Origin of the sequence: Sporosarcina newyorkensis, assembly GCF_900167515.1 — a bacterium.
Classification (GTDB): Bacteria; Bacillota; Bacilli; order Bacillales_A; family Planococcaceae; genus Sporosarcina; species Sporosarcina newyorkensis.
The window spans coordinates 1-115343 of record NZ_FUYJ01000006.1; the positions used below are offsets into that span (position 1 = coordinate 1).

120 protein-coding genes, 1 pseudogene and 3 riboswitches (1 of these 124 running past the window's edge) are annotated in these 115343 nt (G+C 41.6%); of the genes and pseudogenes, 41 read left to right on the top strand and 80 right to left on the bottom strand.

Annotated features, from left to right (window positions below; all coding sequences use genetic code 11):
- Window positions 1-31: 31 nt before the first annotated feature.
- From B5D59_RS11710 to B5D59_RS11730, 5 genes and pseudogenes are all read right to left on the bottom strand, one after another.
- A pseudogene (locus tag B5D59_RS11710) lies at window positions 32-865 on the bottom strand (IS3 family transposase); the annotation flags it as partial.
- Entirely contained in the window at window positions 859-1425 is a 567-nt protein-coding gene (locus B5D59_RS11715) for a helix-turn-helix domain-containing protein (protein WP_009497739.1), read from the bottom strand. The pseudogene B5D59_RS11710 and the gene B5D59_RS11715, both read right to left, overlap by 7 nt.
- Window positions 1426-1492: 67 nt before the next feature.
- Window positions 1493-2002: a QueT transporter family protein gene (locus B5D59_RS11720; protein WP_176132572.1), complete on the bottom strand. Its 510-nt coding sequence runs from the start codon at window positions 2000-2002 to the stop codon at window positions 1493-1495.
- 152 nt (window positions 2003-2154) lie between these two features.
- Entirely contained in the window at window positions 2155-2910 is a 756-nt protein-coding gene (locus B5D59_RS11725) for a 3-oxoacyl-ACP reductase (RefSeq protein WP_078818081.1), read from the bottom strand.
- Window positions 2911-2965: 55 nt separating this feature from the next.
- Entirely contained in the window at window positions 2966-3187 is a 222-nt protein-coding gene (locus B5D59_RS11730; RefSeq protein WP_078818082.1) for a DUF2829 domain-containing protein, read from the bottom strand.
- Window positions 3188-3695: 508 nt separating this feature from the next.
- A riboswitch (purine riboswitch) is annotated at window positions 3696-3796 on the top strand.
- A 54-nt stretch (window positions 3797-3850) separates the two neighbouring features.
- On the opposite strand from B5D59_RS11730, the gene B5D59_RS11735 reads away from it, so the two are divergent.
- The 4 genes from B5D59_RS11735 to B5D59_RS11750 all read left to right on the top strand — a co-directional run bounded on the left by B5D59_RS11735 (window position 3851) and on the right by B5D59_RS11750 (window position 6323).
- Entirely contained in the window at window positions 3851-5032 is a 1182-nt protein-coding gene (locus tag B5D59_RS11735; protein WP_078818083.1) for an MFS transporter, read from the top strand.
- Window positions 5033-5150: 118 nt separating this feature from the next.
- On the top strand, window positions 5151-5468 hold the full coding sequence (locus B5D59_RS11740; protein ID WP_078818084.1) for a DUF3784 domain-containing protein: 318 nt from the start codon (window positions 5151-5153) through the stop codon (window positions 5466-5468).
- A 13-nt stretch (window positions 5469-5481) separates the two neighbouring features.
- A complete protein-coding gene (locus B5D59_RS11745; RefSeq protein ID WP_040759318.1) occupies window positions 5482-5742 on the top strand; it encodes a hypothetical protein in 261 nt (86 codons plus the stop codon).
- Window positions 5727-6323: a hypothetical protein gene (locus B5D59_RS11750; RefSeq protein WP_009497786.1), complete on the top strand. Its 597-nt coding sequence runs from the start codon at window positions 5727-5729 to the stop codon at window positions 6321-6323. The genes B5D59_RS11745 and B5D59_RS11750 overlap by 16 nt, the downstream gene beginning before the upstream one ends.
- A 28-nt stretch (window positions 6324-6351) precedes the next feature.
- Here the strand turns inward: B5D59_RS11750 and B5D59_RS11755 are convergent, their stop codons facing one another.
- Window positions 6352-6867 (bottom strand): hypothetical protein, encoded by a 516-nt coding sequence (locus B5D59_RS11755; protein WP_245799512.1) that lies wholly within the window; start codon window positions 6865-6867, stop codon window positions 6352-6354.
- An 84-nt stretch (window positions 6868-6951) separates the two neighbouring features.
- Here B5D59_RS11755 and B5D59_RS18575 point away from each other — a divergent pair, with 84 nt between their 5' ends.
- Both B5D59_RS18575 and B5D59_RS11760 read left to right on the top strand, forming a co-directional pair.
- Window positions 6952-7077, top strand: a complete 126-nt coding sequence (locus tag B5D59_RS18575) for a hypothetical protein (protein WP_281250670.1) — start codon at window positions 6952-6954, stop codon at window positions 7075-7077.
- A 127-nt stretch (window positions 7078-7204) separates the two neighbouring features.
- Window positions 7205-7897: a CPBP family intramembrane glutamic endopeptidase gene (locus B5D59_RS11760; protein ID WP_078818086.1), complete on the top strand. Its 693-nt coding sequence runs from the start codon at window positions 7205-7207 to the stop codon at window positions 7895-7897.
- Between the two features lie 9 nt (window positions 7898-7906).
- Here B5D59_RS11760 and B5D59_RS11765 read toward each other — a convergent pair whose 3' ends face one another.
- Entirely contained in the window at window positions 7907-8626 is a 720-nt protein-coding gene (locus tag B5D59_RS11765; protein ID WP_078818087.1) for a MerR family transcriptional regulator, read from the bottom strand.
- Window positions 8627-8800: 174 nt separating this feature from the next.
- Here B5D59_RS11765 and B5D59_RS11770 point away from each other — a divergent pair, with 174 nt between their 5' ends.
- Both B5D59_RS11770 and yfkAB read left to right on the top strand, forming a co-directional pair.
- Window positions 8801-9760, top strand: a complete 960-nt coding sequence (locus B5D59_RS11770; protein WP_078818088.1) for an SEC-C metal-binding domain-containing protein — start codon at window positions 8801-8803, stop codon at window positions 9758-9760.
- 19 nt (window positions 9761-9779) lie between these two features.
- The gene (gene yfkAB / locus B5D59_RS11775) at window positions 9780-10886 is read left to right on the top strand and encodes a radical SAM/CxCxxxxC motif protein YfkAB (RefSeq protein WP_078818089.1); all 1107 of its coding nucleotides are present in this window, start codon (window positions 9780-9782) and stop codon (window positions 10884-10886) included.
- Between the two features lie 44 nt (window positions 10887-10930).
- Here the strand turns inward: yfkAB and B5D59_RS11780 are convergent, their stop codons facing one another.
- From B5D59_RS11780 to B5D59_RS11795, 4 genes are all read right to left on the bottom strand, one after another.
- Window positions 10931-11251 carry a hypothetical protein gene (locus B5D59_RS11780; protein ID WP_078818090.1) on the bottom strand — a complete coding sequence of 107 codons (321 nt, stop codon included), beginning with the start codon at window positions 11249-11251 and terminating at the stop codon, window positions 10931-10933.
- 136 nt (window positions 11252-11387) lie between these two features.
- A complete protein-coding gene (ald, locus tag B5D59_RS11785; RefSeq protein ID WP_078818091.1) occupies window positions 11388-12524 on the bottom strand; it encodes an alanine dehydrogenase in 1137 nt (378 codons plus the stop codon).
- 171 nt (window positions 12525-12695) lie between these two features.
- On the bottom strand, window positions 12696-14054 hold the full coding sequence (locus tag B5D59_RS11790; RefSeq protein WP_078818092.1) for an aspartate aminotransferase family protein: 1359 nt from the start codon (window positions 14052-14054) through the stop codon (window positions 12696-12698).
- A gap of 22 nt (window positions 14055-14076) precedes the next feature.
- The gene (locus B5D59_RS11795; RefSeq protein WP_078818093.1) at window positions 14077-15543 is read right to left on the bottom strand and encodes a CoA-acylating methylmalonate-semialdehyde dehydrogenase; all 1467 of its coding nucleotides are present in this window, start codon (window positions 15541-15543) and stop codon (window positions 14077-14079) included.
- A gap of 149 nt (window positions 15544-15692) precedes the next feature.
- Here B5D59_RS11795 and B5D59_RS11800 point away from each other — a divergent pair, with 149 nt between their 5' ends.
- On the top strand, window positions 15693-17315 hold the full coding sequence (locus B5D59_RS11800) for a PucR family transcriptional regulator (protein ID WP_078818094.1): 1623 nt from the start codon (window positions 15693-15695) through the stop codon (window positions 17313-17315).
- 117 nt (window positions 17316-17432) lie between these two features.
- On the opposite strand, the gene B5D59_RS11805 is transcribed toward B5D59_RS11800, so the two are convergent.
- The 8 genes from B5D59_RS11805 to B5D59_RS11835 form a co-directional block, all read right to left on the bottom strand.
- Complete coding sequence (locus tag B5D59_RS11805) at window positions 17433-17918, bottom strand: hypothetical protein (protein ID WP_078818095.1); 486 nt, start codon at window positions 17916-17918, stop codon at window positions 17433-17435.
- Between the two features lie 19 nt (window positions 17919-17937).
- The gene (locus tag B5D59_RS11810; RefSeq protein WP_078818096.1) at window positions 17938-19485 is read right to left on the bottom strand and encodes a sodium/proline symporter; all 1548 of its coding nucleotides are present in this window, start codon (window positions 19483-19485) and stop codon (window positions 17938-17940) included.
- Window positions 19486-19515: 30 nt separating this feature from the next.
- On the bottom strand, window positions 19516-19641 hold the full coding sequence (locus tag B5D59_RS18580; protein ID WP_281250671.1) for a hypothetical protein: 126 nt from the start codon (window positions 19639-19641) through the stop codon (window positions 19516-19518).
- A 359-nt stretch (window positions 19642-20000) separates the two neighbouring features.
- Window positions 20001-21626 (bottom strand): amidohydrolase, encoded by a 1626-nt coding sequence (locus B5D59_RS11815; RefSeq protein WP_078818097.1) that lies wholly within the window; start codon window positions 21624-21626, stop codon window positions 20001-20003.
- A gap of 41 nt (window positions 21627-21667) precedes the next feature.
- Complete coding sequence (locus B5D59_RS11820; protein WP_078818098.1) at window positions 21668-23131, bottom strand: sodium:solute symporter family protein; 1464 nt, start codon at window positions 23129-23131, stop codon at window positions 21668-21670.
- Window positions 23131-23355: a hypothetical protein gene (locus tag B5D59_RS11825; protein WP_078818099.1), complete on the bottom strand. Its 225-nt coding sequence runs from the start codon at window positions 23353-23355 to the stop codon at window positions 23131-23133. Before B5D59_RS11825 ends, B5D59_RS11820 begins: the two co-directional genes overlap by 1 nt.
- 42 nt (window positions 23356-23397) lie before the next feature.
- A complete protein-coding gene (locus tag B5D59_RS11830) occupies window positions 23398-24633 on the bottom strand; it encodes a M20 family metallo-hydrolase (RefSeq protein WP_078818238.1) in 1236 nt (411 codons plus the stop codon).
- A 200-nt stretch (window positions 24634-24833) separates the two neighbouring features.
- A complete protein-coding gene (locus B5D59_RS11835) occupies window positions 24834-25418 on the bottom strand; it encodes a GNAT family N-acetyltransferase (protein ID WP_078818100.1) in 585 nt (194 codons plus the stop codon).
- Window positions 25419-25778: 360 nt separating this feature from the next.
- Between B5D59_RS11835 and B5D59_RS11840 the strand changes: the two genes are divergently transcribed.
- The 3 genes from B5D59_RS11840 to B5D59_RS18480 are packed head-to-tail and all read left to right on the top strand — an operon-like array spanning window position 25779 to window position 26856.
- Window positions 25779-26132 (top strand): DUF4870 domain-containing protein, encoded by a 354-nt coding sequence (locus tag B5D59_RS11840; RefSeq protein ID WP_078818101.1) that lies wholly within the window; start codon window positions 25779-25781, stop codon window positions 26130-26132.
- A complete protein-coding gene (locus tag B5D59_RS18475; RefSeq protein WP_245799513.1) occupies window positions 26122-26388 on the top strand; it encodes a MerR family transcriptional regulator in 267 nt (88 codons plus the stop codon). Before B5D59_RS11840 ends, B5D59_RS18475 begins: the two co-directional genes overlap by 11 nt.
- A 51-nt stretch (window positions 26389-26439) precedes the next feature.
- A complete protein-coding gene (locus tag B5D59_RS18480; RefSeq protein WP_245799514.1) occupies window positions 26440-26856 on the top strand; it encodes a hypothetical protein in 417 nt (138 codons plus the stop codon).
- Window positions 26857-26953: 97 nt separating this feature from the next.
- On the opposite strand, the gene B5D59_RS18705 is transcribed toward B5D59_RS18480, so the two are convergent.
- The 8 genes from B5D59_RS18705 to B5D59_RS11880 all read right to left on the bottom strand — a co-directional run bounded on the left by B5D59_RS18705 (window position 26954) and on the right by B5D59_RS11880 (window position 32234).
- Window positions 26954-27193, bottom strand: coding sequence for a transposase (locus B5D59_RS18705; RefSeq protein WP_139366017.1), 240 nt, complete (start codon window positions 27191-27193; stop codon window positions 26954-26956).
- A gap of 205 nt (window positions 27194-27398) precedes the next feature.
- Window positions 27399-27566, bottom strand: a complete 168-nt coding sequence (locus tag B5D59_RS18710; protein ID WP_425441353.1) for a transposase — start codon at window positions 27564-27566, stop codon at window positions 27399-27401.
- Between the two features lie 342 nt (window positions 27567-27908).
- A complete protein-coding gene (locus tag B5D59_RS11855; RefSeq protein ID WP_078818103.1) occupies window positions 27909-28616 on the bottom strand; it encodes a CPBP family intramembrane glutamic endopeptidase in 708 nt (235 codons plus the stop codon).
- A gap of 5 nt (window positions 28617-28621) precedes the next feature.
- Complete coding sequence (locus B5D59_RS11860) at window positions 28622-29071, bottom strand: MarR family winged helix-turn-helix transcriptional regulator (protein WP_078818104.1); 450 nt, start codon at window positions 29069-29071, stop codon at window positions 28622-28624.
- 514 nt (window positions 29072-29585) lie between these two features.
- A complete protein-coding gene (locus B5D59_RS11865; protein WP_245799525.1) occupies window positions 29586-30434 on the bottom strand; it encodes a MetQ/NlpA family ABC transporter substrate-binding protein in 849 nt (282 codons plus the stop codon).
- Window positions 30435-30503: 69 nt separating this feature from the next.
- On the bottom strand, window positions 30504-30944 hold the full coding sequence (locus B5D59_RS11870) for a hypothetical protein (protein ID WP_078818106.1): 441 nt from the start codon (window positions 30942-30944) through the stop codon (window positions 30504-30506).
- Window positions 30945-30953: 9 nt separating this feature from the next.
- Window positions 30954-31286 (bottom strand): ASCH domain-containing protein, encoded by a 333-nt coding sequence (locus B5D59_RS11875; protein WP_078818107.1) that lies wholly within the window; start codon window positions 31284-31286, stop codon window positions 30954-30956.
- A gap of 186 nt (window positions 31287-31472) precedes the next feature.
- Window positions 31473-32234: a FixH family protein gene (locus B5D59_RS11880; protein ID WP_078818108.1), complete on the bottom strand. Its 762-nt coding sequence runs from the start codon at window positions 32232-32234 to the stop codon at window positions 31473-31475.
- 153 nt (window positions 32235-32387) lie between these two features.
- On the opposite strand from B5D59_RS11880, the gene B5D59_RS11885 reads away from it, so the two are divergent.
- From B5D59_RS11885 to B5D59_RS11900, 4 genes are all read left to right on the top strand, one after another.
- Window positions 32388-33068, top strand: coding sequence for a response regulator transcription factor (locus B5D59_RS11885; RefSeq protein WP_176132586.1), 681 nt, complete (start codon window positions 32388-32390; stop codon window positions 33066-33068).
- Complete coding sequence (locus B5D59_RS11890) at window positions 33065-34474, top strand: sensor histidine kinase (RefSeq protein WP_078818110.1); 1410 nt, start codon at window positions 33065-33067, stop codon at window positions 34472-34474. Before B5D59_RS11885 ends, B5D59_RS11890 begins: the two co-directional genes overlap by 4 nt.
- 1 nt (window position 34475) lies before the next feature.
- Window positions 34476-35036: an SCO family protein gene (locus tag B5D59_RS11895; protein WP_078818111.1), complete on the top strand. Its 561-nt coding sequence runs from the start codon at window positions 34476-34478 to the stop codon at window positions 35034-35036.
- Between the two features lie 76 nt (window positions 35037-35112).
- The gene (locus tag B5D59_RS11900) at window positions 35113-35478 is read left to right on the top strand and encodes a hypothetical protein (RefSeq protein WP_078818112.1); all 366 of its coding nucleotides are present in this window, start codon (window positions 35113-35115) and stop codon (window positions 35476-35478) included.
- Between the two features lie 14 nt (window positions 35479-35492).
- On the opposite strand, the gene rlmN is transcribed toward B5D59_RS11900, so the two are convergent.
- From rlmN to hisZ, 11 genes are all read right to left on the bottom strand, one after another.
- A complete protein-coding gene (gene rlmN / locus B5D59_RS11905; RefSeq protein ID WP_078818113.1) occupies window positions 35493-36569 on the bottom strand; it encodes a dual-specificity RNA methyltransferase RlmN in 1077 nt (358 codons plus the stop codon).
- An 80-nt stretch (window positions 36570-36649) separates the two neighbouring features.
- Complete coding sequence (locus B5D59_RS18235) at window positions 36650-36823, bottom strand: hypothetical protein (protein ID WP_176132574.1); 174 nt, start codon at window positions 36821-36823, stop codon at window positions 36650-36652.
- 222 nt (window positions 36824-37045) lie between these two features.
- Window positions 37046-38398: a cyclic 2,3-diphosphoglycerate synthase gene (locus B5D59_RS11910; RefSeq protein ID WP_078818114.1), complete on the bottom strand. Its 1353-nt coding sequence runs from the start codon at window positions 38396-38398 to the stop codon at window positions 37046-37048.
- Between the two features lie 219 nt (window positions 38399-38617).
- Window positions 38618-39679: a histidinol-phosphate transaminase gene (gene hisC / locus B5D59_RS11915; protein ID WP_078818115.1), complete on the bottom strand. Its 1062-nt coding sequence runs from the start codon at window positions 39677-39679 to the stop codon at window positions 38618-38620.
- Window positions 39672-40322 carry a bifunctional phosphoribosyl-AMP cyclohydrolase/phosphoribosyl-ATP diphosphatase HisIE gene (hisIE, locus tag B5D59_RS11920; RefSeq protein WP_078818116.1) on the bottom strand — a complete coding sequence of 217 codons (651 nt, stop codon included), beginning with the start codon at window positions 40320-40322 and terminating at the stop codon, window positions 39672-39674. Before hisIE ends, hisC begins: the two co-directional genes overlap by 8 nt.
- Window positions 40315-41079, bottom strand: coding sequence for an imidazole glycerol phosphate synthase subunit HisF (gene hisF / locus B5D59_RS11925; RefSeq protein ID WP_078818117.1), 765 nt, complete (start codon window positions 41077-41079; stop codon window positions 40315-40317). Before hisF ends, hisIE begins: the two co-directional genes overlap by 8 nt.
- Window positions 41066-41791, bottom strand: a complete 726-nt coding sequence (hisA, locus tag B5D59_RS11930) for a 1-(5-phosphoribosyl)-5-[(5-phosphoribosylamino)methylideneamino]imidazole-4-carboxamide isomerase (RefSeq protein ID WP_078818118.1) — start codon at window positions 41789-41791, stop codon at window positions 41066-41068. Before hisA ends, hisF begins: the two co-directional genes overlap by 14 nt.
- Window positions 41792-41955: 164 nt before the next feature.
- Window positions 41956-42540, bottom strand: coding sequence for an imidazoleglycerol-phosphate dehydratase HisB (gene hisB / locus B5D59_RS11935; RefSeq protein ID WP_078818119.1), 585 nt, complete (start codon window positions 42538-42540; stop codon window positions 41956-41958).
- Window positions 42540-43820: a histidinol dehydrogenase gene (hisD, locus tag B5D59_RS11940; protein WP_078818120.1), complete on the bottom strand. Its 1281-nt coding sequence runs from the start codon at window positions 43818-43820 to the stop codon at window positions 42540-42542. The genes hisB and hisD overlap by 1 nt, the downstream gene beginning before the upstream one ends.
- Complete coding sequence (hisG, locus tag B5D59_RS11945; protein WP_078818121.1) at window positions 43817-44452, bottom strand: ATP phosphoribosyltransferase; 636 nt, start codon at window positions 44450-44452, stop codon at window positions 43817-43819. Before hisG ends, hisD begins: the two co-directional genes overlap by 4 nt.
- Window positions 44440-45669 carry an ATP phosphoribosyltransferase regulatory subunit gene (hisZ, locus tag B5D59_RS11950; RefSeq protein ID WP_176132575.1) on the bottom strand — a complete coding sequence of 410 codons (1230 nt, stop codon included), beginning with the start codon at window positions 45667-45669 and terminating at the stop codon, window positions 44440-44442. The genes hisG and hisZ overlap by 13 nt, the downstream gene beginning before the upstream one ends.
- Before the next feature lie 152 nt (window positions 45670-45821).
- Between hisZ and B5D59_RS11955 the strand changes: the two genes are divergently transcribed.
- Window positions 45822-46616, top strand: coding sequence for a histidinol-phosphatase HisJ family protein (locus tag B5D59_RS11955; RefSeq protein ID WP_078818123.1), 795 nt, complete (start codon window positions 45822-45824; stop codon window positions 46614-46616).
- Window positions 46617-47147: 531 nt separating this feature from the next.
- Here B5D59_RS11955 and B5D59_RS11960 read toward each other — a convergent pair.
- Together B5D59_RS11960 and gdhA are read right to left on the bottom strand one after the other, a co-directional pair.
- Window positions 47148-47723 (bottom strand): YdcF family protein, encoded by a 576-nt coding sequence (locus B5D59_RS11960; RefSeq protein ID WP_078818124.1) that lies wholly within the window; start codon window positions 47721-47723, stop codon window positions 47148-47150.
- A gap of 301 nt (window positions 47724-48024) precedes the next feature.
- Complete coding sequence (gene gdhA / locus B5D59_RS11965) at window positions 48025-49407, bottom strand: NADP-specific glutamate dehydrogenase (RefSeq protein ID WP_078818125.1); 1383 nt, start codon at window positions 49405-49407, stop codon at window positions 48025-48027.
- A 381-nt stretch (window positions 49408-49788) separates the two neighbouring features.
- On the opposite strand from gdhA, the gene B5D59_RS18240 reads away from it, so the two are divergent.
- Window positions 49789-49932, top strand: a complete 144-nt coding sequence (locus B5D59_RS18240) for a hypothetical protein (RefSeq protein ID WP_176132576.1) — start codon at window positions 49789-49791, stop codon at window positions 49930-49932.
- A gap of 48 nt (window positions 49933-49980) precedes the next feature.
- Here B5D59_RS18240 and B5D59_RS11970 read toward each other — a convergent pair whose 3' ends face one another.
- Complete coding sequence (locus tag B5D59_RS11970; RefSeq protein ID WP_078818126.1) at window positions 49981-51264, bottom strand: glycoside hydrolase family 18 protein; 1284 nt, start codon at window positions 51262-51264, stop codon at window positions 49981-49983.
- Between the two features lie 182 nt (window positions 51265-51446).
- Here B5D59_RS11970 and B5D59_RS11975 point away from each other — a divergent pair, with 182 nt between their 5' ends.
- Complete coding sequence (locus B5D59_RS11975) at window positions 51447-52082, top strand: spore coat protein (protein WP_078818127.1); 636 nt, start codon at window positions 51447-51449, stop codon at window positions 52080-52082.
- 92 nt (window positions 52083-52174) lie between these two features.
- A complete protein-coding gene (locus B5D59_RS11980; protein WP_078818128.1) occupies window positions 52175-52834 on the top strand; it encodes an HAD family hydrolase in 660 nt (219 codons plus the stop codon).
- A gap of 43 nt (window positions 52835-52877) precedes the next feature.
- Here B5D59_RS11980 and B5D59_RS11985 read toward each other — a convergent pair whose 3' ends face one another.
- Both B5D59_RS11985 and metA read right to left on the bottom strand, forming a co-directional pair.
- A complete protein-coding gene (locus tag B5D59_RS11985; protein ID WP_139366018.1) occupies window positions 52878-53582 on the bottom strand; it encodes a DUF421 domain-containing protein in 705 nt (234 codons plus the stop codon).
- A gap of 71 nt (window positions 53583-53653) precedes the next feature.
- Window positions 53654-54562: a homoserine O-acetyltransferase MetA gene (metA, locus tag B5D59_RS11990; protein WP_078818130.1), complete on the bottom strand. Its 909-nt coding sequence runs from the start codon at window positions 54560-54562 to the stop codon at window positions 53654-53656.
- A 93-nt stretch (window positions 54563-54655) separates the two neighbouring features.
- Window positions 54656-54762, bottom strand: a riboswitch (SAM riboswitch).
- A gap of 172 nt (window positions 54763-54934) precedes the next feature.
- Here metA and B5D59_RS11995 point away from each other — a divergent pair.
- Window positions 54935-55204 carry an AbrB/MazE/SpoVT family DNA-binding domain-containing protein gene (locus B5D59_RS11995; RefSeq protein WP_078818131.1) on the top strand — a complete coding sequence of 90 codons (270 nt, stop codon included), beginning with the start codon at window positions 54935-54937 and terminating at the stop codon, window positions 55202-55204.
- A 190-nt stretch (window positions 55205-55394) separates the two neighbouring features.
- Here the strand turns inward: B5D59_RS11995 and B5D59_RS12000 are convergent, their stop codons facing one another.
- A complete protein-coding gene (locus tag B5D59_RS12000) occupies window positions 55395-55706 on the bottom strand; it encodes a thioredoxin family protein (protein WP_078818132.1) in 312 nt (103 codons plus the stop codon).
- 620 nt (window positions 55707-56326) lie between these two features.
- Here B5D59_RS12000 and serA point away from each other — a divergent pair.
- Window positions 56327-57913, top strand: coding sequence for a phosphoglycerate dehydrogenase (serA, locus tag B5D59_RS12005; protein WP_040759340.1), 1587 nt, complete (start codon window positions 56327-56329; stop codon window positions 57911-57913).
- Between the two features lie 46 nt (window positions 57914-57959).
- On the opposite strand, the gene B5D59_RS12010 is transcribed toward serA, so the two are convergent.
- Together B5D59_RS12010 and B5D59_RS12015 are read right to left on the bottom strand one after the other, a co-directional pair.
- Window positions 57960-58406, bottom strand: a complete 447-nt coding sequence (locus tag B5D59_RS12010; protein ID WP_078818133.1) for a small multi-drug export protein — start codon at window positions 58404-58406, stop codon at window positions 57960-57962.
- A 75-nt stretch (window positions 58407-58481) separates the two neighbouring features.
- Window positions 58482-59276 carry an HAD family hydrolase gene (locus B5D59_RS12015; protein ID WP_078818134.1) on the bottom strand — a complete coding sequence of 265 codons (795 nt, stop codon included), beginning with the start codon at window positions 59274-59276 and terminating at the stop codon, window positions 58482-58484.
- 179 nt (window positions 59277-59455) lie between these two features.
- Here B5D59_RS12015 and thpR point away from each other — a divergent pair, with 179 nt between their 5' ends.
- On the top strand, window positions 59456-60004 hold the full coding sequence (gene thpR / locus B5D59_RS12020; RefSeq protein WP_176132577.1) for an RNA 2',3'-cyclic phosphodiesterase: 549 nt from the start codon (window positions 59456-59458) through the stop codon (window positions 60002-60004).
- A 33-nt stretch (window positions 60005-60037) separates the two neighbouring features.
- On the opposite strand, the gene B5D59_RS12025 is transcribed toward thpR, so the two are convergent.
- From B5D59_RS12025 to bioD, 3 genes are all read right to left on the bottom strand, one after another.
- Window positions 60038-61726, bottom strand: a complete 1689-nt coding sequence (locus B5D59_RS12025) for a methyl-accepting chemotaxis protein (protein ID WP_176132578.1) — start codon at window positions 61724-61726, stop codon at window positions 60038-60040.
- A 297-nt stretch (window positions 61727-62023) separates the two neighbouring features.
- Entirely contained in the window at window positions 62024-63403 is a 1380-nt protein-coding gene (gene bioA, locus B5D59_RS12030) for an adenosylmethionine--8-amino-7-oxononanoate transaminase (protein WP_078818137.1), read from the bottom strand.
- The gene (gene bioD / locus B5D59_RS12035) at window positions 63372-64115 is read right to left on the bottom strand and encodes a dethiobiotin synthase (protein WP_078818138.1); all 744 of its coding nucleotides are present in this window, start codon (window positions 64113-64115) and stop codon (window positions 63372-63374) included. The genes bioA and bioD overlap by 32 nt, the downstream gene beginning before the upstream one ends.
- A 96-nt stretch (window positions 64116-64211) precedes the next feature.
- On the opposite strand from bioD, the gene B5D59_RS12040 reads away from it, so the two are divergent.
- The 4 genes from B5D59_RS12040 (at window position 64212) to B5D59_RS12055 (ending at window position 67718) form a co-directional block, all read left to right on the top strand.
- On the top strand, window positions 64212-64778 hold the full coding sequence (locus B5D59_RS12040) for a biotin transporter BioY (RefSeq protein ID WP_078818139.1): 567 nt from the start codon (window positions 64212-64214) through the stop codon (window positions 64776-64778).
- A gap of 144 nt (window positions 64779-64922) precedes the next feature.
- Entirely contained in the window at window positions 64923-65828 is a 906-nt protein-coding gene (locus B5D59_RS12045) for an AEC family transporter (RefSeq protein ID WP_176132579.1), read from the top strand.
- A 178-nt stretch (window positions 65829-66006) separates the two neighbouring features.
- Entirely contained in the window at window positions 66007-67164 is a 1158-nt protein-coding gene (locus tag B5D59_RS12050) for an acyl-CoA dehydrogenase family protein (RefSeq protein ID WP_078818140.1), read from the top strand.
- Window positions 67161-67718: an SLOG family protein gene (locus tag B5D59_RS12055; protein ID WP_078818141.1), complete on the top strand. Its 558-nt coding sequence runs from the start codon at window positions 67161-67163 to the stop codon at window positions 67716-67718. The genes B5D59_RS12050 and B5D59_RS12055 overlap by 4 nt, the downstream gene beginning before the upstream one ends.
- A 46-nt stretch (window positions 67719-67764) precedes the next feature.
- On the opposite strand, the gene B5D59_RS12060 is transcribed toward B5D59_RS12055, so the two are convergent.
- Both B5D59_RS12060 and B5D59_RS12065 read right to left on the bottom strand, forming a co-directional pair.
- Window positions 67765-68304 carry a hydrolase gene (locus B5D59_RS12060; protein WP_078818142.1) on the bottom strand — a complete coding sequence of 180 codons (540 nt, stop codon included), beginning with the start codon at window positions 68302-68304 and terminating at the stop codon, window positions 67765-67767.
- 268 nt (window positions 68305-68572) lie between these two features.
- Window positions 68573-70762: a malate synthase G gene (locus B5D59_RS12065; RefSeq protein WP_078818143.1), complete on the bottom strand. Its 2190-nt coding sequence runs from the start codon at window positions 70760-70762 to the stop codon at window positions 68573-68575.
- 357 nt (window positions 70763-71119) lie between these two features.
- Window positions 71120-71253, top strand: a riboswitch (cobalamin riboswitch).
- A gap of 143 nt (window positions 71254-71396) precedes the next feature.
- Between B5D59_RS12065 and metE the strand changes: the two genes are divergently transcribed.
- Window positions 71397-73691, top strand: coding sequence for a 5-methyltetrahydropteroyltriglutamate--homocysteine S-methyltransferase (gene metE, locus B5D59_RS12070; protein WP_078818144.1), 2295 nt, complete (start codon window positions 71397-71399; stop codon window positions 73689-73691).
- 41 nt (window positions 73692-73732) lie between these two features.
- On the opposite strand, the gene B5D59_RS12075 is transcribed toward metE, so the two are convergent.
- The 10 genes from B5D59_RS12075 to cyoE form a co-directional block, all read right to left on the bottom strand.
- Window positions 73733-75052 (bottom strand): Na+/H+ antiporter family protein, encoded by a 1320-nt coding sequence (locus B5D59_RS12075; protein WP_245799515.1) that lies wholly within the window; start codon window positions 75050-75052, stop codon window positions 73733-73735.
- 161 nt (window positions 75053-75213) lie between these two features.
- Entirely contained in the window at window positions 75214-76743 is a 1530-nt protein-coding gene (gene hutH, locus B5D59_RS12080; protein WP_139366009.1) for a histidine ammonia-lyase, read from the bottom strand.
- Between the two features lie 176 nt (window positions 76744-76919).
- Window positions 76920-77369: a histidine utilization transcription antiterminator HutP gene (gene hutP / locus B5D59_RS12085; protein ID WP_078818147.1), complete on the bottom strand. Its 450-nt coding sequence runs from the start codon at window positions 77367-77369 to the stop codon at window positions 76920-76922.
- A gap of 128 nt (window positions 77370-77497) precedes the next feature.
- Window positions 77498-77965 (bottom strand): 6,7-dimethyl-8-ribityllumazine synthase, encoded by a 468-nt coding sequence (gene ribH, locus B5D59_RS12090; RefSeq protein ID WP_078818148.1) that lies wholly within the window; start codon window positions 77963-77965, stop codon window positions 77498-77500.
- Window positions 77966-77977: 12 nt separating this feature from the next.
- Window positions 77978-79171, bottom strand: a complete 1194-nt coding sequence (locus B5D59_RS12095; protein WP_078818149.1) for a bifunctional 3,4-dihydroxy-2-butanone-4-phosphate synthase/GTP cyclohydrolase II — start codon at window positions 79169-79171, stop codon at window positions 77978-77980.
- Between the two features lie 14 nt (window positions 79172-79185).
- Window positions 79186-79830: a riboflavin synthase gene (gene ribE / locus B5D59_RS12100; RefSeq protein ID WP_078818150.1), complete on the bottom strand. Its 645-nt coding sequence runs from the start codon at window positions 79828-79830 to the stop codon at window positions 79186-79188.
- A 3-nt stretch (window positions 79831-79833) separates the two neighbouring features.
- Entirely contained in the window at window positions 79834-80922 is a 1089-nt protein-coding gene (gene ribD / locus B5D59_RS12105) for a bifunctional diaminohydroxyphosphoribosylaminopyrimidine deaminase/5-amino-6-(5-phosphoribosylamino)uracil reductase RibD (protein WP_078818151.1), read from the bottom strand.
- 513 nt (window positions 80923-81435) lie between these two features.
- Window positions 81436-82548 carry an o-succinylbenzoate synthase gene (menC, locus tag B5D59_RS12110; RefSeq protein WP_078818152.1) on the bottom strand — a complete coding sequence of 371 codons (1113 nt, stop codon included), beginning with the start codon at window positions 82546-82548 and terminating at the stop codon, window positions 81436-81438.
- Window positions 82538-83380, bottom strand: coding sequence for a GNAT family N-acetyltransferase (locus B5D59_RS12115; RefSeq protein WP_078818153.1), 843 nt, complete (start codon window positions 83378-83380; stop codon window positions 82538-82540). Before B5D59_RS12115 ends, menC begins: the two co-directional genes overlap by 11 nt.
- A 123-nt stretch (window positions 83381-83503) precedes the next feature.
- The gene (gene cyoE, locus B5D59_RS12120) at window positions 83504-84415 is read right to left on the bottom strand and encodes a heme o synthase (protein WP_009497872.1); all 912 of its coding nucleotides are present in this window, start codon (window positions 84413-84415) and stop codon (window positions 83504-83506) included.
- Between the two features lie 556 nt (window positions 84416-84971).
- Between cyoE and B5D59_RS12125 the strand changes: the two genes are divergently transcribed.
- The 3 genes from B5D59_RS12125 to B5D59_RS12135 all read left to right on the top strand — a co-directional run bounded on the left by B5D59_RS12125 (window position 84972) and on the right by B5D59_RS12135 (window position 88163).
- A complete protein-coding gene (locus B5D59_RS12125; protein WP_078818154.1) occupies window positions 84972-85964 on the top strand; it encodes an ABC transporter substrate-binding protein in 993 nt (330 codons plus the stop codon).
- Window positions 85965-86079: 115 nt separating this feature from the next.
- Window positions 86080-86940 (top strand): ABC transporter permease, encoded by an 861-nt coding sequence (locus B5D59_RS12130; RefSeq protein ID WP_040759673.1) that lies wholly within the window; start codon window positions 86080-86082, stop codon window positions 86938-86940.
- Window positions 86937-88163, top strand: a complete 1227-nt coding sequence (locus B5D59_RS12135) for a quaternary amine ABC transporter ATP-binding protein (RefSeq protein WP_009497875.1) — start codon at window positions 86937-86939, stop codon at window positions 88161-88163. The genes B5D59_RS12130 and B5D59_RS12135 overlap by 4 nt, the downstream gene beginning before the upstream one ends.
- A gap of 61 nt (window positions 88164-88224) precedes the next feature.
- Here the strand turns inward: B5D59_RS12135 and cobT are convergent, their stop codons facing one another.
- Complete coding sequence (gene cobT / locus B5D59_RS12140; protein ID WP_009497876.1) at window positions 88225-89271, bottom strand: nicotinate-nucleotide--dimethylbenzimidazole phosphoribosyltransferase; 1047 nt, start codon at window positions 89269-89271, stop codon at window positions 88225-88227.
- Between the two features lie 150 nt (window positions 89272-89421).
- Between cobT and B5D59_RS12145 the strand changes: the two genes are divergently transcribed.
- On the top strand, window positions 89422-89922 hold the full coding sequence (locus B5D59_RS12145) for a ferritin (RefSeq protein ID WP_078818155.1): 501 nt from the start codon (window positions 89422-89424) through the stop codon (window positions 89920-89922).
- Between the two features lie 36 nt (window positions 89923-89958).
- On the opposite strand, the gene B5D59_RS12150 is transcribed toward B5D59_RS12145, so the two are convergent.
- The 5 genes from B5D59_RS12150 to B5D59_RS12165 all read right to left on the bottom strand — a co-directional run bounded on the left by B5D59_RS12150 (window position 89959) and on the right by B5D59_RS12165 (window position 93140).
- Window positions 89959-90150 carry a cysteine-rich CWC family protein gene (locus B5D59_RS12150; protein ID WP_009497878.1) on the bottom strand — a complete coding sequence of 64 codons (192 nt, stop codon included), beginning with the start codon at window positions 90148-90150 and terminating at the stop codon, window positions 89959-89961.
- A 13-nt stretch (window positions 90151-90163) separates the two neighbouring features.
- Window positions 90164-90313, bottom strand: a complete 150-nt coding sequence (locus B5D59_RS18245; RefSeq protein ID WP_009497879.1) for a hypothetical protein — start codon at window positions 90311-90313, stop codon at window positions 90164-90166.
- A 16-nt stretch (window positions 90314-90329) separates the two neighbouring features.
- On the bottom strand, window positions 90330-91328 hold the full coding sequence (locus B5D59_RS12155) for a YcjF family protein (RefSeq protein WP_245799517.1): 999 nt from the start codon (window positions 91326-91328) through the stop codon (window positions 90330-90332).
- 119 nt (window positions 91329-91447) lie between these two features.
- Window positions 91448-92005, bottom strand: a complete 558-nt coding sequence (locus B5D59_RS12160; RefSeq protein WP_009497881.1) for a DUF420 domain-containing protein — start codon at window positions 92003-92005, stop codon at window positions 91448-91450.
- Between the two features lie 244 nt (window positions 92006-92249).
- Window positions 92250-93140: a LysR family transcriptional regulator gene (locus B5D59_RS12165; protein ID WP_009497882.1), complete on the bottom strand. Its 891-nt coding sequence runs from the start codon at window positions 93138-93140 to the stop codon at window positions 92250-92252.
- Window positions 93141-93271: 131 nt separating this feature from the next.
- Here B5D59_RS12165 and B5D59_RS12170 point away from each other — a divergent pair, with 131 nt between their 5' ends.
- Window positions 93272-94249 carry a DMT family transporter gene (locus tag B5D59_RS12170; protein WP_009497883.1) on the top strand — a complete coding sequence of 326 codons (978 nt, stop codon included), beginning with the start codon at window positions 93272-93274 and terminating at the stop codon, window positions 94247-94249.
- A gap of 67 nt (window positions 94250-94316) precedes the next feature.
- Here B5D59_RS12170 and B5D59_RS12175 read toward each other — a convergent pair whose 3' ends face one another.
- Window positions 94317-95933 (bottom strand): methyl-accepting chemotaxis protein, encoded by a 1617-nt coding sequence (locus B5D59_RS12175; protein ID WP_078818157.1) that lies wholly within the window; start codon window positions 95931-95933, stop codon window positions 94317-94319.
- Between the two features lie 262 nt (window positions 95934-96195).
- Between B5D59_RS12175 and B5D59_RS12180 the strand changes: the two genes are divergently transcribed.
- Complete coding sequence (locus tag B5D59_RS12180) at window positions 96196-96609, top strand: hypothetical protein (protein ID WP_078818158.1); 414 nt, start codon at window positions 96196-96198, stop codon at window positions 96607-96609.
- Window positions 96610-96654: 45 nt separating this feature from the next.
- On the opposite strand, the gene B5D59_RS12185 is transcribed toward B5D59_RS12180, so the two are convergent.
- The 5 genes from B5D59_RS12185 to argC form a co-directional block, all read right to left on the bottom strand.
- Entirely contained in the window at window positions 96655-98196 is a 1542-nt protein-coding gene (locus B5D59_RS12185; RefSeq protein ID WP_078818159.1) for an S-layer homology domain-containing protein, read from the bottom strand.
- A gap of 397 nt (window positions 98197-98593) precedes the next feature.
- Window positions 98594-99724, bottom strand: coding sequence for an acetylornithine transaminase (locus B5D59_RS12190; RefSeq protein ID WP_078818160.1), 1131 nt, complete (start codon window positions 99722-99724; stop codon window positions 98594-98596).
- Window positions 99721-100500 (bottom strand): acetylglutamate kinase, encoded by a 780-nt coding sequence (argB, locus tag B5D59_RS12195; RefSeq protein ID WP_040759356.1) that lies wholly within the window; start codon window positions 100498-100500, stop codon window positions 99721-99723. Before argB ends, B5D59_RS12190 begins: the two co-directional genes overlap by 4 nt.
- Window positions 100463-101686, bottom strand: a complete 1224-nt coding sequence (gene argJ, locus B5D59_RS12200) for a bifunctional glutamate N-acetyltransferase/amino-acid acetyltransferase ArgJ (RefSeq protein WP_009497889.1) — start codon at window positions 101684-101686, stop codon at window positions 100463-100465. Before argJ ends, argB begins: the two co-directional genes overlap by 38 nt.
- Window positions 101687-101731: 45 nt before the next feature.
- Complete coding sequence (argC, locus tag B5D59_RS12205; RefSeq protein WP_176132580.1) at window positions 101732-102766, bottom strand: N-acetyl-gamma-glutamyl-phosphate reductase; 1035 nt, start codon at window positions 102764-102766, stop codon at window positions 101732-101734.
- Window positions 102767-102965: 199 nt separating this feature from the next.
- On the opposite strand from argC, the gene B5D59_RS12210 reads away from it, so the two are divergent.
- The 5 genes from B5D59_RS12210 (at window position 102966) to B5D59_RS12230 (ending at window position 107800) form a co-directional block, all read left to right on the top strand.
- Window positions 102966-103745, top strand: a complete 780-nt coding sequence (locus B5D59_RS12210) for an enoyl-ACP reductase FabI (RefSeq protein WP_176132581.1) — start codon at window positions 102966-102968, stop codon at window positions 103743-103745.
- Between the two features lie 202 nt (window positions 103746-103947).
- A complete protein-coding gene (brnQ, locus tag B5D59_RS12215; protein WP_009497892.1) occupies window positions 103948-105273 on the top strand; it encodes a branched-chain amino acid transport system II carrier protein in 1326 nt (441 codons plus the stop codon).
- A 188-nt stretch (window positions 105274-105461) separates the two neighbouring features.
- Window positions 105462-106400 (top strand): cation diffusion facilitator family transporter, encoded by a 939-nt coding sequence (locus B5D59_RS12220; RefSeq protein WP_009497893.1) that lies wholly within the window; start codon window positions 105462-105464, stop codon window positions 106398-106400.
- Window positions 106401-106405: 5 nt separating this feature from the next.
- Window positions 106406-106861: a hypothetical protein gene (locus B5D59_RS12225; RefSeq protein WP_040759364.1), complete on the top strand. Its 456-nt coding sequence runs from the start codon at window positions 106406-106408 to the stop codon at window positions 106859-106861.
- The gene (locus B5D59_RS12230; protein WP_009497895.1) at window positions 106862-107800 is read left to right on the top strand and encodes a TRM11 family SAM-dependent methyltransferase; all 939 of its coding nucleotides are present in this window, start codon (window positions 106862-106864) and stop codon (window positions 107798-107800) included.
- Between the two features lie 570 nt (window positions 107801-108370).
- On the opposite strand, the gene B5D59_RS12235 is transcribed toward B5D59_RS12230, so the two are convergent.
- Window positions 108371-109414, bottom strand: a complete 1044-nt coding sequence (locus tag B5D59_RS12235; protein ID WP_078818163.1) for a DUF4030 domain-containing protein — start codon at window positions 109412-109414, stop codon at window positions 108371-108373.
- Complete coding sequence (locus B5D59_RS12240) at window positions 109395-109916, bottom strand: RNA polymerase sigma factor (RefSeq protein WP_009497897.1); 522 nt, start codon at window positions 109914-109916, stop codon at window positions 109395-109397. The genes B5D59_RS12235 and B5D59_RS12240 overlap by 20 nt, the downstream gene beginning before the upstream one ends.
- Window positions 109917-110629: 713 nt before the next feature.
- Here B5D59_RS12240 and B5D59_RS12250 point away from each other — a divergent pair.
- On the top strand, window positions 110630-111079 hold the full coding sequence (locus B5D59_RS12250; protein WP_009497899.1) for a hypothetical protein: 450 nt from the start codon (window positions 110630-110632) through the stop codon (window positions 111077-111079).
- Between the two features lie 45 nt (window positions 111080-111124).
- The gene (locus tag B5D59_RS12255) at window positions 111125-111583 is read left to right on the top strand and encodes a GNAT family N-acetyltransferase (protein ID WP_009497900.1); all 459 of its coding nucleotides are present in this window, start codon (window positions 111125-111127) and stop codon (window positions 111581-111583) included.
- 140 nt (window positions 111584-111723) lie between these two features.
- On the opposite strand, the gene B5D59_RS12260 is transcribed toward B5D59_RS12255, so the two are convergent.
- The 5 genes from B5D59_RS12260 to B5D59_RS12275 form a co-directional block, all read right to left on the bottom strand.
- Window positions 111724-112425, bottom strand: a complete 702-nt coding sequence (locus tag B5D59_RS12260; protein WP_078818165.1) for an ABC transporter permease — start codon at window positions 112423-112425, stop codon at window positions 111724-111726.
- A gap of 2 nt (window positions 112426-112427) precedes the next feature.
- Entirely contained in the window at window positions 112428-113234 is an 807-nt protein-coding gene (locus tag B5D59_RS12265; protein ID WP_078818166.1) for an ATP-binding cassette domain-containing protein, read from the bottom strand.
- A gap of 202 nt (window positions 113235-113436) precedes the next feature.
- Window positions 113437-114801 carry a leucyl aminopeptidase family protein gene (locus B5D59_RS12270; RefSeq protein WP_009497903.1) on the bottom strand — a complete coding sequence of 455 codons (1365 nt, stop codon included), beginning with the start codon at window positions 114799-114801 and terminating at the stop codon, window positions 113437-113439.
- 44 nt (window positions 114802-114845) lie between these two features.
- Window positions 114846-115001, bottom strand: a complete 156-nt coding sequence (locus B5D59_RS18250) for a hypothetical protein (RefSeq protein ID WP_009497904.1) — start codon at window positions 114999-115001, stop codon at window positions 114846-114848.
- A 130-nt stretch (window positions 115002-115131) separates the two neighbouring features.
- Window positions 115132-115343, bottom strand: the 3' portion of a protein-coding gene (locus tag B5D59_RS12275; RefSeq protein ID WP_040759370.1) for a hypothetical protein. Its footprint extends 25 nt past the window's final position; 212 of the gene's 237 nt are visible here — the last part of the coding sequence; its start codon lies off the right edge, out of view; its stop codon occupies window positions 115132-115134.

Sequence of the window (115343 nt, forward strand, 5' to 3'; positions counted from 1 at the left end):
TGTAGTGACCCCTAAAAGTTAGAGTTTTATATTACGCAGCTAGTTGGCTGGTGTGAAGACGGTATTGTACCGGACTCATGCCAGCCAATTTCTGTTTAATTCGTTTGTTGTTGTAATAATGAATGTACGTCTTGATCGCTTGTTCCAATTCTTCGTACGTACGAAGCGGTTCACCATAATACATTTCTTGCTTCAATAAGCCGAAGAAATTTTCCATGGGCGAATTGTCTAGACAGTTTCCTTTTCGGGACATGCTTTGGAACACGTGGTGTTCTTTAAGTGTAGTGACCCAATGTGAATGTTGATAGTGCCAGCCTTGGTCCGAGTGAATGGTCGTGCGATATTTTGCATCTTTCACGATATCAAGTGCTTCTTCTAACGGCTTCATCACAAAATCAAGGGTAGGATGCATACTGATACCGTGGGAAAGAATCTCTCCGTTGTACATATCCATCATTGGACTAAGATAGAGTTTACGCCCATCTGCACACTTAAACTCCGTGATATCTGTTGTGAGTTTTTGATAAGGGATTGGCGTGTTAAAGCGTCGGTTCACTCGGTTCTTTGACACTGTACCGATGGTACCTTTGTAAGAACTGTAGCGGCGTGATTTTCGAATGAATTTCGCACCTTTCAATCCGAGCTTGCGCATAATTCGCTGCACCTTTTTATGATTCACTCGGATCCCACGATTCTTTAATTCTAAGTGGATTCTGCGATACCCATAATTGCCGTTGTGCTCATCAAAAATAGATTGGATGGTTTCCTCCATCTGCTGATTGGGATTTTCTAACTTGAACCGTTTAACATGGTAGTGATAAGAAGATTCCGGAATTCCTACAATTTGAAGCACGTCAATCAGTCGGAATTCTTCTTTGAGTTCGTATGATAACGTTGCTTGTGCTTTTCGAGATAGCCGTCCGGATCCATCTGAAAAGCTTTTAACTTTTTTAGGTACGCTACCTCTAGACGTAGGAGTTCATTCTCCCTTTCTAATGTCTGTTCACGCGTCATTTCATTCTCTGAAGTAGTCCTAGTGCTTTTAACGTTCTTTGCTTTATCCGTCATGGGTGGCCGTCCTCTCGGTTGGTCCAGGGCTTCTGCACCTCCTTCAAGGAATTTCTTGTTCCATGAAGAGATCATAGGAGGATTCGTTAATCCAAAATGAAGTGCGGTTTCATTTAAAGAAGTACCTGTCCTTTTCATAAAGCTTAGTACATCGAGCTTGAATTGAACAGGGTAAACTTCCTTACTTTTCTTTCGAAACACTCCTTTGACACCATACTTCTCGTATGATTTCACCCAATTCCTAATTTGTGTATCAGCCTTCACACCATATTTTCTGGCTAATGTCTTATATCCAGATTTACCATCGAGATACTCAAGAATAATCATCATCTTAAATTCATTACTATACTTAGCCATAATAAAACACCCCAAAAGTTAGATTTTGAACTCTAACTTTTGGGGTGCACGTCAGAATGTGCCTTTTTTATTTGGATAAGTCTATTTTTTTATTCAACGTATATATAATCATTCCGCCAACTGTCATAGACAATAATTCACCGATTCCAACTGTAACCCAAGTCGCCCAAAACGGCAGACCTAGAATAATTGTCAATTGACCAGCGATTGTAAACATCGACAATGCGAAGATAATGGCAGTAATCACCATTTTTAAAACATCATTCTGAATATTCTTCGTCACTACCCGGCAAAGAAGTAACGCAAGGAATGTAGCTATAGTACCCACTGGAACATCTAAGAGCCAAGTCGGTGACATAAAGTTGGCGAACATAACACCTAGTGTTACAGCTACCACATAACGTTTATTGTACAATGCAAGATAGTTGAACATCTCAGATAAACGCAGCTGTACTGCACCGAAACTAATGACTGAAAACATTACTGTAACTGTCACATATAAAGCCGCAACAAGCGCTGTTTTCGTCAGCTCACTCACTGCACTCTTTTGTGAATCTTTTACAAAAGACATACTCATTTTATTATCTCCTTTGTGAAATAGCATATGCTATTCCAGTAATAACTACGGCCAAAGGAAGAATGAGCCTTTCGCTCAATCAAAAGTGCCGCAGTGCAAGCAAAATTTGCTTGCATGCGTAGTATAACAGAAATTCACACATTACAACAGATTTATTTGGCTGTCCATCCTCCGTCAATCGGAACGACTGTACCATGAATATAATCAGCAGTTTGACTGGCTAAATATAACGTTAGGTCTGCAACTTCACTTGGCTGCGCCCAGCGTCCAGCCGGTGTCTCCTCTGCCACCCACTTCGCCATTTCAGCCTCGCCTTCGAAATCCGCCTGGTTCATCGGCGTCTGAATCGCTCCCGGCGCAATTGCATTGACGCGAATTCCTTCACGGCAATAATCCAAGTCCACCTGTTTCGTATAACCTACAATCGCATGTTTTGAAGCTGTATACGCCGCACCACCACCGCCTCCAACAAGCCCCGCGATAGATGCCATATTGACTATAACGCCGGATTTCCGAGCGATCATATGAGGTAAAACAGCATTCGTCATAAGATATGTCCCTTTAACATTCGTATCCATTATCCGATCCCAAAGCGCTTCGTCCGTGTCAAGTGTTTTAGCAAAGCCATCCAGTAGCCCAGCCGTATTCAATAAAATATCAATTTGACCAAATGTCGCAAGTGCCTCGGCAACGGCATGCGTCACGTCTTCACTTGAACTTATACTGCCAATTGAATACGCAAACTGTACAGGGTATGCCCGCTTCATATGCAGAAGCTCTTCCTCATTTATATCTAACGCAAATAGATTAGCTCCATTCTCCAAAAACGCAAGCGCTTGTGCCTTTCCAATTCCCGATGCAGCACCTGTTACAACAACTGTCTTCCCCACATATTCTTCAAATTTCATAACGCCCTCCTATTAAAAAAGCCCATGATTGCTCATGAGCTTTGATTCATCCGTCTTATTTAACAATAATCCAATCTTCCGCTAATAAATCACAAACTGTAGGAGTAAACATGGTGTAGCCTTCGCCTGTTACATTAATCAAGAAATAAGGATTCAGCTTCTTTCCATCATGCTCACTTTCTCCTACTAGCTTCACATACAACTCAGCTCCGCCCCAACCGCTGCGAATCACTTTCTCGCCAGCCTTTAAACGCGGCAACACTTCTTCAAATTTCATATGTATCCATCCTTTGTCACTCCATTGAGCAGCGCAGTTTATTTGAAAATTATACTTGATAGTGTCTCGCTTTACAACTGAATAGGGTTTTGAGTTGGGTGCCTATACAGGAAACTATTACCTCCATCGTATATCGATCACAATCCATAAAAGAACACAGGTATATTATATTCCTTCCCTCCGAAGATTTTTGTCTTTAATTGCTGGTACTCAGACTTAGCAACAACTTTATACTTTTCACAAAATCACTTCTGTTGTATACCGATATTTTGGAAATGATCACAGCTAATGAATGAACCATTTTTCTCTTTGCGAACTACTAGATGCCCATGAGAACGCGGGCACATTCCCTTGGTAACTTTGGGTTCAATAGCTGAAGATCCCATAGCTACGCTCTGCTACATCTCATTACCTATATTATACAGAATCTTCATATCATTTACTATTCGTAAACGGGGCCCCCAACCTTGCCAACTCCCAAAATCCATGATAAATTGAACAATAGAAAATTTCATTATGGGAATCAACATGTATAACCCCGATAATATGGTTCGGGGGTCTCTACCAGGAACCGTCAATCTCCTGATTACAAAAGTTATTTTTGTAATCAGGATTTTTTCTATTCAACAAAGAAAGTTTGCAACTTAAGCGGGAGGAATTATTGTGGATTTTAGAGTATTTTTATTAGCAGTGTCCGCCATTACAGTGGGTCTGGTGGAACTCGTTGTAGGCGGGATTTTGCCTGTCGTTGCGGACGATTTGAATGTTTCGATCGCGACAGCGGGACAATTAATTACAGTTTTCGCTCTTGTGTATGCTATTGCAGGTCCTGTGTTACTGTCACTGACGGCGAAAGTGGAACGTAAAAAATTGTATTTGATTGCGCTTGGAGTTTTCTTCATTGGAAATGTACTGACGTATTTCAGTCCTTCATTCGGCTTGATGATGGCAGCACGTGTTTTGACAGCCGCGAGTGCGGCGCTAGTCATTGTGCTTTCTTTGACGATTACGGCGCGTCTAGTGGAGCCTAAGTATCGGGCGAAAGCGCTTGGTTATATTTATATGGGAATCAGTTCATCGCTCGTGCTCGGTGTGCCGATTGGAATCGTGGTCACGAATGCGTTTGGATGGCGTTCTGTATTTTTAGGGATTGCGATTTTGACAATCGGTTCGATTCTGTTGATCGCAAAATTCCTGGAAACAATCCCAACCGGCGAAGTGCAGCCTCTTTCAGCTCAAATTAAAGCCCTTGCCAATAAAAAGATTTTCTTTGCACATTTGGCAACGATGTTTATGCTTGCTGGACACTATACGGTGTATGCATACTTCACTCCGTTCCTTGAGACAACAATGCAGTTGAGTCCTTATTGGATCAGTGTATTCTACTTCCTGTTTGGACTGGCAGCAGTTGGCGGTGGTGCTTTCGGCGGTGGACTCGCTTCACGCTTAGGCTCGAAGAAAAGTATTTTGGTCATTTTGGGAGCATTCGCGGTTAGTTTGTTCGCACTTCCCTATTCCACGTTCTCGATTCCGCTCTTCATTGTGTTTATGATGGTTTGGGGCGCACTCAGCTGGGCGCTGGCACCTGCACAGCAGGATTATATTATTACAAGCGATCCGGTCTCCTCGGATATTCATCAAAGCTTTAATAATTCCGCTTTACAAGTTGGAATTGCGCTTGGTTCCGGTGTAGGTGGAATGGTATTCAGTCAGACAGGCAGCGTGACAAGTATGCCGGCAGTTGGTGGAGGTATTGTCATTATCGCGTTTATTTCTGCAGTTATTTCACTTTCCATGTCGGCAGAGAGAAGCAGAAGTCATCAAGAACAAACAACTTCCGGATAGTGTAAAATGAAGTCTACTCTTCTATCGAGTTGGCTTCATTTTTCGTTTAATGAAACTTTTGATTCGCTTGGGTCGTATCTTTGCAAGAGAAGCAATTGAAAGGAAATGAGGGTTGGCCATGACTGGGGCTATTATCGATATCATACTAATGATCGCCTTTTTGATCTTCGCTTTCTATCTCTCTCAAGGAAAAGGTGCATTTCTTCTTTCGGGTTATAATACGATGTCTGAAGAGAAAAAGGCGAAGATTGATGAACTGGCATTATGTAAATTCATGTCAAAAATCATGTATGGATTGAGTTTTTGTATAGGTTTGTTTGCATTGAGTGAATTGCTCAATCAGCAAATTTTATTTGTAGTAGGGCTCGCTCTCTTTGTCCTGCTCGTTGTTTTCGCCGTTGTGTATTCGAATACAGGAAACCGTTTCAAAAAATAAGGGAGGTGCGGGTTTGGTCAGAAGACGCGGAATTTATGAAGTGGAAATCCTGGGTAAACAGCTGTGTTGTACATTATGCGGCGGTAAAGTGTTCCGTCATCGGGAAGTCTATTTGGATTTGGAATTGCCAAAGAAGATAGATCGAGAGCAGCTGACTTTGCAATCCTTGATGTGTGAGGTTTGCAGTACAACACAGCTTGTGCAAGAGCAAACGAATGGAAAGAAAACGAATATTATCTACATTGAGGTGAAGACGGGATGGCAGAAGAGTTGAGTTGCGATGAAAGCCAAATTTGGATTCTAGGTCAACCGCTTATTTGTCGTTTTTGCGGACACGATGTGTTTATGCCCTATCAAACTTATCGTAATGTGGAGGAGCCAGGTATTGACGTGTATTTCATGAATTATACGGCTGTTTGTATGGAATGCGGCTATGGAACGCAGTTTAGTGATCCGAGCCACTTTAATCCAGATGGCGTTTATATCTGGGCTTTTGAACAAGCTTTGCACCATCCGCCAGAACCTGAGCCGCCAGTCATTCGCGTTGTCGATGCAGAAACATTGCAGGCAGAAAAAAGGTGTTTGGATCTGGCACTTCAAGTGCTCGTAAAAGAAGGTAAAGTTGATGAGTTCATTTTGCCTTTGGCTGAAGAGGAGTATTATGAGCAGGTATTGGAACTATTGGGGCAAAAAAAGCACAAGTCGACTCAAGAAGCCAACGCCATGACCTGCTTAGCGGTGGCGCTGAGTGAGATCGCATCCTATCGTCTAGTTGACAATGAGAAAATACTGTTTATTATCGAACATGAAAGTTATCCAGGCATAGAAACTTTTTTAGAACAGCATATAAAATGAGGACATCTCTAAAGCTCAGATGTCCTTTTCATATTTCACTTATTCGAACAAGCATCTCCAGCACATGCTGCAAAAACTCTCCAATCTCTCCCATATGCTCTTCCGTCAATTTCGGTTTAAAGTCGATTTCTACCGTGTTTAGAAAACCAGGCTCTGTCTGTCCATAATGAAAACTCAGCGTCTGCCTATATTCGATATCATTTTCCCAGATCGTCTGAATAATGTTTTCGACCTGCTCACATTGTGTATCCATGTCCTGCACATTTATAAGGACGCGCAAAGACAATAAGCAGCCTGGCTCTGTTCCTTTCGCTTCTAGTATTTCATCCGCCAATTCTTGAAGCGATGAATTCAGCGCAATCTCCACGCTCACAGCGGGATGGCTTACTAATGAAAATTGTATAGAGAATTTTCTTGACATGACTGCTAAATCTAACTGATCGGTACGGTTCAAGATGGAAATCGTACGTTCTAGATTATCCAAATCATAGACATGATTTTCGAATGCTACTTTAAGGTTTTCAAAAACAGTTGGGTCGTACATGATGCTGCCTCCTAATTTATATTCGTTTGTATAATCTGTCCTCATTCAGCCACCTTATGTACAAATTCAGAAAGGAAGATGTATATGGCAAAGATTGAAGCACCAATTGCAAAGTTGGGAGAAGAGGAACTTCATGCACTAAATCGTTTGGAGAATGAATTAGGTGTGACACTCGTCGCATATGAGAATACTTCTACAAGTACTGCATGACAAAGTTAAACTGCTGATGCTTTCTATTTTGGAAAGCATCTTTTTTATTTTTATTGAAACTATCTCTTGCAGGTTACGTAGCGTCACCTCATACACTTAAATTAACACCGTATGAGGAGGAAATACTATGCTTTCATTTTTCAAAACTTCGCCTTGGGGCAAAAAGGAATTGTTTCAACTTTTATTTCTTGTGTTAGTGCTCATTCCCTTTTTCATCGAATACCTTTTGATGAACTACCTAACCGACCTATTTCAAAACGATTTATATTCCGGCACACTCATTGGCTTAATCATGTCTATTATTTTCATGACGGGACTTTATGTAGTGGCATTACGTCCAAAGCAGCTCGGATGGAGAGATGTTGGATTAAATCGTTTTTCTCGTTCGTATTGGGGATCGATTATTGGATGGACTGTTGTGTTGATCATTGGCAGTATCCTAATGGTTTTCTTAATGTCATTTGTCGGGATTGGTGTAGATAACAGTAAAACGGAAAGTGTACAAACTCATCTTTCACCACTCACATTCTTCATTGCATTTGTTTCAGCCAGCATTATTTCTCCAGTGTATGAGGAAATTTTTTACCGTGGCTTTCTGTATCGCTGGTTTAGATGCCGTTACGGTCTAGCTTTGGGAATGATGGGGAGTTCCTTCATCTTTATGTTGGTCCATATTCCTACTTATAATGTATTACCTATCACATTTGTCTCTGGACTCCTCTTCTCATGGACCTATGAAAAGACAGGATCCGTTTTTCCAGGCATGATAATTCACGGCACATTTAATGCCATAGCCTTGTTTCTAACCGCTTTCGCTTAATGGATTGAGTTAGACTGATAACGCTTGCTCAATGAAATCAATGATTTCTTGCCGAATTGGGTACAGTCGAAGTTCAGCAGAAGCTTCTCCAGATTTTCTCACTTCCCAAAACTTATCCATGAGCTCCTGGTCACCATTAAACGTCTCATCGGAAAGAATATTCATATCATCCATAATAATTTGCGCTTCTTCCGACTTTGGAGAAGCGCCATTCTTAATACATAGCTCGATCCGTTTAATCAAATTCATCCATTTTTTCGTGGAAATGTCTTGGCTCTCTAAAGAAGGCAGCTGCATTTCAAGCAGTTGTTGCTCTTCATCAGTAAAATAGAAAGCCCAATTCTTTTCTTTCTTGTGGTCCACTACTAAAGTTAATAAGTCTTGCCATTTTATTTCCCCCTCGAGCTCTAGCACATGAATGAGCGAGGTAGTATGCCGTATTGACTCATCCAATGTTTCTACTTGTTCAGTTAAAGATGATCTGTGTGCCGATAAGATTGACGCCATCGATTGCTCCTGAATAATTTGCTTACTGTCTTCGAGAGATAATGATAGGTCCTTCAGTATGAGGATCTTCTCTAACGTAAAAATATCGTCCTCAGTATATAAACGCTTACCTCCGTTGCCTCTTTCAGTAGGTTGAACCAAGCCAATTTGATCATAGTAACGTAATGTTCGGACCGATACTTCCAGACGCTTTGCTAGTTCGCCAGTAGACAGATATGTCACTCTATTCCCTCCCCCTGTTGCCTTACTCTTTTACTATTCAGTAGCGTATCATTTCGCCGACTGTTTGTATATTCAGAGTTATTCATTTTAATCCTCGCCATACAAATCCAATGCCATCTCATCTATCGTTTGGTACACTAGACTATGTGTTAATTTATCAAAGGAAGTGTATGTATGGTAGGACGAAACGAACCATGCCCTTGTGGCAGTGGAAAGAAATATAAAAAGTGTTGCGAATCAAAGCAGGCGGTATCTGTTGAAGAAGTACAAACCGAAGAAATGGAACGCTTATTGCAGACGTTCTATGATACGTATCCTGAACGTAAGGATGTATCAGAGTTCATTGACTTCGCGGATTCCTGGAAATCCTCTTTGCGTGAATATTTACCTGAAGAAATGATTGAAGCGATTGCGTTGGATGAATTTTTCTTCCATCAACGTTCGGATATATGGGAAAGTTATATTGAAAAGCAAAAGAAGAAACAAGTACGGCCTTCAATTTTAGGTTTGCTGGATCAATGGGCGCATCCACGCGTTTTCATCGGCAAAGTGACAGCTGTAGATGAGACGTATATGACCGCCGCAAGCATCATCGGTGATGAAACGATTCAGTTGTGGAAAGAAAGCGAAAAACCGGTTCCAGCTGGCGTTCATTTTTATTGTTTCTTGCTGCCAGACGGAACAGAAGAGGGTAATTATTTAGCTGTATCCAGTTTGATTTTCTTCCCTACCGATCATTCGGAAGCTATCAAACAATTTGCGAATTCGATTGATCAGGTAAAAGAACATACAATGTCGTTTTGGGTGAAGCTTGGAGATAACGGTTATGCAGGAGACGAGTTCACTGAATTCGAGTCTGGCGTTCTGCAAGCAGCTGCGGAGTTCTTAGAGATGAGTGAACGACAATCTGATGCATTGCTTGAACTCATTGAAGACTTTTTAGTAGAACAGCAGCCGAATGCACGGAAAGAAGTGGCGATTGCAGCAGGTGCCATCCGTTACGGACAAGAAAACGAGTTGTTTGAGCCACTCACGATGACATGGAAGGACATTGCAGAACATTTTGACGTCTCTCCTTCTTCCATGAATAAGTATGCAAAAGAGATTACCGAATATGTTCTGCAACAGAACTAACAAGTTAGGAGTTTAAATAATGGTACTATCCACTCCCCATTTATCAGATGCTTGGGAAGCCTATAATGACGTGGACACACATGGAAAACAAGTGCTGTCCAGTATTGAATTTACTACGACATATCTATGTAATATGCGCTGTGAGCATTGTGCAGTCGGTTATATGCTTCAACCGAAAGATCCGGACGCGTTGCCGATTGAATTACTACTTCAGAAACTGGATGAAATTCCCCATTTGCGGACAATCAGTTTAACTGGCGGTGAGCCGATGTTTTCGAAGAAATCTGTCGAGCAATACGTCGTACCTCTATTGCAATATGCACATTCACGCCAAATTAAGACGCAAGTGAATTCGAATTTAACGATGCCATTTGATCGCTATGAACTGATTGCTCCTTATTTGGACGTGTTACATATTTCGCATAACTGGGGTACAGTCGATGATTTCATTGATGGCGGCTTTGCCAGAATGGAACGACAACCGCCCCGTGACCGACGCGCGGCCCAGTTTGCACGCATGATTGAAAACAGTAAAGCTTTATCGGAAATGGGTGTCATGGTATCCGCCGAGACGATGCTGAATCGTCGAACTTTGCCTCATTTGAAAACCATTCATGAGCAAATTGTCAATGAAATGAAATGTGGACGTCATGAAGTTCACCCTATGTACCCAAGTGATTTCGCTTCTTCTCTAGACGTACTTTCACTCGACGAAACACGGCAGGCCATCACAGATCTTCTTTCCTATCGCGATAAAAATACCTGGATGTTATTTGGAACATTGCCGTTCTACAACTGCAGTCAAGACGCCCGTGATCAAGAGTTGTTTGCAAAACTTGCAGCCAGCAAAAATGTCACTGTGCGCAATGATCCGGACGGTCGCTCTCGTTTGAATGTTAATATTTTCACGGGAGATGTAATTGTCACAGATTTTGGCGATGTACCACCTCTTGGAAATATTCAGACGGATCATTTGCCTGAACTGTATGATCGATGGCAACAACATCCACTTGCAAAAAGTGTGAGCTGTCACTGCCCTGCTGTCCGCTGTCTTGGACCGAATTTGCTTGTGAAAGATGCTTATTATCCAGAAGTTGATTTTTTGAAACGAGAACTTGTGAAATGATAAAAAGGCTATCACTGGAAAATTTCAGTGATAGCCTTTTAATTTCATATGCTGAAGATTAAAAATAAATATCCGCCGATTACAGAAATCGATATCAACAGCTTCGCAGCCATAGTCGTTTTTTTCCCAACGATGCTCATAATAAAGCCTACTACTCCTGCTGCAAAGAGCACCAACGCAATCATTTTACTGGCAGTATAGTTATCCGGAAAGGATGTATACGATATAAAGCCAATCAGTAAATTCAGAAGTATATTTTGAATCCATACACCTCTTTTATCTCCAAAGCGTTTTAAATACAGCAATACTTGACCAATGATCACTAGTATTCCTAATACTATTAGTATGATTAAAAGTTCTCCCATGGTTCTCACCTCAAGTATAATACTTCCCGAGGTTTGACCTATAGAAACATGAAAGGATCAAATTGATATGTCAAATTAGTTTTAAGAATTTGCCAATCAGCTGAGTTATGATTCATAGGACTATTATCTACTTTTATTAATTTATAACCAAGTCTTCCCCTGCCAATAGAGACTCTGGGGATACATATTTCAATCCTTGAGATTGTGCAACGGCCAAACATGTTATCTTCCCGTTTAAGGTATTTAAGCCTGTTCGCAGCGATGTATTATCAAGAAGTGCTTGCATCCAACCTTTATTGGCAATTTGAAGTGCATACGGTACCGTCACATTGGTCAATGCCATTGTAGAAGTTTGCGGCACCGCACCAGGCATATTAGCAACAGCATAATGGATCACTCCGTGCTTAATGTAGATCGGGTCATCATGAGTTGTTACCCGGTCAGATGTGGAAAAAATTCCTCCTTGGTCAATAGCGATATCCACTAGCACGGAACCTGGTTTCATCGATTGCACCATCACTTCTGAAACAAGTTTTGGTGCTTTTGCTCCAGGAATCAACACGGCTCCAATGACAAGATCCGCTTCTTTTACAGATTCTGCAATATTGAACGGGTTCGAAACTAACGTCTGAATATCGCTGCCAAAAATATCGTCTAGCTGACGTAAACGATCTACCGACAAATCAAGAACTGTTACTTGGGCGCCCATACCGATTGCAATGCGAGCAGCATTCGTTCCAGCCTGTCCTCCACCAATGACAACGACTTTACCACGTGGTACACCCGGCACGCCCGATAACAGTATGCCTTTTCCACCATTTGTCTTTTCAAGATACTGAGCCCCAATTTGTGTCGCCATACGCCCAGCCACTTCACTCATTGGCGCTAGCAACGGTAAAGAGCGGTTTGGAAGTTGTACTGTTTCATAAGCGAGACCAATCACTTTGTTATCCAAAAGAGCGTTAGTCAGCTCAACCTCAGATGCTAAATGCAAGTACGTGAATACTAGTAATCCTTTGCGGAAATAACGGTATTCAGAAGGAATGGGTTCTTTCACTTTCATAACCATCTCTGCTCCCCATGCCTCGGCGGCCTCTTGGACAATTTTTGCACCCGCTTGAATGTATTCTTCATCAGTAAAACTAGATCCAAGACCTGCTCCTGTTTCAATTACTACCTCATGGCCAGCCGAATGCAAAGTAAATACTCCAGCTGGTGTCATTGCCACACGATTTTCATTACTTTTAATCTCCTTTGGCACACCGATCAGCATAGACATTCCTCCCACAATAAGATGAGTATTCTTTTCCTGTCTCAAACACAGGTTCTAATCCATTATCGTAATCTTCACATCGTACATGAGTCTGGTTGCCGTATGGTGCGTCGTAAACAGTACCCCCGTACTTATAAAAGCAGGGAGGTACTTCTTAATCGAGTTAACTAATTACTCATTTTCTTTGAATACTTTCTTCAACACAGAGACGATGAAATCAAAATCCTCATCCGTACAAGAAAGCGGCGGACAGAGTGTGAGAACATTGTTGAAGCCAGCCACCGTATCTCCATTACGTCCGACGATTAGCCCATTTGTTTTACAGTCACCTATTATTTTACCGATTCGAGCATTGGTCGCAGGTTCTTTTGTGTCCTTGTTCTCGACAAGCTCAATCCCCAATAAGAAACCTAAACCTCGAATATCGCCTACAAATGGGTGACCTTTCAAACTAGCAAGCACTTTGTGCAAACGATCTCCCAGTTCTACTGATCGATCTATAAGATTTTCACGTTCTATAATTTCTAAGTTTTTCAAAGCCACCGCACAAGCAGCCGGATTCCCACCGAAGGTATTGACGTGACGTAAATGGCTATTCTCTTCACCCGTATCGAACTTCTCGTATATATCTTTACGGATTGCTGTCACAGATAACGGCAGGTAGGCACTCGTTAAACCTTTTGCCATCGTGATAATATCTGGCTTCACATTGAAATGCTGATGACCGAATGGTTTTCCTGTTCTTCCGAATCCACAAATCACTTCATCAATTATCAAGAGGACACCGTGGCGAGTACAGATCTCTTGAACTTTTTCTACGTAAACCGGATGTGGAATTAAGATACCCCCGCCTGTAATAAGGGGCTCCATAATAATCCCTGCTATTGTCTCTTTCTGTTCCCAGATAATCTTCTCTTCAAACTCCAATGCTCGCTGAATATTATACTCTTCTATAGTTTGACCAGCAGGTTTTCGATAATTATCCGGAGGCGCCACATGCAAAAATCCTGGCACTAGTGGCTCATATTTAAACTTTCGAAGTGCCTGCCCTGTGGCTGACAATGCTCCCATCGAGCTTCCATGGTAGCCGCGGTAACGAGAAATGAATTTATATCGAGAATGGTCTCCGTTTTGCTGATGATACTGGCGGACCAACTTGAATGCGACTTCATTTGCATCTGATCCACTATTCGAATAAAAAATCTTATAATCATCACCGAGCATTTTATTCAGTTTCGCTGCTAGTTCAATCGCTGGTTCATGGCTCTGAGACATCGGCACATAAGACATCTTTTTCATTTGTTCATAAGCCGCTTGCGCAAGTTCCTCGCGGCCATACCCGACATTTACACACCATAACCCCGACATGGCGTCCAAATAGCGTTTGCCCTGATGATCTTTGATCCAAGCACCTTCTCCGCTCTCTACAATCATCGGTGGATTCTTTTCATTATATGCAGAAATGTGATGCCAAATATTATTCCGGTCCTTTTCCACTAATGAATTCGTCTGTTCCTTTGCAGTAGCCATCAAAACTCCCCTTCCATTATTGTTAAGAATGACGTGCTGTCAACATTTTCTTACGTGTGAAAAATTCAATACCATCTCGACCATTAGCATGGAGGTCACCATAAAATGACTTCTTATAGCCGGAAAATGGGAAGAATGCCATCGGTGCAGGTACGCCTAAGTTTATACCAAGCATCCCTGCATCCATTTCTTGCCTGAATTGACGAATAGCTTTTGCACTGTCCGTAAATAAGCAAGCTCCATTTGCAAAATCCGACTGATTAGCTAGTAAAATTGCATCATCGAGTGTCTCGGCTCGAATAATCGAAAGGACGGGCGCGAAAATTTCTTCTTTCCAAATCCGCATTTCTTTTGTAACCCCTTCAAAAATTGTCGGACCTACAAAATAACCTCCTTCAGAAGAGGATTGATCTTTTCGACCATCGCGGACCAGCTTGGCTCCTTCTTCGACACCCGACTCAATGTAAGCGAGTGTTTTCTCTTTGTGTGAATCACGGATAACGGGTCCGAGGAAGATTCCTTCATCCAAACCATTTCCAATAGTCATGTTGTTCGCTTCTTCGACTAAACGGCTCACAAGCTCGTCTGCAATATCTCCGACTGCTACAACTACCGAACAAGCCATGCATCTTTCTCCGGCAGAACCGAATGCTGCATTGATTATATTTTTTACGGTTAGATCCATATCCGCATCTGGCATGACAATCGTGTGATTCTTAGCTCCAGCAAGCGCTTGCACACGTTTGCCATTCGCTGTTCCTGTTTTATATACGTATTCGGCAACCGGTTGTGATCCTACAAATGAAATAGCAGGGATATCCGCGTGGCTTAGCATTCCATTGACAATGTCGTGCGCCCCATGAACGATGTTAAACACGCCATCTGGTAAACCTGCTTCTTGCAAAAGCTCTCCCAAACGACTGGCAAGAAGCGGCGTTCGCTCGGACGGTTTAAGAATGAATGAATTGCCTGCTGCAATCGCCAGCGGGAACATCCAGCAAGGAACCATCATAGGGAAGTTAAATGGCGTAATCCCACCGATCACACCAAGAGGATAGCGGTACATTCCCGATTCTATATTAGTAGCAATATCGGGGAGTTGAAAACCCATCATCAGCGTTGGGGCTCCTGCTGCAAATTCTACACATTCAATGCCACGTTGGACTTCGCCATAAGCTTCTTCGTAGTTTTTTCCGTTCTCTACAGTAATTAGTTTCGCCAGCTCATCCCAATGTTCTATAAGAAGCTGCTGGTATTTAAATAGTATTCGCGCTCTTTGCGGAACGGCAACATTTCGCCAAGAAGTGAAAGCTTTTTTCGCCGCCATAACCGCTTTTTCTAAATCTTCGGTCGTTGAAATGGGCACTTCTGCGATAATTTTTCCTGTAGCAGGGTTTGGCACTTCTTCATATATTTTTGTAGTTGATTTAACCCATTGTCCATCAATAAAGTTCGAAAGCGTTTTCTTTTCAATTGCTGTTGTATTCATCTTTCTTCCTCCTGTTCTCAGTACCTTGCGTAATAGTCGCACATAAGCTAAACTACAATTACAAGTTTACTAATTTTTTAGACTACTTTCATTTTACATAGTGTAACATTGTCACTATATATTTTTCACATTATGGAGGTCTTAACTTGATGAATGAACTTTCGTTAACTGTTCGCGATGTCTTAGCTCGCGACTCATTTAAACATGCAAGAGTAGCCGCTGGTAATAATGGATTGGATCGTCAAGTAAAGTGGTCCCATGTTTTAGAAGTGAGAGACTTTGGTTCATTAATCAATGGTGGTGAATTGATCTTAACGACCGGAATTGAGTTACCGCGTGATTTACCAACACATATACACTATATAAAAAAACTGATCGAAACAGACGTTGCCTGTATTTGCATAGAAAAAGGGATTCACTATCAGGAAGTCCCGAAAGAAATTATAGAACTAGCCGACCAACAAAACTTCCCCATCATTGTTTTTGAGAAAACAGTTAAATTTGTTGATATCACCCAAGATCTCCATACACTACTGATTAACCATCACTATGAAATGCTTTCAAAAATTGATACATTATCCAGACGGTTTAATCAGTTAAGTCTAATGCCTAATGGAACGTTAAAGATTCTGCAGGAGTTACATTCCTTCTTTAAACAAAATGTTTTGTTTATTGCTGATAACGCCAAATCTTATTATTATCCGGTCGAAGCGATTAATTGGGAACATCCTATACAAGAGCTTTTAATAAAAACATCGACACGAAGCGCAAAACAAGATGTTTTTTTAGTCGGGACAAGTCTATTTGCCATCTCACCTGTCAATGGGCTTGGGCAAACATTAGGGTATGTCTGCCTCCAACTTAAACAGTCGATTTCCAATGAGTTCACTTTTTTAATTTTAGATCGGGCTTCTCTTGCAATTGCTCAAATATCACTTAGAGACCGTACAATTGAAGAAAGAAAACAACATAATGAAGATGAACTTGTCCGTAATTTACTGCACGGTCGTCCTGTTGAGCAAGAGGAAGTTCAATACCATTTACCCACTAATAGCCGGAACTTGCATTATCGGATCTTTGTCATCCAACTGAATACGCATGAGTCCATTTTGGATGAGCACAGTTGGGAAGAAATTCGTTTGCAGCAATCGATGGCTGTTCGTTCGCTATTCAAACGAAATGGTTTCTTTCCAGCTCTCACTGTGAATAAAAATGAAATTTCTATCATTGCCTCATTTATAGCAGCAGATCCCAGTGCAAAAGACACCGACCGCTTTTCACAAATCGCACAACAAATTACCGACTTGAACGACGATAACTTTTTGCATGGTCGCTCATATACACTAGGTATCAGTTTTGTCCATCATGACTTCACACTTATTGAAAAAGGTTATGCAGAAGCAAAAAAAGTTTTGGCTATTAAAGAAACACTCCCATTTAAGAGTAATTTCTATGAAGATCTTGGCATCTATAGGCTCCTTCTATCAATAAAGAATCAAGGTTATCTTGATCATTATGTAGAAGATTACCTACATGCTATTATCGAATATGACAAAAAGACCGATAGCAATTTATTAGAAACACTCCGAATTTATCTGGAGTGCGGAGGTTCAAAAAAAGAAACCGCTGATCGCCTGTTTATCGTTCGGCAAACACTGTATCACCGACTAAACAAAATTGAATCCATACTTGGAAAAGACTTCATGTCTCCATTAAATCGTGTAGCTTTAGAAGTAGCTATTATCGCAAATCAACTGAGGACCATAACTTGACTCATTCAATCTCCACACATATATTTTACGCAAATCGTGGCTGTATAAAAGAATTCGAATCTTGTTTACATGTTGAACCCCTACCGTGCTTCCTACTCAAAAATATAAGGTCCTATTTTATAAAGGATGATAACTCCCACTAACCGCATCCACTATTAGGTGTCCCGGTGAGTTATCTGCCATCTCAAATTCCGCTAACCAAAACGGCCGATAAAAGAGCGTTCGGTGAATTTCTGATATTTTGGGCATTGTGACAAACTTTGCTTTTGTTGAAGCATTTTCGAAAACAAACTTCTCTGCAATACCAGCGGCTTCTTTTTCATTGATAATGAGAGGCGGGGCCTGTTCCGGAGCAATTTGCCGCTGGTAAAACACCGGCTGGATATCGACCATAGCACCCCGACCGCCAAGTCCATCCACTGTGCAAGCCGCCTTTCCCCTAAATTTCAGCAAACTTTTCGCACTCACTTGAAATTCAAAAAAGTAATATGGATAATAAATTACGTCCTGAATACGGAACTCTATTTCCTTTTCATACTGCTGCAAACCTTGCAAAACTTCTTCTTCATTAAAAACAATTTCTTGCGTTAGAATAGCATTCATAATAAATTACTCCTGTACGTTATTTTTTCAATAAGAACTGTGACAAGATACTTGCTTCCGGAGCCAAATCACGTGCAATATTTCGATCGAACTCTTTTGAAAAGAAACGTTTTTGTCTTGATTTCTCGAAAGCATCTTGAATTTCTTTTGATGGACGACGACCGAACTGGCTTCCAATGATCATACCTAAAAGTGATACGATAAGACCTGCTAAAAATGGATGAAGCCCTGTAGTCGCTTCCAGGTCCGTAGAAGTCCAAAGAATATTCGTTGCTGCCCCTCCAATCATTGCACATAAGCACCCAATATAATTAGCTTTTTTTGAATAAACCGAAGCGACATAAGGTACGAGAAACGCATTTCCTAATGTTCCAAAAGCAAATAAGACCAACGCGAAAACGGAAGGCGGTTCATAGATAGCAACGACTACTCCGACAATACCACCCATTAATATGCACAGTCTCGATACGATAATCATTGTTTTTTGACTTGCATTCTTGTTGATGAATCGTTGATAGACGTCACGTGAAAGAATAGAACCTGCTTGCATAAGGATGGAATCCGCAGTCGACATGACCGCTGACATAATAGCAGAGAGTAAGAGTGCCGCAAAAATACCTGGGAACAAAGTATACGCTAATTCCGTAATAATCATTTCCGGATCAGCGATGGTCGGCAACAAGATGATCCCAATTAGACCTAGGATATATGGAACAAAAATGAAGAATTGATTCCAAATAGCACTGATCATGATTGCCCCTTTAACAGTCTTTGTACTCTTCATCGACATATGGCGAACCACTACATGCGGAAGCCCCATATAACCGATTGAATAGATTAGGACAGCTCCAAGCACAACGCCCCATTGACCATAATACGCCAAGTCTTTACCCCAAATACTTAAATACGTAGGATCTAGAGCCTTTAAAGAAGCATTAAGACCAGTCAATCCGCCTACGTGGAAGTAAGCTAGGAAACCGATGCCGACCACACCGAACACCATGATGAGACCTTGAACAAAAGATGTATAGGCAACAGCCAAATAGCCCCCGGCAACCGTGTAAATGATGATGACGCTAATTCCGATAATAAGAGAAAGCTCATAACTAAAACCTGTTAAAGTGGACATTGCCTTTCCGGCAGCAATGAATTGTGCACATACATAACCAAATAAAAAGACGATCGAAATGATCGATCCCACAACACGAACGCTGGCACTTTCGAACCGTTTCTCTAGATACTCAATTGGTGAAAGCGCTCCCAAAATTTCAGACATTCTTCTCATTCTTTTACCTAAAACAGAAAGATTTATAATCGATCCCCCGGCATCTCCAATTGCATACCAGATGGCATACCAGCCATATTTGAATGCCATAGCAGGCGCTCCCATAAACATGAAACCACTCATCGCAGTAGTCTGCATCGTCATAGCGGTCACGGCTGGTCCAAGAGATCTTCCACCAAGTAAGTACTGTTCCGTCGATGCAGCAGACTTCCGCGAAAACCATAAACCGATTGATAATAGAACACCTAAATAAACGATGAAAATAATACCATCAATACTCATTAAATCCCTCCCTATCCACTATTTATTTTCCTATTTTTGCTTCTCTTCTCGGTCATCTTCCTTTTTAAGTTTAAAATAGAGGACTGAAGCCAACCCAACCCATATAAATGGCCATGGAACGAACCACCAAAATGTTTCTACTGGAAAATTAAACATTTGTCCATCTCCTTTTGTTTGCTATCCATTTAGTCTAGTATAGCCTACAAGGATTGTTAAAATATTAGACATAGTGTGTTAGAAAGTTATAACTTCCTAGCCATTTTGTAACTTCTAAATAGCAACTGGTGTAGCCATAATTAATAGAGAAGGTGAGACTATCTCAAAGAGTTTCCAACGAACTTCAACAATCTCCCGGCCAATAGTTAATCCAGAACTACACTAAACAAAATCCTTCTTGCATACAAAAAAGAGCAATCTGAAAGGCCAAATAAAATGACTTCTCAGACAGCTCCTCTTAACTATTTTTGAGCCTTTTTCCAGGACCTACGGTAAGTAAAGGCTCAAACGATCAAAATCTACTTTACATTAATATACAACTTTTCATATTCGATTTTTCCGTCAATCATTGTTAATTCAACGGATAAGTCTTTCAAACTTTCTGATTCAACTGCTAAAATACTTTCATTTAAGACAACTAAGTCAGCAAGTTTTCCAACTTCAATGCTTCCCTTTCGCTGTTCTTCAAAACTAGCATAAGCTCCCATATACGTATAGGCTTTTATCGCCTCCTGAACAGTGATCTTTTGATTAGCCCCTATATCTTGCCCGGTGCTAGTCTTCCGGTTGACCGCAGCATGTATGCCAAGAAGCGGACTATGCGTAATGACAGGCGTATCTGAAGCGAAAGCAAAAGGAATCCCTTTTTCCAAATAATCTTTTGCCGGATACATTACATTTACACGATCACCGTAATTGTTTATATAGGAATCTCCATTCACATAAACAAAAGCTGGATTTGGTATCGCAACAACACCTAATTCCTTCATACGTTCTTGCAGGTCTAGACTAGCAATTCCGGCATGTTCTATACGATGTCGATGATCTTTTCGCGGATGTTTTTCCAATACATTTTCAATACAATTTAACAACATTTCAATTGCGCGATCACCTTGAGCATGCGCAGTAATTTGATATCCTTTTTCATGTGCTTCTCCCAACATTTCATTTATTTCCTTCTGACTATAATAAAGAATTCCGCAATCTGACGGATTACTATCATAGGGTTTTCTTGTAGCAAGAGTAGGTCCTGTGCTGCTGCCGTCCGTAAAGAGTTTAGCTGGACCAATTTTAAACCATTCATCACCATCTCCAGTTACAGCCCCGTCATCTATCATACTTCGAATGAAGGCCTTGGAATCTGTCAGCGAGCCGACAATAGCATACACTCGTACTTTTACATCGCCAGAACCAATACTCTTTTTCATTAAATGCAAAACATTTGGTCCCCAACCATAACTACCCGCATCATGTACACTTGTGATACCAGCTTTTACGAATGTGTCTGATGCCAACTTAAATCCTTCTTCAATTTCCTTATCGCTGTAATCTGCTTCATTAAAGAGTTGCATATGGGCGCTTTCCAGCACTTTCCCCGTTAGCTCACCATTTGAATTTCGTTCGATCTTTCCACCTTCCGGGTCTTTGGATTCTTTCGTAAAACCTACCGACTCTAACGCCCGGCTATTTGCAATAGATGTATGATTACAAACTCGAATAATGACAATAGGGTGTTGAGTCGATATAGCATCCAGCTCTTGTTTGGAAGGAAAGCGCCCTTCCATCATTGTATGTTCATTAAAACCTGTAACACGAACCCATTCGCCGACTGGGGTCTGATCTACCTTCTTTTTTAATTCAGTATATAAATCCTGCAATGATTGAATATGAGGATCTTGACAGTTGATGCCAAGTAAGTTGGTACCAAAAATGGTCAAATGCAAATGGGCATCTATAAAGCCAGGAAGAAGTGATTTTCCATCTAAATCTATTACCCTAGTTCCCTCACCGATCCATCCATTCATTTCAACAGTCTTTCCTACTCCTACAATCTGGTTATCTTTTACAGCTACGGCTTCCTGAACGGACTCATTACCATCGACTGTGATCACTTCTCCATTAATAAATATAATATCTGCATACATAATAACGCACCCTTTCAGAATGTTAACATTTTGTAATTTGATTAACTGCGGAGATACACATCTTCTTCTTCATTACCGGCTGGCTTCGAAAGTAAACTTACAATGATCATTACCAGGACGTTTGCAATCAATCCTATAATCCCCGCATGAATCCCAAATGGTGTTGATGAAGCAACCAATTGATAATAGAAATTTAAGATTGCTCCTACAATTATTCCACTTACAACACCTGTGGCCGTTGCACGCCGCCAATACAGGGCGCTGTAGACTCCTGGCGCAAACTGAACAATGGCTCCATATGCCCCGAGAAGTAAGACAATTAATCCTTGTCCTCCAAAGATCGTGATGATATATGCCAATCCTCCAATGACAAATACCCCTATGCGCATAATAACTAAGGCCGTTTTATCAGATATATTTTTGAAGATAGCACGAATAATACCATCCGTTGTTTCGAGTGTCGCATTATGTGTAATGGCATCTGCAGATGACATGGCCGCTGCTAGCGCCCCCGCACCGACTAATCCGTAGACCCAACCTGGAAGATTCATAACGGTTGTTATCAAGAAAGGAAGTACTTGATCAGCACTTTCAATAGCATTCGCATCTACAATTCCTTTAGCGGCGAATCCGACAAGTAATAGGGGTACTAAGAATAATGCGAATATCGGATAGACCAAAACGGTTTTCTTAATAACGCGAGGACCTGATGCATAAGACTTTGTAAATAAATGCGGCCACATGAGGAACCCAATGACAGATACTAAGATGGTGGTGGTATACGGTATTTTCCCCATATTAGATCCTTCTTTTCCTATCTCCAAGAATTCAGGAGTTTCCGAAGCGATATTTGTAAACATTGTACCAACCGAACCATGTAATTGATGGACAATTGCCAATCCGACAACCCATGAAATGATAATCATTAATAATCCTTGAAATACATCTGACCAAGCGGCTGCTCGTAATCCGCCGGTTGCTACATAAATAACTACAATTCCATAAGAGACAAGCGCTCCAAGCCAAAACGGAATTCGACCTTCTGTCATAATATTGAATATATGAGCCATTCCTGTAAGCTGTGTTGCCAAGTATTGAATGGAGGCCAATAAAGCAATCAAGCCGACAACAACGCCCAGTAATTTATTTTGATATCTTAACTTTAAAAATGAAGAGAGTGTATAAAGATTATATTTCTTTCCAATCTTAGATATCTTCGGTCCAATGATATACCATGGAAGAATGGCAAATGCAGTATACGTAATGATATAAAAAGCGGGAGCTCCTTTTTCATAAGCCCATCCAGGTGCACCTAGAAAAGAGAAAGCACTAAAGACTGCTCCACCCATCAGGAACCACATTACAATCAATCCCAATTTTCCACCCGCGACAGCAAATTCTTCTAAAGAACTGGAATCTTGTCCTTTCCCTGCCAATATTCCAACAATTAAAGCAATAACTAAATATCCAATCATAATGAATAATGCGATTTGCCAATGCTCCATTAATCTTCACCTTCTTCCAAGGCATTATCAGGATCGAGTTTATACAAAATTAGAATTGCTGCAAACGTAAGTAAGATGAATAGAATAATGAAAAAAAAAGAGAATGGTAGCCCCATAATAATTGGTGTGGCTCGATTGGCTATTTCATACAACGGGAATATTAATAGTAAAAAAGGAATTGTAACGGTCAAGATATAAATAGTTGTAAACTTTTTCTTACTCATTTAATCCCTCCGTTTATGCTATTTTTTAAATATAACCAATGTTTATTGACAAGCCATTCTATAAACAGTCTTATAAAGCAACTCTGCTCCTAAAGCGATGTCCTCAGGCGAACTGTATTCTTTTGGATTGTGGCTAATACCATCTTTAGAGCGAACAAAGATCATTCCATAGTCACAAACATAAGACATTTCAAGGGAATCATGAAAAGGTCCACTCATTAATTCTGGTGGAGTTAAGCCCATTTTTTCACTTTCCTCTTTCATAATATGCAGGATATTTTCATTACAGAAGCGGGGCTCACTGCGGGTATCTTCGCTAATTGTATAAGTTAAGCTATGTTCATTTGCTATTTTTTCTATTTCTTGTCGTAATACATATTCAATCTTATCTCTCCTTGCCTCATCGACATCGCGCAAATCTACCGTGAAAGTGACTTTTTCAGGAATGATGTTACGTGAATCTGGAAACACTTGCAGGCTTCCTACTGTGCTGACAGTCGGCGCTTTGGGGATTTCTTGTGCTAACTCGTTTAATTTTACAATGACTTTAGCCGCACCGACCAATGCATCTTGTCTCATCCCCATTGGAACTGATCCAGCATGACCGGCGACTCCTTCTATTTCAACAGTCATCCACAACGGACCTGAAATTCCAGTCACAATCCCAATCGGTTCATTTTTCGATTCTAGAACAGGACCTTGTTCGATATGAAGTTCTAAAAATGCAGCTATCCTTGCAGGATCATAAATCGATTCATGAAACTTTTCAGGATCACAGCCAAATTCAATCAATGCTTCCCGTCTTGTCATTCCATTTTTATCACGTCGATCCAACTCCCCTTCTTCCAGCTTACCCAACATCCCTCTCACACCAAATAATCCTTTATTAAATCTCGATCCCTCTTCGTCAGCAAAAGCGACTAACACAATTGGTCTTTTGGGCTCTATATTTTGTTCACGAAGTGTTTGAAGTACTTCCAATGCGCCAAGCACCCCTAAAGCCCCGTCGTATTTCCCACCATAAGGTTGTGAATCAATATGTGAACCAATCATCAAAACGGGCTCGTCATTAGCGATTCCGTTCATTCTTCCAATTAAATTCCCGAAGTGATCAATAGTTGTTACCAATCCAATGGAATCCATCCATTTCTTTACTTGTAACACTCCTTCCTTATCCTCTGGCGAATGGGCAAGTCGACAAACACCTGTCAACCCGATTTCCCCTATTTCTGCCATCGATTGTATCCTTTCATTCAACCTCAAACCGTTGACAGACATGGACAAAGCTTTCAAAATAACAAACCTCCCTTTAATAGAAGCATTATTCAATTAATAATTAATTGTACTTATAATTCTGATAATTATCGTTTGACAAACTGTTAATTTATTAAATAAAAATAGTGACATCTCGTCTAGTCTAGAAGAGATACCAAATGCTTTGAGCCATATAATTGTATAAATTGATTTGAACTATATCATTATGGAAGTAGCATACGTTCCAATCTGTCCTTTACTGACAACCATTCTTGGTCGATTACACTATAAAATACAGAATCTCTTACATAGCCATCAGGCATAACCATATGATTCCGAAACACTCCTTCTTTTACTGCGCCAATTCTTTCAATTGCTTGCTGAGATCTTACATTACGACGATCTGTTTTTAACTGAACACGAATAGTCCCATGTGTTTCAAAACAGAGTTTTAAAAGGAGGTACTTACACTCTGTATTCACTCTCGTTCGCCAAACCGTTGGAGACAGCCAAGTCCAACCAATTTCCAAGTTACGATTCAGTTCGGATATACTGATAAAGCGGGTACTTCCCACAATTTCACCTGAATACTTATCGCGGATAACAAAGGGAAATTCGAATCCTTGTTTCCTCATTAGAAGCGCTTCGTTCACTAGACATTCCATCTCCTCAATCGATTGAATCTTCTTGGGCATATACGGCCATATATCTGGACTACTTCCCGCCTCAAATAATTCTTGTACGTGGCAAATTTCCATTGGTAAAATCCGTACTCTTTCCCCTATGAGTTCTACTGATGTTAATTCCATTATCTATCCCTCCCTTTTTAAAACATTGCCATCTTATTCGGATTTTTTATACCTTATCCCTCTTTTTAAGAATAAAATTAGAACGACAAAGGTTTCCAACAATAACTCGATTGGAAAGCTCTCCCGCTCTTTAGGTGTTAATTTGTTTATTTGAATTGCTCTACTTTACTCTTTTTGGATATACCCATTAAATTTTAAGGGTATCCGGATTATCGTGTGGAAAATCAATAATAACAATTTTGTTTTCATGAGATCACAAACGCATTATCATGTAGAAAAATTAAAACTATATTTCCTTGATACTCTACCCACGTCACCTTTTATACTTATATTTAAGTAAAGATAAGAAAGGTGAAAAAAATGAATAAACCATTAAAAAAGGAAATATTTTCAGTACAATTAATGCTTGTAGTCTCGCTGCTTCTTGGTGTAATACCTCCCCTTATTATGTTTTTAATGACAAGGAAGAAAAATTTATACTACTGTGAATCAAGTCGGAAAGCTCTTAACTTCCATTTGACGATATTTCCATTATTTATTATCAGCAGTCTTCTTCCTGCGTGGGTTAAATACGCTTTATTAGCTATAGAAACATTAATAATCATGTATGCTATTATTCGAATAGCTTTTCAAAAAACATATTATTATCCAGCCATTCCCTACATTAAAAGCAAAGAAGAAAATATAGAAAAGAGGTATTCACATGTCAGGTGATACGTTGACGATCGGACAATTAGCTAAGCGAACAGGCGTTACCATACGAACACTTAGATACTACGACAAAATTGGGTTGCTATTACCAAGTGATTACACAGAAGGAGGACACCGACTTTACAGTCTTGATGACCTCTTACGGTTACAAAAAATACAATCTTTTATATTCATAGGATTTTCGCTTAAAGACATCGCAGATTTATTAGAATCCAATTGTATAGAAGAACAGCAACTTAGCCACTCAATTGCATTTTAAAAAAGGGAACTTATTGCGGAACAAGAGAGAATTCATCAGACTATTGACCAATTGAATCATATGGAAACTATAATCTCAGGCTATGAAAAAATAGATGCAAAATTATTTTGCTTTATTATTCATTCAATTCTTTTTGAAGAGGAAAATCTTAATGAATATAGTCAAGTCAAGGACTCTATTCACAATTTTAGAAGTGAAGAAAGAGTAGTTTTAGATAAAGGGTACTTCTCATTATTTATGGCTTTAAAAAAACTTGTAGCGAACGAAACAAATCCTGAATCTGATGAAGCGCTAAGATTTATCAAACAGTTGGTTGCACTTTCTAACCAAACTTTATCAAAGATAGAGACAGCGGAAATAAATTCAATGGACCAATATGACGAACCTAATATACTAAATCCCTTTACTGGAGAAGAAAGAACGTTTCTTAAAAACGCTTTTGCCTATATGTCAAAGTTACAAGAATGATATTTTAGCAGGAAACAGTATCCGCAATCACTAAATAAAAAATTAGGGTAATCGGAAAATAGTGTGGAAAATCAGCACCATAAACTTCTTCATGCACTTATTCATAACCAGTTTGTGACCAATTCGGAAATTGATCAGGTAACATTTTACCGAAAGTAACTTCAATTTCTTTAAATTTCCTTTTCTTTTTTACTTTACGATAGCCTTGTGTGAACAAAATCTTTGCTCTAAGGGCTTCAGAAGAGTAACCACGACCAACATGGTTCATTGTCTTAATTAAATGATTCAAGGATTCTGTATATTCGTTTGTAATTGGAGAATTGAAATAGTTAAATATCTCTTCCTACCAATTATTCATTGCTTTTATCAGATCCTCAAAGTAATTCATCAATGCTTTAGATACATTTTATAACCAGTTTTGATAAAGTTCTTAGGTTTCGTTGATTGACCCAGCCTCATAGATATCAAAGATATCAAAAAATCCTCTTTTAGCTCATACGATTGACCAAGTAAAGGGAACATATCAGTCCATATTTGCAATTTTATTTAGTCGTCAAAGTCATTAAGGTCTTTCGTCTTTTTAGAAGTACATAACGGTCTCTCATGAGTTGCCTACGATCTTTGGCTGACACATTTTGGCGGTTGGCCTTTCGTATTCCTTCCAAGGCTTCGTTTGTCAATTTAACGACATGAAACTTAATTTTGAACAATGTGAAGGAGAGGGGGGTGTAGATTCCACCAGAAAACGGTGATCATTTTCAAATTCCTTCGTATCCATTACTTTTAGATTAGGTAGGTTGAGCGTATCCATCTATACCATTGACTTTCTTGTTTTAACGTCTCGATGTTTTTCCGTTTCCTTATTTATAGGAAACGGAAAGAGCCTATTTAGACAAAATTAGATCAAAATAAATAGACTCTTTTTCTAATATCAAAATCAATTTTAATTCAGAAAAAGTTCGATAGATTAAATGTCCGATTTTAACATAAGGCCTTTTGAATGAAAGAACAAACTATCAAATTAAAAGTTCGTCTCCTAGTTTGTTGTACCTTTATTTGCTATGTAACTTAACATATTCACGATTTTGAATCGGCCACCATATTAAATGGAAAAGCATGTGGACAAATATAGCTGCTAATAACCCCCCTTGAATGAAGGCTACCCCAGCGAAAAACCCAACCCAAGTGTTACCAACAACCGTATACACATACATAGGAGGTTTTGGTTGCGAGGCAACAAGTTTAATAGATGGTAAATGGACAATGGCAAATAAGATACTTGAAATAGAAATTGCAAATAATATACTAACACGATCATTTATATTCATTAATTGGGATAACCAAATAAATAAGCTAAGTAAGCCCCATCGAAACATCACTTCTTCTAAAATTCCACCATAAAATACACGACTTAAGATTCCTGTATTCGCATAATGTGTTTCAATCTCCATATAGTCTGTTTTTGTCAATCTCGGTACTAAATACATATAATAAAACAATAAATGGCCAATTGAGCAAATAACACCTAGACCCAAACCATATAATAGAATTTGACTAATTTCTATTTGTTGAACAACATTAATCTTAGGAACAGCATAAGCACCCAACATTGAAAAGATAAGTGCTGATAAGCAATGTGCTATTAATCGTTGTCTATCTGTTACATCATCCTCCTTTATATGAATTTTTTCTGACTGATACATAAAATAAATGCCTGGAATGCAAATGATGCATACAATAATTAAATAAACCAAATTCATAGGGATTACTCTCCCTTCGCTTTCACTTGTTCTTCTAAAATGACCTCATAAATCTTGTTCACTGCCTGTTCTAATTGATTAATTACTTCATCATCTAGCTTAGCGTAGTATGTCAATACAATTTGCTCATCTGCTTTTGCATATAATTCATAAAGTTCTTTACCTTTCATGCCAAGTGTTACGATGATTTCACGTCTTGAGTTAGGATTAATGGAGCGCTCGATATAGTGCTCCTTCTCTAATTTAGTTAGTAACTGACTAATTGCACTTGCGGTCACATTCATCTTTTCAGCCAGTTCATTGACCGTTAAAGCACCATACTGCTCTACATGCTCGATAATTAAGGATTGCTTCGGTGTTAATTTATGCTCAAGCACTTCCTCATAGTGATGTAGCAATGCGTAGTTTATCTGATCTAATGTTTGAAAAATCTCATTCATTCGCTCTGCTAGCATAAAAATCCCTCATTTCATTAAGCAACATAAACATTTTAGATACCTAAAGTGTTTTTATGAGAATATTGTAACTAAATACACGCATTAATCTCAACCGCATTCAAGTATAATTTATGTATTTATCTTTAATTTTCGCTACTCAAAATAAGTGTCAGCATAATAAACATTGAAATAAACAGAAGGGAGTAATTTTTCAATCTAACTCCCAAGTCTTTTTACCTGAATATAGATATCCAATTTATAATAAAATTCAAACCTTGATATAATTTATCAAATGGTTAGTTCTCAAAAAGGCGTTTTATTAAAATGACAAGCCAAGAAACATAATATTTAGTAGCAAAATTTATATGACGGAACGTGAAAAAGTATATTAATGTATTCCACACCATTATCCGATTTATGGATGCTTCGAGTAAAAATTTAATTATTAGATTTTCCAAACGATAATCCGATTACCCCATTTTAATAAATAAAAAACGCCCCTACATCACTGTAGAGACGCCATACCGTTGCTTCATTCACCGAAACCTTGAAATTCATCCTTTATTGCTTTTTTAAAGGTCTTCGACTGTACAGCTTCTTTTAAAGCTTCAGCAAATTCCTTGTCCAAATCTTCTTCTTTTACTGTCAACACGTATTTCAATTCTTCGTTTAGTTCTTCTTCAGCGAGTGCGTCTGCCAATTCCATTTCATTGACAATGATGTAATTATCCGGAATGACCGCCAAGTCTCCACTCGTTAAAGATGCAATGAGCTGAGAGGTGAGGACTGGTTGAATTTGCAGGTTTTTGGGATTATTTTCGATTTGCTGTTCGTTAACGTCGAATGCATTTGCATTTGAATCTAATGCCAGCAAACCTTGTTGCTCCAAGAAACGAAGTGCTCTGGCTGTGCCAAGTTCATCATTCGGAATTGTAATTAACGCTCCGTTTGGAATATCATCAATCGATGTGATGGAGTTCGAGTATAATCCAAGACCTACACTTGGAACCTCTGAAAGCGACACGATGGAGAGATCGTATTCTTCATTAAATTGAGTTAGATAAATATTTTGCTGAAACAGGTTCGCATCAATTTCGCCTTCCGCAAGTTCGGTATTTGGTTCAATCAAATCGCCGTATTTTACAACTTCCACTTTATAGCCCTGTTCTTTTAAAGCCGGCACTAACGCTTTATCAACCACTTGTGCATAGATTCCTTCTGTTGTGCCGATTTTCAGCGTTTCATTGCTTTCGTTCTGACTGCAGCCTGTCAGCAATATGCCGAATATCGTCAACAGTCCAAGTATTTTCATTTTCATAGTTTTCCAATCGTTCCTTTCAAAAAAGCTACTATATCCCATCATATTCGCTGCGTTTTTCACTGTCAAACAGTAGCTTCACCAAAAAAAGATGTGCAACTTTATACACATCTCTTTATGCGTTATGTAATTTTACCAAATGGATGGTTTTTGTACCATTAACCATAACATGATCATGAGTAATCCAATATAAATCCATGCAGTGCGACGTAATTTGTTGAGGATCATATGTCGATCCATGCCGGATTCATGGAATCTTTTCAGAACAGATGAAAAACCAGTTGCCAGAAAGACAGCAGACAGCAGCATGATAACTAGCGTGAGGATCACCCAGGAACTATGCCATGGCCACGGACCGAACAGAATGAGCAAGGCGCCTGTCACAACCAACACGTGGCCTGCATGCATGACAAGTCGGATGATCACTCGGATGAACGCCAGATAAATGTCTTCCGCTTCTGCTTTGGCAGTGCGCAGCCGACGAATCAGCGGCAACAGTAGAAATAAGGGTCCTACTGCAATGACAGCCGATACTACGTGCGCAAAGACAACCGCTCCGTAATAGAGACTCATAGGTTTACATCATTTCTGAACAGGGCTGTATTCGTGCACCCATACTTTCATCTGTGGAAGCCAAGGCATTTTTTCGTGAATGGAGAGCATGGTTTGTTTGTAGTCCTCAACTGTATCGTGGCCTTCTGATTTGGCATCTTCATCCGTTAGTTCTCCAAGAGTTTGTTCGTAAAGTTTGTCGATGCTATACTCTTTTCCTTCAAGTGTCATAATTTCTCCCGGGTACGCGTAGACGCCATTTCGTCTAGTTGCCCACTTTTTACCTTCAAGCACTTTTTGTACATCTTCAGGAATTGTGACCAGTCTTTCGATGGAACATGTTTTTTCAGGATAGTTTGTCATGTGAATACTCCTCCAAGTTAACTATATTATTACTACTCTTGTCATTGTAACGCTTTCTTCGGGATAATTCGAGTTTAACATTTAACAGTGATTCTCTTTATGAGCGGCCGCTGTTATTAGAGCGCAAAGGCTGTCACAGAAAGCCTAGTTGCTCGGACATTCTGTAACAGCCTCGTTCTTCTCAAGTTATTTCACTTCAACCGTATGTTCTTCATGTTCATGAAGATCTTCATTTTCGATATGGATCGTTACTTTATACGTTCCGGCTTTTGGGAACTTATAATTGGCTATGTATTCACCTGGTTTCGTTTCTTCTGTTTCTGCCCATTGAATTTCATCGGCAGGATCTGCGATTTCATAGCGGACATTTGTGTTTTCCAGTGCTTTTCCTTCAAGTTGTACATGTGTCATTAATTCCGTTTCAGATCCTGTTTTTGATTCTTCTGGCTGCATGAAATGAATTGCTAAGCCTTCAGTTGTTCCATGGTCATGATGGTCTCCGTGTTCACCTAATTCTTGGGATTCGCTATCGTCGCCTTCTGCCAACTCCGCCTCACCGATTTGGATTTGTTTTTCAGGCATGATATGCATTCCGCGGGCTGTCACATGGACTTGCACATGATAGATTCCATCCTGTTCAAAAGTCGTTTCTGCCGAATAAATCCCTTTTTTCTCGTTCGTCGACTCGACATGGATACTGTCGTCTTTCTTTCCTTCTTCCCAAATTTCAAATTCCACTTCCGTTGCATCTTCCACTTCTTCATTGCCTTGCATTACAAGAGCAGACACGGTGACTGGTTCATTCGCTTCAGCTTGCTCCGGCACAGTCAATTCCACTTCAAGTGGTTCAGGCAGTGCTGCATCTGTCGGTACGTCTTCCTCTTTTCCGCAAGCCGCGACAACAGCAAGCATGGCAACACCCAACATAAAAATTACGAAACGTTTCATTTTTCATTCTCCTATCTATTCGTTTAGCTGTTATGATTATAAAATACGATTGCGAAATTTGAATGAAGTTTCGACAACTTCTTGAAAGTTCATTCAGACTTCACAACTTTTCCGGAAAATTGATCTATAGATAGAGTAACGAGTGGAGGGCCCATAATGAATTACACGATTTTAGTGATTGATGATGAACCGCAAATGCGTAATTTAATCCGCATGATTCTTGAAGACGCGGGTTATATGGTAATCGAAGCGGGTGATGGATTACAGGCGTTATCTGCTTTGAAGCAGCACGACATTCATTTATGTATCGTCGATGTCATGATGCCTTATATGGATGGCTTTACGTTCGCGGAAGAAGTGAAACGTACGTCCACTGTACCGTTGATTTTCTTATCAGCAAAAGGTGAGGAATGGGATAAGATCCAAGGATTGAAGCTTGGCGGAGATGATTATATTGTCAAGCCGTTTATGCCGGGGGAACTTGTTGCACGGATTGAGGCCGTACTGCGCAGGACATATCGGCTGAATCCAGATCCACAAATGTTGCAGGCAGGCCCATTAACGATTAATGAGGACGCCCACACTGCGCATATTAACGGAAAACAACTGAATCTGACGCTAAAAGAATTCGGTCTGTTATTGCTGCTGACAAAGCATAGCGGTCGCGCCTATTCACGCGAACAATTGCTGGAATTGGTTTGGGGGGATGATCACCAAAGCAGCGAGCGGACAATCGATACACATATTAAAACATTGCGGCTGAAACTCGGCGATGCAGGGAAAATGATCGAGACGGTCTGGGGGATCGGCTATAAACTTGAGGCTTCTAAATGAAGAACTTAAGCCTCAGCAAAAAGATGATGCTGGTTTTTTTAGGAAGCATCGCTTGTACGATTTTATTCTCCTTCTTCTTCATTCACTATCTTTACACGGATCTGTACAAAGAACGGATCAAGGAGTCCATCATTTATCAGGGAAATCGCACTGCCGCACATTATCATTACGGCGAATTGAGCGATTCGATCATCGAAAAAATCCAATGGTACAATATTGTCTCCGAATACGAGATTATTGTCGTCGATCGGCTGGATGACCTGACTTCTTATTTCCCTTATCAACTCGATTATCAGTCTCTTGTCACTGAGAGTGACCAGGAGATATTAGCCACAGGACAATCTGTAATGAAGGAAGGGTATGTGGAGGAACTGAAACGCGAAATCTTCGGCGGAATTTTCCCTATTAAAGGAGAAGATGGGCTGATCGGGTTCATTTATATCTACGTTCCGCTTGCTGCCATTCAGGACGTCTTTCGAGCTAGTTTACCGATCATGATCGTTGTCGGTGTGGTTTTTTTCTTTATTTTATTTTTGATCTTACAGCGTGTGTGGCGCTCTTTATTTGACCCATTAAAAACATTGCAGGCGTATTCGGAAGAAGTATCAAAAGGTGATTATTCCAATCGATTAAATACAGGGCGAGACGACGAAATCGGCAAATTAGCGACGGCTTTTAATTCGATGAGTCATTCGCTTGCAGAACAAGATCAGCGAAAAAAGGAGTTTACTTCGAATATTGTTCACGAACTGCGGACTCCGCTGACTTATATTAGTGGATATGCACAACTTTCGAGAGATAAAATCGATCGTTCACCTGAAGAAGTGAAGCAGTATTTGTCGACGATTGAGAAAGAAACGGAGCGGCTAAAGAAGTTGATTCATGACTTGGTGGAGCTAAATCATTTGGAGCAGGATTTTTATACATTAGAGAATGAACCGATTGCGATTGCCCAACTGTTGTTTGATACACTCGAACTTTTTGCGATTCGTATGGAGGGAAAAGGAATTCATTTACAGACGTCCATTGACGAGGAATTGATTCTGCAAGGAGATCCTAAACGACTTCAGCAAGTGTTTTACAATACGATCGACAATGCAGTAAAGTACGCGCAGCAAGAGATTACCATTTTATTAATGGCAAATGAAAAAGGAGTACAATATGAAGTTTCCAACGATGGAGTGACGATTGGAGATGAAGACGTGGAAAGGATCGGAGAACGTTTTTTCCGTACGGATAAGGCACGAAATCGAACAACTGGCGGATCGGGACTTGGTTTGTCGATCGTAAAAGAGATTGTCCGGCTCCATCAAGGGACATTTGAAGTGTCCAACAAAACGACAGATACGACAGTAACGATTAAGCTGCCCGTCGCGCCGGAGCTAGCGCAAAGGAGTGAAGTATGAAATGAAACGACTCACCCCCTTCATATTGTTGATAGTTTTGCTTCTCTCCAGTTGCAGTGAACCGCTCGAACGCGGTAAAAAAGTCCGTGATTTCACTTTTATCGATCAAAATGGAGAACCGTACGGTACGGAACAATTGGCTGGTACGCCATGGATTGCTGATTTTATCTTTACGTCCTGCACAACGATTTGTCCTACGTTGACGAGCGAAATGGCATCGCTTCAGAAAATGTTGAAAGAGGAAGGTCTGGACGTACAGTTCGTGTCTTTTTCCGTTGATTCAGAAGTCGATGAACCAGCCGTCTTGAAAAAGTATATTTCCAACTTCACGGATGACGAATCCGACTGGCATCTGCTGACTGGCTATTCTCAATCTGAACTCGAAGCATTTGCGCGAGAAGAATTTCAAACATTCGTACTGAAGCACGACTCCTCTAACCAAGTTGTGCATGGCACCAATTTTTATCTGATGGATTCAGAAAGTTATATCCTGAAGGAATACAATTTTTCAAATGAAATGTATAAAGAAGAGCTGCGGAAAGATTTGAAGCGAATTAAATGATCGGCGGCCGGTAACGAAAGACATGACGACCGGCTTCGATTCCGCTATACTAGTTGATGGAAAGCAGGTGTACGTGTTGGATTCTCGTTATTGGAAAATCGGTTTCTTCACCGGTTTAATTTCATTCGTGTTGCTCATCTTAGGTGTTCGTACCGTGCTCGGTCATGAACTCATCGTCAACAATTACTTGACGTTCGCGGTATTCGGGCTGATTGTAGGCATCGTCAGTTCGCTGTTGCTTTTTTATCAATTACATATTGCCTTTAAGATGTTTATGGTCGTTCTCGTGTTAGCGTTTGCGGAAATGTTCCGGAGCTTCATCATGATGGACAATGAATTTTCAGAAGCCATCGGGATGCTGTCACTGTTCATCATTTCTTCATTCGGACTGGCGATCTCTGTTATCATTCAATTTCTTGTCAAATTATTGAAGAAAAAGTAAAGCCGGCTGGAGAATTATTCTCCGACCGGCTGTTTTTTTGTTGTTTTAATTTGCTTACTGCGTAATTGACCACAAGCTGCGTCAATATCTGTTCCATTTTCCCAACGGACACCGCAATTAATGCCTTTACGTTTCAATGCTTCATAAAACGACTTGATTGCTTGCCGCTCACTGCGCTGATACTGACCGTGTTCATCGACAGGATTGTAAGGAATCAAGTTAACATAAGATAGATGACGTTTATCCGCGAGTAACCTTCCGAGTTCTTCCGCTTCTTTAACATGGTCATTGACATCGCGTAATAAAATATATTCAAATGTGATTCGGCGATTCGTTGTTTCCAAATAATAATTGATTGCGTCCATCAATTTTTCAATTGGAAATGCTTTATTGATTTTCATGATTTTCGAACGCAATTCATTATTTGGTGCGTGCAATGACACTGCCAAGTTGATCTGGATATTCTCTTCGGCGAATTCTTTGATCTTCTCCGTCAAGCCACTCGTAGATACGGTAATATGGCGCGCTCCGATCGATAGACCTTTTTGATCGTTGACGATATGAAGGAAGTTCATTAAATTTGTATAGTTATCGAACGGTTCTCCGATTCCCATGACGACGATATGGCTGACACGCTCGTCTTCCCCTTTTTCATCAAGATGTTCTTGAACTTTCATGATCTGTCCAACAATTTCCCCTGCATCGAGGTCTCGGTTTTTACGCAATAACCCACTCGCGCAGAAACTGCAGCCAATATTACAGCCGACCTGTGTCGTCACACAGACGGAATAGCCGTATGGAAATTTCATCAGGACAGTTTCGATCAAGTTACCATCTGTCATTTTAAAGAGGAATTTCACCGTACCATCTTGAGATACTTGCTTGACGTTCTGTTCAAGCGTTTGGATCGTAAAGTGCTCGTTTAATAAGTCACGCGTATCTTTACTGATGTTTTTCATTTCATCGAATGACAGCACGCGTTTTTTATATAGCCAGTCCCACACTTGCGCCGCGCGGAACTTTTGTTGTCCGTGTTCTATGAAGAAGTTTGTCAATTGTTCGATTGTCAAACCGTATATGGATTTTTTCATTTAGTTTCTGGCCTCTTTTCAAAAATTGCAATCCTGTTATTATACTACAGGATTGCACAAAAAGGAACAACCGATTTGGTCTATTCTTGCTGTTGTTTTTCGGTTCTAAGTTTCACATAAAAGGCAACAAGATTCAGGAATGCGAGCACGACAAAAAGAATGCCCATTTTCGTTTGTCCCTCAGATATTCGATCATAGGCAAAGTACACCATAATGAGACCGATGACGAGATCGGTAATTTTGGATTTCAACATATTGGTTCCCCCTTATTCACCTCTCAGTATAGCAGAAAAGCCTGGCATCCGAGCGAAAAAGTCGTCGAACCGAACCAATCAACCATCAAACCGCACGTAACTAGAGCACAACCGAACAAATCCCTGGTAGAAGCGAGCCAAGCTAAGAGCCGACCGCACCAAAAAAACGCATTAGCCACCGAATTTTCATTCAGCGCAGATGCGTTCACAGTTCAGATCAACTTATGCTTTTGTAGCTGTCAATTGATGCTTTTCAATGAAATCTTCCAGCACCGTTTCAAGGTTCGGTCTGCCAATTTCTTCTAGATCGTAATAGACACGTGTGCAAGGCTTGTTGATGTTGATAACACGGGAAAGGTCCATCGGTGTTCCGATAATGACTGCGTCACAATCCGCTGCATTGATTGTAGCTTCGAGGTCTTTCAATTGCTGCTCGCCATATCCCATTGCCGGCAAAATACTCTCGATATGTGTGTATTTATTAAACGTTGTGATCAAGCTGCCAACTGCAAATGGACGTGGGTCGACTATTTCAGTTGCCCCTAGACGTTGAGCTGCGATGACACCTGCGCCTAACTTCATTTCACCGTGCGTCAATGTCGGGCCGTCTTCCACGATCAGAACGCGCTTGCCTTTGATGATTTCAGGATTGTCTACTGAGATTTTTGATTCGGCTTTAATGATCGTGCTGTTTGGAGCCGCAAATTTAATATTGTTTTCAACAGTCTGGATTGCCTCTTCAGACGCACTGTCGATTTTATTGATGATCGAGACATCTGTCGTACGCAAGCACACTTCTCCTGGGTAATACTTCAGTTCGTGTCCAGGACGGTGCGGGTCAAGAACAGTGATCGCTAAATCCGGCTCGTAGAATGAAAAGTCGTTGTTGCCACCATCCCAGAGGATTACGTCACAGCCATCCGGATCATTTTCAGCAGCATCCAAGATATCCTGGTAGTCTACTCCTGCATAGATAATGTTGCCACGAGAAACATGCGGCTCATATTCTTCCATTTCTTCAATTGTACAATTATGTTTTTGGAAGTCTTCCACAGTCGCGTAACGTTGAACTCGCTGTGCAGCCAAGTCACCGTAAGGCATTGGATGACGAATCGCCACAACTTTCAAGTCATGTTCAAGCAATGTCTCGATAATTTTACGTGAAGTCTGGCTTTTTCCTGTTCCCGTTCTCACGGCACAGACCGAAATGACCGGCTTATTACTTTTAATCATCGTCGCTTTTGATCCAAGCAATGTGAAGTTCGCACCTGCTGAATTGACGATGGCGCCAAGTCCCATGACCGCTTCATAGCTAATATCACTGTAAGAGAATACACATTCATCTACTTTTAGCTCTTCAATTAATTTAGGTAATTGATCTTGTGAATAAATTGGAATGCCTTCAGGGTAAAGTTCTCCCGCCAGTTCAGCCGGATACTTACGTCCATCGATATCAGGAATTTGTGTCGCTGTGAAGGCGACAACGTTGTACTCCGCCTTGTTACGGTAGTATGTATTAAAGTTATGGAAGTCTCTTCCTGCTGCGCCAATGATAATTATATTTTTAGTTTTCATGATTTCATCTCTCCAATCGAGCTTCTTTTTATTATTATAAGACATAATGTATAATAATACAATAGGAAACGTAAAAAAATACATTGAATCGTATAGATATACACGACGCGGCAGACTATTACTAGTTCAAACACTTGGTATGACAATGTTTTATGATATTTAAAGTTGTATGCATAAATAAAAACCATTCTAAATCAGAATGGCTTTTTATTACTTTATTCATTTTATCAGTTGCTTCAGCGCTTCCACTAACACTTCCATCTGTTCATCCGTACCGATCGTGATGCGCAAATAGTTGTTAATTCCTTCTTGATCAAAGTGCCTCACCAAGATTCCTCGTTCTTTCAATTGTTCATACAGTACCAAAGCGTCTAGATTCGCCGGCTTTGCAAATAAAAAGTTCGCATCAGACGGCACCACGTCAAATCCCATTTCAATTAATGACTGCACGCACCGTTCTCTTGTCCGGATGATTTTCTTCGTGCTTTCCGAAAAGTATGCATGATCTTGAAATGCTGCAGTTGCTCCTGCCATCGCCAGTCGGTCAACCGTGTAGGAATTGAACGAATCTTTAATCCGTGTTAGACCTTCAATCAGTTCGGGTTGTCCAAGCGCAAATCCTACACGCAGTCCAGCAAGCGCCCGGGACTTCGAAGTCGTTTGGATGACAAGCAAATTGTCATAACGATCAATCAACTTTATTGCGGAAGGACCTGCAAAATCTATATAAGCTTCGTCTATGACCACCACTTGATCACGATTCTGTTGCAAGATCCCTTCGATCACATCGAGATCTGCATAGATACTCGTCGGCGCGTTCGGATTTGGTAAAATTACTCCCCCGTCCGATTGAAAAAAATTTTCCATGGGCAATGTAAAATCTTCATTCAACGGTACTTTTTCAAATGGTATATTGAAGATCTTCGAATAGACCGGATAAAAGCTATAACTGATTTCCGGAAACTTAATCGTTTTTCCCGGTTCGAAAAAAGCCATGAAAGAGAACGCCAACACTTCATCGGAACCATTTCCGACAAATACTTGTTCTTTCGTCAGTCCATATGTATCTGCGATTGCATGTCGCAGTGGATCGGCTGTCGGTGAAGGATAACGCTGCAAAGAATTATCGTCGAGAGCCTTTTGAATCGCCGCAAGCACTTTTGGGCTCGGGGGATATGGGTTTTCATTGGTGTTTAGTTTGATGATATCTGGCTGATTCAATTGCTCGCCCGGAACATAAGGCTCAGTCCGTTTGGCAACTGTGCTCAGAAATCTACTCATTTCGCAACACTTCCTTTTTCGGTCTTCTTTTGCGCAGCACTTGCTGAACGTCTGATAGATCGACATCTAGAATATTCATCAAGACGAGCGTGTGATAGATCAAGTCTGCGATTTCATTGGATACTTCTTCTTTATCTGCATTTTTCGCTCCAATTACCACTTCCGTCGATTCTTCTCCGACTTTCTTCAATACCTTGTCAATGCCTTCATTGAATAAATAAGTCGTATAAGAACCTTCAACTGGATACTCTTTACGATCAGCGATTTCGTCAATCACTTCATAGACAACTTCACGCAAAGATTCCTCCTGCTCCATTGCCTTCGTGAAGAAGCATGTTTTCCTACCTGTATGGCAAGCCGGGCCTTGAGGTGTCACTTGAATGAGCAATGTATCCTGGTCACAATCCACTGAGATCCGCTTTACTTGCTGGCGATTGCCGGAAGTTGCTCCTTTATTCCAAAGTTCTTGTCTCGAACGGCTGTAGAACCAGGTTTCATTCGTTTCTAACGTCTTCTCAATTGCATCTTTATTCATATAGGCGAGCATTAAGACTTCCCCTGTTCGATCGTCTTGCACGATTGCGGGTAGCAAGCCTTTGTCGTCAAACTTAAGGGCGTTGATGTCAAGTGTCATATTAGTCATTCCTCACTGCAATATTTTCTTCTGCTAAATATTCTTTCAGTTCCCGAATATTAATTTCATTAAAATGGAAAACAGAGGCTGCAAGTGCCGCGTCGGCTTTGCCTTTTGTCAGAACGTCTTTGAAGTGTTCAGGTTTTCCAGCGCCGCCGCTTGCGATAATTGGAATACTAACCGCTTCTGCCATCGCATTATTTAAGGCAAGATTGTACCCGTCTTTCACGCCATCTTCATCGATGCTATTAACGACCAATTCGCCTGCGCCCAAGCTCTCCATTTTCTTCGCCCATTCGATGGCGTCAATTCCTGTCTCTTCCATACCACCCTTTGCGTATACCGACCATTCCTTATCGCCTGTCTGACGAATGTCCATCGACAGCATAACGCGTTCCGATCCGTATTTATCAGCAACTTCCTGAATCAATTGGGGATTCGTCAAAGCTGCACTGTTGATGGAAACTTTATTACCACCAAGTTCAAAAATTTTGTCGACATCTTCCAATGTACGGATACCGCCGCCCACGATGAATGGGACCGGCACCTCTTTTGCGATTTCTTCGATTAAATCTAAAAACATACCGCGATTTTTCGTTGAAGCAGAAATATCATAAAATACGAGTTCATCCGCTCCGTCAGCAACATATTTCTTTGCTAAAGTAAGAGGATCCGCTACTTCCTGAACGTCCAGAAACTTTTTCCCTTTTACGACTTTGCGATTGTCTACATCCAAGCATGGAATGATTTTTTTAGTTGCTGACATAGCTGTCGTCCCCCAGTAATTTTTCTAAAGATAATTTGCCTTCGTATAGTGCTTTCCCGATAATCGCTCCATACATGTCTTGTGCAGCAAGTTTCTGAATATCATTCTCCGTCGAAACCCCGCCTGAAGCGATAATATCAATAGAAGATGTTTCGTTCATCACTTGCAGTTCCTCGAAATTCGGTCCTTGCAACATGCCGTCTTTCATAATGTCAGTGTAGACGACTGTTTTGACGCCGATTTTCGCCAGGTCTTGCAACAGATCGACTGCTTTGACGTTGCTTGTTTCAGTCCAACCGTCAGTTGCGACTAGACCGTTGCGTGCATCGATGGAAACCGCGATTTTCTCACCGTATTTTTCTACGGCTTGCTTTAGGAATTCTGGATTTTGAATTGCTGCTGTGCCGATGATGACGCGTGAGACGCCGCTTTCGATGTGCGAGTCAACAATGTCCATAGTGCGGATGCCTCCGCCTACTTGTACAGGAATTATAACGGCTCGCGCGATGGCTTCAATTGCTTTTTTGTTTAGCGAGTCGCCGGTTTTGGCGCCGTCAAGGTCGACAACATGAATGTATTCGGCTCCTTGTCTTTGCCATTCTATTGCCATGTTGGTTGGCGAGTCATTATAGATTATTTCTTGACCGTAGTCTCCTTGGATCAGACGTACGCATTTGCCGCCTCTAATATCGATTGCTGGAAATAAAATCATCAATTAGTCCCCCTAATAGATTAAGTGTAGGTTTCTGGCACCGTTGATCTGCGCTGCAGGCGGACGCTTTCCGATCCGATCAACTAGTGCATATCTCTACTTTGCTTACTTCGCTCATATTCTATTGAAAAATTAAGCCCGAAATAGTATAGAATAATTTCATCTTACAAAGTTCCCTTAGTAGAAGGAACGCCCTTAATTTCCGGGTTGATGGTGCTGGCTATGCGCAAGGCGCGGCCGAAGCTTTTGAATACCGATTCTATGATGTGATGTGTGTTTTTTCCATAGTCTAAGTTGATATGTAATGTGACGTTAGCATGGCTTGTGAAGGCGATGAAGAATTCTTCCACGAGTTCGGTGTCGAAGTTGCCTACTTTATCTTTCATTCCGTCGACGTTAAAGACGAGGAATGAGCGGCCGCTGATGTCGATGGAGGCTGTGGATAGGGCTTCGTCCATTGGTGTAGATACCATTGCAAAACGTTCGATTCCTTCTTTGGTACCGATGCATTTATTGAAAGCTTGTCCGAGCACGATGCCGACATCTTCTACTGAGTGATGCTGGTCGACTTCGATGTCGCCGTCACATATCACAGTTAAATCAAATCTTCCGTGCTTCGCGAAGGCAGTCAGCATATGGTCGAAAAACCCGACGCCTGTCTGAATCGTTGTCTTGCCTGTGCCATCCAATGAAAAGTCCATTTCGATGGATGTTTCGCCTGTTTTACGTGAAATTTGTTGTTTGCGCATTAATATCCTGCCTTTCGTACTTTGATCGAGTTGGCGTGCCCTGTCAGTTGTTCAGACTCAGCTAGAATAATGATATCATCCGCCACCTCAGCCAGTGCGCTTTCCGAATAATAGATTACACTGGACTTTTTCATAAAATCATAGACACCTAGAGGGGAAGAAAATGCCGCTGTACCGCTTGTAGGCAAGGTGTGATTCGGTCCTGCCATATAGTCTCCGAGGGCTTCCGGTGAATGTTCACCAAGGAAAATCGCACCTGCATTGCGAATCGAAGCCAAATGCTCCATTGGATTATCGATCATCAGCTGTAAATGTTCTGGTGCCAGTCGATTGACAAGTTCAAATGCTTCTTGCAATGTGTCGACAAGAATGATACGTCCAAATTGCTCAATCGATTGCGTCGCAATTTCTTGACGGTCTAGTTGTGCTAGCTGGCGTTCGATTTCTGCTACAAGTTTACTTGCAAATACTTCACTCGTTGTGACACAAACTGCTGCTGCTCGCTCATCGTGTTCTGCTTGCGACAGCAAATCCGCTGCTGCGTAGATTGGATTTGTATTGTCATCCGCCACGACGCAAATTTCGCTCGGGCCCGCAATCATATCGATCGCGACGTCACCAAATACCCATTTCTTCGCTCGTGCTACATAGGCATTACCAGGTCCAGTGATTTTGACGACTTTATCAATCGTCTCTGTTCCGTATGCAAGAGCCGCGATCGCTTGGGCTCCGCCTACTTTATAGATTCGATCGACACCTGCTTCTTTCGCTGCCACCAAGACGTGAGGATTTATTGTCCCATCACGCTGAGGTGGTGTAACCATGGAAATTAACCCGACACCGGCGATTTTTGCAGGTAATGCATTCATTAGTACAGTAGAAGGGTACGCCGCTTTTCCGCCTGGTACGTAAATACCGACACTATCAATAGGCGTTACTTTCTGACCGAGCACGATGCTTTCATTCGGATTCAAAAACCAAGATTGTTCTTTCTGGGCTTCGTGATAGCTTGTGATCCGTTGCTTTGCTGACCGCAGTGCATGATAAAATTCTTCGGATACTGCTTGTTCTGCTTCCTGGATTTCCTCTTCGCTGACCATCAAGTTATCTAGTTTTACACCGTCAAAGCGCTCGGTGAAATCAAGAACTGCTCTATCGCCTTCCAAACGGACTATTTCTATAATCGATAAGACATTTCGATCGAATTCCAAATCTAGCTGACTCGAATCACTTCGTTGCAGCAACTCTTCCTTAAATTCAGTTCCGCGAATCGTTTTCATGCGCGCACCTCCAGTCCTTCTTTCATATCTTTTATGAACTGCTGGATGTCCGCAGTTTTCGTTGCATAGCTGGCTTTATTGACAATTAAACGCGCACTGACTTCAGCAATTTCTTGCAGTACAACAAGCCCGTTTTCTTTCAAAGTCGTCCCCGTCTCGACAATATCAACGATGACGTCTGACATACCGATCAACGGTGCCAGTTCGATGGAGCCGTTCAATTTGATCATCTCTGTCCGAATTCCTTTTTTATCAAAGTATTCTTTTGCCACTGCTGGATATTTAGAAGCGACCGTTAAAAATGGCATCTCATCCACTGGTGTTCCCGGGAACCCGGCTACTGCGAGTTTGCATCTGCCAATGCCTAGGTCCAGTAATTCATAGACATCACGCGGATCCTCCATCATGACATCCTTCCCTACTATACCGACATCGGCCGCTCCATTTTCCACATATACCGGTACATCTACGGCTTTGACAAAAATGAGTTTGATCGTTTGCTTGTCATCATAAATGACGAGCTTTCGACTTTCATCTGTGAAATCCGAGAATCGAACGTCTGACTTTTCAAGGAAATCCATCGCTCTGTCCGCCGTGCGCCCTTTCGCCATGGCAACTGTTAAATAGTCCATTCAGGTACCCCTTTCTTGCGTACAATCAAGTCCAGCAAATGTTTAAAATCTACAAATTCTGTTGTCTCTTCTTCTATCAGTTGATTCTGCTGTTGCGTGAGATGAATTGTATAAAGACTATCTTGTATTTGAAGCGGATGCTTCATTGGTTTAGATATCACGCGATATTCCCGCTCTCTCAATTCATTCGTTATGTCGATGGCGTATTTCATCCGGCTTTCTTCATAGAAAACCGTTATATCTATGCTATAACGCTCGGTCAACTCTTTATGCGTCGCGGCTTTTACTAAAGAATCAATTTCGCAAGCAAAACCGACAGCAGGTAATTTGATACCAAACTCTTCACTTAATGCATCGTATCGACCACCCATCAGTACAGGTTTACCGAAGTTTTCGACATAACCTTGGAAGATAATGCCTGAATAATAGCCCATATGATTGATCAAACCAAGGTCGATGACGATATGTTTTTTTAATCCATATAGTTCAACTATTTTATATGTTTCCTGCAAGTATTCGATGGCTTGTTGTACCGAATCGCTGACTTGAAGATTTAGTAGTCTTTCAAACACATGAGCCGGTGCACCGTATAACAGCGGCAATTGTTCGAGCACCTCTTTGACAGTTTGATCTATGGACAATTGTTCTAGGAAAGGACCGATTTCCACAATATTCTTTGCTTGAATCAATGTCTTCAATTCAGCTGTCTGCTCGCATGTCAGTTGCAGATCCGCAATCAATTCAGTAAAAAATCCAGCATAACCAATTTCTATTTTCACATCCGAGAAGCCTACGTCTCTCAATGCGTGGCAGGCCAGCATAATCGTTTCTGCGTCAGCTTCTGGAGAACTTGGACAGTAGTACTCCACGCCTGCCTGAGTCTTGCCGATTTTTTCGTTTTCCTGAAAGGTTTGTCTAAAAACTTCTTGGACATAATAGAAACGCATTTCTTCTGGCAAGTTGCCGTTTAGCTGAACAAGTTGCTGAGTTAATGGAATCGTTACATCCGGCCGTAATACTAGTACTTCGCCCGTGTAATCAATCACTTTGATCATCTCATTTTGATTGATCGACGTACGCACATTCGAATACAGATCGTATCGCTCAAACGCAGACGTTTTGATCCGCTTGTAACCATATGTAGTGAAACGTTTGCTCAACGTCCCGATGATCTTTTCATGTTTCTCATGTTCATTCGCTAGAATTTCAGAATACAAAATAGTTCTACCGCCTTCCGTCCGTTCAATACTTCACTACTTTACTACGCTAAAGTTAATTATTACTATACTGCTTATAAAAGACGTTGTCAACTGTATGTCTCATTATGGTTCTGTTACACTATGTAGTATAGAAAAGGAGACATGAGATTATGTTTGATTATCATATGCACAGCGCATTCTCTGCAGACTGCGAAATCCCAATGGAAGAAATGGTCAAGACATCCATAGCCAAAGGACTGAGCGAAATTTGCTTCACTGACCATGTCGATTATGAATATCCAGACGACACAATTACATTCGACTTTGACAAACACGCATACGCTGAAAAAATCCGGCAGCTCAACCAGCAATTCCATGGACAGCTAACGATCAAAAAAGGAGTCGAAATCGGTCTCCAGCCTCATTTATTGGATCGTTACGAAAAGCTAATGGATGAGCATGCTTTCGACTTCGTCATCTGTTCACTACATACCGTTGAAAACAAATCCCTTCATTACCGCGAGTTATTTGAAGATCGCACTGTCGAGGATGCATTCGAAACGTATTATCGAGAATTGCTCTATTGCGTGCAGAACTTTAATCGATATAGCGTATTAGGGCATGCCGACTTGATCAAACGCTACACCGATCAGCCACCAGCGCATCTTTTTCACGACGCGCTTGAGCAAATCTTCAAAACGATCATTCCTGAAGGCAAAGGCATCGAACTCAACACGTCAGGCTCGCGCTATGGATTGCCGCACAATATGCCAAGCACGGATATATTGAAGCTCTACAAACAATGCGGAGGTGAAATCATTACTCTTGGTTCCGATGCTCATCGAACGACTGATATCGCTCATGAATTCAAAGAGTCACTTGAACTCTTTCAATCGATCGGCTTTAACTATCTTGCAACGTTTAAAGACGGCCAACCTGACTTTCATGCAATTTCTTCTTTATAAGCGAAAAAGGGAGACTAGGACAAAACTAAGTTGTTCATAATGAAAGACGAACGATCACAAAAAACACAAATAGGTTACTTAGTGTGCGGTCAGGGATTTCCCCTCCAGGCCGGGATGCTTTCCGGCCAAATCCTACATTTTGTTCGGTAGGAAAGTTGACTTGGCCCCAAATACAAAAAGTTTGGCTATGTTCAATTTTGAAACATAGAAACCCAGTGCTTAATCCGTATTTTTTGGTATTCAATAATGTAAAACTGCTATCAAACTGCCTTGTATACAAAAATTTGGATTGAAGTTGAGGTCAGGGCGAAAGGCGAAGCGTTAGGATCACAGGTTTTCCGAAGCGGACGAGGAGGCTCACCTGCGTCCCACGGAAAGCGACCCTGCCCGCAGCGGAAATCCCATAGGCAGCGCCGAGTCTACAGTTTCTTTATATAGAAAAAACCAAACTGTATTACAAAACTATGATTAAATGTTTTGTAAACGTTCGGTTTTTTTATCGCTTTGAATCCTTTTGTTCCGGCTACTTTTTCATTTTCTAAAAATCCACGTCTTAAACAAAGCCAAACGTTCGCGAATCCACACCTTCGTTTTGACAATTTCGGGCGTCCTGGCTGTCACTACATCGGTCTCCCACCCTAATTGCTTTGCTAAAAACCGTGCCCTCGCCAAATGAAAATCACTACTAATAATCGTCACGCCAGCCAATTCAGGCAGTAGTTCTTGCGTATATTTCAAATTTTCATAGGTGGAAGTGGACTGATCTTCAAGCAACAACCGCTCTTTTTCAATGCCTTGCTGAATCAAATAAGTATACATAGCCTGAGCTTCACTTAATGCCTCATCTTTACCTTGTCCGCCCGACAATACCAATTGAACGTGCGGAAAACGTTTTGCATACTCCGTTGCTGCCTCTAAACGATAACGCAGCGATAAAGATGGCTCTTCTCCATTCACTTTCGCTCCAAGAACCACCGCATATTTATACGAACCATCTGCTGTATGCTGTTGCGCTTCTTTCATCCTTTCTGCTGGTATCAACCAAAACATCATCAGCCCCGCAAGTAACAACGCTGCAACTATTACTATACCTATAAGCTTTTTCATTCACTCGCCCCTCTTCTTCAACAGTTAGACGGAATCAACTGAAGAAGAGTTCCAACTATTCAATACCTATATAAACTGAAATTAATAACTTACATTTGAAGTAAAACGTATAACATGTTGATTTCCGTTCTAAACGGACGCTTTCTTCCACTCCAATCAACTGAGTATCCATATCTGAACAAACTTATGTTAAAACTTTAATTCAACATACCTATCTATTCAATGATAGATAGATATGGTTTCACCCCTTATAAAACAGAACAGACACAAGGACCAAATCCCTGTGTCTGTCTCTACTGCATTATCGAATTCCGTGCGCTACCATTGCGCCGGCTACTCTTAGGAAACCAGCAATATTCGCACCCATCACTAGATTACCAGGCTTGCCGAATTCATCTGCTGCCTTTTTACAATCGTTATAGATATTTTGCATAACTTCTTTCAAATGTTCATCCACTTGTTCTGCCGACCAAGATAAGCGTTGGCTGTTCTGTGACATTTCCATCGCAGAAACTGCGACCCCGCCTGCGTTGGCAGCTTTTGCCGGAGCAAATAAAACATTATGCTCTTGGAATATCTCGATGGCTTCGATTGTACAAGGCATATTTGCGCCTTCCCCAACCGCCTTCACACCATTCGCAATCAGCATATGTGCTGCAATTTCATCAATCTCATTTTGTGTCGCACATGGAAGAGCGATATCACAAGGTATTGACCAAATTGCGCTGCAATCTGCATGATACTCTGCTTCCGGACGTTCTTTCGTATATTCCCAGATTCGTTTATTGCCAAATTCCTTCAACTCTTTAACCAAATCTAGATCAATTCCATCTTTATCATAGATATAGCCATCAGAATCACTACATGCTACGACGTTTGCACCAAGCTGCATTGCTTTTTCCATAGCATACGTGGACACGTTCCCTGAACCTGATACGACCATCGTCTTTCCATCCAATGTAAGTCCATTCTCTTTAAGCATTTCATCAACGAAATAAACTGTCCCATATCCAGTAGCTTCTTTACGTCCCAGACTTCCGCCATGATCCGGATTTTTCCCTGTCAGGATGCCAGCTTCATAGCCGCCTTTAATTCGATTATATTGACCGAATAAATAACCTATTTCACGTTTCCCAACGCCGATATCCCCTGCCGGCACGTCAATATCAGGACCAATATGCCTGCTTAATTCCGTCATGAAACTTTGAGTAAAACGCATGATTTCACGATCCGACTTGCCTTTAGGGTCAAAATCAGAACCACCTTTACCTGCCCCAATCGGCTGACCAGTTAACGCATTTTTAAAAATCTGCTCGAAAGCCAAAAACTTCATAATACTAGTATTTACTGACGGGTGAAAACGTAATCCGCCTTTATAAGGTCCCAGATCACTGTTAAATTGTACACGGAATCCTCTATTCACATGCACTTTCCCCTGATCGTCTTCCCAAGCTACGCGGAATGAAATGATTCGTTCAGGTTCTGTGATCCGCTCAAGAATACCATTTGAAATAAATTCGGGATGCTTAGCAAAGACAGGACGGAGGGAATCAAAGATTTCTCTTGTCGCCTGCAGAAATTCCTTTTCGTCAGGATTCCTTTTCTTTACTAATTCATATACTTCATGAACATAATCGTTTGCTCGTTTACGATTATTAAATTGGATTTCATCTATCTTTGTCATTTGCGCCCATCCCTTTCCCTGGTGTTATTCGAAATACATCGACTGAGTAGTCGCTCACTTTACTCAGTAGAAGTTATCCATAAAGGACGAGTTCTACTGAATAAATTGAATTTCTAATGAATTGAATTTCAATTGTTCGAAATATTTCTTTGTATTCCAATATTATTACTGAAATCAAAGCAAGATACAAGAATTATTTGTAATTTAAGCAGAATGCTTTTACTTTTGTGTCAATTTTATGTATTAGAACTAACTTCTTCATTTACAGTTGACTGAATATAGTGTATTATTAATCTATTCAAACAATCAATGTGAAGCGGTTAGTTTAAGAGCATTCGCATGAGCGGGAGAACCAATACGAAAAGAAAGAGGCGAAGCACCATGACAAAGAAAAACAATCCAATACGCTCCATTTTAGGAGCCAATCTGCTCCTTATCATGACTTTTGCTTTCCTACCTGCTTTACTCGTAAATCCGGATATGGATGTTTTCCAAAATGCGATGAAGTTGATTACTAACGAATAGACGATCACGTAAATGAGCCTTTCCTGAGTTTAGGGAAGGCTCATTTTTTCACCTTTTGCGAATGGTAAACCGATCTTCCAACAGCAACCAATTCTGCGGGAAAGCCAAGCCAAGCTTCCAGTACATAATCCCACGCAACCTAAATTCTTTCAGCAAATCAAATTTCGCATTGATGCTTCTTGCGTCTTCAAACCACACTTCATGTTCAGTTCCTTGTTGGTCATAGTACGTAAAGTGAGGAGCTTGAGCTACCGCATCGTATTCAATTGAGACTTTTTCATTGATGGCTAAATTTGTTGCCATTCTTGGACTCAAGGCCACAGCCGGCTTACTATCAGCTTGCCCGAATGGGGCGGACCAATCATAGCCATATAAATTTTGTCCCAAGAAAATCTTATCGCGTGGAATTTGGCTCACTGCATATTCAACGACTCTCCTGACAGGACCAATTGGACTGACAGCTTGCGGAGCGCTATACGTATATCCCCATTCATACGTCATCAAGACAACAAAATCACAGATTTCGCCATGTGCTTTATAATCATGGGCTCCATATATACCCGTCGTCACTTCTCCTGCTTTCGGAGCAAGAGCCGTCGAAATTGTTAATCCTGCCTTATGGATTTGATCGCGTGCATTGCGCAATAATTGATTATATAATTCACGATCTTCCGGGAATAATAATTCAAAGTCAAAATGAATATCTTTATAGCCTATCCTGTTTGCCGTCTCAATTGCATTTTGAATCATCCGATTTTGCGCGGCCTGATCGGTAAATAGGGCGTGGGCCAGATCAGCGCTGAATCCATAGTTTTCTAAGTTGGTCAACACCATCATATTTAATGCACCTGCATTTTGGGCGATGGTCGGAATGTCATCAAGGGGTGGTTCTTTAAGTGAGCCATCACGTTGGACTTCATAGCTGAACATTGCCAAATATGTAAGCTGTCCGACGCGTTGTCTGACTTCCGTGATCATCTGTTGGCTTACCGGATTGCGGGGCTCCACGTATAATAGAGAGTCGATCGGCGTCTTAGGCGGTTCAGGAATGTAAAGACGCTGACCTACCTGCAAAATGCCCGCCGGATTAATATTATTAATCTGTGCGAGCCGTTCGACTGATAGACCATGAGTCTGCGCAATCCTATAAAGACTGTCTCCAGGCCGAACCCAATAATATGTTCCAACAATCGGTATGACTAACGCTTGTCCAATCGCTAACTGCGAGGCATCTTCCAATTCGTTCGCTTGTGCAATTTGTTCATAGGGAACACCATAGATGTTTCCAATTATAAAAAGACTCTCACCAGGTTTCACTACATGAATCTGCATGTGACTCCACTACCTTTCTCATGTTCTCTAACCAAGATATGGTGGAGTCAATGGAAATATGCTTGTTTTCCGAAGTCCGTAAATCTTCGAGTAGTCCATAGACCATACTTCGTATTCCAAATGCATAATTTCACGAAACCTCCTCATACTACCGTTGATGTAAATGACTATTAAAGGAGGATATGTATTTGACTAATCAATTCGAAACATCTCAACACATGCACGACGGAGCAGTCCCCCCCTCTATGAATCATGGCGGCCATGAACTTTTTGACGTTCACGAAGTATTGAACACTGCAGTTGGTGCATTGAATCAATCCATGATTCTTCGTCCGCACGTAAAAGATCCAGAACTCTTAGATATTCTGGACCGACAGTACCGTTTTATGCTTGATGAATACAATATTACGGTTGAATGTTTCAAAACAGGAAAAGACCCATCACACCCTACGCAGAGTTATCAAATGAAAGTTGGCAGTGATTTTGTCTATGGCATGAAGGAAAAGGCGCCTTCAAAACCAATTCAATCGACAAACGAAATATCTGATGAAATCATCTCCGGCTTTTTGCTCGGTTCTGCAAAAAAAGGGGCCACTGGGAAAGCAGCTGCTGCTTTGGAGACGTGTAATCCAGTCGTTCGTCGTGTGCTTGCAGACTCCATACCCAACTGTATAGAAATGGCGTATGAATTGTCGATTTATCAAAATAAACATCACTATTATCAAGTCCCTCAGTTGAATACTCAGGACATGAACATCCTACTCAACTCATTTGCCCCCTCGCAAGGACAACCCAGCATGCCAAAAAACCTTCAATAACCAGCTAAAAGCAGACTTTTGTCTGCTTTTTTGCTTTCTCCCTCATTGTATTTGTATACTGTAAGAATACAGACAAATGAAGGGGTGTATTTATGAAAGTTGCCATTTTTGACTTTGACGGCACGTTGTATACGAAAGAAACCTTTAAATTGCTTATGGAGCAATTGAAGAAACACCCGAGTTACCAGCGTTATTACGGAAAATTCTACAGATCGATTTTACCTTTATATATCTGTTACAAACTAAAATTACTGCCTGAAACCGAAATGAAAGAACGATCCATGAAGCTGTATTTGAAGGCTCTTGAATCTTTAACAACTGCACAACTAGAACAATACTTCGAAAATATGCATGAAGAAATGTTAAACGATTTCAATGAAGATGTCGTCAACAGATTAGCTCGACATCAAGCAGAAGGTCATCATGTATTGTTAGTTTCTGGTGCTTATACTCCCTTTTTGACTGCAGTCACGAGCCATTTGTCATTCGATCGTATTATCGGTACTGAAATCCCTTCATGCGGCGAACAGATTACGATGGACCAACCATTTCTACATATCCAAGGAGAGCGTAAAAACGAACAAATCGAAAAAGCACTTCAAGGTAAATCGATTGATTGGGAGAACAGCTTTGCTTACGGAGATAGCATCTCCGACTTGCCTGTGTTAGAGCAAGTCGGCAATCCTGTAGCCGTCAGACCCGATCCGAAACTTGCAGCCATAGCAAACCAACGAAATTGGGACATTTTATGATGAAAGCTGAAAAGCCCTGAATTCGGCTTCAGGGCTTCAAGCTTCAAGCATTCTTCAATGTATTAACATATAAGTTTCCATCGGTTTGAATTTCTGCATACAGCACATGCTCCGGCTTTCCGATGCCTTGCAGTTCCAGTTGTTGTTTCAACCATACATCAGTCAGCTTCAATTCACGCATATTTTCCTCTTGTACTTTTCCGTCGGTAATAATTTCGGTCGGAATATATTTAGGTTTAGGAGAAGCCACTTTGACATCTTTTTTCGTCGCCTTCTCTTCGCCCGGCTTAAGCATTATGCTCAAGTTTCCATTCGTTTCGAAAATCGCATAATTGACATCTTTCATGGAAAAAACGGCTTGTTCCCGAAGCATCATATTCAATTCATTGAAATTCAAACGCAGCTTACTTAACGAGCCTTCCACAATCTTTCCATCCTGAATTACGATGATTGGCTTATCATCCAGCAGGACACGTAGTTTTTTTGATTTAAACGTTAAATAATTGGCAAGTATCGTCAATACTGCCCATAGGATCATACCATATAACCCATTTAAGAACGGCGTCTCGGACTCCCCTGCCAAATTGGCGGCAATCGAACCGATCGTGATACCTGTCACGTAATGGAAGAAAGTCAATTGAGATATTTGTTTTTTTCCCATGAACCGGGCCAGGATCAGAAGGACGATAAAGGAAATAACAGTCCGCAAAGTCATTTCCCAAAAAGACAGCTCCAAAAACTCATCCATATTCACAACGCACACCTCCATTGAGTGGAGTATGTGTGAAATGCGGGAAACTATACTTTCATAAGCTTATTTCAATCCCAAACGTATGGCGTTGCTTGATAGACATAGTAGTTCAACCAGTTCGAGAATAACAAATGTGTATGTGAACGCCAAGTATTCATTGGTTCTCTCGTCGGATCATCATTCGGGAAATAATTTTCAGGTACATCAATATCCAATCCCTTTTGGACATCTCGCCCGTATTCTTCAGCCAATGTATGTGCATCATACTCTAAATGTCCTGTCACCATTATGTTTTTTTCATCATTAGAAATCACAATGAATGCACCCGCATCATCCGATACAGATAGCAGTGTCAAATCCGGATGCTTCTCAATTTCTTCTATGGAAACAGCCGTGTGACGTGAGTGAGGAGCAACAAATACATCGTTAAATCCTCTTGCCAAATTGACTGTTTGGTCCGTGATATCGTGAGAAAAAATCCCAAAACATTTCTTCGGCAACTCAAACTTATCAATGCCGTAATGATGATAAAGTGCGGCTTGCGCGCCCCAACAAATATGCAAGACAGAGGTCACATTGGTTTTTGTCCACTCCATGATTTTCTCTAATTCCTTCCAGTACACTACGTCTTCAAATTGCATATGTTCAATAGGTGCTCCTGTAATAATCATGCCGTCAAACTTGCGCTCTTTCACGTGTTCGAATGTTGTATAAAACGTTTCCAAATGAGTTTGACTGACATTTTTGGAAACATAGGTCGCCGTATTTAAAAACGTCACGTTTACTTGCAAAGGCGTATTACCAAGTAATCGTAATAATTGAAGTTCTGTTTTTTCTTTTTCAGGCATTAAATTCAGAATCAAAATGTTCAGCGGCCGAATATCTTGCTCCGTCGCCCGATCTTCATCCATGATGAAGATTTTTTCTTTCTTCAGTAACTCACCTGCAGGTAATTGTTTCGGTATATTAATCGGCATATTTCTTCCCCCTTGGCTATTCATTCGGCCTGTTTTTACAAAATAAAAAACCTCTTTTCCTGTAGATAAGAAAATGAAGGTTTAGGACCACAGTTCTTATCTCTCAAGACAACAATCTTGTTGGAGGTAGCACCTTCCTGTTTACACAGAGGTTGCTGAAGCTTCATCAGGCCAAATCCCTCAGCTTCTCTTGATAAGTAGTATTTAGTTAATATCATTTCACGAAAATGATTTACTGACTATTATAACATTAATAAACTAATTGTATAGTCAAATTTTCAAATAGTTCTGCTCATTCCAATCTCGTAAATTGTAGACCGGAAATATTTGTGTATAATAGGAACTACCAACTACTTTTTAAAGGAGGAACTCATGAGATCTTTAGGCATTGTTCGCAAAGTAGACCATCTTGGCAGAATAGTTATTCCGAAAGAACTACGCAAATCTTTGCAATTAGATAAAGGCGATCCCATTGAAATTTTCGCAGAAGAAGATCGAATCATTTTGAGAAAGTATCAAGTGAATAAGGCATGCTTCATTACTGGTGAAGTAACGAACGAAAACAAAGAACTATCAAACGGATTATTCATAAGTCCTCAAGGCGCGAAAATCCTTCTCGAACAATTACAGGATTATGTTTAAATAATAACAAGCCAACCATCTCCTCGGATCGTTGGCTTGTTAGCATACATCAAAGTAATAAAATTTGGTTGACTTCAGAGTGAAAAGCGGAACAAGTGAATATAAGTTTGTAGCCCGGAGATTGGCTCCCCGCGGAAAGCCATCCTCCCGGAACCTGGATCAACGGTTCTTATACCCACTCACCCTCTGCTCACAAACTATTGATAAACTCTTCAATCTCCTCTTTCGTCTTGCGATTCTTACTGACAAAACGGCCTGTTTCCTTGCCTTCACTGAATGCGATAAAGCTTGGGATGCCAAATATATCGAGCTGAGTGCACAAGTCAATAAACTCATCTCGGTCGACATAAATAAATTGGTACTCGGAAAATTCCGTTTCCAGTGTTGGTAAAAACGGCTCGATCACTCTGCAATCAGGACACCAATCTGCAGAAAACAAGAAAATCACTCGCTCTTCTTGCTTCAATTGTTCGAATCGCTCGAAGGACTCTAAGTTTTTCATCTTACATTACCCCTTTACTTGAATAGTATGGCACTACTATAACATTGATTGGCATATATCTTCTCTTCTCACGACTTATGCTATTTCCTAATACTCCATAGTAAAAGTTACTTATAATCCGCTTTTATCTCTCAAACACGAACGTTCACAAATCATTCAATAATTTACGTTCGCCTTTATTAGTTTTTCATTTTTTTCCGAAAAGTAATTGACAATTACTTTTGACGTGTTATGATTAGTTCAAATTTAATACACGCAAAACAATTTTGACGAAGACATACCTTCCTGTAAAAGAATTTTCTAGAGAGCTGATGAATTGGTGAGAGTCAGTAAATTCTTGGGATGGCGGCACTTCCGAATTGCTTGGCTGAATAGTTCAGTAGGCCAATCCGTCACATGCACGTTACGCATGCTGAATGAAGGCTGCTTTTGCAGCAAAACAAGGGTGGTACCGCGTTAGTTTATTGAGCTTTTCGCCCCTTACGTATGTAAGGGATGGAAGGCTTTTTTATTTTTCCTAAAAGGAGGTAAGCATAGAACGTACATATGGGATCAACTCTATAAAATTCATTTTGAAAACTTTACAACAATAAAAACTACTGAAGGAGAGAATGATTATTATGGCTTTTAAAGTACTTATTAGTGACCCACTTAGCGAGGACGGTATTTTTCCATTACGACAAGCAGAAGGTTTTGAAATTGTGATCGATACAGATTTGACACCTGACCAACTGAAGGATCGGATCAAAGGTTTTGATGCTCTTCTAGTACGTAGTCAGACAACTGTTACGAAAGAATTGCTAGATTCTGCTGATCAATTGAAAATTATTGGACGTGCAGGTGTAGGTGTCGACAATATCGATTTGGACGCAGCTACAGAAAAAGGGATTATCGTCGTCAATGCTCCTGATGGAAATACAAATTCAGCTGCTGAGCACACGGTAGCTATGATGATGGCGATGGCTCGTAAAATTCCACAAGCATTCAATTCACTGAAGAACAATAAATGGGACAGAAAATCATTTCTCGGTGTAGAGCTAAAAGACAAAACATTAGGGATTATCGGACTTGGCCGTATTGGTGCAGAAGTTGCCAGACGTGCGAAAGGTCAACGTATGAATGTCATCGCGTACGATCCATTCCTAACTGAAGAAATCGCAAAGAAATTGGGTATTGAAATTGGTACGGTAGATGAAGTATTAGCAGCTGCTGATTTCATTACAGTACATACACCATTGCTGAAAGAAACTCGCAGAATGATCAATAAGGAAGCATTCGAAAAAATGAAAGACGGTGTACAGATCATCAACTGTGCCCGTGGTGGAATTATTGACGAAGATGCATTATACGATGCGATTGTCGCCGGAAAAGTAGCAGGTGCGGCACTAGATGTATTCGAGGAGGAACCATTCCTAGATCATAAGTTACTGACTTTGCCTGAAGTAATTGCTACCCCTCACTTAGGTGCGAGCACAATTGAAGCACAAGAATCTGTTGCTGTAGACGTAAGCCGAGACGTCGTCAACTTCTTGACAATCGGATCTGTCCGCAACCCAGTGAATTTACCATCCGTTTCTCGTGATGTTTTAGCGAAAATCGAGCCATTCTTTGACCTTACTGAAAAACTGGGTATGTTCTTATCACAAATCCAAAACACAGTCATCGACGAAATCAACATCCAATATGCAGGTGAATTGGCGAATTACGACGTGCGTGCATTGACTCGTAATACAGTGAAAGGTTTGTTGAAGCGCAATCTTGGCGAAACAGTCAATGATGTAAATGCAAGACTGTTGGCTGATCGTTACGGCATCAAAATAAATGAACAAAAAACGACGACAGCTAGAGGTTTCATGAACTTGATCACAGTGGAAGTTGTTACGGCAAAAGGCATCCGCAAAGTAGCCGGTACCCTTCTAAATGGTCTCGGGCCACGTATTGTGAAAGTTGATGATTATGTAGTTGACGCAATTCCACAAGGTCACTTGTTGTTCATTCGCCATAAAGACCAACCAGGCGCAATCGGACGTGTAGGTACATTGCTTGCGGAAGAAAATATTAATATTGCAGCGATGCAAGTGGGACGTTCTGCTGAAGGTGGAGACGCGATCATGATGTTAACAGTCGATCATCACGTTGAGTCTGCTTCTGTTGCACGCGTCAAAGAAGTTCAAAATATCCATGATGCAAAAGCTATTGATCTATAAAAACACAGGAAAACCAGCTGACATTTTGAAATGTCAGCTGGTTTTTTCACGTCCGTGTGACAAAAAAATCAAAGCCCATAGCAGTCAATATACCGAAAACGAGACACCAGAACGCGATACTGATCGCAGACCAAACGGCTGTCTTCACTTTATTGGCACCGAACACTAAACCGATAAACGCAGCGATATGTGTACCGATCAGAATGGGACCTGCAATTGTTAATACGGGTAATCCATATGTATTCATGATTTTTTCACCACGTTGCAATCGTTTTGAATTAACTCTTCCTTTTTTCTTATTTCTTCGTTCGATCCAGTCATTGATTTGCTGAAATCCGAGAATCAACAGAAGGATAGTCGCCATATTGCCTATAAATGCGAGGAGCATTACCCAAGTAGGTGACAGACCACTAATTATGCCAACGGGAATGACGAGCATAATTTCAATCCAAGGTATGGCCGCTCCTAAAAAAACTAAGATATATTCCAACATGCTTACCTGCCTCCTTGCTAATTGAACAGCTAGAGATTAGTATAACAGAATCGGAAAACCGATGAGAAGCAAGCCTCATCGGTTTTCTAGTCCAGACAGTATAGGAAACAAACCTTCTAAATGGTCAATTTCAAATGTTGGTTTCACTTCGTCGCTTGATAGTTTGTTTTCACGATTGATCCAGACGTTTTTCATTCCAACTCGGCTGGAACCGAGAATGTCGGTCATTAGATTATCACCGATCATCAATGCTTCATCGGCAGTCACACCGCATGTATCCAATACATGTTGGAAGATCGAAGCATCAGGTTTTCCTTTGCCGAATGCTCCAGATACAATAATATGATCAAAATACGGTGGAATCTCCGGAGAAATCGTCAATTTGATCTGCTGCAAACTAGGTGAACCATTTGTCAATAAAATGAGCTGGTAATCTCCCTTTAGGCGATCGAGTACTTCAAACGTCTCTTCATATATATATGGATGCTTTTTACGCTCTTTCGGAAAGAGCTCTGCCAATTCCCTGCCGAACGCTTCATCCTCTATCCCTAATTTCTTCAAACCTCGAATCCATGCTTCTTTTTGGTATTTTGGAATGATTCCTTTCATCTTTTGAAACTCTTCACCAGGATCGTCGAACACGCCCCACAACCCTTCAAATGGATTAATTCCGATATTTTGTGTATGAGGAAATGTCTCATAGGTCGCATATAATTCTCGCGCCTCTTCACGTACAGCTTTCTCTAACTCCACTGGGTTGACCCCGTTCTTTTTCGTCGCATACTCGCATGTTTTTTGAAATGCCATCGCAATACTCTTTGCATCCCAAATGAGCGTATCATCCAAATCAAAAATAAGTGTTTTAATCATCTTGCCAGCCCCTTTCTTATATACATTCAGTAGGTATATCCACTTTTAATTATACACATTAAACAATAAATTTGTTAGTTTGCCCGGTATCTATTGCGCATTGCAGATAAAAACCTTAAACTTTTATGCATAGTTATCAAGAAGGAAGGGAATCCCATCAAATAGGAGGTGAGTCCCGAATGGCACAACATTATTTTATCGGCATCTCGATTGCCACTCCCATTTCTGAAATAGCTGAACACTTTCGCTCCAAGTACCAACTGGCTGAAAGATATAAAGTAATCCCGCACGCTGATGACCTTCATATCACCATGCGCTATATAGGAGAGCTAGGTGAAGCCACTAAGTCTTCGCTTGAGCCTTCGTTACAAGAGATCGCAGAGGCAAATACCAGCTTCACTACTTCTGTTACAGGTTTGTCCTTTTTCGGATCGCCTTACGGACCGCGCGTTGTCTACCTTTCTGTTGAGGCGGTGGGAGCTTTGGAACATTTACAAAGACAGATTGCAAGGCGCACAGAAAATATTCTTGAATTAGAAAAAGACAATCGTTTCGTTCCGCACATCACGATTGCAAAGAAACGTAAGACTGCGGATAAGATCCAGTTATCTAAAGAAACGATTACTCCAGTCCAAATTGATATAGAAGGATTCACTTTATTTAGAATTCATCCTAACGTACGGCCATCTTACGAATCAGTTGCCTATTTTCCATTTAAAAAGAGCTGATTGCCTGTTCGCAATCAGCTCTTTTCTTTCATTTCACACTCGAAAGCGTCCCATATCGCTCTGCAGCCGTTCTGCCAACTCCGCCAAAGTTTGAGAACTAGATGTAATCTCCTCATTCGCCGCCAACTGTTCTTCTGTAGCAGCGCTTGTGGACTGAGCTTCAGCTGAAGCCTGGATAGCGAGTTCCTCCACTTGTTTCGCTCCCCCAGCGACTTCAGTGGTCATTGTACGGATTTCTTCGATTGCTGTGGAGACAGTGGAGATTTTTTCACTCACATCTGTAGTTGCATTTTCAATGTTTACAAATACGGCACTGGTTTTTTCTGTAGATGTTAAACCTTCTTCCACACGCTTCCGTCCAGCTCCAGTGCTGTCGACCGCTTTCGTTACATTCAGAATCATCGTATCGATCATCCGTCCGATTTCTTCAGCTGACCGCTTGGACTGCTCTGCCAAATTCCGTACTTCTTCCGCAACGACGGCAAAGCCTTTTCCATGCTCTCCTGCGCGTGCTGCTTCAATAGCTGCATTTAATGCTAATAAATTTGTCTGTTCCGCAATAGCTGTAATCATACGCGTGACATTCCGAATATTTTCGGAGTGCTCCGCCATATCATTAATGATTGTAGTGGATTCCCCTATAGTTTGGCTGATTGTTTTCATATCAGCCGAAAACTCCTCCATTAATAAAGAGCCTTCTTTCACTAATTTCGATACTTCCCCGGAGGATTCCAGCATCTCTTCGTTATCATCTGTAATTCGGTCAATCGCCGTCATCATTTCTTGCATGGCTAGGGTTGACTGACTGACAATTTGTGCTTGCGAGTCACTTGTCTGCAAGTTCTTTTCCGAAATTTCAGCGACCATTTCAGAAGCAGCCAAGCTTTCCTCTGCACTTGCAGATAATTCTTCCGACTGGCCAGCTAGCTGGGTGGCAGAGTCCCTAGCACGCTGAATGATGCCTCGTAAATCTCTAACCATTATATTCAGTGCAGTGGACATTTCACCGATTTCGTCACGATTTTTAACAGTTACCTCTTCCACAGCAAAGTTTCCACTTGATAATTCGGATATCGCCGCTGTCATCTTGCCGACCGGTCTAGTAATCAGTCTACTAATAATAATTGTGATAGCTATACTTGCTATGATGCCTATAATTAATAAAATTCCCGTCAAATTAATGGCGATAAAGGTATATCTTTGTACTTCTTCCTCTAGTTTTTCTTGTTCTTCCCGTTGATGTTCAATCATTACTTGTATATTATTCGTAATAATATCCTGATAAATCGCGCCGTTTACACCTACTTGAATGGCTTTATCTCGCTTTCCTTTTTGTACCTCTGCTATCATATTACGTATAACGCCATCGTAATTTACTGTAGCAGCGCCAATTTCAAGCATCGCTTTCTTCATCTCTTCATTATGTATAATGCCTTCTAAAATCTCCAACCGCTCTTTATTTTTTTGTTGTGCTTTCTCAATTCCATCCACATAGGAAGGATTTTCATAAAGGACGTATCCGCGTATATTACTCGACATTAAATTCTGATCTTTCAGTTGTTGCTCCAATAAAACAACCTTTTGCATTCGATCGTCAATCAAATAACGATACTTTTCATTGACATTTTTTAAAGCCAAAAAACCTACTGCCCCAATTAAGATCATAATGACCACAACACTTAAAAAGCCTGTCCATAACTTTTTCCCCACCGTGAACTTCACTAATTCCATCCCCTTCTGTCAGATATGCGAATACTTAGGCATAATTGCTCAAACCTTTTTAATTTATTATAGCGTAATAAATTGAAAAGGTATATAAGGAATAGATTGTTTATGGGAAATTAGAACCTCTCACTTCAGTAAATAATCAGATGTCTTCACTTAATTTCATTTATAATTCATTCAGTTATTTATGCAACTTAACAAATTGTTTTTTAATCCTAAGCTCATTAAAAGCAAACGAGTCTTAGAAATGAGCTGGAGTTTCGCAATCGCTACTCAGTTCTCTATCTTTGCATATTATATATTCATCGTTTCGGCCGCAGTTAACCCATAATTTTCTTCAATGACTAACCTTATACCTTCCTTTACTATCGCAACCATTTCCACCAATTGCTCGGCAGTCGTTGCAAGAGGTGGCATCAAAACAATCACATCACCTAATGGCCTAGTCAATAAGCCCAATTCGCGCATTTTCAGGGTAGACCGATATGCGATGCGTCTTTCAAATGAGAACGACTCTTTTGTGTATCGATCCTTAACGATTTCTATTCCGACCATAAGTCCACACTGACGTACATCTCCAACATGCGGCAACTCTTTTAGATCAGCAAGCAGCTCCGTCAGCAATTCTGCTTTATCAGACGCTTGTTGAACTAATTGTTCCTTTTCAAATATCTCCAAGTTAGCCAGTGCTACAGCGCATCCTAGCTGATTCCCCGTATATGAATGACCATGGAAAAATGTTTTCATTTCTTCATGCTTTCCATAAAAGGCGTTATAGATTTCTTCTGTTGTAAATGTTGCGGCTACTGGCAAATAACCACCCGTCAGACCCTTCGCTACCGTCATGATGTCCGGTTGAATACTTTCATGCTCCACAGCAAACATTTTTCCAGTACGGCCAAAACCCGTCGCCACTTCATCCACAATAAGCAACACATTGAATTCCTTGCACAATTCCTCTACACCTTTCAAATACCCAGGTGGCATTGTATTCATTCCACCCGCACCTTGAATCATCGGCTCCAAAACCATGCCAGCAATTTCTTCATGGCGTTCTTCAAAAAGCAAGCGCAACTTGTGCAGACTTTCATCACGTACTACCTGTTCGTCATTAGACGGATGTCGGTATACTGCTGGAAATGGAATAACAAGCGCATCAAATAATAAAGAAGTATATACCTTATGATACAGCTCGATAGATCCAACACTCATTGTACCGACCGTATCCCCATGGTACCCATTACTCAACGTAACGAATTTCATCTTCTGGCTAACACCCTTGTTTTGCCAATACTGATAGGCCATTTTCACAGCAATTTCCACGGATGTCGCTCCGCTATCCGAATAAAAAACACGCGTTAACCCTTCAGGCACTAACTCGATTAATTTTTCCGCTAATAAAATGGATGGAACATTTGCAGCTCCTAATAAAGTCGAATGGGCAATCAGCTGTAACTGCTTTTGAATCGCTTCATCTAGTTCTTTCTTTTGGTGACCGTGTACATTCAACCACAAAGAAGAATTTCCATCCAGATACGTTTTACCGTATATATCTGTGACCCTTACGCCTTCTCCGCTTTCAATGATCAATGGATCTTGCTCATAATCGGACATTTGCGTAAAGGGCAACCACATATATTGTTTACTTTTTTCCAATAATTGATCTGCTTTCATTTCTTAACGCCTCCCGTAATCTGTTCATGTCCCAATTTCGATAGCACTCTATTCTCTTAGACGGATCCCTCAGTGTGTCGTCTACATTTTTCAGATGAGGAATCACTCCAATGATCGGGATTCCAGTCAACTTACTGATCATTTCACCATTATCATGAATGATTTCTTTTTCATCTTGTTGTAAATCGTTGAGCAGTACCCCTGCAATGGGGATTTGTCTAGATTTCAACGTATTTATGGTGAGCACCGAATGATTGATCGTCCCAACACCCGCTCTTGAAACGATCACGACTGGTGCGTCTAATTCTTCCATCCAATCGATCATGCAATAGCCGTCTCCAGTCAATGGAACATATAATCCTCCAGCCCCCTCTATAACTACCCCTTCAGCTATTCCACCTAATTGTCTGACTGCTTCACTGAGACGAGTCGGTTGAATTTCTCTGTCTTCGATTAACGCAGCCAAATGAGGTGAGCAAGGTTTTTGGAATAAATATTCTATATTTCCTCTTCCCATCTGTTTATGCGCAGCCGATTGATAGACCATCACGTCAGGCGCGATCCAATCTTCATCTTGCTGAATAGCACCTGTTTGGACAGGTTTGAACGGGGTGAATTGTAACCCATGATCTGCAAAATAACTTATTAGCAGTGTAGTCGCTATGGTTTTTCCCACATCGGTATCTGTGCCTGTAACGAATAAAACCGTCATACAATATCCTCCTCTCCCGAAAATGTGTTAACTAAATATAAAAGTATGTTAACATATAATCAGAAACACAACAATAGTTTTTAGGAGGAATGGAAAATGAAAGCAAGAGAAATTGTCATTTGTGCGTTGTTTGCTGCGCTAATGGGAGTAGGAGCTAACATTGCGCCTTTACTGACGATCGGCGGTGTGCCAATAACATTGCAGCTGCTAATTGCAATTTCAGCTGGGGGGTTATTAGGAAGTAAATTAGGCAGTCTGTCTATGTTCGCCTATTTATTTATCGGTCTAGCTGGTGCGCCGATCTTCGCTCAGTTCAAAGGCGGTCTCGGCAGCATACTGAGCCCGACATTTGGCTATATCATTTCGTTTATTGTTGTCGCTTATATTGTCGGAAAGTTTTTCGAACGTAAAACACTGTTTACATATGTAGGAGCTGGAACACTTGCTATTCTGACAAATTATATTATCGGCACAAATTATATGTATTTGGCCTATATCTATTGGGTAGAGGCGCCAGCAAGCTTCAGCTATGTCATCGCATGGTCTTGGATGGTGGCCTACTTGCCATTGGATATCGGAGTTACCATTCTTGCCTTAATTTTGATTCCCCGATTACAGAAAGTATTGAAATTTCATTCTATACGCAAACGAAGCCTCTCATGACCAAGGATCCATCCTCTGCGATGGATTCTTTTTTGGCGTAATATCTTCTGCCCAAAAATATTTATTGAATTCAGATAAAAAAGTTTTCTAGTATCATAGTTCATGTATAATAAGTTTCATCAACCTAGAAAGGACGGAATCTTCTTGGAACTTATTTCAATCATCGCTCCTGTATTATTTATTTTTTTAATTGGTTTCATTGGACAGAAGTTCCTGTCATTCGATATTAAAACGATATCAACGGCAGCTCTTTACCTGATGTCTCCTTTTTTGGCATTCCGGACTTTCTATACGAATGCACTTGACCGAACGTATTTGTATATTGCTGCCTTCGCAGTACTGTTGTTGGTCATTCTGTTCATTATCGTCTGGTTTACTGCTGATATTATGAAAGCTTCGCGTTCTGAACGTTCTGCTATGATTCTTGGCGGGGTATTTATGAACAGCGGGAATTATGGAGTGCCTGTCGTATTGTTTGCATTTGGCTCGGCAGCCTTTGATTACGGGGTCATTATGATGGTCTTTCAGTCAATTCTAATGAATTCAATCGGTATTTTTTTCGCTTCCATCGGAGGAGAAGCACATGCGACTTGGCGTGACTCGATGCAGCGGGTTATACGTATGCCATTGATTTACGCTGCGATTCTAGGTATTATCTTTCAAGTTTCTTCTATTAAGTTATCTGATTCCATGATGCAGGGAGTTGACTTGATTGCAGATGCTTCCATCCCGGTCGTCATGCTCGTCCTCGGAATGCAACTGGCGATGATTGTCCGCAAGCGCGTTGCCTATCGATATGTCACAGCGGTGACGATTATTCGCATGATCATTTCACCATTGATTGCAGTTGTCATTTTAATATTTTTACCGGTTGATGATTTGTTGAAAGTGGTACTGATTATCCAAGCAGCAATGCCTGGATCAGCGAATACGACAATGTTTGCAGTTCAATTTGGAACGGAGCCAGATTTGGTCTCGTTTACGACACTCACAACGACATTGTTAAGTCTTTTGACAATTCCAATCGTTCTCTATTTCGTCATGATGTGACGTCATTTCTTTTATAGATTTTTTTATTCGTCAGAATGGTATTTTTTTCGATTTTCTAGTATACTATACTTTCATGTCCTTGACGGAGACGATCAAGGATCTCGTAGATTTGTGCAGATCTTATATACGAAAGAAACTATAGATAAATGAAGACTGAAGTAGTAAGGACGTGTTTCTCGTGTCGACAGAACTTTTTATCACAACGGACTTTCAACGCCGATGGGTCAATGAATTGACTGAGGCAGGTCCGTTTTTCAGCAGCTTTTCAGAGCAATCTGATACGCTGTCCAAATTCCCAAAAGAGAATATTCAAAAACTCGTGGAAATGGGCTACACTACGTTGACACTCCCGAAGGAATTCGGTGGTGAAGGCATCTCCGTAACGGATATGGTGTTGTTTCAAGAAACGATTGCTCGTTTTGACAGTGCGACTGCTCTAGCTATCGGCTGGCATCAAGGCGTAGTCGGCGAACTGTATGAAAATCGCAAATGGACTGCGGAACAATTAGCGCAATTCAGCGAAGCTGTTCAGCAAGGTGCACTAATCAACCGTTCTGTAACCGAGGCTCAAACAGGAAGTCCTACGCGAGGCGGTCGCCCCCAGACGACGGCAACACGTTCTGCAGGCGGCTGGGTGATTTCAGGAGAGAAAACGTTCACTACAATGGCTCCTGCCCTTACCCACTTCCTAGTATCTGTATGGATTGAAGAAAAACAGCAAATCGGTTTCTTCTTGATTCCACGTGAATCAGAAGGGCTGTCCATCAAAGAAACATGGCATACGATTTCCATGCGCGGTACAGAGAGCCAGACGCTCGTTTTGGATGACGTAAAAGCCACGGATGATCAGTTAGTGGAAGTGAATGAAGCACCACGCGGCAATAAGCTCAATGGTTGGCTTCTCCACATACCGGCTTGTTATTTGGGAATCGCACAAGCTGCTCGCGATTACGCGGTTCACTTTGCGGCAACTTATCAGCCTAACAGTTTAGATGAGCCGATCGCTTCCCTCTTCAATATTCAAACTCAAATCGGCAAAATGGATTTGGAGCTCATTAAAGCACGCCATCTCCTCTATGATATTGCCTCGATTTACGATGACGAAGCACGCCGTGTTCATCTGCAAAATGAATTAGGTGCCGCAAAGTCGATTGTTACGAATAGTGCAATAGAAATTGTTAATCTCGCAATGCGAATTGTAGGGGCGAAGAGTTTGGAGTTATCGAATCCACTACAGCGCCATTATCGCGATGTACGCGCGGGTCTTCACAATCCTCCGATGGATGACATGACGATAACAAAATTAGCTCACGCGGCGATTAACGAACAAAAATGACGAAGCGAATCATAGTAAGTGGATACAAAGCACATGAATTAGGGATCTTCAATGAACAGCATCCGGGTATTGCGATTATTAAAAAAGCATTAACGGACCAGTTGCTGACCCTTCTGGATCAAGGACTAGAATGGGTTATCGTCAGCGGCCAGCTCGGCGTCGAGACTTGGGCAATCGAATGTGTTTGGGAGTTGCAAGAGGAATACCCGCAGTTACAATATGCCGTGATTACACCGTTTCTTGATCAACAAACGAATTGGAATGAGACGAAAAAAGAGCAGTATGAACAAATCATCGCGCTTGCAGATTATACTGTCAGTTTAACGAACAAGCCATACGAAGCACCTTGGCAATTTATTGAGAAGAATAAGTTTCTGCTTCGTAATTCAGATGCACTGTTGCTTGTTTATGATGAAGAGAATGAAGGCTCTCCGAAATTTATCAAACAAATGGCCGAACAATTGACAGAGACGACAGACTATGAACTTTTGACCATCAGCGCCGATGATCTTCAGCTTATTGCAGAAGATTTACAGCGAGATAAATGGGAATAAAAAAAGCGAAATGCCAAACATTATGGCTATTCCGCTTTTTTATTTGTTATTTTATGATTTTCAACACTTTTTTAAATTCGTCCGTCCCCGCTTCACCAATCAGTTCATATAAAGCAGTTTCCACACACGTCGCAGTAACTCCAAGCCCCTTCATTTTCTCGAGGCCGATTTGTTTATTCGCTTCCGTCCGTGAAGTGACTGCATCTTCAACCACTTCGACTTCATAACCTTGCTTCACTAAATCTGCCGCTGTCAGATATACGCAAATATGCGTTTCAATTCCTGCAATTAATACTTGTTTGCGGCCCGAGCTTTCCAGCTGTTTCATAAATTCTTCATTGCCCGCCGCACTAAATGTCATTTTTGCGATGGGTTCCTGACCTTCTAGTAAACTGGATAAAGATTCAGTCGTCGGTCCCAGTCCTTCAGGGTACTGTTCCAACCAAAGTATTGGAACATTTAACACTTGTAATCCTTTGATCAGTTTCTCCAGATTATCATGCAACGTCTTACTATCTTTAACAATTTGCGCTAGCTTACCTTGTACGTCCACTAATACAAATAGCGTTTGCTCTTTTTTCAGCATCTCATTTCCCCCTTTTTAATAATTATTGCTATATAAACTGAAATAAATAACTTACACTCAAAGTAAAACGTAGGAACCGTTGATTTCCATTCCAGGCGGACGCTTTCCGCGGGGCGCGGGAGTCGCCGCCTTCCACTCCAATCAACTGAGTATCCATTTCTGCACAATCTCATGTAAAACTTTAATTAACATATACAGTATACCATATTTACAGATTTATTAGAAAAACAGCTCCTCTTCCAAATTAGAAGAGGAGCTATTAGTGTAATTAATTTTGTACCGTTGCTTTTTGTTTCGCTTTGGCTTTTGCTTCGATTCGTCGGGCGTGCAAGATTGGCTCTGTGTAGCCGCTTGGCTGTTCGGCACCTTTGAATACTAAATCGCAAGCTGCCTGGAAAGCAATAGAATCGTCATAGTTGGGAGCCATTGGCTGATAAAGTTCATCGCCAGCGTTTTGCTCGTCAACGACCTTCGCCATTCGTTCCAATGTTTCCTGGACTTGCTCTTTTGTCGTGATGCCGTGACGTAGCCAGTTTGCGATATGCTGGCTGGAAATACGCAATGTTGCGCGGTCTTCCATTAAACCTACGTCATTGATATCCGGAACCTTAGAACAGCCAACTCCTTGATCAATCCAGCGAACAACATAGCCAAGGATCCCCTGCGCATTGTTATCCAACTCTGATTGAATTTCTTCTGCAGGCCAGTCTGTGTTCGGCGCCAACGGGATCTCTAGGATTCCATCTCGGTAATCAATTGCGCTGTCGACATTGGCTTGAACTTCTTTTACATTGATCTCGTGATAGTGCAATGCATGCAATGTAGCAGCTGTTGGAGATGGCACCCACGCTGTGCTTGCACCTGCTTTTGGATGGGCGACCTTTTGCTCAAGCATTGCAGCCATCATATCCGGCATAGCCCACATTCCCTTACCGATTTGAGCATGTCCAGGAAGACCAGTCTTAATTCCGACAGCAACGTTGGATGCTTCATAGGAAGCTAACCACTTGGAAGCTTTCATATCATTTTTGCGGATAACAGGACCCGCTTCCATTGAAGTATGAATTTCATCACCTGTACGGTCAAGGAAACCTGTATTGATGAATGCAATCCGTTCTTTCACCGCATGGATTGCAGACTTCAAATTCAATGACATTCTGCGCTCTTCATCCATCAAACCGATTTTCAGCGTATTGCGCTCCAAGCTCAATAAATCTTCAATGCGGTCAAATAACTTATTGGCAAATGCCGCCTCTTCCGGGCTATGCATCTTCGGCTTAACGATATAAATTGAACCATGTCTGGAGTTTTTGAACTCTGCATCATCTTTCAGATTATGTGTTGCAATCAACGAAGTTACGACACCATCTAAAATTCCTTCAGGTACTTCGTTGCCGTTTTCATCTAAAATCGCATTATTTGTCATCAAATGACCTACGTTACGGACGAACATTAATGAACGGCCGTGTAGCGATAGCTCTTTGCCGTCTGGTGTTTTGTATGTGCGGTCTGGATTCATTCTTCGAGTGACCGTCTTGCTGCCTCGTTTGAACGATGCTTCCAGATCACCTTTCATCAAACCTAACCAGTTGCGGTAGACCCCCACTTTATCTTCAGCATCTACTGCTGCGATCGAGTCTTCACAGTCCATCAACGTAGAAAGTGCTGCTTCCAAAATCAAGTCTTTCACACCCGCCGCATCGTCTTTCCCAATTGGATGGTTTCGATCGATTGCAATTTCGATATGCAATCCGTTATTCGTCAACAAGACAGCGGAAGGTGCGTCTTCCGAACCGTTAAAGCCAGCCAGTTTAGAAGCATCTTTCAAGCCTGTTTTATTGCCATTCTGAAGTGTCACTTCAAGTTTTCCACTAACGATTGCATACGCTGTGGCGTCTGCATGTGTCCCTTCCGCAAGCGGTGCTGCTTGATCTAATAACTCTTTTGCAAAGTTGATAACTTTCTGTCCTCGGATCGGATTGTACTGTACGCCAGCTTCAGCTCCACCTTCATCACTGATGACATCCGTTCCGTACAATGCATCATATAGACTTCCCCATCTTGCGTTTGCCGCGTTCAACGCATAGCGGGCATTGTCGACAGGCACGACCAATTGGGAGCCTGCTTGAATAGCGATTTCATCATCGACATTGGAAGTTGTCACTTGGAAGTCCTCAACAATCGGTTCCAAATAGCCAATTTCCTTTAAAAATTCTTTATAGTTAGCAGAATCTGCTGTTTCTTTATTGTTTTGATGCCATTCATTGATCTTTTTTTGCAATTCGCTTCGTTTCTCTAACAGCGCTTTGTTTTCAGGAGCAAGTTCATGAATGAGCGAATCAAAGTTTGTCCAAAATTGTTCTTTTTGGATTTCTAAGCCTAATAGAACTTCCTCATTAACAAAGTTGTATAGTTCTTTTGCGACTTGCAGCTTGCCTACTTTTTCATAATTTGTCATAGAATAAAGCCACCCCTTAAGTTTTTTTGCGCTGCTCTGTTGTATAACATACAGCGATAAACACGATTCTTCCTCAATTGATCATAGGTGCCCCCACAGCCAATAATCAAGATTTCTTCGTATGAATGACGATTCATGTCCTAATTTGAAGTCGTGTTATTACTTATCATACCTAAACTCTATAAAACTTTCAACAGAATTGTGTAAATTTTCACACCTTCTTTTTTGAAAGAGAATTTGTTACTTTTGTACAGTTATATAACAGATGACAAAAAAAGAGTATTGCTTAATTATCTATTTACCAGCAAGTTGACACTCAACGAACCTTATGATAGTTTTAGAGACAATCATCATGAATTGAATAGTTTGAAAACAGGTGAAATGATCATTGCTTTCATTTCTTAAAAGGGAATCCTTTTCTTGGAGCGGTCCCGCCACTGTGAAGACGTGCTTACGTCCAGCCAGATACCTGCCTGTTTTCATAACGCTTAATCCTACGGTGAATAGGGAGGTGTTAGACACACGGCAAACGATGCACGCTTATTTAGGCATGCATTTTACACATACGTGCATTTCTAACATTCTTTGTTAGGAATGCTTTTTTTATTGGATAAAATCATGAGGGGGAAATCAAATGGTAAAAAGCAGTATTGTCGGCTATCCTGTTATTGGCGAAAACCGGGAGTGGAAACGAGCGTTAGAAGCATTTTGGGCAGAAATAATTTCGGAAGAAGAACTTCTGCGGACAACAAAAGACATCCGTTTAGCCAACCTGAAGAAACAACAAGACGCAGGAGTAGACCGAATTGCAGTCGGCGATTTCACATTGTATGACCGGGTGCTCGATACATCCACAATGTTCGGAATCATCCCTTCACGCTATCATTGGAAAGGCGGTCAAGTGTCGATATCCACTTATTTTTCAATGGCACGCGGTAATGACGATGCTGTCGCTTCCGAAATGACGAAATGGTTCAACACGAACTATCACTACATTGTCCCCGAGTATGAAGGACAACGTTTTCAATTGACTGAGAACAAACCACTTACTGCATACCGCGAAGCAAAGAAAGAACTCGGTATCGAGGGGAAACCTGTTCTACTCGGCCCCTACACTTTATTGAAACTTTCTAAAGGGTATGAAGAAATAGACGTACCTTCTATCATTCTGCAATTGATTCCTCTTTATCAAAAGGTATTGCAAGAATTACAGGATGAAGGCGTTCAATGGGTGCAAATTGATGAACCAATTCTTTGCACTTCCATTTCTTCTGATGAAATGAAAACCGTAACTGAAATTTACTTGCAGTTAACAAAAAACATAAATAGCTTGAACGTTTTAGTGCAAACATACTTTGATTCAGTTGAGCACTATGAAGCAACACTTGCATTACCAGTAGCTGGAATTGGTCTTGATTTCGTGCATGGCGGTGTCAAAAACTTGGAAAACCTTAAGAAATACAGCTTCCCTGATGATAAAGTACTCGCTGCTGGTATTGTGGACGGTCGGAATATTTGGCGATCAGATTTGAACGTCAAGCTGTCATTACTAGGAAAGATTCAACAGCATGTAGAGTCCGGAAACGTTTGGATCCAGCCATCCAGCAGTCTGCTTCACGTACCCGTGACAATTCAGTCAGAGCAGAAATTAGATTCAACAATTAAGAATGCACTTTCATTTGCGGATGAAAAAATTAAAGAACTCAATGTACTGAAAGCTGCGTTGCAACAAGGTAAAGAAAGCGTCGCTTCAGATTTCAAACAAAATGAAGCCGCTCTTACTGCATTCAATCAACTCCCTGCCCGCAAACGCGAGGAGGTTCGACAAGCAAGTTCAGGCAGTACTTTGTCTGACAGCAAGCGGAATCTGCCGTTCGCAGAGCGGAAATTGAAGCAGCAAGAGAAGTTCCAATTACCTGTATTGCCTACAACCACAATCGGCAGTTTCCCCCAAACGCCTGAAGTACGTATAACACGTACAAAATGGAGAAAAGGCGAAATTACGGATCAGCAGTACAAAGACTTTGTAAAAGCGGAAATTAAGGAATGGATCCAAATCCAAGAAGAACTCGGACTTGATGTGCTCGTGCACGGGGAATTCGAACGGACGGATATGGTAGAATATTTCGGCGAAAAGCTGGATGGTTTTGTCTTTACGGAAAAAGCTTGGGTGCAATCCTATGGTTCCCGATGTGTGAAACCACCAATCATTTATGGAGATGTTGTATTTACGAAGCCGATGACGGTAGAAGAATCCGTATACGCTAAATCACTGACAGATCACGAAGTAAAAGGTATGCTGACCGGACCCGTGACGATTTTGAATTGGTCATTTGTTCGCGATGACTTGACCAGAGAAGAAGTGACCAATCAAATTGCTCTCGCACTGCGTAAAGAAATCGAGTCGCTTGAAGCAGCAGGTATCCATATGATCCAAGTAGATGAACCGGCACTTCGAGAGGGGCTCCCATTAAAGCAATCCGAATGGAATCATTATCTCGACTGGGCTGTGAATGCTTTCCGTGTTGCTACAGCTTCCGTTGAGGATACGACGCAAATTCATACACATATGTGCTACTGTGATTTCAATCATTTCATTGAAGCAATCAGTGCGCTGGATGCGGATGTTATTTCCATCGAAACGTCACGCAGTCATGGTGATTTGGTGGAATCTTTCAAAGAATATCATTATGACAAAGGAATTGGACTTGGCGTTTATGATATCCATAGCCCGCGCGTTCCGGCTGTTGAAGAAATGACGGAAATCATCAATAAAGGTTTGGAAGTGCTAGAACCTTCACAGTTCTGGATCAATCCCGACTGTGGTTTGAAAACAAGAAAACGCGAAGAAACAGTTGCCGCATTGAAACATATGGTCATTGCCACGGAACAAGCACGTGAGCGTTTAGGTGTTTCTGCAGTAAAATGATAAAAGAGCAGATCCGTTATTTCGGATCTGCCCTTTTCGTTTTATAATACCATTGCTGCAATTACACCAAAGATTAGTAGAGGGATATTAAAGTGAAGGAATGTCGGCACACATGTATCCCAAATGTGATGATGCTTACCGTCCGCATTCAGACCCGAAGTTGGACCAAGTGTACTGTCTGAAGCCGGTGAACCAGCATCTCCAAGCGCCCCTGCCGTACCAATCAAAGCCGCCGTCGCGAGTGGCGAAAAGCCGACTGCCATACAAATCGGAACGAATAATGCAGCTATAATCGGGATCGTACCGAATGAAGAACCAATCCCCATCGTAATCAATAAACCGACAAGCAGCATGATAAATGCGATCATCATTTTATTGTCACCTAATATACCTGTTGCCGAATCAACCAGACTTTCTACCGCACCTGTCTCTTTAAGAACCGTAGCATAACCTGAAGCAATCAACATGACGAACGCAATCATACCCATCATTCCGATTCCCTCGTTCACTACCCTTTCGCCGTCCTTAAATGGAATAACAGTCAAGACGAACATCAAGAAAATCCCGGCAAGTGCTCCAAGTATTAATGAATCGGTTATAAGCTGTATAACTAATGCTGCAATAATTGAAACGATCGTGAAGCCGTGGCGTATATTAAACTTCAATTCTGCATTTTCCACTTCTTCTTCTCTTAGAATATTCACTTTCTCCGCCTCAACGTCCGCATAATTACGAGGTTTTCGATAAGAAATGAATACTGCCACGAACAGCCCGAGGACCATTCCGATTCCCGGAATCAACATTGCCATATTGGCTTCTGACATCGTAATATCCATACCACTTGCAGCCATTTCATCAACGATTATTCCCTTAAAGATCAATCCAAATCCAGCTGGGATCATAATATAAGGTGCTTTTAGACCGAAAGTAAGCGCAGTTGCAATGCCGCGGCGGTCAATTTTCATCTTATCGAACAGATGCAGCATTGGCGGAATCAATATTGGAATAAACGCAATATGTATAGGTACTAAGTTCTGCGAGAAACAAGCTACACCCGCAATCGTCAACAATAAAATTATTCGCTTTCCTCTTAATACCCTAACTAAATTTTTTACTAAAAACCCTGCAATTCCAGACATTCCGATCATGACCGCAAACATACCTAACAAAATATAACTTAATGCCGTGTTTGCCTGACCACCCATTCCTGAAACTAGCATATTTGTTGCATCTGTTAAGGAAAGCCCTTCCATCAAACCGGCTACTCCAGCTGCTGCTAAAATAGCAAAAATAACATTGACCCGCAATAAACTCAGTACTGCCATTACAATGACAGATACGACCACAGTATTGAATAACATCTTCTCATCTCCCATGTCCCCATTATACAACAAACTGCAATTACTGTAAGCAAACGCTTACATCTGCCCGAAGATATTTATCCAGATATACTCCAGCGGGAACTTCCCGCTTGGAGTAAAATACTAGATAATTAAATTTCATATCCCTTTATATTTCCTATTTAATTTGCGCTAACTTCAGTTGGCAAAGATTTATCTGCGAATGCCTTCCAATCCATTTCTAGTAACCAAGCTGCCGCTTTTTCAATATCTTTAGAGAAAATCCGGTCTTGCTTGATGCTCGGCACAATGTTTCTCGCTTCTTTATAGAAAGCTTTTGTGAAGTCCGCAAGTTTTTCAGCACCTCTATGTTCTGCAGCCTGCAATGCACAGATCAATTCAATAGCTAGCACTCTTCGCGCATTTTGAATAATTTGATAAGCATGTCGTGACCCGATTGTTCCCATGCTGACATGATCTTCTTGGTTGGCTGAAGATGGAATGGAATCCACACTCGCCGGGTGCGCCAACGTTTTATTTTCAGAAACAAGAGATGCAGCTGCATATTGCATGATCATTGCACCAGACTGCAATCCTGGTTCAGGGCTTAGGAATGGCGGCAAGTCGTTCAACTGCGGATTAACTAGACGCTCAATCCTACGCTCTGAAATATTCGCGAACTCCGCCATTGCCACTTTCAAGAAATCCATTGCAAAGGCAATTGGTTGCCCGTGGAAGTTTCCTCCTGAAATAACTTTGTCACCATCTTCAAAGATTAACGGATTATCTGTAGCTGCGTTCATTTCGATTTCCAGCTTTTCTTTGACGTAATCCAAAACTTGCCAAGAAGCTCCATGAACTTGTGGAATACAACGTAGCGAATAAGCATCTTGTACGCGTAATTCACCTTGTTTCGTTGTCAATTGGCTGCCTACGAACATACGGCGCATGCGTTCTGCTACTTCCGTTTGCTGGCGGTAACCACGTGCTTCATGTACATCGGGGTCGAATGCATCGACAATTCCACGCAAACCTTCCAACGTCATCGTAGAAATAGCTTCTGTCTGATACGCAAGCTGCTCTGCCTCAATATAATTGACAAGCCCCATTGCCGTCATCGCTTGTGTTCCATTAATTAACGCCAATCCTTCTTTCGCCTTCAACGTCACTGGCTCAATGCCCTCTTTTGACAACGCAATAGCTGATTCCATACGCTCTCCCTTATAGAACACTTCCCCTTCTCCCATCAACACAAGTGCCAAATGAGAAAGCGGCGCCAAGTCACCGCTTGCACCAAGTGAACCTTGTTGAGGAATAACCGGATGAATCTGTGCGTTAACTAGATCTAGTAAACGCTCTATGACTACCGGGCGAATTCCAGAGAAACCTTTTAGGAGTGCGTTTGCACGAAGAAGTGTCATTCCACGAGAAACCATCTCGGGGAACGGTTCGCCAATTCCACAAGCATGCGAATGAATCAAATTTAATTGAAGTTGTTCCGTATCTTCCGCTTCGATGAATACATCACTAAATTTACCGAATCCAGTAGTAATTCCGTACACCACTTTACTTTCCGCAACAATTTTCTCTACTGCTTCACGGCTCTTTTGAACCGCTTTCATACTTTCTTCAGAAGCTTTTACTTTCGCTCCATTCACCAATACTTCTTTCGCTTGTTCAATCGTTAACGTACGACCTGTCAATTCAATCATTTCCAATTCCTCCTCGTTGTCTTTAGTTCTAGTTGCGCTGATCCTGTGCAAAGAATTCATTCCTAAACAAGCAAAAGGAGACTATATTGACAGACGGGTGCCCTAAAAGGGGGGTCCCCGCATGTGTCAATATAGCCTCCTTATTGTCTAAATAACTATAGGCTTCATTCTTTTATTCAGATGTGATTGATACCTAAACCAATTGCCTCATGCTCGAAGCCACGAACCGGGGCACCGATTGTTCCATAGACAGCAACGGCAATCCATTCACCTTCCGCTGCATTTTCATACGGAGTCCCACGCACAATAGCAAATCGAAGTCCCGCTGTTCGCAGCATGCCGCCGAGCTCAACCTGCCCACGTGTCACGCCTTGCATAGCTTCGATTATCGCATGATAGAGCGCATGCATCTCTCGATAGATGTCTTGATTTACAATTCCTTGCCGTTTCGCAAGCGTTTCAATTGCCGCCACAATTTTCTGGAACTCCATTGAGCCCACTTTACCTTTTCCGAACTGCCAACCTAGTTGCTGCATGCCGTTTTCTATTCTACTATCTTCTGCTTCGCTATTTGAAAACGTATACATTACTGCCTGGCGTCCGATCTTCGTATCTACCTGATTCATGTTGTACCTTCTTTTTAGATGTACTTGATATTGAATATCAACTAATGACTAACTCTATTATTACAGAGGAAATCTCTTAGGTCAATACTTGAAAGAAAAATAAAGCGCTTACTGTGCAAATTTGGCGATCAATCGAATTGTTTAGTCAAGTTCGCCATTTCTATAGCCGACACTGCAGCATCCCAGCCTTTATTCCCTGCTTTAGTCCCTGCCCTTTCAATAGATTGCTCGATCGTGTCTGTCGTCAGCACACCAAAAATCACCGGGACTCCTGACTGCATACTCGCTTGTGCTACACCTTTGGCCGCTTCATTACAGACGTAGTCGAAGTGAGGTGTGGCTCCGCGGATGACAGTACCGAGTGTAATGACAGCATCATATTTTTGGGAATCTGCCATCTTCTTTGCGATCAACGGAATTTCAAATGCCCCGGGTACCCAAGCGATATCTACATCTGCTTCAGCTACGCCATGTCGTTTGAATGCGTCCTCAGCGCCCGATAACAACTTGCCTGTGATAAACTCATTAAATCGTCCTACGACAACGCCTATCTTTAATCCTGTACCTACTAAATGTCCTTCGAATAAATTCCCCATATCTATCTCTCCTTAAATTGTTAATAAGTGATCTAATTTTTCCGCTTTAGTTTTTAAGTATTTTTCGTTTTCTTCTTTCATCGGCAATTGAATCGGAACCCGTTCAACGATTTCCAATCCATAGCCTTTTAAGCCTGAAATTTTCTTCGGATTATTCGTCAACAAACGCATTTGTTTAACGCCAAGTTCATGTAAGATTTGAGCACCGATGCCGTAATCACGCAAATCTGCTGCAAAGCCCAGTTTTTCATTGGCTTCTACCGTGTCGAAACCTTGTTCTTGCAGTTCGTATGCTTTCAGCTTATTGATCAAGCCGATGCCTCTGCCTTCTTGACGCATATACAATAAAACTCCGCGACCTTGTTGTTCGATCTGCGAAAGCGCTGCATGCAATTGAGGTCCGCAATCGCATCGGCAGGAGCCAAATACATCGCCCGTCAAACACTCCGAATGAACACGTACTAACATGGGTTCTTCTGGCGTTACCTCACCTTTCACCAGCGCTACATGCTCTTTACCTGTTAACGTTTCGGTGTATCCAATCATACGAAACTCTCCGAAGTCAGTCGGCAGCTTGATCTCCGCTTCCCTAACAACCAGCCTCTCCTGCTGCAGGCGATAATGAATTAAATCTTGGATTGTAATTAATTTCAGATTCAATTCTTGCGCCATCAGACGCAATTCAGGCACTCGCGCCATCGTACCGTCATCATTCATGATTTCACAGATTACCCCTGCTGAAGAACTCCCTGCCAGTCGAGCTAAGTCAACCGCTGCTTCCGTATGACCAGTACGTTCCAAGACACCGCCGGATTTTGCGACTAACGGAAATACATGACCCGGACGTTTAAATTCACTAGCTACCGAACGCGACTCCATCATTTTGACAATCGTTTCGGCCCGTTCAAATGCACTGATTCCAGTGTGCGTGGAAAGATGATCCACACTGATCGTGAATGCCGTGCCATGCGAATCCGTATTGTGATCGGTCATCATCTGCAAACCAAGTTGTTGAGCTTTCTGCTCCGTAATCGGCACACAAATCAAACCGCGCCCTTTCGTCGCCATGAAATTAATAATCTCAGGCGTGATCTTATCAGCCAATGCGACGAAATCTCCTTCATTCTCCCGATCTTCATCATCGACGACGATCACTACTTTACCTTGTTTTAAATCTTCTAACGCTTCTTCAATTGTATGAAACATCTCTGTCCACTCCTTCACTTAAATCCGTGCTGTTGTAGAAAATCCTCTGTCAGTGGCTGTTCTTTCGCGTCTCGTCTCTTAAGCATGTTCTCTACGTACTTCGCCAGCATGTCGCATTCGAAATTAACAACATCCCCTAGGGACTTTTTCGCAATGACCGTCATTTCTTGGGAATGCGGAATCAACGAAATCGTAATATCTGTTTCATTCACATCAAAAATTGTCAGTGACGTACCGTCTAATGCGATCGAGCCTTTTGGCAATAAATACGGACTATACTGTTCAGGCAAAGCCAGCCGAATATAAAGTGCATTATCGACAGTACGTTTTTCACGAATGATGGCGACACTATCGACATGTCCCGTGACGAAATGACCGCCAAATCGACCGTTAGCTGCAAGAGCACGTTCCAAATTCACTCGACTTCCCACCTTCAATTGTTGAAGTGAGGTAGAAGAGACGGTCTCAGGCATGACATCTGCAGAAAATTGTTCTTTCGAAAACTTTTTGACTGTCAGACAAACTCCATTGACTGCAATGCTGTCACCTAATTGGACATCGGCTAATACAGTAGAAGCTGCAATCGTCAATGTCATCGACTGCGCTCCCGGCTGTACACTTTTGACTGAACCGATTTCTTCAATAATCCCTGTAAACAACGGTCAATCCCTCTCTTTCGGTAGCGCTATAATTTTAATATCAGGGCCAATCATTTCCACACTTTCAAAAATCAACGGGAAGGCCTCTCCCATAATCTCCGGGTCTGTTCCACCAACAGGTGTCAGCGAGCCACTGCCGCCAAGTAACTTCGGCGCCATATAGCAAATAACACGCTGAACGGCACGCGCCCTGATGAATGAAGCATTGACCGCGGCACCACCTTCTACCAATAACGTCATGACACCGTCAGAGCCTAAGCGCAAGAGGATCTCTTCAATATCAAGCTGATTTTTCGGCATGCGTATGATTCGGACGTGCGGCTTTTGGAGCAACTGTTCACGCAAGTATTCTGCTTCATTCCCACAAAAAATCCATGTAGGTGCAGCATTGTTTTGAATGACTTGACTATCAATTGGTGTTCGTAACCAAGTATCTAAAATAACTCGAATAGGATGTTTTCCACCTCGGGGCAATCTGGTGGTGAGAAGGGGGTCATCATGAAGAATCGTTTGAACGCCGACTAAAATCGCATCTTGGGTATGACGAAGCAGATGGACATCGAGCCTTGCTTGCTCACTCGTCACCCATTTACTGTCTCCTGTAGATGTTGCAATCTTACCGTCTATCGTCATCGCTGTTTTCATTGTCACATGAGGTGTTTTCGTTCGAATAAAATGAAAAAATGGTGCATACAATTTCTGTGCTTGATCGGTACATACATCTTTCTCTACTTCCAAACCCGCAGCACGAAGTCGTTCCATGCCTTTGCCGGCAACCAACGGATTGGGATCGGAAATCGCCACGTAGACACGCTGGATACCAGCCCGAATAATCGCATCTGCGCAAGGCGAAGTTTTACCTGTATGAGAACAAGGCTCCAAAGTTACATACAAATCAGCGCCTTCCGCTTTTGTGCCGGCCATATCAAGCGCAACCCGCTCAGCATGTCGTTCCCCCGCCTGCAAATGAGCACCCATACCGACGATTCTGCCGTCTTTCACTATCACGGCGCCAACTGGCGGATTCGGAGAAGTTTGTCCAACAACGTTTCGAGCTAACTTCAACGCCATTCCCATATAATCTTGATTCACTGCACAACACTCCAACTTGCAAAATTCCTCTTGTGACAAAACAAAAAGCCCCGCAAAATATAAATGCGGGGCTTGTAACCATGACAAAATAAGCGTTATAAATGTAGATTTTAAAAACGCATTGTTCCTTCTCTCATCCAGACTTTAACTGTCGGCTTTGGAGTTTCACCAAATCCACCTTCTGCTTTTTAGCTAATCAATCACGCCTAGGCGTGATTGCGCCTGGATTTTGAAATGTACTCGCACATTTCAAAATCCATGACATCTGCCAGAGGCTTTATCTGGATTCAGCGGGCGTTTGAACACCCACTGAACAGAAAAGCCACCGTATTCATACCGCCACTTATGGAAGTGAGGGTTTCTGCTGAATTTAGATAAAAGCATCCGGGTCACGGACTAAGAGCTTGTAAGCTCATCACCGTCGGTAGGGACTTCCACCCTGCCCCGAAGGAAACTTATTCGATTACCTAAGAGTCTAGCACAACTAATAGTGAAATGACAATCACTGAATATTTATTCAGCTCTAAATACCCACTTATCCACCGTGAATTGATCGATCGCTTCGATATCCGTTTTATAACCAATACCAGCTTCATTTGGCACGGTAATATAACCATTTTCCGCTACTACCTCAGGCTTGATAATATCTTGATCCCAATAACGAGAAGAACCCGCCGTATCTCCAGGCAGTGTGAAATTCGGCAGCGTCGTTAAAGCGACATTGTGCGCTCGTCCGATGCCTGATTCCAGCATCCCACCGCACCACACATCAATCCCTTTAGCTGCGCAGTAGTCGTGGATCTTCTTAGCTTCCGTCAAACCGCCCACACGTCCGATTTTAATATTTATAATCCGACAGCTCCCAAGCTCCACGGCTTTCCTGGTATCTTCCAAGGAATGGATACTTTCATCCAAACAGATCGGTGTCGACATTTGTCTCTGAAGTTTTGCATGATCGATAATATCGTCAGACGCAAGCGGCTGCTCGATCATCATCAAATTAAACTGGTCCAATTCCTTTAAAACTTCTGCATCATCCAGCGTATAGGCAGAGTTCGCATCTGCCATCAATGGCACATCGGGAAATTCGTTGCGGATCGCTCGGATGACTTCCACGTCTTGCCCCGGTTTGATCTTCACCTTAATCCGCTTATAGCCTTCATCGATGAAACCTTTCACATTGGCAAGTAAGTCTTCCACACGTTCTTCAATGCCAATACTGATCCCGACTTCAATATGATCCCGTTCACCACCTAACGCTTCGGCAAGCGACATATCGTGACGTTTTGCATACAAATCCCAAACCGCACCTTCAATCGTCGACTTCGCCATGTTATTCTTTCGAATAGGTGCAAAAAATTCATTCACTTCATCCGGATGTTCGATTGTCTTACCAAGCACCGCCGGAATCAAGAAATCACGCAACATATGAATACATGTTTCCGTTGTCTCTTCGCTATACCATGGGTAAGTGAACGCCACGCTTTCTCCCCAACCTTCGTTGCCCAGTTCATCTTGCACTGTAGCCAACAGGAAGTCTCTTTGATGGATTGTTCCGAAACTCGTTGTGAAAGGATTCTTCATCGTCATACTCATCCTACGAATGGTTACACTTTCAATTTTCAATCGGCTCACTACTTTCATTTTGTAATGGAATCATGGAAAGCTTACAAAAACGATAGTATTGTACAGCTTCTTCCGTTCTGCGCACATCAATTAATGCAAACCCTGCGCTGCACAGTTGTTGAAATAGATTCCTTGTTTTCAAACGCCAATCAAGCGCCAACTGGGAGTCTTCAGTCTTCAGCAGCTGGGTATGTTTTGGAACGGGCACTTCTACCGCTTCTGCCGACAGCCAATCGTTTTCTTCAGGTAACTGCAGCTCAGGGTGATTTTCATTTGTCAGGCGAACCGTAAACGGACACATGTACTGAAGATTTATCGGTTGCCAACATTCATTCACTCGCGGACTAGTAATCCACCACGCCACTTGAAAACGGTCGGTCGGTAAGCCTTTATTCAGACCGTCCGCCATTTCACCGTAGCAATTGACGATATAGTCGTAACAGACTCCGTATAATTTTGATGTATTTAGGTAGGCATTGCGGCTTTCGAGTGGATCAAATGTCCAGACAATTAATTCATAACCCATCTCGCGCGCCAAACGTAGCTGTTCATCTTTCAACAACTTACCGATCCCCATTAATTGAAATTCTTGATCGACAGCTAACATATGGGAACATAAATACGACTGCCCTTCAGAGAATCCTGCAAAGCTGTAGGAAAAACCAATCATTCGCTCGCCGGCAAACGCGCCGACAATCAGGCCACCATTTTTCACCGCAGTAATCGTTTGATGAACAGGAATCGGCTCCATTCCCCAGATTTGCTTCTCAAGTTTTTGCACCGCATAAATTTCTTCAATTTCAGTCACTTTTCTAATTTGTACATTCGTCATCGGCGCACCTTCTATTTTTAGATTGAACTGCTAAATTCGTCTCCAACACGACGGTCTACACCACTCAATGTTAACATAAAAAAAGACCTCTCTTCACTTTAAGTGAAGGGAGGCTCTTTGCAATTAAAATGTCAATAAAATCATCATCATAAACAATAGGGTCATGTAATTCACAGAATACAAAAACATGACATGCGCCCATTTGTGGTTGTCCTTTGCATAAAAACCATAAATACTAGCCGCAATATAGCCAACATTCATCAACGTAGCGACGATGATAAAGCCCATTCCGAACATTGGCAACAAAAATGGAAAAGGCAGCAAACATAGTACATATATCAACATTTGACGTTTTGTGAAATCAAAACCGCACACAACCGGCAACATCGGCACGTTCGCCGCTTTATACTCATCATGCTTCTTCATAGCAATCGCAAACGTATGCGGCATTTGCCAAATAAACAAAATCGAAAATAAGACAATCGGCACAATATGATTCGCCGACATAATGGCAGCCCAGCCAATCAAAGGCGTTACCGCCCCCGAAACACTTCCAATTACCGTATTTAACGTGTATTTACGTTTAGACCACATCGTATAGGGTATGACATACGTAAACCACCCAATGAACGCGTAAAGAGCTGCTTCAAAAGTAGTAAATAAAAGCAATAACATGCCGATCCCAGATAACACCAAACCAATATTTAAAACTGTTTTCAAAGCAAAGTTTCCTGTAACAGTCGGCCGTTGCTGCGTTCTTTCCATGAAAGTGTCAATATCCGAATCAAACCAGTTATTCAACACGAGCGCACCTGCCATTAGAAAGGTGCTGCCGACCATCGTCAGCCAGAAAACGCCCCAATTCCCTGCAAGTGTCATTCCTGAGAAGTGAAGCGCCAACCAGAACCCTGCAAATACAGGCAAGACATTCGCGATGAGTACAGGACCTTTCACTAATGATTTAATATCTGAGAAGAAGGCAGATGCCGAGCGACTTTGTGTAGTCGTCGAAACAATATGGACTTCTTTCGTCATAAGATCCGTTCTCCTTTTCTACATACGTTCCTTTTTTATATAACTTTATTTATATTACTAACTATATCATTTTCTTAAAAGCAAAATCAAAAATTCACGATAATTCCTCATAAACTGTTACAAATCTTTGTCATTCAGCTTTCAGAAATGTTAAACCTAACTAATTTTCTTTAGTAATCTAAAAATTCTGATTCTTACGTTTGGAAATGCAACACTTCCCTCTAGTATTCGACTCGAGGAAATCCTATACCCCTTGTAGGATAGAGCCTTGATTCGTCCATATTTAATTCCAGTTAAAAACTTTACTTTTTAATGAAGTTTATAAGTGTATTTTATTATAAAAAATACACTCAATCATCAGTTGTCTAAATTATTAAATTGATAATAATTTTACTATCCTGTAAACTATCTAAATGTCACCACGAAATAAAATGATAGTTTTTCCTTAATCTCTTCAACTTTCCTACGTTTTTTCTGGGTGATTGCAAATAAGAGATTCGAGTAAAAAAGATCATTTCGTGATGAAAAAAACCACAGACAGAAGGGATTTGATTTTTTGAGAAAGTTTACGTTTCTATTCTCAGTCTTCGCATTACTGCTTTTAACTGCTTGCGGTAATAGTGTAAGCAAAGATTCGATCAGTGTCATTAAACTTGCAGACGCAGGATGGGACAGCATTCGTGTCCACAATAGCATCACACAACTCATTTTGGAGGAAGGCTATGGATATGACACAGAAGTAACCAATGGGACTTCTACGGCCGTATTCCAAGCTTTACAGCAAGGCGATATCCAAATCTACACCGAAATTTGGACAGATAACATGGAAGATATCTACACTAGCGCTATTGACAAAGGAGATATAGTGAAACTTTCAACAAACTTTGACGACAATTCTCAAGGTCTATATGTACCGACTTACGTGATAAAGGGCGATCAAGAGCGCGGCATTGAACCTATGGCACCTGACCTGAAGACAGTGGAAGACCTGGCAAAATACCCTGAACTTTTCAAAGACCCCGAAAACCCAGAAATGGGCCGCATTATCGGCGCCCCTTCGAGCTGGGTCGTCAGCAAACATTTAGCTGAAAAAATGAAGACTTATGGCTTAGATAAGACGTTCACATACTTGGCTCCAGGATCTGACTCTTCAATTATTGCTGATTTGGTGAGCGCTTACAAAAAAGGCGAGCCGTGGGTAGGTTATTATTGGTCTCCAACTTGGGTAACTGCAACGTATGATTTAACACTTTTAGAAGATCATCCGTTTGACCAAGAAATTTGGGACAAAGAAAAAGGAACTGAATTCCCACCGAATGATGTTGTAGTCGGTATTCATAAAGATCTGCAAACCCAAGCACCTGAAGTTGTTGACTTTCTGAAAAACTATGAAACGAGTAACGACTTAACTGAAGAAATGCTAAATTATATGGGCGAGAATGAAGCAGATCCAGACGAAACCGCAAAATGGTTCATGAAAGAACATGAAGACATTTGGACTTCATGGGTACCTGACGATATTGCTGAGAAAGTAAAAGCAGCACTATAAAAAACTAAAAAGATTGCGGGGATGGACGCCATTCCGCTCCATCCCCTTCTTCACTACTTACTTAACTTAACTACAGAAAGAGAGGGACAAGCTAGTGTAATCTAGCTTAATGCCTATGACTGAATTCCCCAATGTACGAATACCGATAGGAGACTATGTTGAAAAGTTTATCGACTTTCTCGCAATGAACTTTGGTTGGCTTTTTGATTTTATCTTCATGATTGCTTCATCAACTATCCGCACGATCGAAACGACTCTGTTAGCCACACCATGGTGGGTAATCATGATTATCGTTTTCTTACTGGGATGGTACTTCAACAATATATACGGCGGTTTGCTGTTCGCCCTCTTCATTTTTTTAATCGGATCTTTTGATCTCTGGACAGAAACGATGACCACTGTTGCCATTATCGTGATTTCTGTTGTCCTATCCCTTGCGATCGGTATTCCGGTTGGCATATTGATGGCCTTCAGCCGAACATTTTCTATTATCATGCGGCCGATATTAGACGCCATGCAGACGATGCCTACCTTTGTATACTTGATCCCTGTAATTTTCTTCTTCCCTTTAGGAAACGTACCAGCAATTATTGCAACGATTATTTATGCATTGCCCCCTGTCATTCGACTAACAGAGCTTGGTATACGAAATGTCGATGATGAAGTAATAGAGTCGGCCGAGTCATTCGGATCCTCCCGTAATCAGATGCTCGTAAAAGTACAACTTCCTCAAGCATTGCCTACAATGATGGCAGGTATTAACCAAACAACTATGATGGCGTTGTCCATGGCAGTAGTCGGTTCAATGGTTGGTGCACATGGTCTCGGTGAACGGGTACTGTACGCTATCAATCAAATCAATATTTCATTAGGATTTGAAGCAGGTATCAGTATCGTATTTTTAGCGATTATCATAGACCGCATCACAAATGGAGTGGCGGATCGCCTACAAAGTTCTAGGAGGAGATCAGCATGACAGTAAAACTCAAAGTAGAAAATGTCACCAAGATTTTTGGACCCCGCCCTAAAAAGGTTATTCCGTTAATAGAAAAAGGTGCTTCTAAACGAGAAATTCTCGACAAGACCGGACATACAGTCGGTGTCTATAATGCCAATATGGAAATTATGGAGGGCGAAACATTCGTCATCATGGGTTTATCGGGAAGCGGAAAATCCACGTTGATCCGTTGCTTTAATCTGCTGAACAAACCGACTTCAGGCGCAATTTACGTAGACGGGGAGAATATTGTCTCTTACAACAAGGAACAGTTGAAATTTTTCCGCCAAAAGAAAATTGCGATGGTTTTCCAGCACTTCGGTTTATTCAGCCACCGGACCGTTATGGAAAATATCGAATACGGTCTCGAAGTCCGCGGATTGTCCAAAAACGAACGACGTGAGATTGCTCAAAAGCATATTGATACAGTCGGACTAAAAGGTTATGAGAATCAATATCCCGATGAACTCTCAGGTGGAATGCGTCAGCGTGTCGGTATTGCACGGGCTTTGACGAACGATCCGGATATTCTATTGATGGATGAGCCGTTCAGTGCGTTAGATCCACTCATTCGAAGAGAGATGCAGCTGGAGCTCTTGGATATTCAGACACGCTTGCAAAAGACCATTATTTTCATTACACATGACGTCAATGAAGCCTTCCGTATCGGTGACCGTGTGGCTGTCATGAAAGATGGCAATGTCGAGCAAGTCGGAACACCAGAAGATTTATTGGAATCACCGGCGAATGATTATATTGTTGAGTTCACACGGGAAATCGATCGTTCCAAAGTTTTGCAAGCTGAAAATATTATGTCGAAGCCATTGAGCATCGTAAATAGTAAAGACGGGTTGCATGTCGCTATTAAAAATATGGAAGAGCATGGAATCTCCAGCGTTTTCATTACGAACCGCGAGCGGCAATTACTCGGATTGGTCACTATTGATCAAGCGATTGACGGCGTAAAAAACCGCAAGACCATTGATGAAGTTATGTCTACTGATGTGCGGACGGCTTACCCGGAAGAATATGTCCAAGATATTATTCCACGTGTGCTTGATTCTAAGTATCCACTTGTCGTTGTAGATGAGATAAATCGAATTAAAGGAATCATTCTGCGTGTACATGTACTCTCAAGTATTATTAGTAATTCATCTGAAGATCAGGACGTTGAAGCGATCACACCAGCGGAAACCGTTTGAACTGATGAATTTAAAAACTGAGAAGAAATGGCGATGGCCACTTCTTCCCAGTTTTTTCATGTCATTCATTCTTACCGGAGACCCCTGCGCTTTCGAAGGTCGCCATTTCATTGACCATGCAGACAGCAGATTGAATGATGCTAAAAGCTACCGCTGCACCTGTCCCTTCCCCAAGTCTCATGTCCAGTGAAACAATTGGTTCCTTCCCTAAGTATTCATAGGCTTTTTGATGGCCCGGCTCCATAGACTGATGGCCAAGTAACATATAGTTCACTGCACCTTTTCCAATACTCTCCGCAACGCATGCAGCCGCCGTAGAAATAAATCCATCCAACACAATTGGTATCCGATTCGATGCGGCTGCCAGCATTGCACCCGCCATTGCAGCAATTTCCAAGCCGCCGACTTTGCGTAGTATGTCGTAGCCATCTTGTCGGTCCGGCTGATGAAATTCCAGAGCCTGTCGAACGACGTTGATTTTATGTACATGCTGTTCAGATGAAATTCCTGTTCCGAAGCCCACAAGCTCCGCAGGATCCATTCCCGTAATAGCCGCGACAATCGCACTGCTCGTAGTTGTATTACCGATACCAACTTCTCCTACTACTAGACAGTCTACTCCTTTATCAAACAGTACCAGTGCTTCCTCGTAGCCTATTTGTATCGCTCTCTCTACTTCTTCCTCTGTCATTGCCTCTGTACGTAAGAAATTTTGAGTACTTTGGCGAATTTTGCGGTTTTTCACTAGTCCCGTAAAATCATCACCGATCACACCGACATCCACCAATGAAAATTCGGCTTGCTGCTGTCTGCCAAATACATTAATCGCAGCTCCGCCTTGCGCCATATTGTCTACCATTTGACGTGTAACTTGTTGCGGGAATGCCGAAATCCCTTCTTCGACGATGCCGTGATCCGCAGCGAACACGATAATACCGAGCTTATAGATGACCGGTTTGCGATGCCCCTTCATTTCGGCCAGTTGCATGACAATTTCCTCTAATTTCCCTAAGCTTCCGACCGGCTTTGTCAGCATATCCAAGTAAGCCTTTGCTTCAACTCTTGCCTCTGTATCCAACATGGGGACATTGTAGTTATTCAATTTCATTCCTACTTTCTTGTTGTTCTTTAACTTCTCTTTACTAGTATATCATCCGTTGCGTGTATAGGCATATTTAGGAATGAAGGCTAGTTCCTTTAGGTTCAATTTACACCAATATGGGTATAGATAGGGTATAAAGAAAAGGAGACGATGTACATGATCAGCGAAAAATTAGCACAAGCTCTGAATGAACAAATGAATAATGAATTCGCCGCCGCGCAAACGTATTTATCCATGGCATCTTATTGTGAATACCGCAACTATAGCGGATTTGCTCACTATTATTTACAGCAAGTAGAAGAAGAGCGGTTCCATGCCATGAAAATTTATTCCTACTTAAATGACCGCGGTATTCATGCAGTCATTACGGAAATTCCCGCGCCTACTACTTCTTTCGAAAATCTTGTGCATACTTTTGAAGTTGCGTTAGAACAGGAGAAAAAAGTAACAAAATCATTTTATGCAATCATGGATTTGGCATGGGAAGAAAAAGAACACGCGACAATCTCATTCCTCAACTGGTTCTTGGATGAACAAGTCGAAGAAGAAGCGACATTCGATAAGCATATCGAGTATTTGAAACGAATTCGCGATGATAAGAATGCGCTGTTCATTTACGAAAAGGAACTGGCGACACGCTCGTTTGCAGACGAATAAAAATAGGCAAGCGCCGGTCGTCAGACCTTCGCTTGCCTATTTTCCTGCAGTGATACGCTCCAGACACCTTTGACAAACACAGCGTTTGTGCAATTCTTCCCTCGGAATTTGACCAAACACTTCATCAGGAAATTTTTTGTCTGTACACCAGCATTTTCCTCCGTCTTTCAAATTTCCATTACCGCATTGGTTATGCCCGTTGCAAATCGGACATACTGTCTTCCCCATTCCATTACCCTCTTCACATACGGTGTTTGTCCAACTCCGCAGTATTTTTCTTTTCCAGCTCTTCCACTCGCTCCTCCAATTCCTTATTGCGTTTCATGCTTTCCATCGAGTAAAGCCCTGCCAGTAAAGCGACCACAAATGTGGCATAATTAAACCACTCCATACAACCCGCCCCTTTTTCACTTTTCTTTCTTTAAATACATCTTGTAAACTTTCTTCAATGTCTCAGGCTTTAAATCCATATCATTTTCATACATATATTTCACAGCATAGCCGAGTGCGACAGTCATGGAACCAGCAACGCTAGCAGCAACGACCATTCCAGCGCCCGGTATGACTTTGACGATTTGACGAAATGCTGTTTTGCCGATATTCCCAACTACCGTTGCAATGATTAATTCCTTTGCGTGGTCTTTCGTAATCGGTTTTCCGTATAGAGTTGAAAGTTTCAACATCAAACCAACTTGTAAAGTGGTCAGCGGAACAAAGTCCGCTCCAGGAATAGGGACTGCGCCGATTGCGGCTGCCGATGCTCCAGCCGCCAAAATCCACTTTTTTGCGATGGATGGCTTATCTGCCATATTGGCCGCCAGCAAGAGATCCTTATTCACTTCCTTCAGCTGCTGAAGAATTTCTTTCTGCAATAACTCCATATGTTCTCCAGTCTTGGAGGAAATCGGAATGACAGGATACGCAAACTCAGTATGCTCTAGTATGTAGTTCACTAAACTTGGAATATCATCTGCCGCATCAATTTTATTCAGCACTATAATGACTTTCTTATTAAAAGTGGCAATTTTATTCAGTGATTTCAATTCCGTATCCGACAGCACAGTGCCTGCTGCATTTAAGAAAAATAAAATTACGTCGGCTTCATTGTAAAATTTTAATGTTTCTTGAGAGTGTTCTTGGTAAATATCATCGAGTCCCGGCGTATCGACAAACAGGATATTGTCTCGGTAGTAATACTTTTTGACTTCTTTCGTCTCTCCCGGTTGCGCTCCCACTTCAGCTACACTTTTTTGCATAAGCCGATTTAAAGTAGAGGATTTTCCTGCGTTGACATCCCCAATCATCGCAATCAATATTTCTTTCTTTAACTGTTCATTAATATCATCCGATACTTGTTGAAAAATCTGATCGAATGCGTCATTTGACATGAAATTAGAAGTATTCATTCCTTCACATCCATTCATTTATTTTCAATACTCAGTTTAGTCTGTTGTAAAAAAGAGCATCAGTCATTCTACCTCTTCTGACTGATGCCCTTTTAAGTTGTTTACCAAACAATCTTCCCTTAATAATAAGGCGAAATCAATATATACACAAGTACCCCGGTCAAGCTAACGTATAACCAAATCGGCATCGTCCATCGTGCAATTTTACGGTGACGCGCGTTTTCCATATTCCAAGCTCTGGCGACACTTGTCAAAGCAAGCGGAACAATTACAGCAGCTAAGACAATATGAGAAAACAAAATGAAATAATAGAAACCAGCCATGAAACCACTGCCGCCATACGGAGTCGATTCAGCTAAATAATGATAGGCCACATAAGTGACTAAGAACAATGCAGTCGTACTGAATGCAGCGTATATGAATCGTTTATGAACCGTAATATTTTTCTTCAAAATGGCGACCAAAGCGCACACTAAGAAAATAAAGGTAAAACTATTAAAGATGGCATTCAAAAGAGGCAAGATCGTAATGTCGAAAGCAGTAAAGTCTTCGGCTCCCGGCAGACCTGACAGCACACCGATTGCTCCAATCAAAATCACCGAAATGATAATGATGGCCGGTCGGTAATTGCGCTTTTTGAATGAACTGGAACTAGCTGTTTGATTGCTGTAATTCATCTATTGTCACTCCAATTCTATATTTATCAATTATGCCTCAGCATAATTGCGTCCGGATTTTTTCGAGCTTGCTCGAAAAGCTCCCTTAAAAACCCGTGACATCCCCCCGAAATTCAGCAGGCGTTTAAACACCCTCTGAACCGCAATAAAATCACATTCTTCATACCACATGCAGATTTAGAAGTATACTGCTGAAATCAGATAAGCTACCCTTCATATTAGCATAAGTAACCTATCGTAGACCTCAAATTTGTGTCGAATTTTGCAATTGATTCGATGTTTCTTGATGGAAGTCTTCAATGACTTGAATGAACTTATAGATCGTCGGAGTTAAATACGAATCGGCACGGCGGACGAAAACAGTTTTAATCTGACTATACTCCGATGGCAAGTGATAGCAATGAACGTGACCTTGTTCCACTAGATGAGCGACAGCCGATTTTGGAACGAATGTCACGCCGAGACCTGCTGCTACACTACCGAGAATGGTCTCCAGCGTACCAAATTCCATCATTTTCGTCGGTTTAAATTGTTCATCCTCCAGCCACTGTTCCAATCGGGCACGATAGCCGCATCCTTTACTGAAGCATAAAATCGGTTCATCTTTGATATCTTCTTTTGATTGAAACGGCTTGTCGGAAACAAGGACGAGTTCTTCCTCCAAAACGTCATGGACCGCTAAATCAGGGTGCGTCGTGCCTTCGGAGATGAAAGCACCGTCCAATTGGTGGTGAAGCACTTTATATTGCAATTGTTCAGTGACGCCCGTCAGTAAAGATAAATCTACTTGTTTGTATTTTTTATTGTATCTCGAAAGAATGACCGGAAGTTTGATAACCGTTTCTACAGAGCCGATTTCCAGTTTTCCGGACGGCTCTTTGTCGTTTTGTACAACTTTCCTCATCTCATTCGTCAATGATAGAATTTTCTCGCTGTAGATCAACAGTCTTTTCCCTTCGGGCGTTAAAATCATCCCTCTATTATGGCGATTGAATAACGGTGTCTTCAGTTCATTCTCCAACTTCTGAATGCGAGAAGTAATATTCGATTGAACGTAGCGCAGTTCTTTTGCCGCCTCCGTAATCGTGCCTTTTTCGGCTACCATTTGAAATATTTCCAAGTCTTTAAACTCCATCGTCATCCCCCTTTTCTTCTGTCTCTTTTATGATATCAATAATAATGATAGTAGTCATCATTATTATTCGTTTTACATGATGTCTATTTTCTAGTTTACTAGAGTAAGTACTTCGAGGGGAGTTTGGTCCAATGAAAAACAAAATTATATGGGGAGCGTTTCTATGTTTTATCGCCAGTGCATCATGGGGCGCGATGTTCCCTGTTGCCAATAGCGCATTTAAAGCAATTGATCCCTTTTATTTCACATTGATTCGCTACGTATCGGTAACAATTTTACTCGTCATTTTATTGTGGTGGAAAGAAGGAAAACAGGCTTTTCGCTTGGAGAAGAGGGGTTTATCGCTTTGGTTTTTCGGTACAATGGCATTTGTTGTCTACAACTTGTTCATCTTCTGGGGCGAAGATCTGATGGGTGAACCGGGAATCATGGTTGCTTCCATTTCAGAAGCCATGATGCCGATGATTTCCATTGTAATCGTTTGGTTCATCAGCAGGCAAAAGCCGCATGGTTTTACATTAACATGTGTATTTACTGCATTTATCGGTGTGATGCTCGTCATTACAAAAGGTGATTTACGAACATTTTTGACTGCGACGGATGATATAATTCCGTCCTTGCTCATCTTTTTAGCTGTGATCGGCTGGGTGGTCTATACGATGGGCGGCAATCAGTTCAGCGAGTGGTCGTCATTGCGTTATTCCACATTAAGCTGTCTGCTCGGTACTGCCACAGCTTGTGTCATCGTCTTTTTCGTCACGTTGACTGGTTATATTTCCGTTCCGACACTTGCAACTGTGCAAACAGTTAGTCCGCATATGCTGTTTATGATTGTTTTCCCCGGTATCATTGCATTGCTTGGCTGGAATGTCGGAGTTCGAATTTTGTCACCATTAAATGGTCTACTATTCATCAACTTTGTTCCAGTGACTACATTGGTCATTTCGTTTGTGCAAGGTTATCAGTTGACGGTGTTTGATTATATCGGTACGGTATTCATCATTCTTTCTCTTGTCGGCAATAACATTTTCTTGCGGTTGCAGCAAAAGCGCAAAGACGAAGTACGACAATACAAGAAACAATCTGCCGAGCCTAGTGTTTCGGCTTAAACATGAAAAGTAAACAGGCGATGCAAACCAATTGGTTTTGCATCGCCTGTTTCGTTGTTTGTGTAATTCAAAATTTAAAGCGGTGAACAATGCGATTTAGCGCGGCAGCTTGGTCTGTCAATCTGACCGCGTCACTCGCCAACTGCTGAATTCCTTCGACTTGCTCATCCATTCCAGCAACGGTTTCTGTAACACTATCTGTAAATTGTTCGGAAATGGTTGTGATCTGCTCGATAATTCTTTCAATCTGTTCGCCGTCTTGAATCATTTCTTCCGCATGACGGCTGTTGTTATTGACAGCAGATTTCGTATCGATCACCGCTTCATTCATTTGATGGATGGATTGGCCGGCAACTTTGACGATTTCCACGCCTTCTTGAATTGTGTCGGTATTCGATTCCACTTGCTGTACTGCAATTTTCACTTCATTGTTGGTTTGCTCCAGTGTTCGCACCACGTCATTCGCAAAATCATTCGTTTCTTCAGCTAGCTTACGGACTTCATTGGCAACAACGGAGAAACCACTTCCCGCTTCACCTGCCCGTGCTGCTTCGATGGAGGCATTCAGTGCCAATAAGTTGGTCTGTTCCGCGATTTTCGTAATCAGAGATACTTTTTGGATGACTTGATGGATATCTTCCGCCACTTGCATGATTTTCTGGGAAGATTTTTGCACGGCTTCATTTATTTGCTGCATCTTTTGCTCGGATTCTTCAATAGCTTGGCTACCCTCTTCTGCTGCTTGAGATGCATCTTCAGACTTTGCGAGCGTCTGCTGGATACGCGCTTCCATTTCACGGATGCCTTGCATCATCGTTTGGACCATGGCGTTTGCTGACTGTAATGAAGAAAGTTGTTGCTCCGTTCCGACCTGGAAGTTTTGCATGGTGTCCCCATATGCCGTGAAAACACTAGATAAGCGTTTCGCTTCAGATGCTTGATCTTGACTAATTTGGTCAACGATACCGGATGAACTATCCAGCTCTTTGACGATGTTTTTCGTGCCAATCACCATTTTATTAATTTCAAATCCAATTTGATTGAATTCCGATCTTGACCGTTCAGTGACTTCCGCCGTCAAATCCCCTGCCGAAATTTTTCTCGTGACTTGGCGCCAGGAACGGATGCCAATCATGACGGTTTTATAGAGTGCTATGATTGTAATAGCAGAAATAAGAAGCGATGCCACCGAAAAAATCAGCCCTTGGTTGAAAGGTAAATCAAGAAGATATGCAATCAGTGCCATGATAAGGGCTGGCAGTAGAATAGCGCCCGTCATGCCGTAAAGAATATACTTTTGATGAACGATCCGACCGAGACGTAAACTATAGCGAGTGCCGTTTGATTTGATGATTGGGGCGGATGCGTCAATAAGACGTTCACCTGATTGTCGTTCATATATTTGCAGTAAAGGTTGGTCAGTATTCGCAGCTTTCAAGCCAATAGGATCAGAAAATAACGTTCCTTCCCATAATCGGTTTGTATGGATGTAGCTGCGCCCTGTCTCGTCGACGATGACAAAGTATTCATCTTCATTCAACTCATCATCCAGCAATCTATGAAGCTGTTTGTAATTTTTTTCAAATGAATGTTCATTTTCCACTAGAGGTTGAATGCGTTTTGTTACTTTTTCTACTTTGTTAAGCGCTTTTCTTGCAGATGATGATCTTAATAGCTTCTCCATTCACTTTCCCCCATCCGTGCGTATCTACTATATATTTACTATAGCATAAAGTGTGAGGAAAGTTATACGTATTTTGAATATTGTAGTTATTGAGCTGGCGAATTTGCAAAATGCAAATCTTCAATTACTATCTAATAATCCAGTCAGACAATAAAATTCCAATCTCCCAAATCTAGTTTAAGCCTCTTAATTTGATTTGCGCGATGGATTCTTTTACACTTGTTTACGCAAAAGATTTAGTCCTCAATAGGAGTGGTACTTAATGAAGAAATGGTGGTTACTTCCCGCGTTGGCGATAGTCTTGGCAGCGTGTGGAAACAACGAAGAATCGCAACCCAAAGAAGAAGAGGAGATTGCGAAGGATACGATAGAATCTGAAGAGGAGTCGGTAACATCTCCTGATAGCGAAATCGCGCCGGAAGATGAGCCGGAAGATCATTCAGCTTCGTCTGCTTCCGACTTATCAGGGTATGAAGAGTCTGCTGTATTAGGCGAGCATATGCCAATCGATAAGCTTACATCCCACATGGAGACAGACAATCCCGGTAAACGAATTATCTTATTTGAAAATGGACGTGGTGAAAAAGTCTATAAAAGTATTTTTATAAAACATGACCGCTTCTTGAAGATTATCGATTTGAAAGATGATCAGCTACTGTATAAAGACAAATTATAAGATTGAGAAAAAGCGCGCAGGCCATGGTCTGCGCGCTTCTCCTATTTAACGAAGATATCTTCTAGCTCCAGCGTATTCTGATTTGTATGGTTCAAGTGTCAACGGCACAATTTCGACAGTTCTTTTCGGATTCGGTGCGTGGATCATTTGACCATTGCCAATATACATACCGACATGATGCACGGTCCCTTTTCCTTTATTGTAAGCAAAAAACAATAAGTCACCCGGCTGCAAATCTTTTTTCAAGACTTTCATACCATTGACCGCTTGCACGGAAGCATCCCGCGGCAAGTTGATGCCGTGTTGGCGGTAGACAGAATAGGTAAAACCTGAGCAATCGAGGCCGAAACCTGAAGTACCTGCCCATAAGTAGGACAACCCGTCAAAGATTTTAGCAGTCTCTACGATTTGCTGAGCTGTCGGGTTCGGCAAACTTTCTTTTGCATTTACCAATTTCACAGTATTCTTATTAATATATTTCACCCCGTCCGTTGGGGTCTGCACAGCGATTCGATCGCCTGTCTCTCCGACAACTGGCAGGGTGGTGTTGAAACTGATCGTTCGGAATGGTTTTTTTCCATTTTCATCATGAGTCAGAATGGCTGTTTTTGTTTTCAACATAGCCGTTTTACATGTTGAATAATTTGGATAAACAGTTGCGAGATGGTTCTTCGGCAGCCAGCCAGGATAGCCCGCTGCATGTTTTGGTGAGCTTTGATCTACAACTGCGACTTGCGCCCAATCCCCTTTTGTCTGCAGTACTTTCACAGTTTGTCCATAAAGAACCTGTGTCTCCAACTTACCAACAAGCCATTGTTTTTGCGGCAGGGTCATGGAAGATACCCATTTACTAATGTCCGGTGTTTTACCGTTCGCATATGAATCTACCGGACGTTTCGTGCCAGGCTGTTTCCATAATGTTGAGACCGGGACAGTGACAACTTGCTGAGCTTTATTGTCACCGATATAACAAGCGGGCGTATTTTTAAAGCTTGGCTCCAAGATTCTGGCAAGGAACACCGCGAAGTGCCCGCGCGTTAAGGAATCATTCGGCTTAAATGTATTGTCTAAAAATCCAGTTGTAACGGATTGAGCAGATAACGTTTGAATCGCAGGCAGTGCCCAATAGGAAGCAGGTACATCACGGAATCGATAGCCGGATGTTCCTTTCAAGTCGAATGCTCTGACGAATACAGCCGCCATCTGTCCGCGTTTCAAGTTGCCATTCGGCAGGAATTCCTGATTTGCATTGCCCATAAAAATGCCCTCGTCCACCATTGTCGCAATCAGCTGATAGTGCGGATGGGATGACTTGACGTCTGAAAGTTCCACAGCTGGTCGATTTTCCATCGAAAGCTTCAATGCACGCTGAATCATAGCGGATGCTTCGAGTCGCGTAATCGGTTCATTGACACGGTACTTTTGGTTGGGCTTTTCTATAATAATCCCTTGTTCGACTAAGTATTTTATTTCGACGGAGGCAGAATGCTCATCTTTCACATCAGGAAAAATGGCTGCCAGTGATGACAGTGGCAGTACATACGCAGCGATCAAAACAGCCAACAGCAAGCTGTATAGTTTTTTCAAATCTAGGACACTTCCATTCTAGTTGTTTTTCATTAACTATACCTTAGCCTGATTTCATTGTATAGAAAAAATTCCAAAAAAGGGTTGTGTAGTAAGATGTAGAAAAACTAAATGTGCTGGGCAGTAAGTGGATTCATTTGAGGGGGATAAAGCTGTTCTATGAGCATTTGAAGCGACTTTATGATCGCGTTTAATGTGTTTATGATCACTTGGAGGAGGTGTATGAGCGGTTAGAGATGAGATATGAGCGGCGGCATAATTTTATGAGCGCATTTAGGTAGATTATGAGCACGAAGCAATAGTTGATGAAATAAAAACAAGGGCTATCAGGAAAACGTTCCAGATAGCCCTTCCATGTTGAATTGCAGCTCACCGACTACTTTAATTCAAGTGGTTTCTATACCAATATATTCTTTAAGATCCCAACAGCCTGATCGATTTCTGCTTTAGAAACCGTCAATGGCGGCAATAGTCGAATGACATTTGCTCCGGCTGGCACAAGTAGCAGTCCTTGCTTTTCAGCTTGTTGAATGACTGGCCCGATTACTTCATTGGAATGAATACCTATCAATAGACCGTTACCGCGCAGTGAATACTTCTCGGCTGGCAACACTGCTTGTAATTGTTTTTTAAAATAAGCTGATTTGTCTTGAACAGCTTGCAAAAACGCAGGATCAAAGACATGATCGACGACCGTTTGTGCGACCGCAATCGCTAATGGATTCCCACCGAACGTCGTTCCATGCGAGCCAGGTCCGAACGTGTCGAACAAGTCTTTTCCTGCAAGGAGTGCGCCTATCGGGAAACCACCGCCAAGCCCTTTTGCAAGCGTGATGATATCCGGCTTCAGTGCTGTCTGCTCGTACGCATAACGAGTCCCCATACGGCCGATTCCTGTTTGGACTTCATCAATCACCAATAAAATCCCATAGTGCTGACAAACTTCCATAATCGCTTGCGCAAATGCAGGCTCGACCGAATTGACGCCCCCTTCGCCTTGGACAACTTCAAGCATGATAGCTGCCACGTTTTCATTCGCTGCGTCCGTCAGTGCTTCTACGTCATTGAAAGGCAATGCTTCAAAACTTTCAAGCATTGGACCGAAACCTTGCTTGATTTTATCCTGTCCTGTCGCAGCCATTGCCCCGAACGTCCGTCCATGGAACGATTGTTTGAACGTCAGGATCTTATGCTTTCCTGTATGTTTCCTTGCAAGCTTAATGGCCGCCTCGTTCGCCTCAGCTCCGCTATTGCAAAATAGTGCATACGCGAGATCCATATCTTTCGTCAACGATTCCGCTAACTTTTCCTGTTCCGGACTTTCGAATAGGTTCGAGATATGCCAGAGTTTTTCACTCTGTTCTTGTAACGCTTTGACAATCGCAGGATGAGCATGGCCTAAACTGACGACTGCGATGCCGCTCGTAAAGTCCAAATACTCTTTTCCTTGATCGTCTGTGACGACAGTGCCCTGTCCTTTGACAAGGTGCACCGCACGTCTCGCATAGTTATTAAACAAAGAAGTCACACGATTGCCCCCTCATTGGTAATGACCGTCCCTGTCAGCTGTTGACCGACAATCTGAACGGAAGGAATACCTGCTTCCAGACAGTCCATTGCTGCCTGAACCTTCGGGATCATTCCTCCATAGATATCTTCCGTCTCAATCCAGCGATGAATATGTTCCGGCATCACATTCGCCTGAGGTTGATTCTGAATTCGAATTCCCGGCGTATCCGTCACGAGCAGTAAGCTTTCCGCTTCAACCGCTAACGCAATCTGACTGGCTACAGTATCCGCATTGACATTCAACGGCTCCCCTGCAGCCGTCGCCCCGATACAGGAAATGACCGGAATTACATCTGCACTGAGTAATGAATCCAAAATATCCGTTTGTACGTGCTGAATTTCGCCTACATAGCCATACGTCTCGAAATCCAACAGATCACAAGTGAAAAGATTTGCATCAAAACCGCTCAGCCCAATCGCTTTAACGCCTTGCTCATTAAAACGATGAACAAGCGCCGGATTGACTTGACCGATTAAAATGGATTGGACGACACCAATCGCTTCTTCGGAAGTAACACGAAACCCATTAATTACGGAAGAAGTAATCTCACGAGCCGCCAGTTCCTCATTAATATTCGGTCCGCCGCCATGGACGATAAGTAATTGTATGCCAGCTTGCTGCAATTCTTTCACGCGATCAAAAAACGATTCACTCAATTCATCCAGCATACTGCCACCAAGTTTTATAACCTGTCGCTTATGTGCGATAGGTTGCATTGATTTGGACATAGTCATAAGTCAGATCGCACCCCCATGCGGTACCCTCACCAGTTCCCTGGTTCAGTTCCACGACAAATTTCACTTCATGCTGCTTCAAATAAATGAGCAGTTCATCTTCCGAAAAAGGAATCGGCTCGCCGTTCTCCACGACGAGTGTCGTACCGATATAGATTTTGATGTCGTCCGGATCAATCGTCGCGCCACTATACCCAACTGCAGCGATGATGCGGCCCCAGTTTGCGTCACAGCCGAATACCGCTGTCTTCACAAGCGGTGATCCTACAACTGACTTCGCGATTTTACGTGCCTCTTCATCAGAGACAGCGCCTGTCACTTTCGTTTCAATTAACTTCGTTGCACCCTCTCCGTCTTTCGCAATCATTTTCGCCAAGTCACGCGCTACCGCGTGCAATGCGTTTAAGAAAGATTGCCAATCAGGGTGTGAAGGAGTCAGTGCATTATTTCCTGCCATTCCATTTGCCATCACAAGAACCATATCATTTGTCGACGTATCCCCATCCACTGTGATGGAATTGAACGTCACGTCTGTAATGTCTTTTAGCGCCTGCTGCAGGTGTTCAGATTCAATATTCGCGTCCGTCGTAATGAAGCCGAGCATTGTCGCCATATTCGGTTCAATCATTCCTGAACCTTTCGCCACACCTGCAACGACCACTTCGCGATCATCGATAGCTGTTGCATATGCTGTATTTTTCGTCACCGTATCCGTCGTCAAAATAGCTTGTGAGAATTGAATCGAGCCTTCTAAACTATCTAATGGCTGCAGTTGCTCTATACCAGCCAACAACGGTTCCATTTTCATCTGTTCTCCGATCACACCTGTTGAAGCAATGCCGACTAAATTTTGATCGATCCCTAAATGTTCGGCTGTTTTTTGCTGCATCGTCAAAGCATCTTTCATGCCTTGCTTGCCTGTACAAGCATTCGCATTGCCCGAGTTGATGACAACCGCCTGCATTTTCTGCGTTTCATATACCACTTGCTTGGTTACGCTAAGCGGAGCTGCCTGGATCGCATTCGTAGTGAAGACACCCGCAACACTTGCCGGCACTTCGCTGACCAATAATGCCAGATCGTTTTTCTTATGTTTCAGTCCGCAATGAATGCCGACTGCTTTAAACCCTTTTGGTGAGATAATATTTTTACGCGAGATGCGCTTCATGCTTTCGATGGTTTCCATATACGTGCTCCCCTCAATTCCGGTATTTTCTGTGTGAGCTTCTTATCAAATAAATGATGGAATATTATCAATTCCAGTCGTTTCATCCAGACCATATAAAATGTTCATATTTTGGATCGCTTGGCCGGAAGCTCCTTTTACAAGATTATCGATGACAGCTACTATCGTCGCTCGATTTGTGCGCGGATCTACCTTGACATGTATATCACAATAATTGGAGCCGTATACTTGTTTCGTTCCGATCTTCTGGATATCTGTCAGGACTCGGACGAATGGACTCTCTTTATAGGTTTCTCTTAAACAGTCTAGTAGTTGTTTTTCAGTTACCTGTTTATTCACTTTTGCATAGCTTGTTGCCATAATTCCTCTCGTCATCGGCACGAGATGCGTTGTGAATGTGATCGGTTCAGGCTGATTCGCGAATAGATTCATCGCCTGCTCGATTTCAGGTATATGCTGATGCTGATGAAGTTTATAGATGGAGAAGTTTTCATTCGTTTCACTGAAATGCGTTACCGCACTCGGTTTATTACCAGCGCCGGAAACCCCGCTTTTTGCATCGATGACTAACTGGCTGCCATCGATCAATTCATTTTTTAATAGCGGCAACAATGAAAGTAACACCGCCGTTGGATAGCAACCCGGATTTGCAATAAACTCCGCCTCTTTGATTTGCTCTTTATTCCATTCGGGCAGCCCATACACACTTTTCTCCAAAAATTTCATTTCAGGGGCGTCTTTTTGATACCACTCTTCATATAAAGAAGGATCTTTTAATCTGAAGTCACCTGCTAAGTCGATTAGCTTCGGCCCTACCCCTACAAGAGGAGGAAGTAACGAAGTGGTCACTCCTGCCGGTGTACTGAAGAAAACTGTGTCAAGTTGCCGGATATGTTCCTGCTCTATCGCCTGCATCGGTTGGTCGTGAATCGTCACGAGATGCGGATATTTCTCAGAAAATACAGTCCCCACTTCGGAGGATGTGAATAAATCAATCTGCTCAATTTCCGGGTGGTTGTGCAGCAACCGAATCAATTCGAGGCCACCATACCCGGACGCTCCTATGATTCCTACCTTCAACGTCATCACCTCATTATTCATTACAGCTAAGTATACTTGTGCATAATTATAAAGTCAACTGTATTTTTATTTATTGACAGTCAATTCAAAAAAGGTGAATTTGCTACTGTAGAAAAGCTACATCTTCAATCGCACAATATGGTACTATTATGAAGAGTATTAGAAGCTACAGTGACGAATGAAAATTCAGGAGGTTATTATGGTAGATTTATTAAAATTGTCAGGAAAAAATATTGTCATTATGGGTGTCGCAAATGAACGCAGCATTGGTTGGGGAGTTGCGAAAGCATTATTTTCAGTCGGTGCGAATGTTATTTTCACTTATCGAAAAGATCGATCCCGTGAGAAATTGGAGAAGGCTTTAGAAAAGAATGATCTACAGGCTACGCAAATCGTGCAATGTGATGTGAATAGTGATGAAAGCATGGCACAAGCTTTCAAAACGATCGGAGAACAAGTAGGTGTCATTCACGGACTTGTGCATTCTGTCGCCTTTGCACACCAAGAAGATTTGCGTAATCCATTCGTTGAAACAACCCGTGATGGATATGCATTTGCGCAAGACTCCAGTTCATATTCATTGGTTGCAGCAGCACGTGAAACACGCCAGTACATGACAGAAGGCGGCGCAATCATAACGATGAGTTATTTAGGAGCGGAACGTGTGCTTGAAGGATATAACGTAATGGGGGTTGCCAAAGCAGCCTTGGAAGCATCTGTACGCTATTTGGCGTCTGAACTTGGAGAACAGAATATTCGTGTCAATGCGATCTCTGCCGGTGCGGTCCGTACACTGTCTGCTAAAGGAGTTCCTTCCTTTAATACGATTCTCGGTCAAATCGAAGAACGCGCTCCACTGAAACGCAATGTCAAACCGGAAGAAGTTTCCGATATGACAATTGCGATGTTAAGCAACTTGTCTAGCGGTGTGACAGGCGAAGTGATTTATGTGGATGCCGGCTATCACATTATGGGGTAATAGATGCAGGATTCTCATTTTGAGAATCCTTTTTTTGCTTTCCATGAGTACAATTACGTGATTCAGAGAATTCTATTCTGTATACTTGACAGAACATTAGTACATATCATATAGTATTACGGCAGCAGATTGGAATTTAATATGCATACAGAAAATTAACAAAATACATGCGCTTCTCAGAGTTCTTCAGGAGGAATTATAAATGAATAGTTTTACCAGGTTTGACACGATAAAACTAGGGCTGACCATGTTCGCCCTCTTTTTTGGCGCAGGGAATATGATATTTCCTCCACTTCTTGGTCAACAAGCGGGAACGCAAATGTGGATCACGCTTGCTGGATTTCTGATCACTGGTGTAGGACTTCCCTATCTTGGCGTAATTGCTGTGACAATGAGTGGAAATCAGCTGAGTGACTTGGCAGGAAAAGCCTCTCCTATATTCGCAACATTCTTTCCATTTATCGTCTATTTGGCACTCGGACCGTTTTTCGGTGTACCGCGAACAGCAACTGTGTCTTTTGAAATTGCCGTGTCACCTTTTGTACCGTCTTCTCATCACGGGCTGGCATTGGCGCTATTTTCGATCGTCTTCTTCGCTGTGACGGTTTGGCTTTCAATGAAACCGAATAAAATGGTCGATCGTTTTGGCAGCCTTTTGACACCTGTGCTTCTTGCCATCGTAACGCTTATTGTTGTGATCGGTATTGTTAATCCATTGGATGCGGCAGGAGCGCCTCAAGGTGCTTTTGCAGAAGATTTCTTCATTAAAGGATTTATAGAAGGATACGGCACGATGGACGCGATGGCCGCGCTCGTTTTCTCTATTATCGTCATTAACGCGGTGAAAGCAAAAGGAATTACAGATAGGAAAGCCATTACCTCCATTACGATGAGAGCAGGTCTGATTGCGGTTGTCGGATTGAGTCTCGTATATGCTGGGCTCGCCTATCTAGGAACAACAAGCCGTGGCGTAGCAGCCGGTGCAACGAACGGTGGAGATATATTGGCAAAGCTCGCTTATGCATTAATGGGAAATAACGGACTATACCTGCTTGGAGCTGCGGTTACACTCGCTTGTTTGACGACGTCGGTAGGATTGGTATCCGCCAGTGCCACGTATCTTTCAAGAGTCGTTACAGCGATTCCTTATAAAGCATTTGTGGTCATTATTTGCGGGTTTTCCACGATCGTCGCGAATATTGGTCTGACGAAATTGCTTGCTGTGACGATTCCAGTGTTGATCGGTATCTATCCGTTAGCAATCGTACTGATTTCATTCCGCCTATTCCATAAGGTGTTCAGAGGTTACCATGAAGTATACATATTCGGTTTAGTCGCCGCTGGTGTAATCGGACTCTTTGATATGCTGATTGCTTTTGGCTTGGAGTTGAAACCTGTAGTCAAGGTACTCGGATACTTGCCCCTATATGAGCAAGGTGTCGGCTGGATCGTGCCAGTTTTAGTGTTCGGCTTGATTGGTTTTGTAATTGCTTTCGCGCAGGGCAAACCGAGAGTCACGCAGGATTAAGTGGTCTGTCTCTCCTCAGTTGCATAGAATATCGTTTCATGGGATAATGGACTAACTACAAATGAATGAGTGATCGCAATGAAAATTCTTAACCAAATCCAACAATTAAAAATGTTTCAAACCTCACCTACAACAGGTGAGGTTTTTTTGTTGCTTATAGGAAACACTAGTAGAGGGGGAAAAAAATAATGATCAATCTCAATCAAAGTCAAAATCATTCTGCTTCTGCTATTATGGCAATCTGGATTAGTTTGCTGAGCAATATCGTCTTAACTGTTTTAAAACTAATCGTCGGGTTTGTTTTTAGAAGCCCTGTGTTACTTGCCGACGGCTTCCATAACGCAGGAGACGTCGTCGCTTCAGCCGCTGCTCTAACTTCTATGCAGATTTCAAAACGCCCTGCTGATGAAGATCACCCATATGGTCACGGCAAGGCAGAAGTGATCGGGTCCGGTATTGTCGCGATCATTTTAGGACTAGCCGCCATTTATATCGCATTCGAAGCGGTAAAAGCGCTATTCGAAGAACCTGCAACGGCCAGCAAAATTGCTTTGTTGACGGCAGTGATCTCATTCATTTGGAAGTATGTACTGTACGTCTATACGATGCGTATCGGGAAAAAGGAAAATAGTAAAGGATTGATCGCAACGGCATACGATCATTTGGCAGATGTCTACGCTTCACTCGCCGCAGTCGTCGGGATTGGCCTGGCGTTAGTTGGAGATCTTTTTGACATTCCCTTCCTTTCTTATGGCGATCCATTTGCCGGTATCGTCGTGTCGGTTCTCGTTTTTCGGTTAGCAATGGAGATCGGTAAAGAGAGTATGGATATTCTTATGGAGAAAAGTGTCAGCGATGAACGTCTCGCTGCGTTTGAAACAGTTATTCTCTCTGTACCTGAAGTGAAGAGAATCGATCGTCTTCGCGCGAGAGAACATGGCCATTACGTGCTGGTCGATATTCGAATTGGTGTAGAGGGAAATTTGACGGTTCAAGAAGGTCATGTAATTTCGAGCAGGATCCGAAATATGATCATGGCGCAAAATGAAGATGTCGACGAAGTGTTAATTCATTTAAATCCGTGGTATCCCGAAAATGAATCCGGTATACTTACTAACGAGGAGTGAACGAAATGAACCCATTAACAATTGATGCATTGGAAATCTGTCTAAAGGAAACTGAAGAAACACTACGCAGCGCAGACTCCGCCTTTTTAAAGGAGCCGATATCCTATCTAAAATCTCACTTACCTGAATTTCTTTACGTAGAATCCCCTGACTTTGACGACTACAAAGTGGATTCACTCGTAATTGAAGTAGATGATATTTTTGGAACATATATGGTGCTTTTCGGTTTACAAGGGAAGAAAAAAGAAGGAGATGCGATTCGTTCTTATATCGAATCCATCCTTCAGCAACAACTCATTGGATTCAGTATCTCTTTTTCAGATAACGAAGGTCTGTGGGAAGTGAATATGCCGCTTGATCCAATTGAAGGTTTTGAAGAGTCCATGCCAATCGAGCAAGTGCTTCAACTTCTTCACCAAGCACTAGATGGTCTGCGCAACCAAATGAAAGCAGGTAAGTAAGTGAGGTCTCCAAAATTTATTTATACGTATATCCGCCATCGTGATGAGCAAGAACTATGTCAGATGGAAATGCGTGCTTTTTTCGGAAAAGACGTGCAGGACAATGTCATCCAGAGCGATATGGAAATCAATCCATCACGCAGTCCATTTATGCAAGCACGACTTGATGTATGGATTCAGGCAGATAGTGCGGATTCATTGGCAAAACAAGCTTCTGAACTAGAAATTGGCCAATCATTCAAGACGGTTTGCCTCAATGATATGGAGCTGGCCGGTACCCCGAAGATCGGTCATGCCGAACGCCGTAAAGTCGAACGAAATGTCGGACTACAAATAAAGGGTGAACCTGAGCTGGATGATCCCAAAGTATTGATTGGGATTATACAATTGGCGGATCAGTGGTATGCAGGAAAGCTGACCCGAAGTTCATCCGACTGGCATGCACATCAACAAAAGCCCCATATGTATTCGACTGCGCTCGGTACTCGATTGGCAAGAGCAGCTGTGAATATTGCTGTGCCACATCCTGAAGGTGTGCGGGTGATCGATCCATGCTGTGGAATCGGGACCGTGCTGGTGGAAGCTTTATCGATGGGGATTCCGATCGAGGGACGGGATATTAATCCGCTAGTCGTCTATGGTTCAAGAAAAAACATTGCGTATTTCGGCTTGGAAGGCACTGTGACAATCGGACCAATCTCAGAAGTGAAAGAAACGTATGACATTGCGATTATCGACATGCCTTATAATTTGTTTACGCATATTACAGCTGAGGGACAACTGGAGATTTTGAAGGAAGCCCGTCGTTTTGCCAAAAGCTGTTTGATCATTACGATTGAAAACATGGATGAGATGCTTGCAGTAGCTGGGTTTCATGTGGCGGACCGGTGCCTTGCGCGGAAAGGGACATTTTCTCGAGAAGTGGTTTTGTGTACATAAAAAGAGGCTATGACAGAACGAAAACATAGTCCGTTCCCCTGCGCTCCAAAAGGCACGCTCTTGAATACTAAATGGGTGAGCCTGTAAATATGGCGTACAATAGAAAAAATGCATGAAGGCGAAATTTGTCCTTCATGCATTTTTGAAGTTATGTCCCAGCCACTTATCTCATATCAACAATTTTAAATTCTATAAGAACACTTAAATATTCCTTGTAATAGATTCATTTCACATTTCCTAATAGAATTTTAGGTAGGAGTATTCAATTTTTTTCATGGTAGCCAGCTCCGCTACCTCGCCTTTGTATATTAAATCAAACGTATACTGATCGTTAGTTGAATAAGTTTTGTCCCCATCTTTTTCACTTTACCTCTGTTCCTTTATAATTATATACAGCTTTCCAATGTTCACTTTCACCTTTAAATTGATATTCATTGGGTTTTTTTCTAAACAAGCTGTCAACATTATGATTGTGAATGCTGCGCAAATATCTTTTTCAACTTAATCCCCCCTGCTGTATACTTCGTTAAACCGGAAGAAATTCCTACTTATTCCAATAATCCTCTCAACTTAATTTGCTATTTCAATGAAAGGTGTTTCCTTATCTTCCATTAATTGAATTGTGTACTTGTCATCACGAATGATCTCTTGTATCTCTGGAAGAGCTAAATATTCCCGTATCGCCTGTTCAATTTCTTCCGTAGTTTCTTTAGAAGTCAGTTGGTCCAAGTTTGATTTAATATATACATAGGCACGCCCGTTTTTCACTTTATACGATATACCTTCCAGTTGATACCTTGATTTCCCTGCCAATGCATCGTGTATATCCGATACAATATAGGCCCATCGGTTATCTTGCTGCCGATGTTCCAAATTGAAGGTTGTTACTTTTACATCCTTCACCTTTAACTTTTCTTTCTTTATTTCATTTTCAATATCTGCGATAATTTCCGTGCTCTCTAAAATATGATCCGGCATATCAATGGTGACGGTGTTCGAAATCCAGGATGTCTTCAAACCTGCCAATTCATGATCTGCTTCTTCGGCATAACCATACGCTGTAAACACTTCCTTCACAATCTCACGTACTTGATCATAAAGATCATTTGATTTTTGTGGACGTGGTGTATCCAATGCTTGAAGAATCTTCACTTCATAGCTGTCATAGCCATTTTCCGATAAAAAGCCCAGTATTTTCGGTTCAAGTTCTTTTGTAGCTTGCTTCAACGTAGAATCATTCAGTTCGAGTGCTATTTCAATGAGGTATGGAGATGGCAAGACCCCTACCGAACTCACCGCATACCCCTCCGCTTCCACTAATTTAAACAGTTGTTCTGTTAAATCGGACGTGTCCTCACCGTCTGAAATACTAGGCGTAATCGATATAGGCAAAACCTTCGCAGCAAGACCAGCCATAGTAGTTGAATAAAAAGGAGACAGGATGAAAAAAGCCATACATACCATGACTGCAACATAAAGGTACTGTTTTGTTTGGCATCTTTTGCTGCGAATTGTGCCATTCATAATTTTAGTTCGTAGTTGACTTTTGGCTTCTTTCGTCATCTTTAGTTCTTGTTCCAGATCCTTAAATTCTTCATCCATGAAATCTTTCATAGGTAAACCCTCCTTTTATCAGTTCATTTTTCAATTCAGCCAAGGCTCGTTTCAACGTCATTTTGACCTTGCTTTCAGACCAGTTTAGAATGTCGGCTGTTTCTGCAGTAGAAAACTCTTTTAATTTCCTCAAAATAATTACATGCCGATAAGTCAGCTTTAATTGTTGAATCGTCCGGTAAAGTTGTTCCGTTTGATCATTCATCGCAACAATCTGTTCAGGCATAGGCTTGAAATCTTTTTCATGCATTGTTAAACCTAAATAATGTTGCAGCGGATGTTTTTTTCTGAAATAGTCTTGTGTGACATTAAAAGCAATAGCAAATAACCACGTTTTCGCTGTCGATTGCTGTTCAAATTTCGAATAATTCTTATGTGCTTTCAGGAACGTTTCCTGGGTCAAATCTTCTGCTTGTTGATAATCTCTCACCATTAAGAGTATGTAGCTTAAAATAGATTCTCCATATTCATCGAACCATTCAACCAAGTCGTCTTCTTTCAAAGATGTTCACCTCTTTCTATATACTTAGACGGAATCTGGAATGGAAGCGTCACGTTTTTATAATTTCATTTTTAATCAGTGAGTAAAAGTGATCGCTCAGCAACATATATCACGAATCAAGGAAAAAAGCATTAATCCGCTGTTGGATTAATGCTAATGAAGTGAATCTATTTAAGTTAGCTATAATCCATGCCACTAAACAAAAATAAAACTGCTTATTTGTATGGTAAAATTAATCTAAAGTTAACATGGAGGTGACTTTCATAAAAAGGTTGTTAGCAGCAATAGTTGCAGCTATTATTTTCGCTGTCATTTATTCATCTATTTCCTATGTTCCGCAGTCACAGCGTGAATATAATACGTATTACTTCGGATTCTTTGAAACAGCTTTTTTCGTCATATTATATGCTGGACCTGTTTTTCTTATGGTCGGGATCCCTTGTTCGATACTGATTGATAAATTATCTGAATTAGGAAATCTGCATTCAAAGAAAAACAAGTACATTAAAAGACTGATATTCTATTCAATTGCAGGTCTATTAGTTGGCACTGTCTTCCGTCTAATTTTGATGCCAGGAGATAATTCACTGTCTATCCTCTTTTGGTATAGTCTCATTGGATTTGCGGCATCCACTATCTATTACCATGTACTATTATTGATAACTAGTAATAACCTATTTAAAAGTAAATGATTTAAATTGAAAAGGTGAGTTATGAAAACGTTCGTCAAATTACTTATTGGATTCATGTCCGTGTTTACGCTAACTGGTTGTTTCGGTGAGGAGTATGATTTTACTCCACCCACTGTTCTTTTATCAGATCCTAACACCTTAGAAAGTGTCAAATTAATTGAGACGAATATTGATTGGAATTCTGATAAGGTATACAAAAAAGTAACGGAAGACTATGTAGCTTTTGCAAAAAGCCAAGAACCTTTGCATTTCAGTTCTAAGCAGAAAGTGGATATAGAATTTGATAGTCAGGATTTTGCTGTCGAAGAGCTAAGCGTAGCAGTGTGGGAAAATGATAAGCAGATAGAATTGGAATTACATGACGACCGAAGCTTTTATTTTCCAAAAGAAAAAGGCAAATATGTGCTCGAGGTACAGCTGATTTCTGATAAGGGTAACGCTCAATATGTAGGAAATATTATTATCGAATGAAAACGAAACGACAAATTTTCAGCAAAGCGGAAAGAGAGAAAGATCATGATAAAAAAAATTGATATAAAGAATGAAACAATTGCTGAAGAACTATTAAAACTTCAACTGCTTTCTTATAATGTAGAGGCAGAGTTAATTGACTTCTACGAGATACCTCCATTGAAAGATACCATCAAAACATTACAACAGTGCGATGAAATTTTTTATGGTCATTATGAACAGGACGGGGAGTTAAGTGGGGTAATTTCCATTAAGGTAGAAAAGAATGTCCTAGATATACACCGATTAATGGTGCACCCAAAGCACTTCAGAAAAGGCATCGCCAATATGTTATTGGCATTCGTTGAAGGCAGTGAGAAAGAAATTGATAAAATTATCGTATCAACAGGAACCAAAAACACGCCCGCAGTACGTTTCTATGAAATAAACGGATTCTCAAAAACAGGTGAAACTAGAATAACAGAACAACTTTCCTTAACTTCTTTTATTAAGATTCTTCACTGAGCATATACCTAGAGAACTGGTTGCATAGCCCAATAAAAGATTGATGAAATGAAGATGCCGCTAATTTTTTGAGAATTAGCGGTGTTTTTTAGTTTAGATGCTGAATAATCGGTCAATAATTAAGCACCCAATCAGGCGACTTATTCCTTTTTTATAAACAATCTTATCGTCAATATGAATGCCAGTATGATATAAACCACTATCCACATCGCATCCATCCAAAAATCCATTGCAATGCCATACAATGCATCATCTGTAAAATGGATAATGACTTGGGTTATGGGAGGAAACGGTAAAAGAATCCATTTAAATATAGACAGTTTCTCCGCAATTCCTTCCCCCGCCAATGACACGGCAATGACGAACATGGATGAGAGCCATGCAAACCGTTTTGAATCCTTCTTTATAATAGAGAAAAAGGATCCGAGCAATATACCGAATATTGCTGACACCAAATGTCCGTAAATGACAACACCCAATTGAAGCATTTGAATGTCTTCCTTAAATATAGAAAAGGTTAATGGATACACTATTGCACTCATACCCATCACAAACGCAAAGAGGAAGCAGACGAACCATTTACCATATAAGTACAAACGTTTGCTTTTCAGTTGAACAATCAACAAATCTTTTTCTCCAATTTCCTCTAATGAAAATACAGACATCGCCACCCACGTCATAATTAAATATAATGAAATACATGTAACTGCATAACTGCTCAAAATTGGAACACCGCTGTATGTATAAAAAATGATAATCCATGCTCCGAATAAGGTGATTGGTGGAATGAATGTCAACGAGCGGATATAACTTTTCAGTTGATATTTAATGTAACCTGGCATTATCATGCTTTCTCCTTCACTTCCAGTATGGAGCAGTTCATTTGGAGCAACTTCAGTAATAGTTCATCACTTTTTTCTTGATCCACAGTAATTAGTGCTGTATTGCCGTCAAATTGTATTCGGTTAGGCGGTATAAAACCTAAGTCCTTTTCATCAATAAACTGTACGCGGATCCACTTTTCCTTTTTAAAGTGTGGCTGATAGGAAGTCATTTTTCCGGAACTAATATGTAAAATATCTGTTGCCATTTGTGAAACTAATCCCTCGTCATGTGCTGTAAATAGGATTGGCATTTGCCCTCGAATCTCTTGCAATACAGAGATCAATGTTTGTTGTGATTTCAGATCCAATCCAGTTAGCGGCTCATCTAAAAGAAGGATTTCAGGGCGCATGAGCAATGCTTGAATAATCCCCACTTTCTGTTTCGTACCTTTTGAACAAGCCTCAAGGGGCATAGATAAAAAAGGACTTAAATCAAATAAATCAACATAGTTTGCAATCAGCTGTTCTTTCCCCTCTTCAGCTGCATGAAAGGAAGCTGTAAGAGACAAGTATTCTTTCACTTTAAAACGAATGCCTTCGGGAAAGTGTTCTGGTACATATCCAATTTTGTTCGTATTCCTAATCACTTTACCATCTGTTGGTTCGTAAATGCCTGCTAAAACTTTTAACAATGTACTCTTACCTGAACCATTGCTCCCCTGAACAAACAACACTGATTTCTTTTTACAAGTAAAGGATATATTCTCAAACAAACGATTCCCATCAAAATCCTTACTAACATTACGCGCTTCCAAAACAACCGACACTCATGCACACTTCCTTTCCGAATGTTACATATTAATGAGAATAAACCATTAAACTCACTGTACTTGATTAATAGAAATTCGCGTTGTTCATACGTTTACTATAAGATTAATTCCAATAGATCAAAACACATACAAAAAAGCAATGCATAATGCAATGCTTTCTTGTATTTGTAACAGATTAGTAAAAATTGGATCACTGTTATTATTTCAATGATGTAGTGTAATCCGCAAGCAATCGTGCACCATATCCCGTTGCCGACTTCGTATAATAGCCTTTCGTCTTCTGCTTATCCATGACGCCCGCCATATCCACATGCAACCAGTTCTTCTTCGGTGCAAATTTACGCAAGAAGAGACCCGCTGTGATTGCACCCGCTTCAGACATCGAGCTGATATTATTACAATCCGCGTATGCGCTATCCAATGATTCTTCATAGACATCAACTAAAGGAAGCGGCCAGATGAAATCACCGTTTTGATCGCCAATTTTCTTCATTTTAAAGGCTAATTCCTCATCACCAAAGACACCGCCGACTTCCGTACCGAGTGCGCTGACTACGGCCCCTGTCAATGTCGCAATATCGACTGTATACTCTGCGCCTAATTCTTCTGCACGAATCAAGCCATCCGCCAGAATCAAGCGACCTTCCGCATCCGTATTGCCGACTTGTACGCTTATGCCGTTCTTATATTGAATGACTTCACCAGGCATTACCGCTTCCGGTCCAGGTGTGTTCTCCACCATCGGAATCAACGCAACGACATTTACTTTCGCATCAGAATACGCAAGAAGTGACATCGCACCGCATACTGCTGCCGATCCACCCATGTCCATTCGCATATCACTATCGTCTCGTCCACCTTTTAAGCTGATGCCGCCAGAATCGTATGTTACACCTTTTCCAACAAGCGCAACAAGTGGTTTTGAAGCATCGGTTTGTAGAGTCATTTCAACAAATGAAGGCTCATACTTACTACCACGGCAAACTGTAAGGACTCCATTCATTTGGCGCTCTTCGATTTCTTTCTTGCCGAGTACATCCACTTTTACCTTTGTACCTTTAAAATAGTCTTTCAGCACTTTCGGATACGTTTGCGGGTTGAGAACATCAGATAATTCATTCATAAGATCGCGGGAAAACTTCATCGCTTCTGCACGGACTACTCCTGCTTTCACTGCCGCTTGGTCCGCATCTTTTATTTCTAACACTGTAATAGGATTCGCTTTCTTTGATTGGTAGCGATCGAAGTGATACGCTCCGAGATGCCAGCCCTCCACAAATGCCGTTACCGCTTCGTCAGCAGACAACCATTTTTGTTCTAATTGCTCTGCGCTGATCGTTGCTGTTTGCACTTTTTGCGCAGATAAGTCTCGGGATACTTCACCCGCAATGTTGCGGATATCGTCGAGTGATTTCCATTGCTTGTCTTTTAAGGCAACGACTTGTTTTCCTTCGAGAACAAATGAAGAATGTCCTCCAGATTGATTGTTTACGAATTGTTTCACCAGTTGATTTTTCGTTAACTGTCCATCATTTGCGAATAAAATTTCTGCGTTAATTTGCATGTATTAGTAGCTCCCCTCATTATTTCGCTTCTCTAAATAGTTTATCATTTTTTATCGAAGAGCGCTAAGCTTAGCGTTGCAATGGGACCGAGCAGTAAAGACAGCAAGAACCAATTGAAGCCGCTTCGATTCTTCCCTTGCGCGAGTACCGCATTAATGAGTGCGAGCGTCCCCCACCCGACAAAATATCCTTCATTCATTTACTATCACTCCATTATTAGTTTGTTATACCATTGTATACGGTTTGAGTGATACGTTGGTTTCATGGACAGTTTGCCAAACAAAAAAGGAACATTCAAGATGCTCCTTTCAATCCAAACTGCTATTCTGTTAGCTATTAATAGCTGTCGGTGCAATGTCATCATTGGAATTTTGGTAGTTTTGCTCCCCAACTTTTGCACGAATTTCCTCTTCTGACAGCGGTGGCGGAATTTCGTGATCTGCCAGTGCTCTCGTTTCCGGAGGTACTTCAACATTTTCCAATGCAGCATTACGCGCATCAATTTCACGTCCATATTGCTCGCGCTGTTCCACGGTAGATC

Excerpts from the sequence above, each read along its gene's own strand:
- B5D59_RS11715 (WP_009497739.1), bottom strand. The coding sequence starts at position 1,425 with ATGGCTAAGTATAGTAATGAATTTAAGATGATGATTATTCTTGAGTAT.
- B5D59_RS11720 (WP_176132572.1), bottom strand. The coding sequence starts at position 2,002 with ATGAGTATGTCTTTTGTAAAAGATTCACAAAAGAGTGCAGTGAGTGAG.
- B5D59_RS11725 (WP_078818081.1), bottom strand. The coding sequence starts at position 2,910 with ATGAAATTTGAAGAATATGTGGGGAAGACAGTTGTTGTAACAGGTGCT.
- B5D59_RS11730 (WP_078818082.1), bottom strand. The coding sequence starts at position 3,187 with ATGAAATTTGAAGAAGTGTTGCCGCGTTTAAAGGCTGGCGAGAAAGTG.
- B5D59_RS11740 (WP_078818084.1), top strand. The coding sequence starts at position 5,151 with ATGACTGGGGCTATTATCGATATCATACTAATGATCGCCTTTTTGATC.
- B5D59_RS11750 (WP_009497786.1), top strand. The coding sequence starts at position 5,727 with ATGGCAGAAGAGTTGAGTTGCGATGAAAGCCAAATTTGGATTCTAGGT.
- B5D59_RS11755 (WP_245799512.1), bottom strand. The coding sequence starts at position 6,867 with ATGTACGACCCAACTGTTTTTGAAAACCTTAAAGTAGCATTCGAAAAT.
- B5D59_RS18575 (WP_281250670.1), top strand. The coding sequence starts at position 6,952 with ATGGCAAAGATTGAAGCACCAATTGCAAAGTTGGGAGAAGAGGAACTT.
- B5D59_RS11760 (WP_078818086.1), top strand. The coding sequence starts at position 7,205 with ATGCTTTCATTTTTCAAAACTTCGCCTTGGGGCAAAAAGGAATTGTTT.
- B5D59_RS11770 (WP_078818088.1), top strand. The coding sequence starts at position 8,801 with ATGGTAGGACGAAACGAACCATGCCCTTGTGGCAGTGGAAAGAAATAT.
- yfkAB (WP_078818089.1), top strand. The coding sequence starts at position 9,780 with ATGGTACTATCCACTCCCCATTTATCAGATGCTTGGGAAGCCTATAAT.
- B5D59_RS11780 (WP_078818090.1), bottom strand. The coding sequence starts at position 11,251 with ATGGGAGAACTTTTAATCATACTAATAGTATTAGGAATACTAGTGATC.
- ald (WP_078818091.1), bottom strand. The coding sequence starts at position 12,524 with ATGCTGATCGGTGTGCCAAAGGAGATTAAAAGTAATGAAAATCGTGTG.
- B5D59_RS11790 (WP_078818092.1), bottom strand. The coding sequence starts at position 14,054 with ATGGCTACTGCAAAGGAACAGACGAATTCATTAGTGGAAAAGGACCGG.
- B5D59_RS11795 (WP_078818093.1), bottom strand. The coding sequence starts at position 15,543 with ATGAATACAACAGCAATTGAAAAGAAAACGCTTTCGAACTTTATTGAT.
- B5D59_RS11800 (WP_078818094.1), top strand. The coding sequence starts at position 15,693 with ATGAATGAACTTTCGTTAACTGTTCGCGATGTCTTAGCTCGCGACTCA.
- B5D59_RS11805 (WP_078818095.1), bottom strand. The coding sequence starts at position 17,918 with ATGAATGCTATTCTAACGCAAGAAATTGTTTTTAATGAAGAAGAAGTT.
- B5D59_RS11810 (WP_078818096.1), bottom strand. The coding sequence starts at position 19,485 with ATGAGTATTGATGGTATTATTTTCATCGTTTATTTAGGTGTTCTATTA.
- B5D59_RS18580 (WP_281250671.1), bottom strand. The coding sequence starts at position 19,641 with ATGTTTAATTTTCCAGTAGAAACATTTTGGTGGTTCGTTCCATGGCCA.
- B5D59_RS11815 (WP_078818097.1), bottom strand. The coding sequence starts at position 21,626 with ATGTATGCAGATATTATATTTATTAATGGAGAAGTGATCACAGTCGAT.
- B5D59_RS11820 (WP_078818098.1), bottom strand. The coding sequence starts at position 23,131 with ATGGAGCATTGGCAAATCGCATTATTCATTATGATTGGATATTTAGTT.
- B5D59_RS11825 (WP_078818099.1), bottom strand. The coding sequence starts at position 23,355 with ATGAGTAAGAAAAAGTTTACAACTATTTATATCTTGACCGTTACAATT.
- B5D59_RS11830 (WP_078818238.1), bottom strand. The coding sequence starts at position 24,633 with ATGTCTGTCAACGGTTTGAGGTTGAATGAAAGGATACAATCGATGGCA.
- B5D59_RS11835 (WP_078818100.1), bottom strand. The coding sequence starts at position 25,418 with ATGGAATTAACATCAGTAGAACTCATAGGGGAAAGAGTACGGATTTTA.
- B5D59_RS11840 (WP_078818101.1), top strand. The coding sequence starts at position 25,779 with ATGAATAAACCATTAAAAAAGGAAATATTTTCAGTACAATTAATGCTT.
- B5D59_RS18475 (WP_245799513.1), top strand. The coding sequence starts at position 26,122 with ATGTCAGGTGATACGTTGACGATCGGACAATTAGCTAAGCGAACAGGC.
- B5D59_RS11855 (WP_078818103.1), bottom strand. The coding sequence starts at position 28,616 with ATGAATTTGGTTTATTTAATTATTGTATGCATCATTTGCATTCCAGGC.
- B5D59_RS11860 (WP_078818104.1), bottom strand. The coding sequence starts at position 29,071 with ATGCTAGCAGAGCGAATGAATGAGATTTTTCAAACATTAGATCAGATA.
- B5D59_RS11870 (WP_078818106.1), bottom strand. The coding sequence starts at position 30,944 with ATGAGTCTCTATTACGGAGCGGTTGTCTTTGCGCACGTAGTATCGGCT.
- B5D59_RS11875 (WP_078818107.1), bottom strand. The coding sequence starts at position 31,286 with ATGACAAACTATCCTGAAAAAACATGTTCCATCGAAAGACTGGTCACA.
- B5D59_RS11880 (WP_078818108.1), bottom strand. The coding sequence starts at position 32,234 with ATGAAACGTTTCGTAATTTTTATGTTGGGTGTTGCCATGCTTGCTGTT.
- B5D59_RS11890 (WP_078818110.1), top strand. The coding sequence starts at position 33,065 with ATGAAGAACTTAAGCCTCAGCAAAAAGATGATGCTGGTTTTTTTAGGA.
- B5D59_RS11895 (WP_078818111.1), top strand. The coding sequence starts at position 34,476 with ATGAAACGACTCACCCCCTTCATATTGTTGATAGTTTTGCTTCTCTCC.
- rlmN (WP_078818113.1), bottom strand. The coding sequence starts at position 36,569 with ATGAAAAAATCCATATACGGTTTGACAATCGAACAATTGACAAACTTC.
- B5D59_RS18235 (WP_176132574.1), bottom strand. The coding sequence starts at position 36,823 with ATGTTGAAATCCAAAATTACCGATCTCGTCATCGGTCTCATTATGGTG.
- B5D59_RS11910 (WP_078818114.1), bottom strand. The coding sequence starts at position 38,398 with ATGAAAACTAAAAATATAATTATCATTGGCGCAGCAGGAAGAGACTTC.
- hisC (WP_078818115.1), bottom strand. The coding sequence starts at position 39,679 with ATGAGTAGATTTCTGAGCACAGTTGCCAAACGGACTGAGCCTTATGTT.
- hisIE (WP_078818116.1), bottom strand. The coding sequence starts at position 40,322 with ATGACTAATATGACACTTGACATCAACGCCCTTAAGTTTGACGACAAA.
- hisF (WP_078818117.1), bottom strand. The coding sequence starts at position 41,079 with ATGTCAGCAACTAAAAAAATCATTCCATGCTTGGATGTAGACAATCGC.
- hisA (WP_078818118.1), bottom strand. The coding sequence starts at position 41,791 with ATGATTTTATTTCCAGCAATCGATATTAGAGGCGGCAAATGCGTACGT.
- hisB (WP_078818119.1), bottom strand. The coding sequence starts at position 42,540 with ATGCGCAAACAACAAATTTCACGTAAAACAGGCGAAACATCCATCGAA.
- hisD (WP_078818120.1), bottom strand. The coding sequence starts at position 43,820 with ATGAAAACGATTCGCGGAACTGAATTTAAGGAAGAGTTGCTGCAACGA.
- hisG (WP_078818121.1), bottom strand. The coding sequence starts at position 44,452 with ATGGACTATTTAACAGTTGCCATGGCGAAAGGGCGCACGGCGGACAGA.
- B5D59_RS11955 (WP_078818123.1), top strand. The coding sequence starts at position 45,822 with ATGTTTGATTATCATATGCACAGCGCATTCTCTGCAGACTGCGAAATC.
- B5D59_RS11960 (WP_078818124.1), bottom strand. The coding sequence starts at position 47,723 with ATGAAAAAGCTTATAGGTATAGTAATAGTTGCAGCGTTGTTACTTGCG.
- gdhA (WP_078818125.1), bottom strand. The coding sequence starts at position 49,407 with ATGACAAAGATAGATGAAATCCAATTTAATAATCGTAAACGAGCAAAC.
- B5D59_RS18240 (WP_176132576.1), top strand. The coding sequence starts at position 49,789 with ATGACAAAGAAAAACAATCCAATACGCTCCATTTTAGGAGCCAATCTG.
- B5D59_RS11970 (WP_078818126.1), bottom strand. The coding sequence starts at position 51,264 with ATGCAGATTCATGTAGTGAAACCTGGTGAGAGTCTTTTTATAATTGGA.
- B5D59_RS11975 (WP_078818127.1), top strand. The coding sequence starts at position 51,447 with ATGTATTTGACTAATCAATTCGAAACATCTCAACACATGCACGACGGA.
- B5D59_RS11980 (WP_078818128.1), top strand. The coding sequence starts at position 52,175 with ATGAAAGTTGCCATTTTTGACTTTGACGGCACGTTGTATACGAAAGAA.
- B5D59_RS11985 (WP_139366018.1), bottom strand. The coding sequence starts at position 53,582 with ATGGATGAGTTTTTGGAGCTGTCTTTTTGGGAAATGACTTTGCGGACT.
- metA (WP_078818130.1), bottom strand. The coding sequence starts at position 54,562 with ATGCCGATTAATATACCGAAACAATTACCTGCAGGTGAGTTACTGAAG.
- B5D59_RS11995 (WP_078818131.1), top strand. The coding sequence starts at position 54,935 with ATGAGATCTTTAGGCATTGTTCGCAAAGTAGACCATCTTGGCAGAATA.
- B5D59_RS12000 (WP_078818132.1), bottom strand. The coding sequence starts at position 55,706 with ATGAAAAACTTAGAGTCCTTCGAGCGATTCGAACAATTGAAGCAAGAA.
- serA (WP_040759340.1), top strand. The coding sequence starts at position 56,327 with ATGGCTTTTAAAGTACTTATTAGTGACCCACTTAGCGAGGACGGTATT.
- B5D59_RS12010 (WP_078818133.1), bottom strand. The coding sequence starts at position 58,406 with ATGTTGGAATATATCTTAGTTTTTTTAGGAGCGGCCATACCTTGGATT.
- B5D59_RS12015 (WP_078818134.1), bottom strand. The coding sequence starts at position 59,276 with ATGATTAAAACACTTATTTTTGATTTGGATGATACGCTCATTTGGGAT.
- thpR (WP_176132577.1), top strand. The coding sequence starts at position 59,456 with ATGGCACAACATTATTTTATCGGCATCTCGATTGCCACTCCCATTTCT.
- bioA (WP_078818137.1), bottom strand. The coding sequence starts at position 63,403 with ATGAAAGCAGATCAATTATTGGAAAAAAGTAAACAATATATGTGGTTG.
- bioD (WP_078818138.1), bottom strand. The coding sequence starts at position 64,115 with ATGACGGTTTTATTCGTTACAGGCACAGATACCGATGTGGGAAAAACC.
- B5D59_RS12040 (WP_078818139.1), top strand. The coding sequence starts at position 64,212 with ATGAAAGCAAGAGAAATTGTCATTTGTGCGTTGTTTGCTGCGCTAATG.
- B5D59_RS12055 (WP_078818141.1), top strand. The coding sequence starts at position 67,161 with ATGACGAAGCGAATCATAGTAAGTGGATACAAAGCACATGAATTAGGG.
- B5D59_RS12060 (WP_078818142.1), bottom strand. The coding sequence starts at position 68,304 with ATGCTGAAAAAAGAGCAAACGCTATTTGTATTAGTGGACGTACAAGGT.
- B5D59_RS12065 (WP_078818143.1), bottom strand. The coding sequence starts at position 70,762 with ATGACAAATTATGAAAAAGTAGGCAAGCTGCAAGTCGCAAAAGAACTA.
- metE (WP_078818144.1), top strand. The coding sequence starts at position 71,397 with ATGGTAAAAAGCAGTATTGTCGGCTATCCTGTTATTGGCGAAAACCGG.
- B5D59_RS12075 (WP_245799515.1), bottom strand. The coding sequence starts at position 75,052 with ATGTTATTCAATACTGTGGTCGTATCTGTCATTGTAATGGCAGTACTG.
- hutH (WP_139366009.1), bottom strand. The coding sequence starts at position 76,743 with ATGATTGAATTGACAGGTCGTACGTTAACGATTGAACAAGCGAAAGAA.
- hutP (WP_078818147.1), bottom strand. The coding sequence starts at position 77,369 with ATGAATCAGGTAGATACGAAGATCGGACGCCAGGCAGTAATGTATACG.
- ribH (WP_078818148.1), bottom strand. The coding sequence starts at position 77,965 with ATGGGGAATTTATTCGAAGGACATTTAGTAGGTACAGGATTAAAGATA.
- B5D59_RS12095 (WP_078818149.1), bottom strand. The coding sequence starts at position 79,171 with ATGTTTCATACAATTGAAGAAGCGTTAGAAGATTTAAAACAAGGTAAA.
- B5D59_RS12115 (WP_078818153.1), bottom strand. The coding sequence starts at position 83,380 with ATGACGAATGTACAAATTAGAAAAGTGACTGAAATTGAAGAAATTTAT.
- cyoE (WP_009497872.1), bottom strand. The coding sequence starts at position 84,415 with ATGACGAAAGAAGTCCATATTGTTTCGACGACTACACAAAGTCGCTCG.
- B5D59_RS12130 (WP_040759673.1), top strand. The coding sequence starts at position 86,080 with ATGACTGAATTCCCCAATGTACGAATACCGATAGGAGACTATGTTGAA.
- B5D59_RS12135 (WP_009497875.1), top strand. The coding sequence starts at position 86,937 with ATGACAGTAAAACTCAAAGTAGAAAATGTCACCAAGATTTTTGGACCC.
- cobT (WP_009497876.1), bottom strand. The coding sequence starts at position 89,271 with ATGAAATTGAATAACTACAATGTCCCCATGTTGGATACAGAGGCAAGA.
- B5D59_RS12145 (WP_078818155.1), top strand. The coding sequence starts at position 89,422 with ATGATCAGCGAAAAATTAGCACAAGCTCTGAATGAACAAATGAATAAT.
- B5D59_RS12150 (WP_009497878.1), bottom strand. The coding sequence starts at position 90,150 with ATGGGGAAGACAGTATGTCCGATTTGCAACGGGCATAACCAATGCGGT.
- B5D59_RS18245 (WP_009497879.1), bottom strand. The coding sequence starts at position 90,313 with ATGGAGTGGTTTAATTATGCCACATTTGTGGTCGCTTTACTGGCAGGG.
- B5D59_RS12155 (WP_245799517.1), bottom strand. The coding sequence starts at position 91,328 with ATGAATACTTCTAATTTCATGTCAAATGACGCATTCGATCAGATTTTT.
- B5D59_RS12160 (WP_009497881.1), bottom strand. The coding sequence starts at position 92,005 with ATGAATTACAGCAATCAAACAGCTAGTTCCAGTTCATTCAAAAAGCGC.
- B5D59_RS12165 (WP_009497882.1), bottom strand. The coding sequence starts at position 93,140 with ATGGAGTTTAAAGACTTGGAAATATTTCAAATGGTAGCCGAAAAAGGC.
- B5D59_RS12170 (WP_009497883.1), top strand. The coding sequence starts at position 93,272 with ATGAAAAACAAAATTATATGGGGAGCGTTTCTATGTTTTATCGCCAGT.
- B5D59_RS12175 (WP_078818157.1), bottom strand. The coding sequence starts at position 95,933 with ATGGAGAAGCTATTAAGATCATCATCTGCAAGAAAAGCGCTTAACAAA.
- B5D59_RS12180 (WP_078818158.1), top strand. The coding sequence starts at position 96,196 with ATGAAGAAATGGTGGTTACTTCCCGCGTTGGCGATAGTCTTGGCAGCG.
- argB (WP_040759356.1), bottom strand. The coding sequence starts at position 100,500 with ATGACTATGTCCAAATCAATGCAACCTATCGCACATAAGCGACAGGTT.
- argJ (WP_009497889.1), bottom strand. The coding sequence starts at position 101,686 with ATGGAAACCATCGAAAGCATGAAGCGCATCTCGCGTAAAAATATTATC.
- B5D59_RS12210 (WP_176132581.1), top strand. The coding sequence starts at position 102,966 with ATGGTAGATTTATTAAAATTGTCAGGAAAAAATATTGTCATTATGGGT.
- brnQ (WP_009497892.1), top strand. The coding sequence starts at position 103,948 with ATGAATAGTTTTACCAGGTTTGACACGATAAAACTAGGGCTGACCATG.
- B5D59_RS12220 (WP_009497893.1), top strand. The coding sequence starts at position 105,462 with ATGATCAATCTCAATCAAAGTCAAAATCATTCTGCTTCTGCTATTATG.
- B5D59_RS12225 (WP_040759364.1), top strand. The coding sequence starts at position 106,406 with ATGAACCCATTAACAATTGATGCATTGGAAATCTGTCTAAAGGAAACT.
- B5D59_RS12235 (WP_078818163.1), bottom strand. The coding sequence starts at position 109,414 with ATGAAAGATTTCATGGATGAAGAATTTAAGGATCTGGAACAAGAACTA.
- B5D59_RS12250 (WP_009497899.1), top strand. The coding sequence starts at position 110,630 with ATGAAAACGTTCGTCAAATTACTTATTGGATTCATGTCCGTGTTTACG.
- B5D59_RS12255 (WP_009497900.1), top strand. The coding sequence starts at position 111,125 with ATGATAAAAAAAATTGATATAAAGAATGAAACAATTGCTGAAGAACTA.
- B5D59_RS12260 (WP_078818165.1), bottom strand. The coding sequence starts at position 112,425 with ATGCCAGGTTACATTAAATATCAACTGAAAAGTTATATCCGCTCGTTG.
- B5D59_RS12270 (WP_009497903.1), bottom strand. The coding sequence starts at position 114,801 with ATGCAAATTAACGCAGAAATTTTATTCGCAAATGATGGACAGTTAACG.
- B5D59_RS18250 (WP_009497904.1), bottom strand. The coding sequence starts at position 115,001 with ATGAATGAAGGATATTTTGTCGGGTGGGGGACGCTCGCACTCATTAAT.